This is a genomic window from Roseomonas sp. OT10 (assembly GCF_020991085.1).
GTDB classification, from domain to species: domain Bacteria; phylum Pseudomonadota; class Alphaproteobacteria; order Acetobacterales; family Acetobacteraceae; genus Roseomonas; species Roseomonas cutis.
In genome coordinates this window covers 3,051,901-3,162,188 of the sequence record NZ_CP087719.1, presented here as the reverse complement: position 1 = coordinate 3,162,188, position 110,288 = coordinate 3,051,901, and the positions used below count along the sequence as shown (strand labels likewise).

Below are 110,288 nucleotides of genomic sequence, written 5' to 3'. Positions count from 1 at the left end.
GCTCCGCCCGCGCGCGGCGCGTCAGCCTGCGCATCGACCCGCGCGCCGGGGAGGTGGTGGTGACCCTGCCGCCCCGTGGCAGCCGCCGCCAGGGCATGACCCTGCTGGCCACCCATGCCGCCTGGGTGATGGAGCGGCTGGAGTCCCTGTCCCCCGTCATCCCCTTCGCCGACGGGGCGGGCGTGCCGCTGGGCGGGACGCCGCATGTGATCCGCCACGACCCGGTGGCGCGGGCGGGGGTCTTCCTGTCGGGAAACGAGATCGTCGTCTCCGGCGAGGCGGCCTTCCTGCCGCGCCGGGTGGCCGACTTCCTGCGCGCCGAGGCGCGGCGGCGCATCCTGGCCCTGTCGGCCGGGCACGCCGCGGCGCTGGGGGTGAAGCCCGGCCCGATCCGGCTGAAGGACACCCGCAGCCGCTGGGGATCCTGCGCCCCGGACGGGACGCTCGCTTTCTCCTGGCGGCTGGTGATGGCCCCGGGCTGGGTGCTGGACTACGTGGTGGCGCATGAGGTCGCGCACCTGCGGGAGCTGAACCATTCCGCGCGGTTCTGGACGCTGGTGGCGAGCCGGACGCCCCATCGGGAGGCGGCGCAGGACTGGCTGCGGCGGCATGGGCCGGCGCTGCTGCGGGTGGGGTAGGGGACGGCCGGGCGGCGCGGGACGAGCCCGCTCCAAGTGGAAGGCGGGCATACGGCAAGGTGGGCCGGCGCCACGATTCCCGGCCACAAGGAGCGCCCTTGTCCGGGAGGGTCCGATGGCGACGTCATTCTACGAACTCAGCGTGCCGACCTTCCTGCAGACCGTGCGCGCCGTTGCGGGCTTCCTCGACCGCGCGAGCAGGCACTGCGCCGAGACGGGCGCCGACCCGGATGAATTCGTCGGGGCCCGGCTCTACGACGACATGGCACCCTTCCACTTCCAGATCGAAGCGGCCTGGCACCATGCCGTGTGGGGGCTGGAGGCCGCGAGGACAGGCGTATTCGAGCCGCCCGGCCTGGTCGGGCCGGTCCCCTTCGCGGAGCTGCAGGCCATGATGGGCAGGGCGGCAGCGGCGCTGGAGGCGTACACCCCCGACGAGGTCAACGGCTGGGCGGCCCGCGACCTGGACCTTCAGATCGGCCCGCGGCGCCTAGCCTTCACGTCGGAGACCCTGATCCTCTCGTTTTCGCTGCCCAACGTCCATTTCCATGCCGTCACCGCCTACGACATCCTGCGCTCGCGGGGCGTGCCGATCGGCAAGCGCGACTATGAGGGGCGGCTGCGCACCCGCCCGGCATAGCGCGGAGCGTCCGCCGAGGATCGGAGCAGGCCCCCGGCCGCCGGAACCAAGCCCGCACGAGGCGTCGACAGGCTCGGGGCCTGCCCGGCGGCGCCTATCGCCCCCAGGCTTTCCGGAGGGCCTCGGCCGGTGAGAGCTTGTTGGCCAGGCAGGCGCGTGCCAGGGCGAGCGCCGCTTCCCGGCTGGAGGCGATGGCGAGATGCCCGCCGCGATGGACGAACATCGCCCCGGCGATGCCGCAGGCCTTCTCCAGCTCGGCGTCCTGCAGGCCGCGCCAGGCTGCCGGCATGTCGAGGCGGTTGACGAAGCTGCCCTTCTCCGCCGGCATCGCCTGCACCTTCCATCGGCCATCCGCCTCCGGGCTCATCACGTAGAGGATGGGCATCGCCAGTTCGAAGGCCGGTCGCTGCCAGGGCATGCCCCGCGGCAGCTCCAGCAGGTCGGGATGGATTCCGCTCCGGCCCGCCTTGCAGTCCTCCCAGGCGCGCGCCACCGCCTCGTAGGAGAAGGCCGATCCGCGCTCCTTCTCGATCTGGCGTTCCACGGCGCCTGCGACCCAGTGGCTGGCCTCGAGGAAACGCTGGCGCTGCTCGGCCTCGAAGGCCGCGGGGTCCGACTGGCTCGGCGAATCCCAGGCGCCGTTGAACGCATCGACCAGGGAACACAGGTCGGTGGGGCCGGCGCGCTCGATCCCGTTGTCCACGAGGTCGACATGACGCACCACCTTGGCCTGGATGGCCTCCGCGATGCGCGCCACCGTCTCCTCGGTGACGGCCGGGAAGCCCGACTTCGCGAGAACGCCGCGCACGTAGCGATGGCCGAGGGACTGGCCGCTGGCGGGCTCGACGGCACGCCACACCAGCCCGGCGGAGCTCAGCGGTGCGCCGTTCGGGGCCGTGGGGGCGCCGGCCTGGTGGTGATCGAAGCGCCATGCGGCCGCATCGGCGCTGGCGCCCACGTCCCACACGATGTCCGCCGTCTTCAGGATCGCGTGGTCCCGGGTCCGGACCAGCGCATGGCCGCTGCCCTCCGCCCCCAGATCGAGCGCACCGGTCAGGATCACATAGGCCAGGCAGTCATCCGCATGGAAGGTGCCGCTGTGCGTGGCCAGCAGCGGGGGCCTGTCAGTGGGAAGCATCGTGATCCTGATCGATACGGAGGGAGGGGCGCCGTGGCCGTGCCGGGCCCCGGCCGTCAACGGGCGGCGGAGGCCTGTCATGGCCCCCGCCTCTACACCAGCCGGCCCGATCGGCCTACGGCCACAAGCCTTCCCCATGGCCGCGTTCGGCCATCAGGGCGGAACGGTGGTCCAGGCCCCGGCCCGTGCGGCCGGTTCAGCCCCGTCGGCTGATCCGGCGGACCGCGTCACCGGGTCGCGTCGCCCTGCTCCGCATCCTCCTGAAGCTCCGGCACGGCGGCCTGGAAGGCGGGCAGGGCGGCGCAGGCCGCCTCGGCCGCGCGGAGGCGCGGAACGGGCGACAGGTCGGCCCCGAAGCGCCGGGCATTGCCGAGCTGCGGCACCAGGCAGAGATCGGCGAGTGTCGGGGTGTCGCCGAAGCAGAAGGGGCCGGGCTGGCCGTCGAGCAGCGCCTCGCAGGCGGCCAGCCCCTCCTCGATGGTCTGGCGGGCCCAGCCCTGCACCTGTTCCTTCCCCAGCCCCAGCGCGCGCAGCCGGGTCAGGACCTTCAGGTTCTGCACCGGGTGGATGTCGCAGGCGATGGCCAGGGCGAAGGCGCGGATGCGTGCCCGCTGCTCCGGCGACCCCGGCAGCAGCGGCGGCGCGGGGTGGACCTCCTCCAGCCACTCACAGATGGCGAGGGACTGGGTCAGCACCGCCCCGGACCCCGTCTCCAGGGCCGGTACCAGCCCCTGCGGGTTCAGCCGCAGATAGGCCGGGTCGCGCTGGCCGCCATGGCGCAGGTGATGGGAGACCTGGTCCGCCGCCAGCCCCTTGAGGTTCAGCGCGATCCGCACGCGCCAGGCGGCGGAGGAGCGGAAGTAGCCGTGCAGGCGCATCCTGTCCGGCCTCCGCTCAGTCGAGCTTGATGCCCAGGTCGCGGATCAGCGGCAGCCAGGTGGCGCGCTCCGCCGCCAGCAGGGCCTGGAACTCGGCCGGGCCACCGGTCAGCGGCTCCAGCCCGATCTCGGCCAGCCGCCTGCGGATCGCCGGCTCCTGCATCGTGGCGCCCAGCTCGCGCGTCAGCACGGCCGCGACGTCGTCGGGCACGGCCTTCGGCGCCACCACGCCCTGCCAGGCATAGGCCTCGAAGCCCTGCAGGCCGAACGCCTCCTGCACGGTGGGCACGTCGGGCAGATCCTCCAGCCGGGTCTTCGACAGCACGGCCAGGGCGCGGATGCGGCCGGTGCGCAGGTACTCGGCGCCCGAGGGGTAGTCGATCACCATGGCGGGAACGGTGCCGGCCAGCATGTCGTTCAGCGCCGGTGCCGCGCCGCGATAGGGGACGTGGCTGAAGCGCAGCCCCGCCTCGCGCGACAGGCGCTCCATGGCGAGGTGGTGCGGCGAGCCGATGCCGGGCGAGGCCATGTCGATCGTCCCCGGCGCGGCCTTGGCCCGCTCGATCAGCTCGCGCGCGCTCTGCGCCGGGAAGTTCGGCGCGACGGCGAGGAAGAGCGGGAAGCGCGCCAGCAGGCCGATCGGGCGGAAGTCGCGCTCCGGCTCGTAGGGCAGGCGCTGGAACAGGCCGGTGTTGAAGACCAGCGTGCCGTTGTCCGCGCTGAAGATGGTGTAGCCGTCGGGCGCGGCCTTGGCGGCGGCCTCGGCGCCGATGTTGGTCGCGGCGCCGGGGCGGTTCTCGACGACGATCGGCTGCTTCAGCCGCCGCGACAGCTCCGCGCCCACCAGCCGGGCCAGGGTGTCGGTGCCGCCGCCGGCCGCATAGGCGACGATCCAGCGGATAGTGCGGTCCGGATAGGCGGCGGCCGAGGCGGCACGGTCCAGGAGCAGGCCGGACGGCAGGCCGAGGGCCGCGGCGGTGGCGAGCAGGGAGCGGCGACGGAGCGCGACGTCGGTCATCTCGGATTCTCCTCCCGGGCCGCTCGTTCCGGCGGCCCTGTCGGTGCATGGAAGATCAGGACGACCCGCGAGGGAAGCGCGGGCCAGGGATCAGGCGGCGGGCAGGATGGCGGCGCGGCACGCGCCGAAGCCGATGGGAACGGCGCCCGCGCGCGTGGCACGGGCGGTGAGGATCACCTCGTCCCCATCCTCCAGGAAGCGCCGCGTCTCGCCGGAGGGCAGCGCCACCGGCTCGCGTCCGCCCCGCGTCGTCTCCAGCAGGGAGCCGCAGCCCTCCCGCTCCGGCGCGGAGATCGTGCCGGAGCCGAGCAGGTCGCCCGGGTTCAGGTCGCAGCCGTTGGAGGCGTGGTGCGTCACCATCTGCGCCACCGTCCAGTACATGTGCCGCGCGTTGGACAGGGCGAGCCGGTGCGGCGCCATGCCCGCCGCGCGCATGGCCGGCGTCAGGATCGACACCTCCAGCGCCAGGTCGAAGCCGCCCTGCCGCTGGTCCGCCGCGTCGAGCAGATAGGGCAGGGGGGCGGGATCGCCCTCCGGCCGCGCCGGCTGGGGGATGCGGAAGGGAGCCAGCGCCTCCGGCGTGACGATCCAGGGGCTGACGGTGGAGCCGAAGTTCTTCGCCAGGAAGGGGCCGAGCGGCTGGTACTCCCAGGCCTGGATGTCGCGCGCCGACCAGTCGTTCAGCAGGCCGTAGCCGGCGACGTGCGCCGCCGCCTCGCCGACCGGGATGGGCTCGCCCAGCGGGTTGCCCGGTCCGATCCAGACCGCCAGCTCCAGCTCGTAGTCCAGCCGCTCGCAGGGCGCGTGGCGCGGCGCCGCGTCCTCCGGCCCCTTGAGCTGGCCTCTCGGCCGCCGGACCGGCGTGCCGGAGACACGCACCGAGGAGGCGCGGCCGTGATAGCCGATGGGGACGTGCTTGTAGTTCGGCAGGAGCGGGTTGTCCGGGCGGAACACCTTGCCGACATTGGTGGCGTGGTGGATGCCCACGTAAAAGTCGGTGTAGTCGCCGATCCGCGTGGGCAGGTGCATCGTGCAGTCCGCCGCCCGGTGCAGCAGCGGCTCCAGCGCCGCGCGGTGCGGGCTCCCCTCCGCCAGCAGGGCGGAGAGCTGCGCGCGCAACGCTTGGCGCGGCCCGGCGCCGAGGGCGAGCAGGTCGTTCAGCGCCGGGGCGGCCGCCAGCTCCGCCGCCTCCCGTGCCGCGCCGTCGAGCAGCGCGGCGGCGGCGGGCAGGTCGAGGATGGCATCGCCGATCGCGACGCCCCCGCGGGGCGTGCCGCCGGGCGGCGAGAAGACGCCCAGCGGCAGGTTCTGGATCGGGAAGTCCGGGTGGCCGTTCGCGGAGGCCACCCAGGAGCGGCGCGACGGGTCGTGCGTGGCGTCGGGCGTCGTCATCACGCGCGCTTCGGATCGAAATGCCTGTGCAGGCCGAGCCCGTAATCGCCATAGGCCTGCTGGAGCTGCGGCGCCTCGGCGGCGAAGCGGGTCACCTTCTGCGGGAAGCGCGTCTCGAACATGAAGGCGAGCGTGTTCTCCAGCTTGTGCGGCTTCAGCTCCACCGCGCTCGCCGCCTCGAAGGCGGCCATGTCCGGGCCGTGCGGCAGCATGGTGTTGTGCAGGGAGAAGCCGCCGGGCACGAAGCCGCCGCCGGTCTTGGCGTCGTAGACGCCCTCGATCAGCCCCATGAACTCGCTCATGACGTTCATGTGGTACCAGGGCGGGCGGAAGGTGTTCTCCGCCACCATCCAGCGCTCCGGGAAGATGACGAAATCGATGTTGGCCGTGCCTGGCGTCTCGGAGGGCGAGGTGAGCACGGTGAAGATCGAGGGGTCGGCATGGTCGAACAGCACCGGCCCGACCGGGGAGTAGCGGCGCAGGTCGTACTTGTAGGGCGCGTAGTTGCCGTGCCACGCCACCACGTCGAGCGGCGAATGCGGCAGCTCCGTCCGCCACAGCGCGCCGCCCCACTTCACCGTCAGTTGCGTCGGCGCGTCGCGGTCCTCATAGGCCGCGACGGGGGTGAGGAAGTCGCGCGGGTTGGCCAGGCAGTTGGCGCCGATCGGGCCGCGCTCCGGCAGGGTGAAGGCGCCGCCGTAGTTCTCGCACAGGTAGCCGCGCGCCGGACCGGCCGGCAGCTCCACCCGCAGCTTCACGCCGCGCGGGATCACGGCGATTTCGCCGGGCGCGATGTCGATGATGCCGAACTCCGTCCACAGCCGCAGCGCCCCCTGCTGCGGCACGAACAGCATCTCCGCATCCGCGTTGTAGAAGACCTCGTCGGTCATGGAGCGCGTGGCGAGATAGATGGAGGCCGCCAGGCCGGCCATGGACCCCGCATCGCCCGCGGTGGTCACGGTGCGGATGCCCTCCAGGAAGGAGGTCGGCGCCTCGGGCAACGGGATCGGATCCCAGCGCAGCGGGGCGGGCGGAAGCTCCACCTCGGCGCAGGGCGCGGTGCGCCACAGGCCGGGATCGACCCGCTCGAAGCGGCCCCAATGCGCCACGGTGGGACGGATGCGGTAGAGCCAGGAGCGCTCGTTGGAGGCGCGCGGCGCGGTGAAGGGCGAGCCCGAGAGCTGCTCGGCATAGAGCCCGTAGGCGCAGCGCTGCGGCGAGTTGCGCCCGACCGGCAGGGCGCCGGGCAGCGCCTCCGTCTCGAAGCCGTTGCCGAAGCCGGACAGGTAGGCGGTCTCGTTCGCCGCCGGGGTGGTGCCCGCGGCGAGGCCGGGGCGAAGCGTGACGTTCATGGCCTTGCTCCTCAGTGATCCAACTCGGCGGACTTCATCTCCGTGCCGTGCTCCAGGGCGCGCCACATCTCGACGTCGCGCTCGGCGGTCCAGATGCGCGGATGGTCGATGCCCTTCGCCTCGTCATAGGCGCGGGAGACGTCGAAGGGCATGCAGTGCTCGAAGATGACCCAGTGCCCGTATTTCGGGCGCATCGCCGACATGGCCTCGTCATAGACCTGCTTCAGCGAGCGGCCCTCGGCCACACCGCGCCTGGCGATGGCGAAGAGGTCGGCGGTGAAGTCGGCGGTGCCGGTCAGCCCCTCCTCGATCTGCGCGGGCGTGGTGAGCGAGGCGCCGCGCCCGGGGACCAGCGCCACCGGCTTCAGCGCGCGGATGGCGTCCAACGTGCCCGGCCAGTCGGCGAAATGCGCGTCGCCGCAATAGGGGGTGGCGCCGTATTCCACGCAGTCGCCGGAGAACAGCACGCGCTCCTTCGGCAGCCAGACGATGGTGTCGCCGGCGGTGTGGGAGCGGCCGATCTGGATGATCTGCACCTCCCGCTTCCCGAGCCAGAGCGTCATGCGCCTGTGGAAGGTGATGTCCGGCCAGGTGAGGCCGGGGATGCTCTCCTTGCCACGGAACAGGCGCGGAAAGCGGCCGATCTCGCTGTCCATGTCCTGCTGCCCGCGCTCCACGATCAGGTCGCGCGTGACGTCGGAGGCGATCACCTCCGCCCCCTCGTAGCCCGAGGCGCCGAGCACGCGCACGGCGTGGTAATGGCTGAGCACCACGTGCTTCACCGGCTTGTCCGTCACCGTGCGGATGCGCGCGATGACGTCCTGGGCCATGCGCGGCGTCGCCTGGGCATCCACCACCAGCACGCTGTCGTCGCCGACCACCACGCCGGAATTGGGGTCTCCCTCGGCGGTGTAGCCGTAGAGGCCGGGGGCGAGCTCGTCGAAGGAGATCGTCTTCTCGGCGAGGTCCTTGGTGCTGGCGAAGCCGGACATGCGGGTCTTCCTCCTCGTTCGGGTCAGGCGGTGACGGCGATGGTGCGGTCGGCGCCGGCGGGCATGATGCCCTCCCGCGCCTTGGCCAGCGCCGCGCGCAGCACGCCCATCTCGCCGATCTGGTTGCACAGGAGCAGGATCAGCCGGGCATTGACCAGCCGGCTCTGCTCCGGGGTCAGGTCCTGGTGGATGGCCAGCAGCGCCTCGTAGAACTCGTCGGGCGCCGCGATGTTCGGCCCGGTGTTCAGGGCTTGGGTGTTGGGCATGGCGGGTCTCCTCAGCCGCGGCCGGTGGCGCGGCGCAGCGCGGCGCGGATGGCGGCGGCGTCGAAGCCGCGCCAGCGGGCGCAGACATGCTGGTCCGGGCGCAGCAGGTAGACGGTGCCCGGCGCCGCGTCGTAGCGGGCGCGCAGCAGCCCCTCCGCATCCTCGAGCGCACCGCCGGAGGCGTCCGGGCCCGGCTCCACCAGGACGGGGCGCAGCGGCACGGGCAGGTCGCCCAGCGCCGCCATCCCCTCGCGCAGCGCCCGGCTGGCCGCGCCGCCATCGCCGAAGCCGACCAGGGTGAAGTCGCCGCCGACGGCATCGAGGAACCAGCCCGCGCGCCCCGCCTGCCGCACCGGCGCGTCGGCGGCCGGGGCGCCGGGGCACATCGGGCCGGCGAAGGGCTCCGCATCGGGGGTGCTCAGCGGCGAGGCGGCATAGGTGCTGGGCAGCGACAGCCGGCCGCTGTTCACCAGCCGCCGGGCGAAGGCGCAGTCGCGGGCCAGCGACAGGGTGGCGTCGCGGAAGCTGCGGCTGGCCTCGTTCTTCGGCGTGATGAAGTCGGTGGAGCGGGTGGAGTTCAGGATGTTCTCGTCCGCCGCCGCCACGCGTTCGGCGTCGTAGCTGTCGAGCAGGGACTCCGGCGCCTCGCCGCGCAGCACCAGGGCCAGCTTCCAGGCGAGGTTCTCCGCGTCCTGCACGCCGCTATTGGCCCCACGCGCGCCGAAGGGAGAGACGCCGTGCGCGGAATCCCCGGCGAAGAGCACCCGCCCGTGGCGGAAGCGCTCCATCCGCAGGCAGGAGAAGGTGTAGACGCTGACCCATTCCAGCTCGAAGGCCGCATCCCGGCCGAGCAGGGCGCGCACGCGCGGGATCACCCGGTCCGGCTGCTTCTCCGCCTCCGGATCGGCGTCCCAGCCGAGCTGGAAGTCGATGCGCCAGACCCCGTCCGGCTGCTGGTGCAGCAGCACGGACTGGTTGGGGTGGAAGGGCGGGTCGAACCAGAACCAGCGTTCCGCCGGGAAGTCAGCCTGCATGCGGACGTCGGCGATCAGGAAGCGGTCGCGGAAGCTGCGGCCCTTGCTCTCCAGCCCCAGCGCCCGGCGCACGGGCGAGCGCGCCCCGTCCGCGGCGACCAGGTAGTCGGCCAGCAGGCGATAGGCGCCGTCGGGGGTCTCCACGGTCAGCGCGACGCCCGCGGCGTCCTGGCTCACGCCCGTCACGCGGTTGTGCCAGCGGATCTCGATCTCCGGCATGGCCCGGGCGCGGTCCAGCAGGAAGCCCTCGACGTAGTACTGCTGCAGGTTGACGAAGGCGGGGCGGTGGTGGCCGCCCTCGGGGAGCAGGTCGAACTCGTAGACCGGGTCGTCGCGGTGGAAGACGCGGCCACGGTTCCAGGTGACGCCCTTCTCCACCATGGGGGCGCCGCAGCCCAGCCGGTCGAAGATCTCCAGTGTCCGCTTGGCGAAGCAGATGGCGCGGGAGCCGTGCGACAGCGCGTGGTCGTCGTCCAGCAGCAGCACCCGCTGCCCGTGCTGGGCCAAGTCGATGGCGGTGGCGAGGCCGACCGGACCGGCGCCGACGACGATCACGGGGTGGTGCACGGCCTCGGGCGCGGACTGGTCGGGGCAGCGCCGGTAGTCGAAGCGGAGGGACTGGTAGTCCACCTGCATGTCCGTTCCTTCCCTGGCTGAGCCGGCCCTGGCTGAACCGGTCCGCCGCGCGGCGGACCGGCCTCGGTGGCGCCGATGATTGTTTCAGCCGTGATGTTATGATCCATGCTATATCATCTCAGATGAGACGATACAAGGGGGTTTCGATGCCGCAAGAATCCGCCTGCGTCGCCCGGCCGCTGTGCCGCGATTGCACCACCCTGCGCCTGGCGGACTTCCTGCCCTATCGCATCTCCGTCGCGGCGGAGAGCGTCAGCCGCGCCTTCGCGGACCGCTACGAGGCCGAGTTCGGGCTGAGCATCCCCGAATGGCGGGTGATGGCGATCCTGGGGGAGGCACCGCCGCTGCCGACGCGGACGGTGATCGAGCGGACGGAGATGGACCGGGTGAAGGTCAGCCGCGCGGTGATCCGGCTGGTCGATCGCGGCCTTGTCTTGCGCCAGCCGCAGCCGGAGGACCTGCGGGCGCATGTGCTGCGGCTCTCCCCGCAGGGAAAGGAGCTGTACGAGCGCATCGTCCCCCGCGCCTGCGGCCTGCAGGCGGAGCTGGCGCAGGCGTTGACGGCGGAGGAGCTTGCCGCCCTGGACCGCATTCTGACCAAGCTCCATCGCCGCGCCCGGCAGCTCCTGGCGCCCGAGGCCGGGGCTTGACCCCACCCGCCGGCGCGCCGCGCCTCGGCCGTCAGCCGGGCCGCTGCGCGCGGCGACGCCTCCTGCGGGCCCATGGCGGGGGATCGCGGCTGTAGTGGGCCGGCAGGGCGGGGAAGGGGCACGGCCACCTGCATCCTGGCCCGGCCGGGCCAGGATGCGGGCGGCGCCGCATCAGGTCCCGGCCGCCACCAGGGCTTCGTGCGCCCAGCGCACCGGGACATGGCCCTGGGCGAGCAGCCGGTCATGGAAGTCGCGCGCGGCGAGGGGGGAGCGGCGTCGCATCGCGCGGATCTCCCGCGTGCCCAGCCAGTACATGGCGCGGCTGCCGGGGAATATCGTGTTGCGCACCACCTCGGCCGGCGCGCGCGCGGTGGGGAAGCCCGCCTCCTCGGTGTAGAAGCGCACCGCCTCCGCCTCGCTCCACTCGCCGCGGTGCAGGCGCAGATCGACCAGGACGAAGGCGATGTTGCGCCGCTCCGCCGCCAGTTGGAGCAGCTCCTCCCCGGGCGGGAGGAAGCCCGGCATCTCCCGCATCAGGTCCTGGGCATGGCAGGCCCAGCCCTCGACCATGGTGCCGGCGCCCAGCAGCGTCAGCCCCATCGCCGCATCCGTCCCCGCCACCCGCGCCAGCACGCCGGGGGCGGCACGGGCGCGGGCGTTCTGGGTGTGATGGCCGAGGCTGCCGTGATGCACCGCATGGGTGGAGCGGATGGCCGGCAGCGTCTGTCCCTCCGCCGTCCAATAGATGCTGCCGCGGCCGGGGCGGAAGGCGGGCGGCGAGCGGTACGACAGGAAGTACAGGCTCGGCGCCGCCAGGCGGAAGGCGGCGGGGATGGGGCGGAAGGTGAGGCCGTACTCCGACGCGGGCGTGACCAGCCCGGCGGCGGCGCGCATCGCCCGCTCGTGCCACACCTGATAGGCGGAGGGCGGGTCCGTGGCGACCGTGCCGCCCGCGATCTGCTCGCGCCAGCCGCATCCGGGGTTCCGCCGCGCCGCCTGCGCTTCCAGCTCGGCCGTCACCTCGGCGAAGGCGGCCTCGGCGTCGCGGATCGCCTCGGCGGTGCCGAAGGGCAGGCCGTGCACCGCGCGCAGGATCAGATCGAGATGGGCGTCGCCACAGGCGGGATCGGCATCCGGGCGGCCCTCCAGCGCATCCCCGAAGCGGGCGAAGGCCGCCGCCGCCCGGGCGGCCGGCGCCTCCCACGCCTCCTGCCATGCCGGGTGGCGCGGCAGCCTTTCCGTCATCAGGGCCGCCAGCGCCGCCGCCTCACGCCGGGCCCGCGTGACCCAGCCGCCAGGAAGGGGCAGGCCCTGCAGCCGCGCCAGGCCGTCGCCCAGGAAGTCCGGGATGGCCTCCAGCCGCGCCGTCACCGCCTCCGGCGGGCCGGCGCTCTCCGGCAGCAGCAGGGCGATGACGCCGAAGCCCGCCTCGCCCGTGTACCAGGCGGGATTGTGGAGCCGGGGGCGGCGCTCCAGCTCGGCCAGGGCCAGACGGATCGCGGCCGCCGCCATGCGCCGGTCCATCCGCTCGCCCGGATCGGCCGTCCCCGGCAGGGTGGCGAGGCGCCCGGCCAGCGCCTCCAGCCCGCGGCGCTCCTCCGCGACGGTGCCGGCGCCCGCGGGCGGCAGCCGGTCGTCATGCCCGGCCGCGCCCATGAAGGTCGCGTCCACCGGCCGGAAGCGCAGGTGGTGGTCGAGGAAGTCCTGGCCGATGCCCATGACGGACTGCCTCAGCCCGGCAGCGTCACCCAGCGCCGCTCCGCATGGGCGAGGATGATGGCGTCCACGATCTCCTGGCTCTTGGCGCCGTCGAAGAAGGTGCATTCGGGCGGCGTCCCGTCGAGGATCTCGTCCACGAAGTGCCGCACCAGGTTGCGGTAGTAGAGCGGCGCCCAGGGGGTGTTGACCGTGGTGCCGGGCGCGTAGTGCTCCGGCGCCAGCTCGACCTTGCGGAACTCCACCGCCTCGGCCGAGGCGACGTGCAGCGTCTCCGCCACGCCGTACTCCTGGATCAGCCGCGCCACCGCCGCGCCCTTGGTGCCATAGACGCGGATTTCCACGCCGGGGTAGTTGCCGACCGCGATGTAGGAGGATTGCAGCAGCCCGTGCGCGCCGGAGGCGAACTCCACGATCGCCACCGCAGCATCCTCCACCGCGATGCGGTGCCGGCCCTCGCCATGGCCGCGCACCACGCGCTCGGGGATGAAGTTGCGCATGGTGGAGGCGACGGCGGAGAAGTCGCCGCCCAGCCAGCGCATCAGATCCACGAGGTGCGAGCCGTAGCCGATGATGGCCGAGGGGATCAGCGTGTTCCAGTCCGCGCCCGGCGGCACTTGGCGCAGCGGGAAGTCGGGGTCGAGGAACTGCGAGTTCTGCTCGAAGCCGTGCACGTGCAGGATCTCGCCCAGCGTGCCGTCGAGGATCCAGCGCTTGATCTGCCGGATGGCGGGCGAGTAGCGGAAGGTGAAGCCCAGCTTGGTCCGCACCCCCGCGGCATCGGCGCGGCGGGCGAGGTCGAAGGCCGGCTCCGCCTCCGTCGCCAGCGGCTTCTCGCACAGCACGTGCTTGCCGGCGGCGATCACGTCGCGGCTCAGCGGCAGGTGGGTGTGGGTGGGGGAGCAGACGTCCACCATCCGCACCTCCGGGTCCTCCAGCATGGCGCGATGGTCGGTGTAGACCTTCCGCGCGCCGTACTTCTCCGCCATGGCGCGGGCGCGGTCCTCCTGCAGGTCGCAGATCGCGACCAGGTCGGCCCGGTCGCAGTTGGCATAGCCCGGCAGGTGCGCCTTGTCGGCCCAGGCGAAGGCCCCGATCACTCCGACGCCCAACTTTTCCGTCACGCGGCGATCTCCTCGGTGGTGGCGCGCGGCAGGCCCTGGGAGGCGACCTCCGCGGCGAAGTGGCAGGCGGCCCAGCGCCCCGGTGCGACGGCGGCGGGGGGCGGGGCGGTGGTGCGGCAGACGGCGCGCGCCACGGGGCAGCGCGGGTGGAAGCGGCAGCCCGCGGGCAGCGCGGCGGCGGAGGGCAGCTCGCCCGACAGCCGCACCCGGGCGCGGCGCTCGCCCGGGCGATGCTCCGGCACGGCCGCGACCAGCAGCCGGGTGTAGGGATGCGCGGCGGCGGCGATCAGCGCCTCGGCCGGCCCTTCCTCGACGATGGCGCCGAGGTACATCACCGCGATCCGCCCGGCCATGTAGCGGGCCACCGCCAGGTCGTGGGTGATGACCAGGATGGCGAGGCCGTGCCGCGCCGAGAGGTCCAGCATCATGTTCATCACGCCGGCCCGCACGGAGACGTCGAGCATCGAGACCGGCTCATCCGCCACGATCAGCTCCGGCCGCAGCGCCAGCGCCCGGGCGATGGCCACGCGCTGCAACTGCCCGCCCGAGAGGTCGGCGGGAAAGCGGCCGGCGAAGCGCGCGGCGGGGCGCAGCTCCACCTCCTCCAGCACCGCCTCCGCCCGGGCGCGGCGCTCGGCGCGGGTGCCGATGCCGTGGATGGCGAGCGGCTCGGCCACCGCCTCGGCGATGCGGTGCCGGGGGTCCAGCGCCTCGAAGGGGTTCTGGAAGATCATCTGCGCCCGGCGCCGATGCGCCCGCAGCGCGGCGCCGGACAGGGCCGCCAGATCCTCGCCACCGAAGCGCAGGGCACCGCCGTCGGGACGCTCCTGCAGCGTCACGATGCGGCCGGTGGTGGTCTTGCCGGACCCGCTTTCCCCCACCAGCGCCAGCACCTCGCCGCGCGCGAGGGTCAGGTCCACCCCGTCCACCGCCCGCAGCGGGGCGGCGGGCCGGCCCAGCAGCGCCGCCAGCATCCCGCCCCGCCCGGCGAAGGACTTCCGCAGCCCCCGGGCCTCCAGCAGCGGCGCGGTCATGCCGCCTCCCCCGGCACCAGGGCACGCGCCGGTTCCGGCCGCACCGCCCCGGCGAAGTGGCAGCGCGCGGCATGGCCCGGCGCCAGGGGCACCATCGGCGGCACCGTCTCCCGGCAGAGCGGCCGCGCCATCGGGCAGCGCTCCGCGAAGCGGCAGGCGGCGACCGGACCGGTCGCGACGAAGGGGGCGCCGGGCAGGGAGTCCACCCGCCGGCGCGGCCCGTGCAGCGACGGCTGGGCGCCGACCAGGGCGCGGGTATAGGGGTGGCCCGGCGCCTCGAAGACCGTGGCGGCGGGGGCGATCTCCACGATCTCGCCGGCATACATCACCGCCACCCGGTCGCAGGTCTCCGCCACCGCGCCCAGGTCGTGCGAGATCAGCACCAGCGTGAGGCCGAGCCGCCGGCGCAGCGCGTCCAGCTCGCCCAGGATCTGGTCCTGCACGATCACGTCGAGCGCCGTGGTCGGCTCGTCGGCGATCACCAGCTCCGGCTCCAGCAGCAGGGCGAGGGCGATCATCGCGCGCTGCCGCATCCCGCCGGACAGCTCGTGCGGATAGGCGGAGAGCCGCGCGCGGGGGATGCCGATGGCGTCGAACAGCGCCGCCGCGCGGGCCTCAGCCTCGGCGCGCGAGGCGCCGGGGCGGTGCAGGCGATAGGCGTCCACCAGCTGCCGCCGGATGGTCCGCACCGGGTTCAGCGCGTTCATCGCGCCCTGGAACACCACGGAGAGGCGGCTCCAGCGCACGTCCCGCATCGCCGGCACGCCACGGAAGCGCACGGGCCGCCCGTCCAGCAGCAGCGGCCGCCCGGCGAAGCGCACCTCGCCCGCCGTGAGCGCGGCATTCGCCGGCAGGACCTGGAGCAGCGCGGCGCCCAGGCTGGACTTGCCGCAGCCGCTCTCGCCCACCACCCCCAGCGCCTCCCCGCGCGCAAGGTCGAGCGAAACGCCGTCCACCGCGCGGATCGCCGTCCCGCCCAGCCGGTATTCCAGCCGCAGGTCGCGGACCGAGAGCAGCGGCGCCGCCGGGTCGGGCGGCGGGGCGGCGCCGGCCTCGACCGGCGGGCGGGGCGGGACGCGCTCGGCCATGCGGCGCAGGGCGGGGTTCAGCGACTGGTTCAGCGCATCGCCCAGCAGGTTCAGCGCCGCCACCAGCAACAGCAGGGCGAGGCCGGGGAAGACGGAGATCCAGGGCGCGAGGCGCAGGTGGCGCTGCCCCTCGAAGATCATCCGCCCCCAGGAGACGGCATCCTGGTCGCCCAGCCCGAGGAAGGAGAGTCCCGCCTCGATCAGCACGGCCGAGCCCATCAGCAGCGTGGCGTCCGTCACGATGGGCGGCAGCGCGTTGGGCAGGACGTGGCGCAGCAGGGTGCGCGCATCCGACGCCCCGGCGGCACGCGCCGCCTGGACGTAGGTGCGCTCGCGCAGCGCCAGCACCTGCGCCCGGGTGATCCGCGCCGGCCGCGGCCAGGTGGTCAGCGCGATGGCCGCCATGATCCACCCCGTTCCGGAGCCGAACAGCGCCACCACCAGCAGGGCGAGGAAGAAGGAGGGGATCAGCAGGAAGATGTCGAACAGCCGCCCCAGCAGCGTGTCCACCCAGCCGCCGTACCACCCCGCCAGGGCGCCCAGCGTGACGCCGAGCAGCACCGACAGCGCCGCCGAGCCGATCGCCACCAGCAGGGCCAGCCGCGCGCCCCAGACAAGGCGGGAGAGCACGTCGCGGCCGAAATTGTCGAAGCCGAGCCAGCTCTCCTCGCCCGGCGGCGAGTAGGGGATGCCGTCCATCGCGTGCGGGTCGGGCAGCGGCAGCACGGGCGCCAGCAGCGCGAGCGCCAGGGCCAGAAGAACCAGCGCGGCGCTGATGGCGGCGGCGGGGCGGCGGAGGGCGGCGATCATGGGCGCCCGCGCGGGCGGCGCGCTCCCGGGCGGCGCCTGGGCCGCTCCCGCCTCACAGCCGCACCCGCGGGTCGAGGGCGGCATAGGCGAGGTCGGTGGCGAGCGAGGAGAGCGCCACCGTGGCCGACATGGCGATGAAGGTGCCCAGGATGACGGGCGTGTCGCGCGCCAGGATGGCGTCGTAGAGCATCCGGCCCAGGCCGGGCCAGGAGAAGACGGTTTCCGTCAGGACGGCGCCGGTCAGCAGCAGCCCGACCTGGAGGCCGAGCACGGTGACGATGGGCAGCGCGGCGTTGGGCAGGGCGTGGCGCAGCAGCACGTCGCGTTCCGGGAAGCCGATGGCGCGGGCGGTGGCGACGTAGGGTTCCGTCATGGCCTCGGCGACCGCCGTGCGGGCGAGGCGGACATACTGGCCGACGGAGATGGTCATCAGCGACAGGACGGGCAGCACCAGGTGCCAGGCCACGTCCGCGGCACGCGACAGCCCGCCGGCGGTGGCGCCGGGCGTCGTCATGCCCATGGTGGGAAAGAGCGGCACCTGCACCGAGAGCAGCAGGATCAGCATCAGCCCCAGCCAGAAGACGGGCACGGAGAAGAGCGCCACGGAGAGGGCGCTGACCGCGCTGTCCAGCCAGGAGCCGGGGCGGCGCGCGATGGCTGCCCCGATCAGCGTGCCGAGGACCACCGAAAGGAACAGGCTGGTGCCGACCAGCAGCAGGGTGGCCGGCACGCGCTCCAGGATCTCGCCCAGCACCGGCTGGCGCGAGCGGAAGGAGAGGCCCAGGTCGCCCGTCGCCACCTGGCGGAGATAGACCCAGAGCTGCTCCAGGAAGGGGCGGTCGAGGCCGTAGCGCTCCCGCACCATGGCGAGGTAGGCGGGATCGGCGTTCTCCCCCGCCAGCAGGATGGAGACGTCGCCGGGGGCGAGGTGGATCAGCAGGAAGTTCAGCACCACCACCGCCAGCGCCACGGGGACGAGCTGCAGGCTCCGCGACAGCAGGACCCTGCGGAGCCGCACGGCTCAGCGCCCGGGCGGCTTCACGGCGTAGAAGCCGAACCAGGTGAGGGAGCGGTCGAAGCCCTCCGGCTCCACGTTGAAGCCCGACCAGCCGTTGCGGATCAGCGTGGTCTTCTGCTCGTCGAACAGCGCGATGTAGGGCAGGTCGCGCGTCACCATCGCCTGGATGCGGTGATAGAGCCCGCGCCGCTCCGGCCCGTTCGGCATGCCGGACGCCCGCGCCGCCAGCGTGTCCAGCTCCGGGTTGGAATAGGACATGAAGTTGCGCCCGCCCTCCGTGCCGAAATGCTCGCGATAGGCGTCCGGGTCGGGTCCGTAGCGGGTGAAGTAGCAGGAGATGTCGAAGTTCTTCTCCTGCTGCCGGCGGAACCAGGTGGCCTGGTCGAAGCTCTCGAGGCGCGCGTTGATGCCCACCTGGCGGAGCTGCTGCACCAGCACCTCCATCATCGCGCGGCAATCGGCCAGCACCGGGTGCGTGACCGCCAGCGCGAAGCGCCAGCCGCCGGCACCGCGCGGATGCCCCGCCTCGTCCAGCAGCCGCTCGGCCGCGGCGCGGTCGGGGGCGGGGAAGCTCGCCTCGCGGTTCATCATCTCGCCCTGGCTGGCGACGGAGGCGTGCATCTCCGGCTTCCACTGGCCGGCGAAGGCCAGCCGGTTCATCGCGTTGCGGTCGATGGCATGCCCGATCGCCTGACGCACGCGGATGTCGTCCAGCGGCTTGCGCGCTAGGTTGAGCTGGATGTCGCGGGTGAAGTGCGAGGGGGTGAAGACCACGCGCGGGTCCTGGCCACGGCGCAGCGCCGCGACCTCCGCCATCGGCGGCGCGTAGTCGAAGGGCAGGTAGGCGAAGCGCCCGGCGTCGAACTCGGCGCGCGCCACGGACGGGTCGGTGACGTGGCGGAACAGCAGCCGGTCCACCGCCGGCCGGCCGCGCGGGTAGTCGGCGAAGGCCTCCAGCTCCACCGCGCCGCCCTTCTCCCAGCGCACGAAGCGGAAGGGGCCGGAGCCGACGGGCGCGTTGACATAGGGGCCGGTGTCGAAGCCGTCCTGGTCCTGCCAGAGGTGCTTCGGATAGATCTTCGCCGTCCAGGTGGAGACCTGCCCGAGCATCGGCACGAAGCCCGTCTCCGGCGCATGCAGCCGGATCACCAGCGTCGTCGCGTCCGGCGCCTCGATCTCCTTCACCGAGCGCAGCACGACATAGGCCGGGTAGCGCTTGCGGATGATGGTGTCGTAGGTGAACTTCACGTCCTCGGCGGTCACGGGCCTGCCGTCGTGCCAGCGCATGTCGGGGCGCAGCCGGAAGGTGACGGTCAGCCCGTCCGCGCTGGTTTCCCAGGATTCCGCGACGTCGCCATAGACGGCGGTGCCGCGCGTGATGCCCCAGTCCAGCGCGACGAGGTGGCTGTAGACGTTGCTGGTGGGGCCGTAGCCGCCCGTGTCGGAGGCGAAGTTCGGGCTCAGCGTCCGCGGTTCCGACACCTGCGGCACCTGCAGCACCGATGGCGCCTGGGCCGAGGCGGCACCGGGCAGCGCGAGCGCGGCCAGCAGGCCGCCGACCATCAGGGCACGCCTCAGCATTCCCGTCCTCCTCCGATCCCCAGCCAGTCGGCGAACGCTATCAAGCGGCGTTCTCCGCCGCCAAGCCTTCCACGCCGCCGTGTTTGCCGGCATGTGGAAGTCTCCCGCCCGGGACGGCCGGCCGCTCAGGCGGCGGCCGCGGCGAGCGGGCCGCGGTCGAGCGCCGCCGCCCCGTCCTTCAGCACCAGGCGCAGCCGCGCTGCGTCTTCCAGCACCCGGATCTCCTCCAGCGGATCGCCTTCCACGGCGATCAGGTCGGCCCGGTAGCCGGGGCGCAACTGTCCCGCCTCATCCCCCAGGCCCAGGCAGGCGGCCGCGTCGCGCGTGCCCGCCAGGATCGCCTGCATGGGCGTCATCCCCGCCTCCACCATCAGGCCGAACTCCACCGCGTTGCCCCGGTGCCGGAAGGGTCCGAGATCGGTCCCCAGCGCGATCCGCACGCCGGCGGCCAGCGCCCTGGGAAAGCTCTCCGCCTGCCGGCGCCGCAGCCCCTCTGCCCGCGCCGGCACCTGCTCCGGCAGCAGTGCCGGATCGCGCGCGCGGATGGCCAGCACCTCGCGGAAGACGGCGAAGGTCGGCACCAGCCAGGTGCCCTGGCGGACCATGCGCTCGATCTGCGCCTCGGTCAGGGCGGCGCCGTGCTCCAGGCTGTCCACCCCCGCCTCCAGCGCCATCTCCACCCCCTCGCCGCCATAGGCGTGCACCATGGCCGGCAGGCCGGCGCGGTGGGCGGTGTCCACGATCGCCCGCACCTCCTCTGGCGCGAACTGCGGCACCAGCGGCCCGCCGATGCGCGAGGAGATGCCGCCGGTGGTGCAGAACTTGATCCAGTCGGCCCCGGCCATGACCATCTCGCGCACCTTGCGGCGGCAGTCCTCCGGCCCGTCGCAGCGGCCGTCCGGCAGGCCGGGCAGCTTCGGGAAGTCGCGCTCGATCCCGGCCGGCAGCCGGTGGTCGTTGTGCCCGCCCGTCTGGCACAGCAGGTTGACGCTGATGCGCAGGCGCGGCCCCGCGATCAGCCCGGCTTCCACCCCCGCCTTCATCCCCGCATCCAGTCCGCCGGCGTCGCGGATGGTGGTGAAGCCGCTGCGCAGCGTGTCGCCCAGGATGCGCGCCGTCTGCAGCACGGCCAGCGTCGGGGAGACCTGCGCCCGCTGCGCCCAGCTTCCCTCCGGGCTGGCGAGGTGGTCGTGGCAGTCGATCAGCCCCGGCATCACCGTCAGCCCGCGCGCGTCCCAACGGACGGCGCCGGCGGGGCAGGGCAGCTCCGCCTCCGGCGCCACCGCGGCGATGCGGCCCTCCGCCACCAGCAGGGCGTGCGGCCGGTGTCCCCGGTCCCGGCCGCTGCCGTCGATCAGCCGGGCACCCGCCAGGTAGAGCGGCGGGGCGCCCGGCCCGCCGGCCCCCGACGCGGCCAGCCCAGGCTCAGCCACGGCCGTCCAGCGCCGCGTGGTCGTGCTGCTCGCCCAGCGCGTAGTGGCCGGCCATGGTGCCGCCATCCACCCGCATCTGCTGCCCGGTGATCCAGCGCGCCTCCTCCGAGGCCAGGTAGGCGACGAGGCTCGCTACTTCCTCCATCTCGCCCAGCCGGCCGAGCGGGATCATGCGGATGTAGCTGTCGCGATAGGCAGCGGAGATGTTCTGCTCGTCGCGCTGCGAGGGCACCTCGATCAGCCCGGGCGCCACCGCGTTCACCGTGATGCCGTGCGGCGCCAGCTCCATCGCCAGCACCTTGGTCAGCATCACCAGCCCCGCCTTTGAGGCGCAGTGCGCCGCCCCGCGCACCCGCCCCATCTCGGCGGAGAGGGAGGAGATGTTGACGATCCGCCCGCCCCGCCCGCGTGCCACCATGCCCTTCGCGACGTGCTTGCAGGCCAGGAACGGGCCGGTGAGCTGCACGGCGAGCTGCCGCTCCCAGTCCGGCAGCGGCGTGTCCAGCACCAGCTTGTGCAGCACCACACCGGCATTGTTGACCAGGATGTCGATGCCGCCGAAGCGGGCCTCCACCGCCGCCGTCATGCGCGCGACCTGCGCCTCGTCGGAGACGTCCACCGGCACCGGCTCCGCCAGCCCGCCCGCGGCGCGGATGGCGGCGGCGGCGCGTTCCGCCGCGCCCAGGTTGATCTCCGCGATCGCCACCTGCGCCCCCTCCGCCGCCAGGCGCTCCGCGATGGCGAGGCCGATGCCGGTGCCGGCGCCCGTCACCACGGCGACCTTGCCGCGAAAGCGTGGGTTGGGCTGCTCCGCCATGGCGGCCTCCTTGCGTCTCGAGGGCTTCCCGGGCGGGCCGCCGCCGGCATGGTCGGGCCGCAGGACGCGCCGGGAAAGGGGCGGGCCGCCGTCATGTTTCCCAGCATGCGGAAGCCGGGCGGGACAGGCGGCCTGCGCGCGTCCCGGCGGCAGGGACGGGGTGCCCCCTGCCGGCCGGGTCAGGCGAAGAACACCTCGTCCAGCGTCGCGCCCGAGAGGGTGGAGAGCGCGCCGGGCAGGTGGGTGAAGCCCTGCACCCGGCGGTCCATGCCATAGCCCTGGCTGCGCCAGGCGAGGCCCACCAGCGGCACCTCCTCCAGCGCCGCGCGCTGCATCTCGCGGTAGATCTCGATGCGCTTCGCCGCGTCGAACTCCGCCCGGCCGCGCGCCAGCGCTGCCACGGTGCGCGGCGCGCTGAGGCCGAAGGAACGGCCATGGGTGGCGGAGAGCGAGGTATCCATCACCACGCTCAGCCCGTCCGGGTCGTTGCTGTCGGCGCTGACGCCGTGGATGGCGATCTCGTACTGGCCGCGCGTGCCCAGGGAGACGCGGGTGGGCCAGTCCGGCAGGCGCAGCTCCGCCTGGATGCCGATGGCGGCCAGGTGCTGCTGCACCACCTCGGCCGTGTCCTTGTGCATGCCGTACTGCGCGGTGGCGAGCAGCGTCGTCTGGAAGCCGTTCGGCACCCCCGCCTCGGCCAGCAGCGCCTTCGACCGCCCGGGATCATAGGCCCAGCCGCGCGCGAGCCGCTCATCGTACCAGGGCGTGCCGGGGGCGATCGGCACGCCCTCCAGCACCGCGCCGCGGCCGAAGAAGGCGGCCTTGACGATGTCCTCGCGCCGCACCGCATGGGCGACCGCGCGGCGCACCCGCGCATCGGCGAAGGGCCCCCGGCTGCCGTTGAACAGGATGTCCATGAAGGGCCCGTTCTGCGTGTCGAGCTTCAGGCGCGGATCGGCCTCGATCGCGCCCATGGACTGCCAGGGCACGTACTCGATCATGTCCACGTCGCCGGATTGCAGCGCCACGGTGCGCAGGCTCTCGTCGGCATAGACGACGAAGCGGATGCCCTTCACCTTCGGCACGCCGCGATAGGGGTAGCGGTCGAAGGGGACGAGGTCGATCGAGGTACCGCGCTCCTGCCCGGCGATGCGGAAGGGGCCGGCGCCGATCGGGTCGGCGGTCGTCGACTTCCGCGACAGGATCGGCATGTTGTAGTTGCCGAACCAGTTCGGGACGGTGGCGATGGGCTCCTGCATCACCAGCCGCACCGTGTGGTCGTCCGGCGTCTCGATGCGCGCGACCTGCTGGAACTGCGCGCGCATGTAGGCGGTGGATTTCTCGCCGGCGATCTGCTCGATCGACCACTTCACGTCGGCCGCCGTCACCGGGTCGCCATTGTGGAAGACCGGCTCGCGCCGCAGCCGGAAGATCCAGGCATCGCCGTCGCGCGACCAGGATTCCGCCAGCTCGCCGCGCAGCTCGCCCTGCGCGTCGTAGGAGACGAGGCGACGGTGGGTCAGCAGCTTGATGGTGCCCGCCGAGGCGCCGGCGCTGATCCAGGGCGACAGGTTCGGCGGAAAGGTGGAGAGGCCGAAGCGCAGGATGCCGTTCGCCGGCTGTGCCCGCGCCGGGGCGCGCAGCGCAGCCACGGCGGCTCCGGCCGCCAGCAGGCGGCGTCGCGTGGTGGTCAGGCGGTCGGTCATGCGGGTCGCTCCCGGCGGCGGGGGTTGCGTGTCGGAGGGCGGGCGGGTCAGCCCAGCGCCGCCAGGACCTTGGCCGTGGCGCTGCTGATGTCGCCCAGCTTCTCGCCGGCCGCCACGCGCGCCTGGGTCCGCAGCCCGCGCTCCTGCCGGGCGATGGCCTCGCGCGCCTCCGCCTCCGCCTCGGCGGGCGGCAGGATCAGCACGCCGGAATCGTCGCACAGCACCGCGTCGCCCGGCATCACCACCACGCCGCCGATGGCGATCGGCACGTTCAGCCGCCCGGCCACGTCGTAGCCGCGCGTGGTGATCGGCGCCATGCCGCGGCACCAGAGCGGGAAGTCCGACGCCTCCACCTCCTCCAGGTCGGTGCAGGGGCCGTCCACCACCCCCGCCTTTGCCCCGGCCGCCTTGGCCGCGACGGTCACGCCGCCGCCCCAGCAGGCGTGGCGGTCGTCGCCTAGCCGGTCCACCAGCAGGATGTCGCCCGGGCGCAGCAGCCCCAGCGCGTGGTGCAGCAGGGTGGAATCCTGCGCCGGGATCTGCAGCGTCACCGCCGTGCCGGCGACGCGCTTGTTGCGCAGCGCCGGCTGCACGCGGCGGTCCACGAAGCCCCAGTGGCGCCAGTGGCCGACGGTCGCCGTCTCCGTCTGCTCCAGCAGCGCGATGACCTCGGCGCTGATCTGCGGTGCGCTCTTCTCCACCACGTATGTCGGCATCGTCCAACCCCTCACTCGCGCGCCAGCGCGCGCTGGAAACCCACGAGGCGCTCGACCAGCAGCACGACGGCCAGCGCCACCACGATCAGGGCCATGGCCAGCGCCGCGACCAGCGGGTCGGACCGGCTCTCGGCATAGCGGAACATCTCCACCGGCAGGGTGGAGAGGCGCGGCCCCACGACGAAGAGGCTGATCACCGTCTCGTCGAAGGAGACCAGGAAGGCCAGCGCCGCCGCCGCGACCGCCCCGGGGGCGGCGAGCGGCAGCGTCACCCGCAGCGCCGCGCGCAGCGGCGTGGCCCCCAGGGTCCAGGCGGCCTCCTCCACCTCGCGCGGGACGGCGGCGAAGGCCTGGACCATGATCCGCACGGCGAAGGGGATGGCCACCAGCGAATGCGCCAGCACCAATCCCGGCCAGGTGGCCACCAGCCGCAGCGGCTGGAAGGCGAGCAGCAGGGCGAGGCCCAGCACCAGCGTCGGCAGCAGCAGCGGCGCCGCCAGCAGCCCGGCGATCACGCCCTTGCCGCGGAACTCCAGCCGGGCGAGCGCATAGGCGGCGGGTCCCCCCGCGAGCAGCGCCAGCGCCGCCACCAGCAGCGCCAGCATCAGGCTGGTCCCCAGCGCGCCCATGAGCTGCCCGTTGGAGAACAGCGCCGCGTACCAGCGGGTGGAGAAGCCCGGCGGCGGGAAGGTGAGGTAGTTGCCGGCGCTGAAGGAAACGACCAGCACCACCAGCCCCGGCGCCAGCAGCAGCGCATAGCCCGCCAGCGCGAAGAGCCGCAGCAGCGGCCCCGGCGCGGTGACCGGCCGCATCCGCCCGCTCACGCCGCGCCCCTGGAGCGCTTCGCGACGCCCGTGACCACCCCGCGCAGCAGCACCAGCGCCAGCAGGGCGAGCAGCAGCAGCATCGCCAGCACCGCCGCCACCGGCCAGTCTACGGTCAGCAGCGCCTGGTCGTAGATCTCGGTCGCCAGGGTGAAGACCCGCCCGCCGCCCATCAGCCGCGGCGTGACGAAGGCCGAGACCCCCAGCACCAGCCCGAGCAGGAAGGCCCCCAGCAGCGCGGGCGCGGCCAGCGGCAGCGTCACCCGCAGGAAGCTGCGCGCCCGGTTGGCGCCCAGCGTCGCCGCCGCCTCCTCCAGCACCGGGTCCAGCCGCCCCAGCCCCGCGATCAGCACCAGCACGGCATAGGGCATCAGGCTCTCCGTCAGCCCGATCCAGACCCCCGTCCAGTTGTTGATGAGCGGCACCGGGCCGGAGGTCAGCCCCAGCCAGGACAGGGTCACGTTGATCAGCCCCACATCCCCCAGGATCGCCCGCCACCCCACCACCCGCGCCGTGCCCGAGACCAGCAGCGGCGAGATCGCCAGCAGCGCCAGCAGCGTCCGCCAGCGCGGCGCCGCCCGCCGCACCACCAGCACCACCGGCAGCGCCAGCGCCGCCGCGATGGCGGAACACCCGGCCGAGAGCACCAGCGTGTCCCAGGCCAGCCCCCAGGTGAAGGCATCCCCCGTGACCTTGGCATAGGTGTCGAGGGTGAGGGCGGTCTCCATCGCCCCCGTCTCGGAGGTCCGGTTCAGGCTGATCCGGAACAGCCCCGCCATCGGCCAGAGGAAGGCGAGCGCCATGACGGCGAGGGCGGGGGCGCTGAGGAGCCAGCCGGTCATGCGGCGTGGCTCCGGACCCCCGGGGGGAAGGCGCTGCGTTGCCCCCCGTGCCCCGTGGCGTCAGCGCGCAGGCACGCCTCGGCCACGCGGCGCCAGACTGCCGGCGGGGTCCGGGGGGGCGACGTATGCGTCGACCGCCCCCGGCGGAGGGGGTAGCGGGGGCTCGACGCACTGCGTCGAGGCCGAAGGCTGCGGAGCCTCCCCCGAGGGGCCGGCGACACGACGCTCACGCCGGGAACACCCGCACATCCTCCGCCCGCAACGCGAGCCGCACGGCATCGCCCGGCCGCAGGGCGGCGGCGGGGTCGTAGGCCGGCAGCTCCGCCTGGACCGGCCCGGCGGGGGTTTCGGCCTCCAGCCAGACGATCTCGCCCGTGTAGGTTCGGCGCAGCACGCGGCCGTCCAACGTCACGCCTTCTGCCGGGGAGGTGCCCGGCGGCAGGAGGCGGACGCGGTGGGGGCGGAGGAAGGCCTCGGCGCCGCCGACCGGCAGGCCAGGGGCGATGGGCAGGGCGGCCCCGCCGGTGCGGAAGACGCCGCCGGGCTCAACCGTGCCGGAGAGGCGGGTGGCGCGGCCGACGAAGCCGGCGACGAAGCGGGTGGCCGGCTCCTCGAACACCGTCTCGGGGGAGGCGAGCTGCTCGATGCGGCCCTGGTTCATCACCGCGACCAGGTCGGCCATGGCCAGCGCCTCGCTCTGGTCGTGGGTGACGAAGACGGTGGTGATGCGCAGCCGCTGCTGCAGGGCGCGGATCTCGTCGCGCACCTCCTCGCGCCGCTTGGCGTCCAGCGCGGAAAGCGGCTCGTCGAGGAGGAGCAGGTCGGGCTCGATGGCCAGCGCCCGGGCGAGCGCCACGCGCTGCTGCTGGCCGCCCGACATGGCGCGGGGCTTGCGGTCGGCCAGCGCCTCCAGCCCGACCAGGGCCAGCGCCTCGCGGGCGCGGCGGAGGCGCTCGGCGCGCGCGACGCCGCGCATCTCCAGGCCGAAGGCGGCGTTGGTCGCGGCGCTCATGTGCGGGAACAGGGCGTAGGACTGGAACACGACGCCCATGTTGCGCCGGTGCGGCGGCAGGGCGGTGACGTCCTGGCCGGCCACGATCACGCGACCGGAATCCGGCGCCTCCAGCCCGGCGATGATGCGCAGCGTCGTCGTCTTGCCGCAGCCCGACGGGCCGAGGAGGGCGAGCAGCGCGCCCTTGGGCAGTTCCAGCGAGACGTTGTCCACCGCCGGCGCGCCGCCCGTGCCGAAGCGGCGGGACAGCCGCTCCAGCACCAGATGCGCCGCCGCCTGGCCCAGGGGCATCAGCGGGCGGCCGCGGTCATCACCTCGCGGCGCCAGCGCTGGTTCCAGCCGTCGCGCAGGCGCACCGCCTCCAGCCACTCGATCGGCGCGATCCGCTCGCGGTACTGGGGCGCGAGGGCGGTGCGGCCGATGGCCGAGGCCGTGCGCTGCGCCTCGACATTGGTGGGGCCGTAGAACATGCGGTCGGTGAAGGCGACCTGCGCCGGGGTGGAGAGGGCGTGGCGGAGGAAGGCCAGCCCGGCGGCGCGGTTCGGCCCGCGCGCCACGAGGTTGATGGTGTTGATCTGGAAGGCCGTGCCCTCCTGCGGGATCACCGTGCCCAGCCGGCCCTTGGACTGGTCGCTGTAGAGCTGCGCGCGCGCGTTCCAGCCGGTGGCGAAGCGCACCTGCTCGCTCAGCACCATGGAGTAGCCGTCCGGGCTGGGCTCGAAGGTCTGCACGTTGGGTGCGATCTGGCGCAGCAGGGGGATGGCGGCGCCGATGTTCTTCCAGTCGCCCGAGGCGTGGTGGGCCAGGATGCCGACCATCGCCAGGGCCTGGATGTTGGGCAGGGTGGTGAAGGAGACCTGCCCCTTCCAGGCCGGGTTGGCGAGGTCAGCCCAGCGCGTGGGCGCCGGCTGCACCCGCTGGGTGTCGTAGATCAGCACCAGGTGGTCGTAGGTCACCGCCGGGCCGCAGCCATTGCCCGAGGCGCGGGCCTGCTCGTCCAGCGCGGCCAGCTCCGGCACCTCGGCGGCCGTCAGCTTCTCCACCAGCCCCTCGGCGCAGGCGGCGGCCGCGGTGGTGGCGTCCATGATGACCACGTCCACCTGCGGATCCGCCTTCTGCGCCCGCAGCGTGCCCAGGAACTGCGCGCTGCCGCCGATGCCGGGGTCGCCGTACTGCACCGTGACGCCGCTGGCCTGGGTGAAGGGCTTCACCACCACGTCCAGGTAGTTGTCGCGGAAGATGCCGCCATAGGTCAGCAGGGTCGCCGTCCCGCCCGGCGCGGCGGCCTGAGCGCGGGCTTCCCCGGAGGTCGCGGCGAGCGCCGCGGTGAGCGCGGCGGCGAGGTAGCGAAGGCGCATGGGCGTGATCCTCAGGAAGCGCGTCGGGACAGTCGCTGGTCGCGGACGGAAAGGAAGGCCGCCCGCGTGGCGGGCGACGGGCGGCAGGCGAGGAGCCTCCATATGGAACCGGGCGGCGAGGGCGGATGCAAGTGGGGGGGGGCGCATGGCCGGGACCGCTCCCGGTCGTGGAAGGCACATGTGCAGCAAGCTTTGTGCCGGCGTTGCGGAGCGATAAGCGCTTCCCCACCGCGTGGTATGCGCGGACCGCCTTCTCGACACCATTCCGATCAGGGACGGGCGTGCGGCGGCGGCCGGAGTTCTGGTCACTGGCAAGTGGCGGGCGGGGCCTCTATCCTAGCCAGGATAGGCCACACATCGGGAAGATTGCCTTGAGTTTGCCCAACACACCGGAGGCCTTCCCCTCGCCGGCCGATGCAGGGAGTACCGCGAGCCGGCTTGCATCGCGCTTGCGCGAGGCAGTACTGCGGCGCGAGCTGGCGGTTTTGATGCAAGAACGCAACGTATTGCGCGCGGAGGTGGAGGCTCAGCGTTTGGCCGTCGCCAGGGCGGAGGAGAAGGGCGCCGAGCAGGCTGCGGAGGCTGAACGGCTTCGCCGGGAGCTGGCCGAGGCTCGGAGGCTGGTCTCTGCCATCTACGCCTCGCGGTCCTGGCGGCTCGCCAAGCCGGCGCGTGGCTTTTCCATCGTGCTGCGCCGGGTGCTGGGCCGTGGGCACCGGTCCGACGTCCCGCTGCTACCAGCGCCGGATTCGGCCTCCCCGGGCGTCGACGCTGCGCCCATCCAAGCAACGCCAGACGGCGGCGCCTGCCCGCCCCGGCCAAGTGGGCGGGGCACGATCCTGGTGGCCGCGGACTTCCTGCCGCTCCATGACCAGTCGGCCGGCGGGCTGCGGCTCCGGACCCTGATGGAGATCATGGCCCGGTGCGACTGGTCCATCATCTTCGGCTCCCTCTTGGATCTGGACCACCAGCCCGGCGTGCTGGGTCAGCTACAGGGGCGTGCGCGCTACGAGGAGTCACTGCGCGCGGCCGGCGTTTCTCGCTTTCTCTATGGTACGGACGAGATCGGCCGCTGGCTGGCCGAGGAGGGACGTGGGCTCGACTGGGCCTTCCTGTCCTTCCCGGCTGTCGCCGAGGCGTTGCTGCCGCTGGTGAGAAGTTATTGCCCGACGGCACGCGTGGCCTATGACATGGTTGATTTCCACGGCGTGCGAATGGCCCGGGAGGCGGCCCTGCGCGACGACGTGGAGCTGATGCTCCGGGCGGAGCGCCAGCGCAGCATCGAGATCTCCTGTGCCCGCGCTGCCGATGTGACCCTGGCTATAACGATCGAGGAGAAAGCGGCGCTGCTTGAGCTGGTGCCGGATGCGGTGGTGGAGGTGCTGCCCATCGTCGTGGAGGTGCCTGAACCGGCGCCGCCCGGGCCGGCGAAGCGGGACGGGATACTCTTCGTCGGCGGCTTCTGGCACCAGCCGAACGGCGACGCCGTGCATTGGTTCGTCGAGGAGATCTGGCCGCTGATCCGTCGGGAGGCGCCCGACGTTGTGTTCCGTATCGTTGGTGCGAACGCGAGCGACGAGGTGCTGGCTCTGGGAACGCGGCCAGGGGTGGAGGTACTAGGCTTTGTGCCGGACCTTGGCCCACTCTACGATCGTAGCCGCGTTTTTGTCGCGCCGCTGCGCTACGGCGCCGGCATGAAGGGGAAGGTCGCACAGAGCCTGGTCCACGGCTTGCCAGTGGTGGCCACCCCCATCGGAGCGGAGGGCATGAAACTCCACGACGGCGTGCATTTGCTGGTCGCCGAGGAGAAGCAAGGCTTTGCCGAGGCAGTGCTGCGCCTGCTGAGCGACGACGGGTTGTGGTCGCGTCTGTCAGACCATGGCCGCGACTACATCGCTAGGACGCTCTCGGTGGATGTGGTGGGCCAGCAGCTGAAGGCGCTGCTCGATGGCTAGGATCCTCAGTGTAGGCATCTACATGTCCGATCGCCCGAACACGGCGGCGCACCTGATCCACGAGCTTGCCACCAGCGCAGATCACTGCGTGGTCCAGCGCTGGATCGCGCTCGCCCCAGAGGGGCGGGGCCGCTACGACCTGCCCTCGACGGAAATGGTCGTGACTGTGCCCACGCCGAAGTTCGTCCTGCTAGACGAGCTGACTGAGGACGCCGCGGAGTATGACTGGGTGCTGCTGTGCGATGACGACATCGAGGTGGGGCCAGGCTTTCTGGACCGGCTCATCGGCTTGTCCGAGCGCTTCGGATTCGCCCTGTCTCAGCCTGCGCGCACGGCGGATTCCTTCACTGACCATCCGATCGTGCAGGTGATGCCGGGGCTCCTGGCCCGCCGCACCCGCTTCGTGGAGATCGGCCCACTCACATGCATCAGACGCGATGCGGTTCCGCTGTTACTGCCGTTTGGCGAGGGCGGAGGCATGGGTTGGGGGCTAGACTTCATCTGGCCCGTGCGGATGGAGAAGGCCGGGCTGCACATGGGAATCGTGGACGCGGCGCCGCTCACCCACCGCATCCGCCGCTCCGTCAGCAGCTACAGCCACTCCAGCGCGTACCGCGCCATGTGCACGATGCTCGCCCGCGAGCAGCACCTCTCCCTCGACGAGGCTTTCTCCGTGGTGGAGGCCTATGCGTAATGCCCGAGATTTCGGCGTTGCTGACCACGCACAACCGAGCCTCGCTGTTGCCCCGCGTGCTGGAAGGACTGGAACGTCAGAGTCTTGATGCCTCGCGCTTCGAGATCGTGGCGATCGACGACGGCTCTACGGATGCCACGCAGTGGGTGCTGGACGCTTGGCGGGACCGGCTACCGCTGCGGATCGTACGGCAGAATCAGGCCGGGTTAGCAGCCGCCAAGAACCTTGGGGTTTTCCTGGCGCGGGCGCCGTTGCTCGTCTTTCTCGATGACGACGACGTGGCCGAGCCGGATCTGCTTGTTGCCCATTTGGCCGCTCATATCGCCTCTCCCGACCAGACGGTAGCGGTGCTGGGCAGGACGACGCTGGCTCCTGACATCGCAGCCATGCCAGTAATGCGGCACGTGACCGAAGTCGGCTGCCAGCTCTTCTCCTATGGCTCGATGACGTCGGGACAGGTGATGGACCATACGGCGTTCTGGGGCGGGCGCAGCTCCTGCAAGCGAGGCCTGCTGGTGCGAAACGGAGTGTTTCACCCGGACTTTCGCTTCGGCTGCGAGGATATCGAGCTTGGTTACCGTCTAGCGCGGCATGGACTGCGCGTGATCTACGAACCAGCGGCCCATACAGTGATGATCCGAGCGATCGGCTTCGATCAGTTCTGCGCGCGCTCCTACCGCCAGGGGCGGTCGCAGTACCGCTTTGCGCAGATGCACGCGGATCCACAGGTCCGTGCGTATTGCGAGATTGAGCCCGCGGGGGAAGCGTGGGCGCATCGGCGCGGCCGCTATGCCGCGCATCTGCGCTGGACACGGCAGCTCGACCGGCTGGCGGCCGCGCGGGAGCAAGCTGGGCTGCCATCGCATCCGGTGCTGCAACCCGTGCTAGATGCCGCCTATCGGGAGGCCTTCTTCCTCTCGCGGGCCAAGGGAATCGCTGATGCGGCCGCGCTGACGCCGGTGCCACAGGCCATGCCCAGGCAGGGTGCGCGGTCCATGCTCGAATACGGCCTCGCCCCGGCCTGCTGAGGAGCGACGCAATGTCCGACACTGCCGCCGCCAATCCCTACGACCGTTCTTTCTTCGATGCGCAGGCTTCTGACAGCCTGCAGTCCGCGCGTGCCGTGTTACCGGAGCTGTTCCGGTACGCATGTCCTGACAGCGTGCTGGATGTCGGCTGTGGCGTAGCGACTTGGCTGCGAGTGGCGGGAGAGATGGGCGTCCAGGATCGGCTGGGCGTGGATGGGGATTATGTCGACCGAACCGCCCTGATGGTGCCGGAGGAGTTGTTCCTTCCCGTGGATCTGGCCCAGCCGGGACTGACCGATGCGGTGACGGCGCGCCACCCGCAGCGCTTCGACCTGGTGATGTGCCTAGAGGTGGCGGAGCACCTGCCCTTCGAACGCTCGGCAGGGGTGGTGCAGGAGCTTTGCGCGCTCGGGGACTTGATACTGTTCTCCGCGGCGATCCCCTTCCAGCAGGGAACCGGCCACATCAACGAGCAGTGGCCGGAATTCTGGGCCACCCTCTTCCGCGACCGCGGTTATGCCTGCTTCGACCCGCTGCGACCTCGGATTTGGGGACAGCCAGGTGTGGACTGGTGGTATGCGCAAAATCTTCTGGTCTTCGCGCGCGAGGAGAGCGAGGCTTTTGCGCGTATGCCTGCCGCGGCGGCCACAGGCAGGGCGCCCCTCGCCCGGGTGCACCCGGCTGCCTGGCTGTCCAACACGCTCAATACTTGGCACGTCCACCGTGCAGCGGCTCGGGAGGAGGAGCCGCAGGACTTCCGGGCCGTGCTACGTGCCTGGTCCGAAGGCGCAAGGACGCCACCGCCGTTGCGCGCCCTCGAACGTGCTCGCATGGCGTCGCGGGATGCGCGGGACGTCTTCCCCTATACCCGGACCGAAACCGACTCTCCCGAGCAGCGGATCAACGAGGCCGAGGCAGCGCGCCAGACCCTGGAAGCTAGCTTATCCGCCGCGCGCCATGAGTGCGATATGCTGCGACAGGATCGCGACGCCCACCAAGTAGCCGCGGAAGGGCTGCGAAGGGATCTGGCTGAACTAGATGAACTTCGTCAGGAAGGGGCGCGCCTGCGGACCCTGCTGGGTCAGGCGAAGGTTGAGAACGAAGCAGCGCGGTTCCAGGTCGAGGCGGCCGGCCGGCGCGTCACAGTTCTGCAGAACGCGAACGTAACTTTGCGCGGCATAGTCGCGCGCCACGAGGCTGTGCTTGCCGAGGCCGGGGAATTGCGGCAGGAACTGAGGCGGGTGAACGATGCCCTGGCGCGCGCAGGGACGGAGAATAACAACTTAAGAGTGCAACTGACCACTGCAGAGATGGCCAGAGCGCAAGTGGAGGCGCTCGTCGCATCCACTTCCTGGCGTATCACCCGGCCGCTGCGCGCTGTGCGGCGTCTGCTGGGCTGAGACGCTAGGCAAAATCCTGTCGCCCTCGCGCCGCTTGCGACCGTCTCATGCAGACGCATGGGTAGGCTCAGCCACTGACGCGCCGCGTCGAGGAGCATCCTTTTGATCCCGACCAGGGAGCGCCTCAGGTGCTATCGCCGAGCGCCCGACGCCGCAGGTCGCGCAGGCGCTGCTCCCCCCCTGCCATGCGGGGGTTCAGTTTCACGGCCGCCTCCAGGCTGCGCAACGCCCCGTTCAGGTCCCCGCCATCCTCCTGCAGGGCGGAGAGGGCCAGCAGCGCCCCGAAATGCCTCGGCTCCAGGCGCAGCGCCTCCTGCAGGTCGCGCGCCGCCGCGCGGGCATCGCCCGCCGCGGCCTGGGCGCGGGCGCGCAGGATCCAGGCTTCCGGATAGTCGGGCTGCAGGGTGATGGCCGCGTCCAGGTCCTCGGTGGCGTCGTTGAAGGCCTGGGCCTCCATGTTGCGCGTCGCCCGGCGCAGCAGCAGCACCACCGCCGGACTGGCCTCCTGTGCCCAGAGCAGCCGCAGCCGGGTCTCCAGGGTGGAGGCGGAAGCGGCGTCCGTGGCCGTTCCCAGCTCGTCCAGCAGCCGCTGCGCCTCCACCCGGCGCTGCTCGGCGGGGGAGGGGGGGCGGGGCGCGGCACCCCGCTGCATCGGCTGCTGCGCCGCGACGGTCAGCGGGGCCAGGAGCAGGAGAACGGACAGGGCGAGGCGGCGCATGGCGTGAGTCTGGGACACGCCTGTCCGGACGCAAGGGATTTCGGCCATCCCGGCCGGCATCCCGCCGGGCCGGCGGGCGGCTCGGCGTGCGGCGGGCGCCGCACGGTCCTGGGCGGGACAGCCATGCCGCCCGGGTGGTGGCGTCAGGCGGCCGCGCGCGCCCGGCGCGCCTGGTCCACGGCGGGCGGCTCCGGCCCGCCCGCCATCCAGTCGAGCAGCTCCACCGTGTGCACCGTCGGCAAGGCCCCGCTGCCGAGCTGGGTCAGGCAGCCGATGTTCCCGGCCGCGATCAGGTCGGCGCGGGTGCGGGCGATGTTGTCCAGCTTGCGCTCGCGCAGCCGTCCCGCGATCTCCGGCTGGACGATGTTGTAGACGCCGGCCGAGCCGCAGCAGAGATGCCCCTCCGCCGGCTCCTTCACCCTGAAGCCGGCCGTCCGCAGCAGGGCCTTGGGCGCCTCGGTCACCTTCTGCCCGTGCTGGAGCGAACAGGCGGAGTGGTAGGCGACGGTCAGGTCCGGGCTCTCCCGCGTGGGGGCGTAGCCGAGGCGGACCAGCACCTCGCTGATGTCGGCGGCGATGCCGGAGACGGCGGCGGCCCGGTCGCGCCAGGGCGCCGGCTCCTCGCGGAACATGAAGCCGTAATCCTTGACCGTGGTGCCGCAGCCGGAGGTGTTGATCACCACCGCATCCAGCCCCTCGCCCTCCATCTCGGCCGCCCAGGCGCCGATATTGGCCCGCGCCCGGGCCATGGCGGGGTCGTGCCGGCCCATGTGGTGCTCCAGCGCGCCGCAGCAGCCCTGCTCCTTCGTCACCACCACCTCCATCCCCATGCGGGTGAGGAGGCGGATGGTGGCCTCGTTGATGCTGGGCGAGAGCACCGTCTGGGCGCAGCCGGTCAGCAGCGCGACGCGGCCGCGGCGGGCGCCCTCGGCGCGGTGGACCTGCGGCGCCTGCATCGGGCTGGCGGGTGGCAGGGTGGCGGGGGCCAGGTCCAGCATCGCCCGCAGCCGCTGGGCGGGCATCGACCGGCCGGGGATCAGCCCGCGGAAGGGCCGTGCGATCCGCGCGCCGAGCAGGGAGAGGCGGAAGCGCCCCGGATCGGGCAGGGTGCGGCCGAGCACGGCGCGGAAGAGCCGCTCGTGCCAGGGGCGCTCGTAGGTCTCCTCGATGTAGTGCCGGGCGTGGTCGACCAGATGCATGTAGTGCACGCCGGAGGGGCAGGTCGTCATGCAGGAGAGGCAGGAGAGGCAGCGGTCCACGTGCCGCACCACCTCCTCGGTGGCGGGCCTGCCGCTCTCCAGCATGTCCTTGATGAGGTAGATGCGGCCGCGCGGGCTGTCCAGCTCATCGCCCAGCAGGACGAAGGTCGGGCAGGTCGCGGTGCAGAAGCCGCAATGGACGCAGGTGCGCAGGATGCCGTTGGAGACCCGCGTGTCCGGGTCCTTCAGCTGCTCGTCCGTGAAGTTCGTCTGCATGGTGCGCCTGCGTGTCCCGCCCAGAAGGTGAGGGGGAAGGCAGGCCGGCGCAAGCGTCCCTGACCCCTGCGCGGCGCGGGTTGCACTTCCTCCGCCAGACCGCACCATGGGCGGGCATGTCCTCCTCCCCCGCTCCCGCCAGCACGGGCCGCCTCGTCTTCGTCCTGGGCCTGGCCGGGTTCTCCACCGCCCTGACCACCCGGGCCCTGGATCCCCTGCTGATCGGGGTGGCGGCTGACTTCTCCACCAGCATCGAGCACGTGGCCCTGCTCGCCTCCGCCTATGCGCTGCCCTATGCGCTGATCCAGCCCCTGCTGGGGCCGGTGGGCGACGCCCTGGGCAAGCGCCGCATCATCCTGCTCTGCTGCGTGCTGCTGACCCTCTCGCTGCTGGCCTGCGCCGGGGCGCCGGGCCTGGGCTTCCTGTTCCTCGCGCGCATCGCCGCCGGAGCCACCTCGGGCGGGGTGACGCCGCTGGCCCTCGCCTCCTTCGGCGATGCCGTGCCCCTGGCGCAGCGGCAGGTGGCGATGAGCCGCTTCCTGGCCTGGGCCATCGGCGGCCAGGTGGCGGGCGGCGTCCTGGCCGGGCTGATCGGCGGGGCGGTGGGGTGGCGCGGCATGATGCTGCTCTGCGCCCTGGCCTCGCTGACGGCGGCGCTGGTGCTGTGGCGGGACGGCGCCGCCGCGCCGGAGCCGCAGGCGCGCCGGCTGGACCCGGGCCTGGCGCTGCAGCGCTACCGCGAGATCCTGCGCAACCCTGCCGCGCCGCCGCTCTACATCGGGGTGGCGATCGAGGGCGCGCTGACCTTCGGCGTCTTTCCCTTCCTCGCGGCCCTGCTGGAGCGGCGCGGCATCGGCGGCATCGTCGAGGCCGGGCTGGCGCTGGGCGTCTTCGGCCTGGGCGGCTTCGCCTACGCGGCCCTCGCCGGCCGGCTGGTGGCGGGGATCGGGCAGGCGCGGATGCTGATCCTGGGCGGCATCCTGGCCGGGGCGGGGCTGACCCTGCTGGCCGCCGCCGGGCATGTGGGCCTGGTGATCCTGGCCACCTTCGTGACCGGGCTGGGCTACTTCATGATGCACAACAGCATCCAGGTCCGGGTGACGGAGCTGTCGCCGACGGCACGCGGCTCGGCGGTCGCGCTGCACGCGTTCAGCTTCTTCCTCGGCCAGTCGCTCGGCCCCATCCTCTTCGGCATGGCGCAGCAGGCGATCGGCGCGGCGCCCAGCCTGCTGGCCAGCGCCGGCGGGATGGTGGTGCTCGGCTTCTGGCTGGGGTCGCGCCGGCCGGCGCGGGGGGTCTGATCCCCGCTCGCGGCCGGGCTTCCAGGGGGAGGCGGCCCCGGGCCGGCGGGCAGGCCCTGCCCCTGGAACACAGGGCGAACCCATTCGGCGAAGCAGGAAGCCGGTTCAACGCTTTGGCCCGAGTCGCGTGAACAAAGCGCTCACCCTGGCCGGGGCGGGATCAAGGACCTTGATGTTCCCGAATCGTTTGCCGGGCGCCGGCCGGGCCCCGCCGCCCGGCCGGTGTCAGAAGTCGCTGACGCGCCCCTTCCGCTCCCAGTCGCCATAGCGGGTCGGCTCCGGCCCGCTCGGGCCGCCGATCTCGCCCGGCGGCGGCTTGGGCAGGGGCGCGGAGGCGTGCGGCGCCGGCGGCGCGGCCTGGTCGGCTTCGGGCGGGGGGGGGGGCGCCTTGTTGGCTGGCTCGGTCATGGCCCTCATATGGCGCGTGGCGGAGGACGGAGGAACAGGGATGTCCGGATATCTGAAGACCACCCTGCTGCTGGCCGGGATGACGGCCCTGTTCGTCGGCATCGGCTTCGTGGTCGGCGGCCGGGAGGGCATGCTCATCGCGCTGGTGATGGCGTGCGGCATGAACCTCTACGCCTGGTGGAACAGCGACAAGATGGTGCTGCGCATGAACAATGCGGAGCCGCTGGACCCGGGCCGCGCGCCGGAGCTCTACGGCATGGTCCAGGCCCTGGCGCAGCGGGCGGGGCTGCCGATGCCCGCGCTCTACCTGATCCGGGAGGACCAGCCGAACGCCTTCGCCACCGGCCGCAACCCGCAGAACGCGGCGGTCGCCGTGACCTCCGGCCTGTTGCAGATGATGCCGCCCGAGGAGGTGGCCGGCGTGGTGGCCCATGAGCTGGCGCATATCCGCAACCGCGACACGCTGATCATGACCGTCACCGCCTGCCTGGCCGGCGCGATCGGCATGCTGGCGCAGTTCGGTATGTTCTTCGGCCGCTCGCGCGACAACCGCTCCAACCCGCTCGGCCCGATCGGGGCGATCCTGATGGTGGTGCTCGCGCCCATGGCCGCGATGCTGGTGCAGATGGCGATCAGCCGCTCCCGCGAATACGAGGCCGACCGGGTCGGCGCGGAGATCGCCGGGGGGCCGCAGGGCCTGGCCAACGCCCTGCTGCGGCTGGAGGGCGCGCGGCACGGGCTGATCAACCAGGCGGCCGAGGCCAACCCGGCCATGGCCCACCTGTTCATCGTCAACCCCCTCTCCGGCGCGCGGATGGACAACCTCTTCTCCACCCATCCGAGCACCGAGAACCGGGTGCAGGCGCTGATGCGGGCCCATGGCGGCATGGCGGCGCCCGCCATGGCCCCCACACCCGGGCCCGCCGCCCGCCCGGCAGGCCCCTGGGGCAGAGGCGCCCGCCAGGCAGCCCCAGCCCCCCGGCGCCGCGGCCCCTGGGGCTGAGCGGCGTCGCCCGGCGGCATCGCTTGTGGGAGAGGCACCATGGCCGCGGCGCCGGGCTGGGAAGGAGGCCGTCGGCGGATCATGCCCCCCGCATCATACCGACGGCGGGCCGACCTGAACCCGTGGTGCTGTGGTGTTCCGGCGGCGGCACCGGGAGGGGACGCCGTCCCCTCCCGGACCCTCCCCTGCCGGGGCCACAAGCGGGCCCCGGTCCCCGCTGGGAGTCTGGCGCTTCGTGGCTGCCGTCAGCCTGCGGGCTGGTCTCGGGGAGAGCGCGGACAGGCGGGACTCTGAAAAAGCTTCAGAGCGCGTCAGCGAGTGCTGCGGCCGGTCCCGCCGAGGAGCCAAGCTCCTCGGCGCCGTGACCCCGTCGCAGTCATCCGCGCGGCAGCGCTGATCGGGTCCAGGGCCCGCAGGGTCCTGGCGGAGTGGGGGTACGGGGGCGAGGCAGCGCCTTGCCCCCGGGGAACGGACGCACCCTGCGCCGGCACGGATCAGGGCATCCCGCCGCCCGTATCAGGCGGCGTGGGCGACGCCGCCGGCTTCCACGGCTGCACCGTCGTAGAGCCAAGCCATCGTCTCATACCAGTCGTCCTGGGTCTTGGCGCGCATCATGGCGTTGCGCAGCAGCGCGTGCGGCCCGGCCGGGTGGTAGAGGTGCTCGCCCACGGCGCGCGACTGCAGCTGCACGCGTGCCGTTCGCAGCAGCCGGCGCTGGCGATAGGCTTCCAGCGCCGTTTCAGGCTGGCCGGGATGCGCCGTCACCATCCCGGCCAAGCAGACGGCGTCCTCCATCGCCATGCAGGCACCCTGGGCGAGGTATTGCAGCGTCGGATGCGCCGCATCGCCCAGCAGCGCCACGCGCCCGTCCACCCAGCGTTCCACCGGCTCGCGGTCGCAGAGCACCCAGAGCTTCCAGTCGGCGCCGTGGCGGATGATCTCCTGCGCGCGGGGATGGATGTGGCGGAAGCCGGCGAGCACCTCCTCCGTCGCCACCGGCTGGCCCGCCACGGGCTCGGGCGCATCGTTGTGGCAGGTGACGACCAGGTTGAACCGCGTCCAGTCCGAGAGCGGATAGTGGACCAGGTGGCACTTCGGCCCGGCCCACAGTGTCATGGCGTTCCAGCGCAGCTCCTCGGGCATGCGTTCGGTGGGAATGACGGACCGGTAGGTGGTGTGGCCCGAAACGCGCGGCCTGCCGTCGCCGACCAGCTGCGCGCGGACCTTGCTCCACAGCCCGTCGGCGCCGATCAGCACCGCGCCGGGGACCGCCTCCCCGGAGGCGAGGCGCGCCCGCACGCCGTGCCGATCCTGCTCGTAGCCGGCCACGCCCGCCGAGGTGCGGATGGCCACGCGCGGATGCGCCTGGCAGGCCTGCTGCAGCACCGCGTGCAGGTCGCCGCGATGGATCACGGCATAGGGATTGCGGAACCGGGCGCGGAAAGGCTCGCCGAGATCGACGCGCGCGATCTCCTCGGCCGTGACGGCGTCCATCACCCGCGCCGTCTCCACATAGACCGCCAGGGCCCGGGCGGCATCCCCCACGCCCAGGGCATCGAAGGCGTGGAAGGCATTCGGGCCGAGCTGGATGCCGGCGCCGATCTCTCCGAGCTGCGCGGCGCGTTCCAGCACCAGCACGTCGTGCCCCTGCCGTGCCAGGCCGAGCGCCGCGGAGAGCCCGCCGATCCCGGCGCCTGCGATCAGGATGCGCCCACTGTCTTGGTCCGTCACCATTCCCTCCCCGGGCCGGTCCGGCCTCGGCATTGATGGAACGTATACGGACTATTCCGGTCGGGAGCAACGCCGGCGCGGGGCAGCCAGCCCGGCGGCACGCCGCCAGGGCCGGTCGCCGGGGATCTCCGGTGGGACCCCGGCCGGCCCGCGGCGGCTGCGCCGTTACGCCTCGACCGGGACCTTCACCTCGCTGGTCCAGCCATGGGCATCCGGCGCGGTGCCGTACTGGATCGCCACGATCGCGTCGTAGAGCTTCTGCGTCAGCGCCCCGGTCTGCCCGCCGTTGATGGTGATCTGCTCGCCCTTGTAGCCCAGCAGCCCGACCGGGGAGACGACGGCGGCGGTGCCGGTGCCCCACATCTCCTTCAGGCTGCCGTCGCGGCCGGCCTGCATCACCTCGTCGATGGTGATCGGGCGCTCGCTGGCCTTGATGCCCCAGTCGCGCAGCAGGGTGAGGACGGAGTTGCGGGTGACGCCGTCGAGGATGGTGCCGGCCAGTGGCGGGGTGATCACCTCGTCGCCGATCCGCACCATGATGTTCATCGTGCCGACCTCGTCGAGGTAGCGGCGCTCGATGCCGTCGAGCCAGAGGACCTGGGTGTAGCCCTGCTCCTCCGCGTCGCGGGCGGCGGCGAGGGAGGCGGCGTAGTTGGCGGCCGTCTTGGCCTCGCCCAGCCCGCCGCGCACCGCGCGGACGTACTTGTCCGTCGCCAGGATGCGCACCGGCTTCATGCCTTCCTTGTAGTAGGCGCCGACCGGCGAGCAGATCACGAAGTAGGTCAGCCGGTGCGCCGGATGCACGCCGAGCTGCACCTCGGTCGCGACCACCGTGGGGCGGATGTAGAGCGAGGTGCCGGCGCGGTGCGGCACCCATTCATGGTCCACCGCCACCAGCGCCTCGAAGGAGCGGCGCACCAAGTCGGTGTCCATCGGCGGGATGCACAGGGCGGCGCAGGACTTGTTCAGCCGCTCGGCATGACGCTGGGCGCGGAAGAGGCGGATCTTGCCGTCGGGACCCCGGAAGGCCTTCAGCCCGTCGAACACCGTCTGGCCGTAGTGCAGCACCGAGGTCGCCGGGTCCATGTCGAGCGGCCCGTAGGGGACGATGCGCGGGTCGTGCCAGCCCTTCCCGTCCTCGTAGTCCATCCGGAACATGTGGTCGGTCATGACCTTGCCGAAGGTCAGCTCGGCATCGTCGGGGCGGGGCTTGGGGGTCTTGGTGCGGGTGAGGCGGATGGTCGGGGAGGTCATGACACCAGTTTCCGGTACGTCGTTGCCTGTCGCCTAGCTGTAGCGCAAGAAAGCCACGTCCGGGCACCCCCGTTGCGCACGATCCGACCCGGGCAGGGTTGCGCGGAATGCGGGCCACGGGGCGGGGCGATGACGGTCGCGCACCGGGCCCGGGCCCCGGGGCCGGCGCCGCCGAACGGACCACCCGGCCCCGGCGGCCCGGGCTGCCCCGCGTGCCGGTGCTACCGGCCGAGCGTCCCCAGCAGGAAATCCACCGTGCGGGCGAGCATCCGCCGGCTGGTCTCCCGCGTCGTGGCCGGGTCGGCACCGAGGAAGCTGTGGTCGATGCCGGGCAGGGTCACCAGCTCCGCGATATTGCCCGCATCCTCCAGCGCGCGGGCGAAGTCGACCGACTGCGACACCGGCACGGCCTGGTCGGCCTCGCCATGGATGAGGAGAAAGGGGGCGGCGAGCGCGCGCACCTGGAACAGCGGGCTCGCGGCACGCAGGGTGTCGCCCGTCGCCGGTACCGTGCCGCCGCCGAGATAGGCCAGCTCGCGGGAGCCCGGCGCGGGGCGGCGGAAGCCCGTGAAGTCGAAGACGCCGTACCACAGCGCCACGGCCTGGATGTCGTCCTCCGGCGCCGCGGTCAGCGCGGCCATGGCGGCGATCTGCCCGCCGGCCGAAGCGCCCCACAGGCCGATGCGCGCGGCGTCGATCCCGAAGTGCTGCGCCTCCCGCCGCAGCCAGGCCAGGGCCGTCCGCAGGTCGTCCAGCGCGGCGGGGAAGGGCGCTTCCTCCCCGAAGCGGTAGGAGAGGGCGGCGACGGCGACCCCCTCCGCGGCCAGGGCGGCGAGCACGGCCGGCCAGCTCGCGAAGGCGGCCGACAGGCGGGGGCTGCCGCCGGCCCAGCCGCCGCCATGCACGTAGACGACCAGCGGATGGCCCGTCCCCTCCCTCGCCGCCGTCTCCGGCGGCAGGTAGAGGTCGAGCTTCAGCGGCCGGTAGCCCGGCAGGACGGCATAGGTGAGGTCCGGCAGGCCGACGACCCCACCGGGAAAGGCGGTGCGCCGCTCCGGCCAGGGGTCCGTGCCGGGGCCATGGATGCGGTCGTTGACCTCGGCGGCCGCGGCCAGCCGCGCCCCGGGGGATGTCGCGGTGCTCATTCCATGGTGATCCCGCGGGTGCGGATCAGCTCGCCCCAGCGCGCGCTCTCGGCCTGGATGAAGGGCGTGAACACCTCGGGCGGGGCGAGCCGGGGCAGGAAGACAGCCGCCTGCAGGCGCTCCAGCAGGGCGGGGTCGCGCATCGCCGTGGCCATCGCGTCGTAGAGCCGGCGGATCGCCGCCGGGGGCGTGCCGGCCGGGGCGACGACCGCGAAGAGCGAGGAGATCTCGTAGCCCGGCAGGGTCTCGGCAATGGTGGGCACCTCGGGGGTCAGCGCCACGCGCTCCGCGCTGCCGACCGCGAGGCCCTGGACCTGGCCGTTCCGCATCAGCGGCACCGCCGTGACGGCGTCCACGAAGGCCATCTCCACCTCGCCGGAGATCAGCGCCTGCACCGCCGGCCCGCCGCCGCGATAGGTGATGTTCTGCACCTCGATCCCGGCCATGCCCAGGAACAGCTCGCTCGCGATATGCGCCGAGGTGCCGGAGCCGGCGGAGGCGTAGTTCAGCTTGCCCGGCTTCGCCTTGGCCAGGGCGATGAGCCCCGCCACGTCGCGCACGCCGACCTTCGGGTTCACGCAGAGGTAGATCGGCGTCTCGCCCAGCATGCCGATGGCGGTGAAGTCCCGCGTCTCGTCATAGCTGCGGTTGGGCATCATGTGCGGCAGCATCGCGAGGTTGCCGCGGCCGGAAAGCAGGATGGTGTAGCCGTCCGGCTTCGCCCGGGCGACGGAGGCATGGCCCACCGCGCCGGAGGCGCCGGCGCGGTTCTCCACCACGACGGGCTGGCCGAGCTGCTTCGCCATGCCCTCGGCGACCACGCGGGCGATCAGGTCGGTGGAACCGCCCGGCGCATAGGCGACGACGAGGGTGACCGGCCGCGAGGGGAAGGCCTCCTGCGCCTGGCCCGGGCGGGCGGCGAGGCCGGAGGCGGCGAGCACGGCGAGGGGAAGCAGGCCACGGCGGGTCGGGCCGTGCTGCGGCGTCCGGGAGCCGCCGGGGCGGGCATCGGCGATCGCGGCGGAGGGCGGCGGGACAGGCTGGTGCGGCATTGTTTCCCCCAAACGGGGACGGTCCCTGTACCGCGCCCCTATGGCCCAGGGTAATGAGCGGACAGGTTAGTTACAACCCGGGCGATCGGCGCCACCGCTCCGACGGGCGGAGGACGCGCTCAGGCCGCCGCGCCCGCCTTCTTCCGCGGGGCCGCGGCGAACTCCGCCACCAGATCCGCCAGATGCCCCGCCTCCATCAGTCGCAGCCCCTCGGGCGCGGCCAGGGCCCGCCCGCCGCGCGCCACCCGCCGGGGGAGCGTCGCGGCGGAGAAGCCCAGCTTCTGCGCCTCCCGCAGCCGGTTCTCCATCTGCGCCACCTGGCGCACCTCGCCCGACAGCCCGACCTCGCCGAAGAACACCATCCCCGGATCGGTCGGCCGGTCGGTCGCGGCGCTGGCGAGGGCGGCCGCCACGGCCAGGTCGGCGGCGGGCTCCGTCACCCGCAGGCCGCCGGCCACGTTCAGGTAGACGTCGTTCTGCCCCAGGCTCATGCCGCAGCGGCTCTCCAGTACGGCGAGCAGCATGGCCAGCCGCCCGGAATCCCAGCCCACCACCTGCCGCCGGGGCGAGCCGCCCGAACTCGGCGAGAGCAGCGCCTGCACCTCCACCAGCACGGGCCGTGTCCCCTCCAGCCCGGCGAAGACGGCCGAGCCGGAGACGTTGCCGCGCCGTTCGGCCAGGAACAGGGCGGAGGGGTTGGGCACCTCCATCAGCCCGCCCTCGGTCATCTCGAAGACGCCGATCTCGTCGGTCGCGCCGAAGCGGTTCTTGGTGGCGCGCAGGATGCGGAACTGGTGGCCGCGGTCGCCTTCGAAGTAGAGCGTGGCGTCGACCATGTGCTCCAGCACGCGCGGCCCGGCCAGCGTGCCCTCCTTGGTCACGTGGCCCACCAGCACCAGGGCGAAGCCGCGCGACTTCGCCACCCGCGACAGCTCGGCGGCGCAGGCCCGCACCTGGGAGACGGTGCCGGGCGCGCTGTCCAGGCTGTCGAGGAAGACGGTCTGGATGGAATCCATCACCACCAGCCCCGCCTCGCGCTCCTCCTCCAGGCTGGCCAGGATGTCGCGCAGCGAGGTGGCGGCGGCGAGGCCCAGCGGCGAGTCCGACACCCCCAGCCGCAGCGCGCGCAGCCGCACCTGCTCCACCGCCTCCTCGCCCGAGACGTAGAGGGTGCGCCGGCCCGCGCCCGCGACCTTCGCCGCCGCCTGGAGCAGCAGGGTGGACTTGCCGATCCCCGGATCGCCGCCGACCAGCACGACGGAGCCTGGGACGAACCCCCCGCCCAGCACCCGGTCCAGTTCCGCGATCGCCGTCACCGTGCGCGCGGGCGGGGCGGAGCGGCCCTTCAGCCCGACGAACTCCACCCGCCGCCCGCCGGCAGTGCGCCCGGCCGGGCCGGGGGCGCGCACCTCCGGCGCCTCCTCGGCGAGGGTGTTCCATTCGCCGCAGCCCTCGCACTTGCCCTGCCACTTCGGGTGGACGGTGCCGCAGCTCTGACAGACGTAGCGGGTGGTGGCCTTGGCCAAGGCGGCGCTCCAGCAGGAGAACAGTCCACGAACATGTAGCGTGCCAGGCTGCCTTGCTGAAGGGGTCCGTTCCGCCGCCTGTCGACGGAAGGGCTTGCCTCCGGCGCCGGCTGGCGTCTTCTCCGGACTGGCGGAGGGGGCGGACCGTGGATCGCGTGCAGGAGATGGCGGTGTTCCGCCGGGTGGTCGAGGCCGGCAGCCTGACGCGCGCGGCGCATTCCCTGGGGATGGGCCAGCCCAACGTCTCCCGCCTGATCAACGCGCTGGAGGCACGGCTGGGCGTCGCGCTGCTGCACCGCTCCACCCGTGGCCTGCAGGCGACCGAGGCGGGGCAGACCTTCTACGAGGAGGCCGGCAGGGCCCTCGCCGCGCTGGAGGAGGCGGAGGAATCGGTCCGCGGCGCCCAGGCGGAGGTGCGCGGCACGCTGCGCGTCGCCGCCCCGCCGCTGTTCTTCCGGGGCCAGGTGATGCACTGGCTGCCGGGCTTCCTGCGCGACCATCCCGCCCTGTCGCTGGAGCTGCTGCCGGGCGAGCATGCGCTGGACATGGTGGCGGAGGGGGTGGACGTCGCCCTGCGCGTCGGGCCGGTCCAGGATGGCTCCCTGGTGGCGCGGCTGCTGGGCCGCTTCGCCGTCGGGCTCTACGCCTCCCCCGCCTATCTCGGACGGCACGGCACCCCGGAGGCACCGGAGGATCTGGCCGGCCACCTCTTCTGCCTGCGCCGCAGCGTCAACGAGGCCAGCCTCACCCTGGAGGACGGCGCGGGCCGGCGCGTCACCGTGCCGCGGCACGGCCGCATCCGGGCCGACGACACGGAGGTGCTGGAGGCGGCCGCGGTGGCGGGGTTCGGCCTGGTCCTGCTGGCGCCCTGGCGGGTGGAGACACAGGTGCAGGCGGGGCTGCTGCATCAGGTCCTGCCGGGCTGGCGGTCGGAGCTGCAGCCGATCCACGCGCTTTGGCCCGCCGCGGGCCGGCTGCCGCGCCGCGCCCGGCTCTTCGTGGACATGCTGGTGCGGCGCTTCGCCGCCGATCCGCGCCTGCACCCTTGACGCCAGCCGGCTGGGCCGGACGGGGCCCGCCTTCCGCCGGGGCGGAGCGGCGGTGGCGTGGCGGGCCCTGGCGCCGGGTGGCGTCCGGGGCCATCTGGGGCGCCGACACGTCATTCCGGGGGACCGAGACCCATGCCCGCACCGCAGCCCGAGGCCCGCATCGACACCGGCGCCGCCGCCGGCCTCACGCCCGAGCAGCGCGAGGCGGTGGAAGCCGCCGCCTTCCGCAAGCTGGTCGCGCATCTGCGCACGCGCACGGACGTGCAGAACATCGACCTGATGAACCTGGCCGGCTTCTGCCGGAACTGCCTCTCCCGCTGGTACCGCGAGGCCGCGGCCGACCGGGGCGTCGAGATGGCCGACCCCGCGGCACGGGAAGCGGTCTACGGCATGCCGTACAAGGCGTGGCAGGCGCTGCACCAGCGCGAGGCCACGCCGGAGCAGCAGGCGGCCTTCGCCGCCGCCAACCCGCAGCACTGACGCGGAGAGGCGATGTCCGCCGTCCTCGCCAGCCTGCTGCTGCCGCTGCGCCAGATCGCCGACCCGGCCTTCCGCGGGCCGCTGGTCAAGGGCGTGCTCGGCGCGCTCCTCGCCTTCGCCGGGCTGGTGGCCCTGTCCGGCTGGGGCGTCTCCGCCCTGGCCGGGGGCGAGGGCTGGATCGCCACCCTGGCCGGCACGCTGGGCGGGCTGCTGGCGCTGTTCTCGGCCGTCTGGCTCTTCGTCCCCGTGGCGCTCGCGATCGGCGGGCTGTTCACCGACCCGGTCGCCGCCGCCGTCGAGCACCGCTACTACCCGGCGCTGCCGCCGCCGCGCGGGGCGTCGCTGGCGGCGCAGGCGCGCTTCAACATCGCCCTGGCGGCGAAGATGCTGGCCGTGACGCTGGTGGTGCTGCCGCTGTCCTGGCTGCTGCCGGTGGTTGGCGTTGTCGCGCTCTGGGCGGTGGCGGCCGTGGCGCTGGGGCAGGGGATGTTCGAGGGGGTCGCGCAGCGCCGCATGGGCGTGGCGGAGGCACGGGCGCTGCGCCGCCGCCGCTGGCCCGCCGTCTATGCGGTGGGCGGGGCCCTGGCCGCCCTGGCCGCCGTTCCCCTGGCCAACCTGCTGGTGCCGGTGCTGGGCACCGCCGCCATGACCCATCTGCTGCACCGCGGCCCGGATGGCCCGGTCACCGGCGGGCTGGCGTTACGCCCGGCCCGGCCGCCCGCCTCCGGCGCCACCGCCTGATCGCGCCCGGCCCGGACGTTCCGGGCGGGGTCGCGGGCGGTCCGTGCGTTCCTTGACCGCGCGGCCATTTGGGGGCATCGCACCCGCATCGTTGCCCTGCCGTGCGGGGATGTCCGGGAGATTGCGTCCATGCTCGCCCTTCGCGTCATCCCCTGCCTGGATGTGAAGGACGGCCGCGTAGTGAAGGGGGTGAACTTCGTCTCCCTGCGCGACGCCGGCGACCCGGTGGAGCAGGCCCGGCTCTACGACGCGGAGGGCGCGGACGAGGTCACCTTCCTCGACATCGGCGCGACGCACGAGAACCGGGGCATCATGCTGGACGTCGTCTCGCGCACGGCCAGCCACGTCTTCATCCCGCTGACCGTCGGTGGCGGCGTGCGTTCGGTCGAGGATGTCCGCGCCCTGCTGATGGCCGGGGCCGACAAGGCCTCCATCAACTCCGCCGCCGTCGCCGACCCCGAACTGGTGCGCCGCGCGGCGGAGGCCTTCGGCTCCCAGGCGATCGTGGTGGCGGTGGATGCCCGTAAGGTGGCCTCCGGCCGGTGGGAGGTCTTCACCCATGGCGGCCGGCGCGGCACAGGTATCGACGCCGTGGAATGGTGCCGCCGCGTCGCCTCGCTGGGCGCGGGCGAGCTCCTGCTGACCTCGATGGACCGGGACGGCACCAAGTCCGGCTTCGACCTCGACCTGCTGCGCGCCGTGCGCGCGGCGGTGCGGCTGCCCCTCGTCGCCTCCGGCGGCGTGGGCGAGGTGCGGCATTTCGTGGAGGGCGCGCAGGCCGGGGCGACCGGGCTGCTCGCCGCCAGCGTGTTCCACTACGGCGAGATGCGCATCGCCGAGGCCAAGGCGGCGCTCGCCACTGCGGGCCTGCCGGTGCGCCCCGCCACCGAAGCGAAGGCGGCCTGACCCATGGCCAAGGACACCAAGCCCGCCAAGGGCAAGAAGAAGCAGCCGCTCGCCGCGGAGGACGAGGCCAAGGCCAAGCGCGCCAAGGCGGCGAAGCAGGCCAAGGCGCGCAAGGCCAAGGCGGCCGCCCTGCCGGTGCCGGCCGGGCTGGCGGTGACGGGGACCAAGCCCCCCAAGCAGGTGCTCGCGGCGGAACGCCGGCCGCTGGGGCCCCTCGATGCCGCGCTGCGCGGCCTGCGCGGCGACGCCACCATCCTCGACCGGCTGTGGCAGACGGTCGAGCAGCGGCGCCTGGCGGGGGACGTGAACGCCTCCCACTCCGCCCGGCTGATGGCGCGCGGCACGCCCAAGGTCGCCCAGAAGCTGGGCGAGGAAGCGGTGGAGTGCGTGATCGAGGCGGTGCAGGGCAACCGCGAGGCCACCGTGCTGGAGAGCGCGGACGTGCTGTACCACCTGATCGTCGTCTGGGTGGATGCCGGCATCCGCCCCGAGGAGGTCTGGACCGAGCTGGCCCGGCGCGAAGGCATCAGCGGCATCGTCGAGAAGGCCTCCCGCCCCAAGGGCATCGTCCGCGCCGCGCGCACGACCAAGCTGCCCTGACGCGGCCGCTGCCATGCACAGCCTGACGCCGGACCGGCGCCGGGGTGAATGCGGACAGGCGGGCCCGGGGACGGCGCGATGCCTTGATGCGTGCCGGCGGGGTGCCCGTGGCCCGGGGGCAAGGCGCTGCCTCGCCCCCGTACCCCCACTCCGCCAGGACCCTGCGGGCCCTGGACCCATTTGGCGCTGCCGCGGGACAGCCTGATACGGGGTCACAGCGCCGAGGAGCCATGCTCCTCGGCGGGTACGGCCGCCGCCCTCGCTGACGCCTTCTGAAGCTTTTTCAGAGTCCCGCCTGTCCGCGCTCCGTCAGGGTTCAGCCCGCAGGCTGACGGCAGCCGCGAAGAGCCAACTCCCAGCGGGGACCGGGGCCCGCTTGTGGCCCCGGCAGGGGAGGGTCTGGGACGGGGATCGACGCACGGCGTCGATGCCGCAGGCCGGCGTCCCCTCCCGGTGCCGACGCCGGAACACCACAGCACGACAGGTCAGGTCATCCCGCCGTCCGGATCAGCCTTCTTCGCCCTCGATCGCCCGACCGGCGCGATGGCGGCGCAGCAGCCACCAGCCCAGCATGGCGGAGACGGCGAAGAGTGCTGCGCCGAGGGCGATCTGGGCGCGGCGGTCCACTGCCACCCCTTCGCCCAGCAGGGCGAAGACGGCGGTCTGCGGCACGTAGCCGAGGACCGAGCCGAGCAGGAAGGGCAGGGCGGCGATGCCCGACAGCCCGGCCAGCAGGTTGATCGCCAGGTTGTTGCCCACCGGCAGCAGGCGCAGGGCGAGGGTGGCGCCGAAGGGGCTGCCGGTCAGCGCGTCGTGCAGCGGCTTCAGGCGGCGGCCGAAGCGGCCGGCGAGGCGGCGTGCCGCCCATTCCCGTCCGACCAGCCGTGCCCAGCCGAAGGCCAGGGCGCAGCCCAGCGCCTGCGCGATCAGCGACAGCACGCCGCCGGTCAGGGCGCCGAAGGCGGTGCCGCCCAGGAAGGCGACCGCCTGGCGCGGCACGCCCACCGCCGCGGTGGCGGCGCCGACGGCCACGAACAGCGCCTGCCCGGCGAGGCCATGGCCGCGCACCTCCGATTCCAGCCGGTGCACGCCCTCCGCGCTGCCGAACTCGCGCAGCAGCCAGCCGGCGGCGGCGAGGCCCAGTGCCATCAGCACCAGCCGGCCGAGGGCGCGGGCGACGTCGCGGCGGCGGCGGGACGCGGCCGAGTCGACGGAGGCGGGGGAGGGCGTCACTCCTCCGCCGGCTCCTCGATGCGGGGGCGCTTCCAGCGGCGCTGCAGCCACATCACCCCGAGCAGGTCCACCAGCCCCACCGCCAGGCGGTCCAGCGTGCCGTAGTTGGAGACGCCGCGGGTGCGGGGGCGGTGGTTCACCGGCTCGCTCACCACCCGCCCGCCCTGCCGCAGCACGAGGGCCGGCAGGAAGCGGTGCATGTGGTCGAAGGGCGGCAGCTCCAGGAACAGCGCGCGGGAGAAGACCTTCAGGCCGCAGCCGGTATCGGGGGTGGCGTCGCCCAGCAGGCGGGCGCGGACGCCGTTGGCGACGCGGCTGCTGACGCGCTTGACGGCGGTGTCCTTGCGCGTGGTGCGCCAGCCGGCGACCAGGGTGCGGTCCCCCTCGGCCTGGGCCCGCTGCCACAGCCGGGGGATGTCGGCGGGGTCGTTCTGGCCGTCGCCGTCCAGCGTGGCGATCCAGGGCGCGCGGGCGGCGCGCACGCCGGTCACCACCCCGGCGGACTGGCCACAGGACACGGCATGGCGCAGCCCGCGCACCGCGAAGCCCGCCGCGGCGGCGGCGCGGAGCCGGGCGGAGGTGTCGTCGGTGGAGCCGTCGTCGACGCAGACGATCTCGTGCGGCACGTCCGCCAGCGCGGCGGCGATCTCGGCGACCAGCGGCGCGACGTTCGGGCCCTCGTTGCGCATGGGCACCACGACCGAGATGGCCGGCCGGGCCGCCACGGCTTCCGTCGCGCCCGGGCCGGGCGCCCCGGCGGGGCGCCGTTCGGTGCCCCGGGCGGGGAGGGGTTGGTCTGGGGCGGCCGGCGACATGAGGGGCGCGGCGTAGCAGGGGGTCGGCGGACGGTCCAGGGACGGGCTATAGGAACAGCCATGCCCTTCGATGCCCAGGCGCAACCGCCGGATGCGGCCGCCGCCCCCGATCGCAATCGCCGTGCCGTGGCCCTCTGGCTGCTGGCCGTCGCTGGGATGGTCTGGATCATGGTCGCCCTCGGCGGCGCCACCCGGCTGACCGGCTCCGGCCTCTCCATCATGGAATGGGCCCCCTTCCGGGGCACCCTGCCGCCGCTGAGCGAGGCGGAGTGGCAGCGCCTCTACGACCTCTACCGGACCATCCCGCAATACGCGCTGGTCAATGCCGGCTTCGGGCTGGACGGGTTCAAGGGCATCTTCTGGCTGGAGTGGACCCACCGCCTCTGGGGCCGGCTGATCGGGCTGGTCTTCGCCGGCGGCCTCGCCTGGTTCTGGTGGCGCGGGCGGATTCCCGCCGGGCTGAAGCCGCGGCTGCTGCTGCTGCTGGCCCTGGGGGGGCTGCAGGGGGCGGTGGGCTGGTTCATGGTTGCCTCGGGCTTCGAGGCGGACCGCACCGCCGTCTCGCCCTGGCGGCTGGTGATCCACCTCGGCCTCGCCCTGGTGCTCTATGCCGTGCTGCTCTGGACCGCGCTGGGCCTGCTGCACCCGCGGCGGGAGGCGCCGGCGGGCGCGCGGCCGCTGCGCCGGGCGGCGCATGCCACCGCCGGGCTCGCCGCCCTCACCATGCTGGCCGGTGGCTTCGTGGCCGGAATCAAGGCAGGCTTCGACTTCAATACCTTCCCGCTGATGGAGGGGCAGATCGTGCCGCCCGGCTACGCGATGCTCTCGCCCTGGTGGCGCAACCTGTTCGAGAACATCGCGGCGGTGCAGTTCCACCACCGCGTCCTGGCGACGCTGACCCTCGCCGCAGCGGCCTGGACGCTCTGGTCGGTCCGGCGCCTGCCTTCGGGCGGGGCGGGACGGGCCCGCCGCTGGGCCGCCGCGCTGGGTGCCGCCGTGGCCGCGCAGTACGCGCTGGGGGTGGCGGCGCTGCTTCTGGTGGTGCCCGTCTGGCTGGGCACGCTGCACCAGGCGGTGGCGGTGGCGGTGCTGACCGCGGCGCTGGGCCTGCTGCACGCACTGCCACGGGCGGCGGGGCCCGGAGCCAGGCTTCCGCCGTGACCCCACCGGTTCCGCTCCGCAGCGCCCGGCCCCCCGCGCTCTCCGGGGACGCGGCCCTGGAGGCGCTGGCCGCCCTGCCGACCGGGATCGCCGTCTTCGACCACCTGGGGGTCCTGCGCTTCGTCAACCGCGGGCTGCTCGACATCCTGCGGATCGAGGCGGGGGCCCTGCCCCCCGGGCTGCGTTCCGCCGACGTCTCCCGCGTCCTCGCCTATCGCGGGCTCTACGGCCCCGGCGATCCGGAGGAGCAGGCGCGGATGGTCACCGACCTGGACCGGTCGCGCCCGACCGCCCGCCTGACCCGCACCACCGACGACCGCTGGCTGCACATCTCCTCCGCTCCGCTGGCCTCGGGGGAGGGGCGCATCAGCGTCGTGGCCGAGGTCACGGCGCTCCGCCAGGGCGAGTTGCAGGCGCGCGCGCGGCTGCAGGACCTGCACCGGCTGCTGGACCGGCTGAGCACCGGCATCGCCCTGTTCGGCCCGGACGATGCCCTGCAGCTCGGCAACACGGCCTTCGGGACACTGATCGGCGCCCCGCCCGGCTCGCTGCGGGAGGGGATGACGCTCCGCGCGATCATGCAGGAGCTGGTCGCGTGCGGGGAGATGCCCGGCCTGTCGGACCCCGCCGTCCAGGATCGGCTGGGGCGCGACCGCCAGCGGCCGCAATCGGTGAGCTACGAGCGCCCGACCGGCCAGATCTACCGCAGCCGCTCGCACCCCGTCGGCGACGGCTCCTGGCTGGCCGAGATCGACGACATCACCGCGCTGCGCCGCGCGGAGGACGAGGCGCGGCGCCGGGCCTCCCTGCTGGACGGCGTGCTGGCCGCCCTGCCGCACGGGGTCTGCGTCTACGGCCCCGACCACCGGGTGACGATGGTCAATGCCGCCTACCAGGCGATGTATGCCGACAGCCCCGCCATCCTGGGCGAGCATGCGCGCGACCTGATGATGCGGCGCGCGGCGGGGGGGGAGTTCGGCGACGAGGATGCGGAGGAGGTGATCGAATGCCTCCTCGGCGACCGCCCGCCGCGCGACGGGGCGGAGCACATGCGGCTGCGGCCGAACGGCCTGGCCCTCGGCCTGCAGGCCGGCCCCTTGCCGGATGGCGGGCGGGTCGTGGTGGCCACCGACATGACCGCGCGCCACGCGGCGGAGCAGGAGGTGCGCCGCCAGGCCGAGATCCGGCAGGTGATGCTGGAGACCACGCGCCACGGGGTCGCCCTGTTCGACGCTGGGGCGCGGCTGGTGGCGGCCAACACCCTGGCGGCGCGGATGACCGGCCTCTCGCCCGAGGAGATGCGCCCCGGCATGCACCTGCTGGACCTGCACGAGGTCCAGGTCCGCAAGGGCGAGTTCGGCCCGCCGGAGACGGGCCAGGGCGAACGCATCCGCCAGCTCGGCCACCCCATCGGCCAGGCGGGCCGCTACGTGCGCGAGCGGCCGGACGGGACCATCCTGGAGATCACCACCGCCATCACCCAGGATGGCGGCTTCGTGCGGACCTATACGGACATCACCGAGGAGCGGCGGGTCCAGGCGGAGCTGGAGCGGGCGCGCGAGGCGGCCGAGGCGGGCAGCCGCGCCAAGTCGCGCTTCCTGGCGGGGATGAGCCACGAGCTGCGCACGCCGCTGAACGCCGTCATCGGCTTCGCCGAGGTGCTGCTGCACGAGAAGCGCGGCAGGGTCGATCGGGAGCAGGAGCGTGACTTCGCCCGCACCATCCTCGATTCCGGACGGCACCTGCTCGGGCTGATCGACGACATCCTGGACGTGGCGCGGGCGGAGAGCGGCGGACTCGCCGTGCAGCGCCGGGCCGTCGCCCTGCTGCCGGTGCTGGAAGGCGCGGCGCGGATGCTGCAGGGCATGGCGGAGGAAGCGGAGGTGACGATCGCCTGGTCGCGGCCCGCCGCACCGGAGGATGCGCCGCCGGAGCGGCCCGTCACCGTCCAGGCGGACGAGCTGCGGCTGCGGCAGGTCGTGCTGAACCTGCTGGCCAATGCCGTGAAGTTCACCCCCGCCGGCGGGCGGGTCGAGCTGTCGGCCAGGCCGCTGCCGGACGGGGGGCTGGAGGTGCGCGTCGCCGATACCGGGATCGGCATGGCGCCCGAGGACATCCCCCGCGCCTTCGAGCCCTTCACGCAGTTGGACCAGGACCATAACCGCCGCTATGGCGGTTCGGGCCTCGGGCTCCATCTATCCCGTGTGCTGGCCGAGGCGATGGGGCTGTCGCTGGGACTGGACAGCGCGCCGGGGCGCGGCACCACCGCCCGCCTGGCCTTCCCTCCCGAGCTGCTGGACACCGCCTCCCCATGAGCCTTTCCGACACCCCGTTGGCCACGACAGAGCGGCTGTTCTTCCGCGACCTGGACCCCGACGCGGCCCGCCGTATCGCCGCCGACGCCCTGGCCGGGGCGGAGGATGGCGAGCTGTTCCTGGAATACCGGGAGAGCGAGGCGGTCAGCCTGGACGACGGCCGCATCCGCTCCGCCTCCTTCGACGCCACGCGCGGCTTCGGCCTGCGCGCCGTGCGCGGGGAGGCCGCGGCCTATGCCCATGCCGGGGAGATCGGGCCGGCCGCCCTGAAGCGCGCGGCCGAGGCGGTGCGCGGCCTGCCGGGCGATCCGGTCGCCGTGCTGGCCGAGCCGCCAACCGCCACCAACGCGCGGCTCTACGACCCCGGCAATCCGTTGCAGGCGATGGACTTCGCGGCCAAGGCCGCGCTGCTTTCGGCCATCGACGCCCATGCCCGCGCCCGCGACCCGCGGGTGAAGCAGGTGATGGCGACGCTGACCGGCGAATGGCAGGCGGTGCGCATCATCCGCCCCGACGGGCGCGAGGTGGCGGATCTGCGCCCGCTGGTGCGGCTGAACGTCGCGGTGGTGGTGGAGCAGGACGGGCGCCGCGAGACGGGCAGCCACGGCATGGGCGGGCGCTTCGCCTATGACCGGATCGTCGGCGAGGCGAGCTGGAAGGCGGCGGTGGAGGAGGCGCTGCGCCAGGCGCTGGTGAACCTCGACAGCCGCCCGGCGCCCGCCGGCGAGATGGAGGTGGTGCTGGGCCCGGGCTGGCCCGGCATCCTGCTGCACGAGGCGATCGGCCATGGGCTGGAGGGCGACTTCAACCGCAAGGGCACGTCCGCCTTCGCCGGGCTGCTGGGGCAGCGCATCGCCGCGCCCAGCGTGACGGTGGTGGATGACGGCACCATCCCGGACCGGCGGGGCAGCATCACCGTGGACGACGAGGGCACGCCCTCGGGCCGGACGGTGATGATCGAGGACGGCATCCTGACCGGCTTCATCCAGGACCGGCAGAACGCGCGCCTGATGGGCGTGCGCCCCACCGGCAACGGGCGGCGCGAGAGCCACGCGCACATCCCCATGCCGCGCATGACCAACACGGTGATGCTGGCCGGACAGCATGCACCGGAGGAGATCATCCGTTCCGTGAAGCGCGGCCTCTACGCCGTGAACTTCGGCGGCGGCCAGGTGGACATCACCTCGGGCAAGTTCGTCTTCTCCGCCTCCGAGGCCTACCTGATCGAGGATGGCAGGGTTACCGCCCCGGTGAAGGGCGCCACCCTGATCGGCAGCGGCGCCGATGCGCTGACGAAGGTGTCGATGGTCGGCAACGACCTGGGCATGGACCCGGGCATCGGCACCTGCGGCAAGGAAGGCCAAGGCGTGCCGGTCGGGGTGGGACAGCCGACCCTCAAGCTCTCCGGCCTGACGGTGGGCGGCACGGCCGTCTGATCCCGACGGCGGGATGACCCGTCATTCTGCGGGTTCCGGCGGCGGACCGGGAGGGGACGCCGTCCCCTCCCAAGCCCTCCCCTGCCGGGGCCACAAGCGGGCCCCGGACCCCGCTGGGAGTCTGGTGCTTCCGGTGGGCGTCAGCCTCCGGGCTCAACCCTGACGGCGCGCGGACAAGCGGGACTCCAGAATAGCTTTGAAGGCGTCCGCGAGTGCGGAGGCCGGTCCCGCCGAGGAGCGTGGCTTCTCGGCGCCTCGACCCCGTCACCACCACCGCGCGGCAGCGCTGATCGGGTCCAGGGCCCGCAGGGTCCTGGCGGAGTGGGGGTACGGGGGCGAGGCAGAGCCTTGCCCCCGGGCCACGGGCGCACCGCCGTCCGTATGATCCGGCCCAGGGTCACGCCGCTCTGCGCGGGGTGATTTCGCGCGGGGCAGAACTGCACTACCCTGGCGGCATGTCGGAGGAACTGCCGGCCGCGGGACGGCCACGGCCCACCATGGCCGATGTCGCGCGGGGCGCGGGCGTCTCCAAGATGACCGTCTCCCGCGCGTTGACCGGCAAGGGCGTCTCGGCCGAGACGCGGACCCGCATCCTCGCGGTGGTGGAGCGGCTGGGCTATGTGCCCGATGCCAGCGCCGGCACGCTGTCCAGCGGGCGCTCGGCCTTCGTGTCCGCCCTGGTGCCCACCATCAACAACTCGAACTTCGCCGAGACGGCGCGGGGCCTGACCGATGCGCTGGCCCCCGCCGGGCTGCAGCTGCTGCTGGGCTACACGGAGTACCGCCCAGACCGGGAGGAGGAGCTGGTGCGCGCCATGCTGCGCCACCGCCCGGAGGCGCTGGTGATGACCGGCGGCGACCACACCCCGGCGACCGGCGCCATGCTGGCCCGGGCCGGGCTGCCGGTGGTGGAGACCTGGGACGAGCCGGCGGAGCCGATCGACCAGGTGATCGGCGTCTCCAATGCCGGGGCCGCCGTGGCGATGGTGCGGCACCTGGTGGAGCGCGGCTACCGCCGGATCGGCTACCTGGGCGGCGAGCTGGGCCTGGACCGGCGCGGGGTGGAACGCGAGCGCGGCTACATGGAGGCGCTGGCGGCGCTGGGCCTGGGCGCGCCGCGGGTGATCCGGCACGGCATCCCGCCGCTGGCCATGGAGTACGGGGCCGAGGCGGTGCGCCGTTTGGTCGCGCAATGGCCCGATACCGACGCCGTCTTCTGCGTCAGCGACCTGCACGCCTTCGGCGTGCTGATGGAGTGCCACCGCCAGGGCTGGGCCGTGCCCGGCCGCCTCGCCGTCGCGGGCTTCGGGGATTTCGACGTCTCGCGCTGGTCCTGGCCGCGCATCACCACCGTCTCCGTCGATGCCTACGGGCTGGGCCGGCAGGCGGGCGAGGCCCTGCTGGCGGCACGGGAGGCACGCCGCCTGGGCCGCCGCCACGCGCCGGTGCGCGTCACCGCCGAGCTGGCCGTGCTGGCGCGGGAGAGCACCTGACCGGCGCCGCTCAGGCGCCGCCCCAGTTCATGGTCAGCCCGCCATCCATCACGATGGTCTGCCCCGTCAGGTAGTCCGCATCCGGGCTGACGAGGAACAGGGCGAGCTTCGCGATCTCCTCCGGCCGGCCGGCGCGGTGCCAGGGGATCTCCTGGAAGGAGGCCTCGCGCTTCGCGGGGTCGTCGATGCGCTCCTGGGTCATCGGCGTCTCGATCATGCCGGGGGCGATGCCGACGACGTTGATCCGCCTCGGCGCCAGCTCCACCGACAGGCTGCGGGTCAGCGAGCCCAGCCCCGCCTTGGACATGCCGTAGGGCGCGCTGCCATCGGTCGGCAGGTGCTGCGCGACGGAGGAGATGTTGACGATCTGGCCGCTCTTCCCCGCCGCCAGATGGTGGCGCAGGAAGGCGCGGCAGCACCAGAGCGGGCCGAACAGGTTGGTGCGGATCACCACCTCCGCCTGCTCGTCCGCCAACTCCGCCACCGGCGTCTTCGCGCCCATGCCCTTGCCGGCGTTGTTCACCAGGATGTCGGGCACGCCCAGCGCCGCCACGACGGCGGCGAAGGCGGCATCGACCGCAGCCGAATCCTGCACGTCGAGCCGCGCGACGAAGGCGCGCCGCCCGGCCGCCTCCACGCCCCGCGCCGTCTCCCGCGCGCCCGCCTCGTCGGAATGGCAGGTGATGCCGATATCCGCGCCCGCTCCGGCGAAGGCGAGCGCGATGGCGCGCCCGATGCCGGAATCGGCGCCGGTGACGACCGCCACCTTGTCCTGAAGAACCATGCCCTGCGGCCCCCTGCGATGACGCCGTTCCAGCGCTTCCTTCCGCCGGGCGTTGCCACGCGGGGACGCGCGCACCGCAACGTGCGCCCCCTTGCGCCCGTGCCGCGCCCGCCGCATCGAGGCAGCGGCAACACGGGAAGCAACGCATGATCGGCGTCGATTGGGGCACCAGCAGCTTCCGGGCCTGGCGGCTGGGGGCGGAGGGCGAGGTGCTGGACCGCGTCGCGGCCCCCCAGGGCATCCTGAACGTCGCGGCCGGCGCCTTCCCGGAGGTGCTGCGCGGGCTGATCGGCCCCTGGCTGGAGCAGGGCGAGACGCTGGTGCTGGTCTGCGGCATGGCCGGCAGCCGCCAGGGCTGGGTGGAGGCACCCTACCTGCCGTGCCCTGCCGATGCGCGGGCGCTGGCGGGGGCGCTGACGCCGCTGCCCTTCGAGGGCGCGCGGGCCTGGATGGTGCCGGGCCTCTCGGCCGAGGACGAATCGGGCGTGCCGGAGGTGATGCGCGGCGAGGAGACCAAGATCCTCGGCCTGCTGCGCCGCCTGCCGCCCGGGCGGTCGCTGGTGCTCAGCCCCGGCAGCCACAGCAAATGGGCGGTGCTGGAGGATGGCCGCGTGCTGGGCTTCGCCACCCAGTTCACCGGCGAGGGCTTCGCCGCCCTCTCCACCCACACCATCCTGGCGCGCGGGCTGGATCGGGCAGCGCCGCCGGACTGGGACGCCTTCGACACCGGCCTCGCCCGGGCGCGGCAGCCGGGCGGGCTGCTGCACCACCTGTTCGGGGTGCGGACGCTGGGGCTGTTCGACCGGCTGCCCCCGGCGGCGGCGGCCTCCTACCTCTCCGGCCTGCTGATGGGGCACGAGGTGGCGGCGACCCTGCCCGAGGGGACGAAGCAGGTCTTCGTGGTGGGGGATGGCGGGCTCATGGCGCGCTATGCCCGGGCGCTCGCCGCCGCCGGGGCGGACGCGGTGCAGGTGGGCGAGGAGGCCGCCGCGGAGGGCCTGTTCCAGATCGCCCGGCAGATGGAAGGACAGAGGGCATGACCCTTCAGGACTGGCTCGCGCGCGGAAAGCTGGTCGCCATCCTGCGCGGCCTGACGCCGGACGAGGCGATCCCGGTCGGCGAGGCGCTGGTGGCCAGCGGCATCCCCGTGCTGGAGGTGCCGCTGAACTCGCCCGAACCCTTTGAGAGCATCTCCCGCCTCGCCCGGCATTTCGGCGACCGGGCGCTGGTCGGCGCCGGCACGGTGCTGGACCCGGACGACGTGGCGAAGCTGGCTGCCGCCGGTGGACGCCTCGTGGTGACGCCGCATGCCGACCCCGCCGTGGTGCGCGCCGCCAAGGCCGCCGGGATGCTGGCCGTGCCGGGCTTCTTCACGCCCGCCGAGGCCTTCTCCCTGCTCGCCGCCGGGGCGGACGGGCTGAAGCTCTTCCCCGCCGAAGGGGCGAGCCCCGCCATGCTGAAGGCCCTGCGCGCCGTGCTGCCCAAAGGCACCGCCGTCCTGCCGGTGGGCGGGATCGGCGCCGGGAACATGGCGGACTGGCTCGCCGCCGGGGCCGCAGGCTTCGGCATCGGCGGCTCCCTCTACAAGCCGGGCGACGCGGCAGACACCGTCGCCTCCCGCGCCCGCGCCCTGGTCGAGGCCGTCGCGCGCGGGTAGGGCCTGCTCAAGGGGGCATGCCGCGCGGGCAGAGGCCCCCTCCCGGGGGGGAGGCGCTGCCCCGTGCCCAGTGACCAGGCGGTGGACCGGGAGGGGACGCCGTCCCCTCCCAGACCCTCCCCTGCCGGGGCCACAAGCGGGCCCCGGACCCCGCTGGGAGTCTGGTGCTGTGCGGCTGTCGTCAGCCTGCGGGCTGAACCCTGACGGAACACGGACAGGCGGGACGCCGACAAAGGTTCAGAGCGCGTCAGCGAGCGCGGAGGCCGTACCCGCCGAGGAGCATGGCTCCTCGGCGCTGTGACCCCGTCGCAGTCATCTGCGCGGCAGCGCTGATCGGGTCCAGGGCCCGCAGGGTCCTGGCGGAGTGGGGGTACGGGGGCGAGGCAGCGCCTTGCCCCCGGGCCACGGGCGCATTCCGCACCGGCACGGATCAAGGCATCACGGCAACCGTATTACGCCGCGACGCGGGAGACACCCAGGTATTGCTCCAGCACAGCCGGATCGGCGCGCAGGGCGGCGCTGGGCGCGGCGTGGACGATGCGGCCGCGTTCCAGGATCACCGCCTGGTCCGTCACGCCCAGGATCTTCTGCGCGTGCTGCTCCACCACCAGGGCGGAGAGCCCTTCCTCGCGCATGATGCGGCGCAGGGCGGCGAGCAGCTCGTCCACGATGATCGGGGCCAGCCCTTCCGTGGGCTCGTCCAGCAGCAGCAGGCGCGGGTTCAGCACCAGGGCGCGGGCGACGGCCAGCATCTGCTGCTCGCCGCCGGAGAGCTGGTCGCCCATGTTGCGCCGCCGCTCCTCCAGCCGGGGAAACAGGGCGTAGACCTTGGCGACGTCCCAGGGGCCGGGGCGGGCCACGGCGGTCAGGTTCTCCTCCACGGTGAGGGAGCGGAAGATGTTGCGCTCCTGCGGCACCCAGCCGATGCCGGAGAGGGCGCGGCGCTCGGGCGAGAGGCGGGTGATGTCCACGCCGCCCAGGCGGATGGTGCCGCCGAAGCGCCGGGTGACGCCGATCAGGCTGTTGAGCAGCGTCGTCTTGCCCATGCCGTTGCGACCGAGGATGGCCATGGACTGCCCCTCCTCCAGCCGCAGCGACAGCCCGTGCAGCACGGCGGCCTGGCCGTAGCCGGCGGCCAGCCCCTCGACGGCCAGAAGCTCAGCCATGGCCGCCCTCTCCCAGGTAGACCGCGCGCACGCGGGGATCGGCCGCGACCTCGGCCGCCGTGCCCTCCGTCAGCACGCCGCCCTGCACCAGCACGGAGATGCGGTGGGCGAAGCGGAAGACCAGGTCCATGTCGTGCTCGATCAGCAGCACGGTGACGTCCTCCGGCAGCTCCGCGACGCGGTGCAGGATCTCCTCCCGCTCCGCCTCGGGCACGCCGGCCGCGGGCTCGTCCAGCAGCAGCACGCGCGGGCGGCAGGCGATGGCGAGCGCGATCTCCAGCAGACGCTGCTGGCCATAGGGCAGGTTCGCCACCCGCTCGCCCAGCACGGCACCGAGGCGGAAGCGCTCCAGCACCGCCACCGTCTCCTCCACCACCGCGGGGCGGCTGCCCACCGGGCGCCACCAGGCGCGGCCGCCGACGAGGCGCTGCGAGACGGCGAGGCCCACCGTCTCCAGCACGGTCATGGCGGGGAAGAGCTGGTTGATCTGGAAGGTCCGCACCAGCCCGCGCCCCACCCGCTGGTCGGAGCGCAGGGCGGTGACGTCCTCCCCCTCCAGCAGGATGCGGCCGGAGGAGGGGCGCAGCACGCCGGTCAGCAGGTTGATCAGCGTCGTCTTGCCGGCGCCGTTGGGGCCGATCAGCGCGTGGCGCTCGCCGCGCGGCAGGGCGAGGTTGACCTCGCGCGTGGCGTGCAGCCCGCCGAAGTGCCGGTTCAGCCCGATGGTCCGCAGCACGGGGGCGGCGCTGTCCGCCGGCGCGGAGGGGCTGACGGCTTGCCGCGTGGCGCTCATTCCGCCGCCTCCGCCACCGGGGCCGGGCGCGCCCGGCGGCGCAGCAGCCGCGCCGGCCAGGCGTTCAGCCGCTCGCGCCCGACGAGGACCAGCACCACCAGCACCAGCCCGATCCAGAACTGCCAGTACTGCGGCGTGATGCCGGACAGCACGTCCTGCATCAGCTTGAAGATCACCGCGCCGATCAGCCCGCCGTAGAGCCAGCCCACCCCGCCGATCACCAGCACCAGCAGGATGTCGGCGGAGCGGTGGAAGGCCAGCACGTCCAGCGAGACGAACTGCGTCGACTGCGCCAGCACCGCCCCCGCGAGGCCGGCGATGCCCGCACCCAGCGTATAGGCGGCCATCAGCCGCGCGTTCACCGGGATGCCGATGGCGCCCGCGCGCAGCGGGTTGCCGCGCACCGCGCGCAGCGACCAGCCGAATGGGGAGTGCACGACGCGCCGCACCACCAGGAAGGAGAGGAACAGCACGACGAGGCTGTAGACCGAGGCCACCTGCCCGCCGAGGTCGAACTCGAACAGCCCCAGGATCGGCGCGACCTCCATGCCCTGCAGCCCGTCGGCGCCGCCGGTCAGCCAGTTCAGCCGGTTCGCCACCTCGTAGAGCAGGGAGGCGACGCCCAGCGTCACCATCAGCCGCGTCAGGTCGGAGCCGCGCAGCACCAGCGGGCTGGTGACGCCGCCCAGCAGCGTCGCCGCCCCGCCGGCCAGCAGCAGCCCCAGCAGCGGGTCGGTCAGCCCCCGCGCCGCGGCGATGCCGGCGACATAGGCGCCCAGCCCGAAGAAGGCGGCATGGCCGAGGGAGAGGATGCCGGCATAGCCCAGCACCAGATCCAGCGAGAGCGCGAAGAGCGCCGTCACCGCGATCTCCGCGATCAGCAGGTAGCGGTCGGGGAAGGCGAACCAGGCGGCCACGACCAGGGCCCAGAAGACGAACTCCAGCGGGCGCCAGCGCGACAGGCTCGCGAGCTGCGCCGCGCCGCGGGCGGGGGGAGGCGGGGAGGCGCCGCTCATCGCGTCGCCACCCGGCCGAAGAGGCCCTGCGGCCGCCAGATCAGCACCGCGATCATGACGCTGTAGATCACGAAGGCCCCGAGGTCCGGGACGTAGTACTTGCCCGCCACGTCGGCGATGCCGAGCAGCAGGGAGGCGAGGAAGGCGCCGGAGATGGAGGAGGTGCCGCCCACCGTCACGACGATCAGGAAGTAGATCATGAACTTCAGCGGGAAGCTGGGGTCGAGCCCCAGGATCTCCGCCCCCAGCGCGCCGCCCAGCCCGGCGAGGCCGGAGCCCACCGCGAAGGTCACGGCGAAGATGGCGTGGACGGGGATGCCCAGGCCCCGCGCCACGCGCGGGTCGTCCACCGCCGCGCGCAGCCGGCTGCCGAAGCGCGTCCGGGTCAGCGCCAGCTGCAGCGCCAGGGCGATGACGCCGCAGGTGACGATGATGAGCAGGCGGTAGGCGCCGATGCTGACGCCCAGCACCTCGAAGCGCGCGCGCAGGAAGGCGGGGATCTCTACGAACTGCTGCGAGGAGCCGGCCATGTAGTCCACCAGCGCCACGGACATGAAGACCAGCCCGATGGAGAACAGCACCTGGTCGAAGTGGCTGCGCGCGTAGACGTGGACGTAGAGCGTGCGCTCCAGCACCGCCCCCAGCGCGGCGGAGAAGAGGAAGGCGAGGGGCAGCGCCGCGAGGAACGGCACCCCCCAGCGATTGACCAGCACCACCGCGGCATAGCCCCCCGCCATGGCGAAGGCGCCATGGGCGAGGTTGACCAGGTTCATCAGCCCCAGCGTCACCGCCAGCCCGCAGGCCAGGATGAACAGCACCATGCCATAGGCGATGCCGTCGAACAGGACGGTCAGCATGCCCTTCCTCCGCCGCGCACCGGGCTCAGCCGGCCTTGGCCGGGTCGCGCACCGCGGGGAAGGTGGCGAACTCGATGTTCCACAACTCGCCGTCGCGGCGCTCGACGCGGCGCATGTAGATGTTCTGGATGATGTCGCGGGTCTTCGGGTCGATGGAGATGGGGCCGCGCGGGCTGGTCCAGGCCATGCCCTTCATCGCCTCCACCAGCGCGGCGCCGTCGGCGCTGGCGCCGGCCTTCTCCACCCCCTTGTAGACCAGCGCCATGCCGTCATAGCCGCCGACCGCCATGAAGTTCGGGCGCATGCCGTTGTTGGCCGCCTTGAACTCCGAGACGAAGCGCCGGTTCTCGTCGCTGTCATGCGCGGCCGAGTAGTGCTGCGAGGTGATCACCCCCAGCGCCGGGTCGCCCATGCCGTTGAGGATGTCGTCGTCCACGACGTCGCCCAGGCCGATCAGCTTGATCCCCGCCGCCCTCAGCCCGCGCTCGGCGAACTGCTTCATGAAGGCCGCGCCGGGGCCGGAGGGGACGAAGACGAAGACCGCATCCGGCGCGGCGTCGCGGGCGCGCTGCAGGAAGGGGGCGAAGTCCGGGTTGGCCAGCGGCACGCGCAGCGATTCCGGCACCTGGCCGCCCGCTTCCTCGAAGGAGGCCTTGAACCACTTCTCCGCATCCAGCCCGGGGCCGTAGTCGGTGACCACCGTCACCACCCGGCGCATCCCGTCCTGCGCCGCCCACTTGCCGAGCGGCGAGGAGACCTGCGGCACGGTCTGCGAGGTGCGCACGACGAAGGGGGATGCCTCCGTGATGCTGGAGGTCGCGGCGGCCATGACGACCTGCGGCACCTTGCCGCGCGTGGCGATCGGCGCCGCGGCCAGGGCGAGAGGCGTCAGCCCGAAGCCCGCCAGCACGGCGACCTTCTCGTTCACCACCAGTTCCTGGGCCAGGCGGCGCGTGGTGTCGGCGACGTTGGCGTCGTCCTTCAGCAGCACCTCCACGGCCCGGCCGGCGACGCTGCTGCCGTTCTGCTGCAGGTACAGCTTCACCGCCGCCTCGATCTGCCGCCCCGTCGAGGCGAAGGGGCCGGTCATCGGCAGGATCAGCCCCACCTTCAGCGGCGCCGTCGCCGCTAGGGCCGGCCGGAACGGTCCGGCCAGCGCCGCCGCACCCGCGCCCGCCGCCAGCAAAGTCCTTCTGCGCATCCTGTCCTCCCTCACTGCATCGCCCGGCTTCGCGCCGGGCCCTTGATCGCCATCATGCCGCGAAACCGGGCCGCAGCCAGCCGTGCAGCAGGTCCGTCACCGCCTCCGGCGCCTCGACCGTGCACATGTGCCCGCTCTCCTCGATGACGGAGAGGCGGGCGCCCGGGATGGCCGCGGCCATCGCCTCGTGCTGCTCCAGCGGGCTCCAGCCGTCCTGGCGGCCGCAGGCGACCAGGGTGGGGCAGGCGATGCGCGGCAGCACGGCGGCGGCGTCGGGGCGGTTCAGCAGGGCACGCACCTGCCCCGCGAAGATCGCCGGCGTGGCGCGGCAGACCATGGCGGTCAGCGGCCCCATCAGCGCCGGGTCCTGCGCCCGCGCCGGATGCACCATCGGCGGCAGCCAGCGCGCGGCGAGCGCCGCCATGCCCTCGCGATGGGCGAGGTCGACCAGCTCCTGGCGCTTCTCCGCCTCGCCCGGCCGGCGCGGATGCACGCCCGTGTCCAGCAGGGCCAGCCGCTCCACCCGTTCCGGGGCACGGTCCAGGAGGGCCAGCGCCACGCGCGCGCCCATGGAGTGCCCGGCCAGGGCGAAGCGGCCCGGCGCCGAGGCCAGCACGCGTTCCGCCATGGCCTCGATGGAATCCAGCCCCCAGAGATCGGGAATCAGCACCGCGCGCCCGGCCGACAGCGCGGCGCGCTGCGGCTCCCAGACGGAGGCGTCGCACAGCAGGCCCGGGATCAGGACGACGGCGGCGCCCTCAGGCGAAGCGGACATCCGGTGCCTCCCGGCCGGCCATCCGCGCCGAGCGGGCGGGCAAGACGTCGGGCTGCCGCTTCAGCATCTCGGGACATCCTCCTGGACCGGCGCACCGGCCACCTGTTCCCCGGCTCCGGTCGGGCCGGGGTTTGCGGGCAGCATAGACCCGCGACGGTCCGGCCCGCCTATCGCTTCTTCGTTCCGCGCTATCAGCATCGGGCATAGCCGGGTGCGGCGCGGCCGCGTCGCGGCCGGTCACCGCGCGGCATCAGTCATCCGGCTGGAAGCCGGACGCCTGCACCACCGGCCCCCACTCGTCGCGCTCCTGGCGGATGCGGCGGGCCAGGGTCGCGGGGTCCAGCACCGTGGCCTGGAACTCCAGCCGCTCCAGCCCGGCGCGCACGTCCGGCCGGTGCGCCGCGGCGTCGATCGCGCGGTGCAGCCCGGCCACCACCGCCTCGGGCGTGCCGGCGGGCAGGAAGGCGCCGACCCAGTCCTCCGAGGTGAGCGAGGGGTAGCCCGCCTCGGCGAAGGTCGGGACGTCCGGCAGGCGGGCGATGCGCCGCGGTGCCGACAGGGCCAGGATGCGCAGCCCCTGCCCGTGCTGCGGCACCAGGTCGCTCAGCACGGCCAGCATGAAGGGCAGGCGCCCGGCCAGCAGGTCCTGCAGCGCGGGCGCCGCGCCGCGGTAGGGGACGTGGGAGAGCGGGACGCCCACCGCCTGTCCCAGCCGCCCGCCGATGAACTGCGGCCCGGAGCCGGCGGCGGGGGAGCCGTAGTTCACCGGCGGCGGCTGTGCCCGCAGCCAGGCGACGAGGCCGGCGAGGTCGCGGGCCGGATGGTCCGCCGGGACCGCCAGGCCGGTGGCGAACAGCGCCATCGTGGCGACCGGGATCAGGTCCACCAGCCCGTCGTAGCGCACCTGCCTCGGGTAGACGTGGGGCTGGAGGGTGACGACGCTGCCCGGCGTCACCAGGAAGCTGGTGCCGTCCGCGGGCGCGGCCTTCACCGCCTCCACCGCCAGCCGGCCGCCGGCGCCGGGGCGGTTCTCCACCACCACGGCCGGGGCGAAGGCGCCGCGGATCGCCTCCGCGTAGAGCCGGGCCACGGTGTCGGTCGGCCCGCCCGGGGCATAGCCGACGATGGCGCGGGCATTGCGCGCCACCGCCGGCTGCGCCCGCAGGCCGCGCCAGGGGGCCCAGGGGACGGAAAGCAGCGCGCCGCCGCTCCCCGCCGCCAGCAGGCTGCGCCGCGTCGTGCCCATGGCGCCGCGCCTCATCGGGCGACCGGCGGCAGGCCGAGCATCTCGCGCGCCTCGCCCGGGGAGGCGATCTCCAGGTTCAGCTCCGTCGCGATGCGGACGGTGCGCTCCACCAGCATCTCGTTGGTCGCGAGCACGCCCTTGGCGTAGTAGTTGTTGTCCTCCAGCCCGACGCGGACGTGCCCGCCCAGCAGCAGCGCCTGGGTGGTGCCCGGCAGCTGGGCCGGGCCGATGGCGGAGAGGCACCAGACGGATTGCGGCGGCAGCAGCCGGATCATCGCCGTCAGCAGGTCGTGGCTGTAGGGCATGCCGCCCTGGAAGTTGCGGTCCGTGCCCAGCACCATGTTGATGTAGTAGGGCGGCTTGTCGTAGCCCTTCTGGATCAGCCGGGTGACGTCCTGGATGATGTGGGCGGGGTTGAACACCTCCCATTCCGGCTTGATGCCACGCTCCTGGAAGCGCTTCGCCATGGTCTCGCAACGGCCCGGGGTGGTGATGACCAGGATCTCGCGCTCGCCGAACACGTCCACGGCGGTGAAGCCGTCGAAGGTCGCCATCTCCGCCCCGGCGTCGAGGCCCTTCAGCCGCTCCTCGAAGTTGTTCTCGAACATGCCGTCCGGTCGCGGCAGCAGCATGTCGCCGGAGGAGCCGCCGCCGGTGGAGTTGTTGATGACGATGTCGCAGCGCTCGCGGATCAGCCCGTTGATGCGGCGGTAGATCGCGTCGTTGCAGGTCGCCTGGTCGTCGGGCCGGCGCGCGTGCAGCGCCGCGATGGCCGCCCCGGCCTTGTGGGCGCGGTGCACCGATTCCGCGATCTCCTCCGGCTGGGTCGGCAGGTTCGGGTTGGCGGCCTTGGAGGCCATGCCGCCCGTCGGCGCCACGGTGATGATGGTCTTGGTCATGGCGTGTCCTCTCCTTGTGTGGCGGGGCCTGGTGTGGCGGGGCCGCGTGCGGCGGGCTCCGTCACTCCTCGCCCTTGAAGCCGGATTCCCGGACGATCGGCCCCCAGCGATCGCGCTCCTGGCGCAGGCGCTCGGCGAAGGCGGCGGGAGTGGTGGTCAGGGCGCGGTATTCCAGCTTGTCCAGCGCCTCCTTGAAGTCCGGCCGCGCCGCCGCGGCGGCCACCGCCTGGTGCAGCCCCTCCACGAGCGGGGCGGGGGTGCGCGCCGGCACCAGCAGGCCGAACCACTCGTCGGCGGTCAGCGTGGGCTGCCCCAGCTCGGCGAAGGTGGGCAGGTCGGGCAGGCGCGGCAGGCGCTCGGGCGCGGTGATGCCCAGGATGCGGAGCTGGCCGGCGCGGTACAGCTCCGTCACCTCGCCCAGCACGCACATCACCGCCGGGATCTGCCCGGCCAGCAGGTCCTGCAGCGCCGGCGCGGTGCCGCGATAGGGCACGTGGTTCAGCGTGATCCCCAGCCCCTGGGCCAGCTGCACGCCGAGGAAGTGCGGCGCCGACCCGGCGGCCGGCGAGGCGAAGGGGGCGCTGCCGCCCTGGGCCTTCACCCAGTCGGCGAAGCCCTTCAGGTCGCGCGCCGGGTGGTCCGCCCGCACCGCGAAGCCGAAGCTGAAGGCGCAGACCGGGGTGACCGGCACGAAGTCCGCCAGCGCGTCGTAGCGCACGGTGCGCGGGTAGATGTGCGGGTAGAGGGTGAGGATGCTCTCCGGCGTCTGCAGGATGGTGGTGCCGTCCGGCGCCGCGGCCTTCACCGTCTCCACCGCCAGCCGGCCGCCGGCGCCCGAGCGGTTCTCCACGATCACCTGCGGCGCGTAGGCGTTGCGCAGCCGCTCGGCCAGCAGCCGCGCGACGGTGTCGGAGGAGCCGCCCGGCGGGAAGCCGATGATCAGGCGCGACACCTTGTCCAGCGCCGGCGCGGCCAGGGCCGTGGCCAGCGGCGTCATGGCCGCGGCCAGGGCGGCGGTCAGCCCCGCCCGGCGCGACAGCAGCGGATTCGTCATGGTCGTTCTCCCTTATGTCGTTCCGTGCGCGGTGCCGCGCGGGCCCCGGCCGGCGGCCGGTTTTCCCGGCCTGCCGCCGCATGGTAGCCTGACGCCATGGCCATATCGCCCCCGAGGCGCCGCGCGTCGCCGGTGCTGCTCCGGCCGGTCCCGGCAGCGCCGGAGGACGCGGCCGGCGCCGTCGTCTCCCCGCTGGCCGAGAGCCCTGCCTTCCTGGTCCGCCTGTCGCAGCTGCGGGCCTTCGACGAGTTCGCGCGCAACTTCGCCGGGCTGAGCGTCACCCCCGCCGGCTATGGCGTCTTCGCCCTGATCGTGGCCAATCCGGGCATCCGGCCGGGCGTCCTGGCGGAGGAGCTGCGGGTGAAGCCCTCCAACGTCGCGACGCTGGTGAACGCGCTGGTGGCGGCGGGGCTGGTGCGGCGCCAGGCCGATGCGGCGGAGCTGCGCGCCAACCAGCTCTACGCGACCGAGGCGGGCATCGCCGCCTATGGCGAGATGGAGCGCGCGCATGACGAGGTGGATGCGCGCTTCACCGAGCGGCTGACCGCCGCCGAGCGCCGGGCCTTCGTCGCCCTGCTGCGCAAGCTGCTGCATCGCTGACGGCCCTTTCCGGACTTGCCTCACTCCCGCCGCGTATTATTATGGACCTTAAATAAACAAGGCAAGCGCCGCGTGGCCTGGACCGGAACGAACAGCGTGGCGGCGGAACGGGGAGGGGAGCGATGCTGACCCACAGGCGGGAGCTGACCATCGAGTGGGGCGACTGCGACCCCGCCGGGATCGTCTTCTACCCGCGCTACTTCGCGATGTTCGACGCCTCCACCGCAGCCCTGTTCGAGCGGGCGCTGGGGCTGCGCAAGATCGAGATGCTGCGCCGCCACGACATCGTCGGCATCCCCATGGTGGATACGCGGGCGAAGTTCAGCATCCCCTGCGCCTTCGGCGACCGCGTCGTCATCGAGAGCCGCGTGACCGCGTTCCGGCGCTCCTCCTTCGACGTCCACCACCGGCTGCTGCGCGACGACGGCGCGCTGGGGGTCGAGGGCTTCGAGACCCGGGTGTGGGTGGGGCGGCACCCGGAGACCCCCGGCGCCATCAAGTCCCGGCCCATCCCGGCCGAGGTGATCGCGCGCTTCGGGATGGGGACGGGCGGCTAGCAGGCCGGCCCGGGCGCCCGGCGGCCGGGCGCAGGCTGCCGCCGCGGCGGACGGCGCGACCGGGACATCGGAACCAGGCGGGAGGAGGCAGCATGGACGAGACCGCAGACCGGGCCGCGCCGGCCATGCCGCGCCGCGTCGCGGTGATCGGCACCGGGGTGATCGGCGCGAGCTGGGCGGCGCTGTTCCTCGCGCGCGGGCTGGAGGTGGATGCCTGGGACCCCGCGCCCGGGGCGGCCGAGGCGCTGCGCGCGGCGGTGGCGGCGCACTGGCCCGTGCTGGAGGCGATCGGCCTCGCCCCCGGTGCCTCGCCCGACCGGCTGCGGCTGTGGCCCAGCCCGGAGGAGGCGGTGGCGGCGGCCGGCTTCGTGCAGGAGAACGGCCCGGAGCGGCTGGAGCTGAAGCGCGACCTGTTCCGCCGCCTGGACGCGGCGGCGCCGGCGGCGACGGTCCTCGCCTCCTCCTCCTCCACGCTGATGGCCAGCACCTTCCAGGACGCCTGTGCCCGCCATCCGGAGCGCGTGGTGCTCGGCCATCCCTTCAACCCGCCGCACCTGATCCCGCTGGTCGAGGTCGCGGGCGGCCGCCTGACCGCGGAGGCGGCGGTGACGGGTGCGATGGCCTTCTATGCCGGGCTGGGCAAGCGCCCCATCCGCCTGCGCAAGGAGGTGCTAGGCCATGTCGCCAACCGGCTGCAGGCGGCATTGTGGCAGGAGGCCTTCCACCTGGTCCGCGAGGGTGTCGCCTCCGTGGCGGACGTGGATGCCGCCATCGCGCACGGGCCGGGGCTGCGCTGGGCGCTGCTGGGCCCGTTCCTGAACCTGCACCTCTCCGGCGGGGCGGGCGGAATCGCGCATCTGCTCGACCATCTCGGCCCGCCGACCGAGGCGATGTGGCGCGACCTGGGCCAGGTGGAGATCACGCCGGGGCTGCGCGGGGCGGTGGTGCGGGGCGTGGACGACGAGCTGGCCACGGTCGGGCCGGAGGCCATGCTGCGGCAGCGCGACGACATCCTGGCCCGGCTGCTGGCGCTGAAGGCGCGGGCACCCGACCTGCCCTGAGCCACGGCGTCCGGCCGCGGCAGGCCGGTCCGGGAAGGACGCCCGGGGAATGCATGAGCGCCGGCGGAACGGCGCGAGCGGAGGAAGTGCCATGGAGCCGGATCAGCCGCTGCCCGACCTGTCCCTGCCCGATCTGCCGTTGCACGGCGCGGGGGAGGCCAAGCCGCCCGTCCCCACCCTGACGGCGATGCTGGACCTGGCGGCCCGCGATGCGGGAGAGCGGGTCGCCGTGCGGCACCGCGACGAGGCGCTGACCTATGCGGAGCTGGGGCGCGCCGCCACGGCGCTGGCCCGGCGCCTGGCCGCGGAGGGGCTGGCGGGCGAGGTCACGGCGCTGCTGCTGCCCAACTCCATCGCCTTCGTCATCGCCTATTTCGCGGCGCTGCGGGCGCGCACCGCGCCCGCCCTGGCGAACCCGCTCTATCCCGCCGCGCAGCTGGAGCCGCTGTTGCGCGAGGTCGGGGCGGTGGCGGCGATCTGCACGCCCGACACCCGCGAGATGGCGCGGTCCCTGGCGCCCCGCGCCGGGCTGCGGCGCGTGCTCTGCTTCGGAGAGGACATCACCCTGGAGGGGCTGCTGGCGGAGCCGGGGGAGGACGGGGCGCTGCCGGCGCCCCGCCCGGACGACGTGGCCGCGCTGCTCTTCACCGGCGGCACCACCGGACTGCCCAAGGCGGTGGAGTACGACCATGGCCAGCTCCTCACCGCCCTGCGCTGCACCGACTACAACTGGCCGACGCGGCTGGGCGGCGACATCTGGCTGCCCATCGCCCCCTTCACCCATGTCTACGGCTTCCTCCAGGGGCTGCTCGGCCCGGTGCGGGCCCAGGCGGAGATGGTGATCCCCGAGCGCTTCAAGCCGGAGCACGTGGTGGATCTGCTGGCGCGGCACCGCGTCACCGTCTTCGGCGGCGGGCCGCCCGCGATCTATGCCGGGCTGCTGGCGGCGCCCAACCTGGCCGGGGCGGACCTGTCCGCCCTGCGCGTCTGCCCCGGCGGCGGCGCGCCCTTCCCGATGGAGCTGATCGAACGCTGGCGCCGCGTCACCGGCCTGGAGATCCACGAGGGCTACGGCATGACGGAGATGCCCGCGATCAGCGGCATCACCGCGTTGAGCGGGCTGCGCCCCGGTTCGGTGGGGCGGCCGATCCCGTGCAACACCGTGCAGGTCGTGGATGCCGAGACCGGGCGCACCGTGCTGCCGCCCGGCGAGCGGGGGGAGGTGCGCTTCCGCGGCCCGCACATGATGCGCGGCTACCGCAACCGGCCGGAGGAGACGTCGACGGTGCTGCGCAACGGCTTCATCCACACCGGCGACATCGGCTACCTGGACGGGGACGGCTTCCTCCACATCACGGACCGCAAGAAGGACGTGATCCTGGTGAAGGGCTTCAACGTCTATCCGCGCGAGGTGGAGGAGGCGATCAGCCTGCACCCCAGGGTCGCCGCCGTCGGCGTGGTGGGCGTGCCGGACGAGCGCAGCGGCGAGCGCGTGGTGGCCTATGTCGTGCCGGTGGCGGGCGAGGCGCTGGACGAGGCGGAGGTCGCCGCGCATTGCGCCGCACGGCTGATCGCGTATCGCTGCCCCGCCGACATCCACATCGTCGACCGCCTGCCCCTGACCGGGGCGCAGAAGCTCGACCGCAAGGCGCTGCGCGCGCTGGCGCAGGGGGAGTAGGGCAGGGCCTGCGCCCCGTCCCCACGGCCGTCGGCGGGAGGGGCCGCCGGGGGATGCGGGCCTGCCTCGACCCGGCGCCGGCTAGCCGCACCCTCCGCCGCCCGGTCACCGGGGGCGAGCCTCTCGGGACGTTCCCGGGCGCCCGGCGCCACCATGTCAGCGGGCGCCGCCACCGCGCGCCGCCGTCCCGTTGCCCGGCCGGGCCAGGCCGCAGGCGACCAGCATCTCCTGCTCCAGGCGGCGCGCCTCCGGCCCGGTCATCATCCCGGCGGCCTGCCAGTTGGCCAGGGCCCGCCGATAGTCCTCGGCGGCCTCCGGCGCCTCCACCGGGCCGGACGAGCAGAGGCAGGCGGACTGGTCCGACAGGCCGCGCCGGGGCAGGCAGAAGGCGATCGGCAGCTCCTCCTCCTCGCTGGCCGGTTGCAGCGGCAGGGCGATGGCGGCGATCCAGGTCACGAGGGCGGCGGTGACGGCCGCCAGCAACAGGCCGAGGGCGATGGGCGGCTGCGTCGCGAATCGGGTCATGCGCCGCTCGACCAGTCCTGGCCGGTGCGCGAGAGCCTCGGAGCGGTCCGGATGGGCGGTGCACATGGGCTGTCCTGCGGAATCCTGGTCCGGAAGGTGGTCGCAACGGCGGCGCATTCCGCCCCGGGTCCGGGGCCCGCGCCTCGTCCGTTCGGACGACGGATGCGGGTCGCGCGGCTGGGCATGGCCTTGCGTCCTTCCGCGGGCGGTTTGACCTGGACAGGATATTCCCGAATATTCTTGAGTTGGAACGTTGCGGCTGTAAGCATGTCGCCGGTCCGGTGCCCCGGTCGCTGAGATGTGCCCGGGATACCGGGATACGGCGTCTTCGGCAGGCCAGCCGTTCCGGAGCCCGCGGGCCAGCCTGCGGACCTCGGGACGGGCGCGTTGGAACGCCTCCGGCGCGCGCCGTCGCCGCGGATGCTCCAGCAGTTGTTCGACGGGGCGGGGCCACGCAGGCGGACGGTGCCGTCCTGCGGCGGCCCGCCCCAGGCGCGGACGGAAGGGAACGGCATGTCCCAGGCACGGGTGCTCGCCCTGACCGAGCAGATCTACGACGCCGCCGCCGGCGGGACCGCCTGGTCCACGGTGGGCGACGGGCTCAAGGCGCTGGTCGGGGCGAACAGCGCGGCGCTGATCGCGGGCGACGTGCTGCGGGGCCAGGCGGAGGTCATCTGCCACCAGGAGATCCCGGACGACGCCGCGGCCGCCTATCGCGAGCACTACCGCTACGTCGACCTGTGGATGACGCGCGCCGCCCGCATGATCGCCACCGGCGGGCTGGACCGGCCGCGCGTGCTGGTCAGCGGCGAGATGCTGGTGCCCGACAGCGAGTTCCTGCGCTCCGAGTTCTACTGCGACTTCGGGCGCAGGCTCGGGCTGCGCTACATCGTCGGCACGGTGGTGCCGCTGGGCGAGGCGGGGATGATGCCGATCGGCCTGCACCGGCCGGACGGCAAGGCCCCCTTCGGCGCGGCGGAGCGCCGGCTGCTGGAAGCGGTTCTGCCGCATCTGCGCCGTGGCATGCAGCTGCGCCACCGCCTCAAGGCCGCCGCCCCGGAGGCCGCGGCCTCGCCCGGGGCTGCCGCGCTCGACGCGCTCGCCGTCGGCGTGCTGGTGGTGGATGCGGAGATGCGGCTCTGGCTGGCCAACGCCGCGGCGGAGGCCATGGCGACCGGCCCCGCACCCGCGCTGCGCCTGCGCCGGCTCGCGGGCATCATGCCCGGCGCGGCGCCCTGCACCATCGTCGCGCCGATCCATCGCGGCGATGCCGAGGCGCTGACCGCGCTGGTGCAGGGAACCGCCCTGGGCGGCCGCTCCGGCGGCGCCCTCCGCCTGCGCAACACCGAGGGGGAGGGGGCGCTGGCCGTGCTGGCCATGCCGCTGCCGCGCCGCCTCGCCGAGGACGCGGCGAGCGGCTTCGGCCGGGTGCAGGGCCGCGCCATGCTCCTGCTGCGCCCTGTCGCCGCCCCCTCCACCGCGCCGCGGGCCGAACTGCTGCACGACCTGTTCGGCCTCACCCGGGCGGAGGCGGAGGTCGCCGGCGCCCTGCTCGGCGGCCGGACCAAGCGCAGCGTCGCCGCGGCGCGCGGCGTCGGCGAGACGACGATCCGTGCCCAGGTCCGCGCGGTGCTGGAGAAGACCGGCGCCACCAACCTGCGCGACCTGGAACGGCTCCTGGCCGGGCTGCAGGGTCAGTAACGCGGGCCCCCCCGCGAGGGGAGGCCCGGCGCGGCGGCGAGCCGGTCAGGCCCGGGCGGGGGCGAGCGCCGGGGGCTCGGGCGCCTCGCGCCGCACCGGGGAACCGGGCGGGCCGGGGTCGCGGACGAAGGCGGAGACGGCGGCGCCGAAGAAGGCGAAGCCGATCGAGACCCACCACATCCCGTCGTAGGAGCCGGTGCGGTCGTAGATCAGCCCGCCCAGGAAGGCGCCGCTGAAGCCGCCGATCTGGTGGCCCAGGAAGACCAGGCCGAAGATCGTCGCCAGCCAGCGGGTGCCGAAGTTGCGCGCCACCAGCGCCACGGTGGGCGGCACGGTGGACAGCCACAGCACCCCCATGATGGCCGAGAAGGCCAGCACCGTGCCCGTGGTCTTGGGCAGCATCAGGAAGACCAGCATCAGCACGCCGCGCAGGCCGTAGATCGCCACCAGCAGCTCCCGCCGCCGCCAGCGCTGCGCCAGCTCGCCCGCGCCGAGGGAGCCCGCCACGTTGAACAGCCCGATCAGCGAGATCGCGCCCGCCCCGACATAGGCGGGCAGCATGCAGCTGGCGACGAAGCCCGGCATGTGCACGGTGAGGAAGGAGACGTGGACGCCGCAGACGAAGAAGCCCGCGAAGAGACACCAGAAGCTGGGTTCCCCCAGGGCCCGCTTCAGCGCGGCGGAGGCGGCTTCCTCGGTCGCGGCGCCGGAGCGGGGCGGCGGCCGGTCGTTCAGCGGCAGGGCGAGCGGCACGATGGCCAGCGACGCCATCGCCATCGCCAGCAGCGCCCATTGCCAGCCCAGCAGCCCGATCGCCGCGCCGACCAGCGGCACCACCAGGAACTGCCCGAAGGAGGAGCCGGCGGTGCCGAGCCCCACGGCGCGCCCGCGCTGCGTCTCGGGCAGCAGCCGGGTGAGGGAGGCGATGATCACGGGCATGCCGGAGGCGGAGACGGCCGCCCCCATCACCAGCCCGGCGAAGAAGGTGAACAGCGCCAGGCTCCCGGCCAGGGCCATGCCGACCAGACCCACCGCGTAGAGCAGTGCGCCGCCGATCACCACGATCCGCCCGCCGAGCCGGTCGGCGACCTGGCCGCAGATCGGCTGGGTGAAGCCGTTCAGCAGCACCTGCAGGGCGATGGCCAGGGCGAAGCCGGAGGCGGACCAGCCGCGGTCGGCGGTCATCGGGGCGAGAAAGAGGCCGAAGGACTGGCGCAACCCCATGGAGAGCGCGGCGGCGATCACCGCGCAGACGATCAGCGGTCCGTAGGAGTCGGCGCGGGCAGCGGCCGGCCGGGCAGAGGCGGACATGGTTGTCAGGACTCCAAGGGCCCGTCCGCCCCGGCCCGGAACTGTCCGGCCCCGTGCGGAGGAGCCCCATCTTGCAGGAAACGAGGCATCGCGGGGCGGCACCGGCCCATCCGGGCGGCAGCAGACGCCCGGTTCCGCCGGATGTCCAGCGCCGCGGCGACGGGCGGCCCGGACCCCGCCATGCACGGATCACGGGGCTGCGCGAAACTTCTTGTGCGGCGCAGCAGGGCGTGGGATGGCGGCGCCCCATGCTGCGCGCCCTGTACGACCGGACCCTGGCCCTTTCCGCCCACCCCCGTGCCGGGGCCGCCCTCGCCGGGGTGTCCTTCGCGGAGAGCAGCTTCTTCCCGATCCCGCCCGACGCCCTGCTGATCCCGATGTGCCTGGCGCGGCCGGAGCGGGCCTATGCCTATGCGCTGTGGTGCACCGTGGCCTCGGTGCTCGGCGGGCTGCTGGGCTATGCGATCGGCGCCTTCCTGTTCGAGGCCCTGGCCCAGCCGGTGCTGGCCGCCTACGGCCATGCCGACGCGCTGTTCCGCTTCCAGGGCTGGTTCGAGCGCTGGGGCGCGGCGGTGATCCTGATCAAGGGCCTGACGCCGATCCCCTACAAGATCGTGACCATCGCCTCCGGCGCGGCCCACTTCTCCCTGCCGGTGTTCTTCGTGTGCAGCGTGATCACCCGCGGCGCGCGGTTCTTCCTGCTGGCCTGGCTGCTGCGCCGCTTCGGCCCCCCCGCGCGCGCCTTCATCGAGAAGCGGCTGAACCTGGTTGCCGGCCTCGCCGCGCTGGGCATCGTGGCCGGCTTCCTGGTGCTGAAGGTCATCTGACCGGCGCGGGCGGGGCGCTGGCCCCGCTCCGGCCGGGGCGGCCCGCCGCCGGACGGCTCCGCCCGCCGGCCCGGGGCGGTCCCGCAGGCCCTGCCCTAGAGCAGCGCCTCCTTCATGGCGTTCACCGGCTTGTCCTCGCGCAGGGCGCGCTTCTGCCGGCGCATCTGCTTGTCCACCCGCTCCAGCGCCTGGGCGAAGGCGGCATAGGCATTGGCCGGATCGTCGCCCTGGCCGTCGAACAACAGCCCGCGCCCGGCATGCACCCGGATGTTGCAGGCGAAGCCGTGCTTCTTCTCGCTGCGGGAGAAGATCGCCGTCGCATCGTCCGCCTTGCCGAAGTACTTCGCCGTCAGCCGCCGAAGCTGTTCCGTGGCATGGCTGCGCAACGCCTCGCCGATCTCCGTCTGATGGCCGGAGACGGTGATGGTGCCGTCCTCCAGGGCGGGGGTGGTGTCGTTCTCTGCCATGGCCTCTCCCTTCGCCGGACCGTCCGGCTCCGGGAGACCAACGCGCCACGCCGGCGACCGTTGGCCCAGGGGCGACCCCGGGCCGGCCGCGGTCAGCGGGCGGCGACGGCATCCGCCCCCTCCCTGCCCATGGCGACGGGGAAGCCCTCATCCGCCCAGCCGGTCATGCCGCCCGGCATGGTCTTCACCGGCCGCCCCAGCTCCGCCAGGCGGAGCGCGGCCCGGTCGGCGCCGTTGCAGTGCGGGCCGGCGCAGTAGGTGACGAAGAGCGTGCCCATCGGCCAGGCGGCCAGCCGGCGGGCCGTGATGTCGGCATGCGGCAGGCTGAGCGCCCCCGGCACGTGGCCGGCCGCGTAGGCCGCGCGCCCGCGCACGTCGAGCAGCACGAAATCCGCGACCCCCGGGGCGGCCAGCGCCGCCTGGACGTCGGCGCAATCCGTCTCGAAGGCGAAGCGTCGCATCAGGTGGGCCCGCATCTCCGCTGGCGCGGCGGCGGGCGAGGCGGTGACGGCGCTGGGCATCGGGGCTCCTCCGGCAAGGAATGTCGGGGTCGGAGCATGGCGCGCCCGACCCCTGGATGATGAGCGCGGCCGCTGCCAGATTGCATCGAGATCATGCCACACCCCACCCGCCCGCCGGAGCAGGTCGTCGTCCTGGCCTATGACCGGCTCTGCACCTTCGAGTTCGGCTGCGCCGTGGAGGTCTTCGGCCTGCCACGGCCGGAGATGGGGCCAGGCTGGTACCGCTTCGCCGTGGCGGCGCTCGACCCCGGTCCGCTGCGCGCGGCGGGCGGGATCCGCGTGCTGGCCGATGGCGGGATGGAGCTGCTGGAGACGGCGGGCACCATCGTCATCCCCGGCTGGCGCGGCATCGACGAGCCGGTGCCGGAGGCCCTATTGGACGCGCTGCGCCGCGCTCATTCGGAGGGCGCGCGCCTCCTCTCCCTCTGCTCCGGCGCCGTGGTGCTGGCGGAGGCGGGGCTGCTGCAGGGGCGGCGCGCCACCACCCACTGGCGCTTCGCCGAGGCGCTGCAGGCCCGCTGCCCGCGACTGCGCTTCGTGCCGGACGTGCTCTACGTGGATGAGGGCTCGATCCTGACCGCGGCGGGCAGCGCGGCGGGACTGGATCTGTGCCTGCACCTCGTGCGCCGCGACCATGGACCGGCGGCCGCGAACGCCATCGCCCGGCGCCTGGTGATCCCGGCGCAGCGGGAGGGGGAGCAGCGGCAGTCGCTGGAGCGGCCGGTGCCACGTCGGGCCGGTGCCCGGCTGGCGCCGCTGCTCGACCGGGTGCGGACCAGCCTGGACGAAGCCTGGCCGGTGGCGCGACTCGCGGCCGAGGCGGCGGTCAGTCCGCGCGGGCTGGACCGGCGCTTCCGCGAGGCCACCGGCCTGTCGCCCGGCGCCTGGCTGCTGGGCGAGCGCCTCGCCTATGCGCGCGACCTGCTCGAGGGCGGCGAGGCAGGGGTGGAGGCGATCGCCGCCGCCTGCGGCTTCGGCAGCGCGGCCGCGCTGCGCCACCACTTCCGGCAGCGCCATGGCTGCTCGCCGACGCAATGGCGCGAGAGGCGGCACCGTGGTCCGGCACCGCTTCCCCCGCCCGCGGGGACCGCTACGGCCGCCGCTCCGCCTGCACCCGGCGGTTGAGGGCGCGTCCGGACTCGGAGGTATTCTCCGCCACCGGCTCGGCCTGGCCGCGCCCCTGGGCGGCGAGGCGGTCGGCCGCGATGCCCTGGGAGACCAGCCAGGCCCGCACCGCTTCCGCCCGGCGCTGCGACAGCCCGACATTGCCCTGCGGCGTGCCGGTGTTGTCGGTGTGCCCGATCAGCACCAGCCGCAGCGACGGATCGCCCTGCAGCGCATCGCGCAACTCGCCCAGCGTCGTGGCGGCGGAGATGTCCAGGTCGGCCGAGCCGGTGCGGAAGGTGACGTAGAGGGCGACCTTGCCCGTCGCGCGCAGGCTCTCCGCCACCGGCGCCTGGACCGGGGCGCCCATGGCCACGCGCTGCACCGGCGCGTCGAAGCGGTAGCTGGACCGGTAGGCGCCGTAGTTCGAGGAGGTGATGCCGTTGCGGGTGGTGCCGGGATAGGCGTTGCGCCCCGGCTGCGGCACCACCGTGACCGGCCCGCCGGTGCGCGGGATCACCCCCGCATGCACGGCGGCGCGGCAGATGCCGGAGTCGGTGGTGTAGGTGTCGGTGCCCCAGAGCGCGCCGCGGCTCGTCGCCTCGGCCGGGCAGAGGCAGGCCAGCGTCTCGTCCGTGTCGCGGAAGGCGTCGAAGTTGTCGGGGCAGAGGCTGGGCCCCGCCGCCGCGGCAGCCGGGCGCGCCGCGCCGCCGGGGCCCGCGGCCTGGATGCGGTAGCTGTGGTCGTAGGGCCCGTAGTTCATCGAGGCGAAGCCGTTGCGGGTGGTGCCGGGATAGGCGCTGCGCCCCGGCGCCGGCGTCACCACCACCAGCCCGCCGGAGGCGCGGATCGCCCCGGCATGGACGGCGGCGCGGCACAGCGCGGAATCGGCCGTGTAGATGTCCGTGCCCCAGACGGCGCCGCGGCTGGTCGCCTCGGCCGGGCAGGCGCAGGTCAGCGGCTCGTCCGTGTCCTGGTAGGCGACGAAGTCATCGGGGCACTGCGCGGGCGGGGCCGGCGTCGTCGGGGCCGCCGCCTGCTGGCCGGTCGCCGCCCCGGCGGGCTGGAAGCGGTAGCTGTGGTCGTAGCGGCCGTAGTTCATCGAGGCGAAGCCGTTGCGCGTGGTACCGGGATAGGCGTTGCGCCCCGCCTCCGGGATGGCGGTGACCTGGCCGCCGCGGCGGGGGATGACGCCGGCATGCACGGCGGCGCGGCAGAGGGCGGAGTCGCCCGTGTAGACGTCCGTGCCCCAGACGGCGCCGCGGCCCGTCGCCTCGGCGGGGCAGAGGCAGGTCAGCGGCTCGTCCGTGTCCTTGTAGGCGGTGAAGTCGTCGGGGCATTGCGTCGGCGCGGCCGGCGCCCCGGGGGCCGCGGCCTGCTGGCCCGGGGTGGCGGGGGCCGCGCCGTCGGCCGGCTGGAAGCGGTAGCTGTGTGCGTAGCGGCCGTAGTTCATCGAGGCGAAGCCGTTGCGCGTGGTGCCGGGATAGGCGGTGCGCCCGGCCTCGGGGATCACCGTCACCACGCCGCCGCGGCGGGGGATGATGCCGGCGTGCACGGCGGCGCGGCAGACGGCGGAGTCGCCCGTGTAGACGTCCGTGCCCCAGACGGCGCCGCGCCCGGTGGAATCGGCGGGGCAGGCGCAGGTCAGCGGTTCGGTGCTGCCCTGATAGGCCTCGAAATCATCCGGGCACTGGCTCGGCGGCTGCGCGCTGGCCTGGGGCGCCGGGGCTGCCGGGACGGGCGCTGCCGGCACGGGGGCCGTGGCCCCGGCGGGCGGCAGGGGGGCCGGCTTGGCCAGCACGGGCGGGGCCGCCGCCCCCGCGGCGGAGGGCTTGGCGGACTGGCCCAGCGCCGGGCCAGCGGAGGCGGCGACGGCGAGAACGGCGGCCAGGAGCCACCCGGTGCCGGGGCCTGTGATGGAGCGCATGGGCCTTCCTCCTCGCCCCGCGGACGGGGAACCGCGGGATCGTAACGCTCGCGGCTCCGGGGCGGGAGGCCCCCGCCGACGGCAGCGCCCCGCACCGGGGCCACGGCGTCCTGGCCGGCGAGCTTGGCGGCCCGGAGTCGCGGCCTCGCCCTTCGTTTGGAGGGACGGCTACAATGCCTTCACGGCCTCCGAGACCTCGGCCGCATGGGTGGCGGGCTTCACCCGGCGCCAGACCTGCCTCACCACCCCGTCGGGTCCGACCAGGAAGGTTGTGCGCTCCATGCCCATGTACGTCCGCCCGTACATGGACTTCTCGACCCAGACGCCATAGGCCTCGGCGACGCTGTGATCCGCGTCGGACGCGAGCGGGAAGGTGAGGTTGAACTTCTGGGCGAACTTCTCGATGCGCTTCACCGGGTCCGGCGAGACGCCGATCACCTCCACCCCGAGCCTGCCCAATGCCGGGAGCGCCTCCTGCACGCCACAGGCCTGGACGGTGCAGCCGGGCGTATCCGCCTTGGGGTAGAAATACAGGATGTAGGGCGTTCCGCGCAGGGCCTCGCTCGACACCTCGCGCCCGCCGCTGGCGGGCATGGCGAAGCCGGGGGCGGGCATGCCCGGCACGATGCGGGGGGCGGCGGTGGCTTCGCTCAAGCGGCGGTTCCTTCTGATGGAGCTGTCGCCGGGGAGGGGCCGGCCGGCGATGCGCCCGCCGGTGACAGGGGGCCGAGGTGGCGCTCGAAGGCGGCACGGACCTCCATGGCGGTGCGGCGCATGGTTCCACGCAGCGCGGCGAGGTCAACCGCCTCGCCCTCCGCCAGCAGCGGGGCGCAGGCGCGCAGCAGCATCGCCTCGGCGCTGCCCGGCAACGCCTCCGCCTTCCAGCGCCCCACCGTCAGCCGCAGCACGGACTGGATGGTGCGCCACAGCCGCTCGGCCCGGATCAGCGCCGCCGCCTCCTCCTTCGGCAGCAGCCGGTCCCGCGCCAGCCGGGACAGCGCATCGCGGGTGGTGGGGGCGATGATGCGGGGGTGCTTCCCGGCGAAGGCGCATTGCAGCGCCTGGGCCACGAACTCCACCTCCACCAGCCCGCCGGGCATGGCCTTCACGTCCCAGGCGCCGTCGGGCGGCAGGTCGCGCAGCATCCGGGCGCGCATGGCCACCGCGTCGGCCAGCACGGCGGGCCCCGCCCGGCCAGCGATGCCCGCCTGCGCGGCGGCGGCGATCCGCCGGCGCAGCGCGGCGGGGCCGGCCACGGGGCGGGCGCGGGTCAGGGCCATGCGCTCCCAGGTCCAGGATTCCGTGGCGTGGTAGCGCTCGAAGGAGGCGAGGCTGGTCGCGACCGGTCCCTTGTTGCCCGAGGGGCGGAGCCGCATGTCCACCTCGTAGAGCCGCCCGTCCGCCCCCGGCGAGGTCAGGGCGGAGACGAACTGCGCCGCCAGCCGCGCGAAGTAGGTCGGCGCCGGCAGGGACCGGCCGCCGCCCACGCTCTCCGGCGCGTCGGGCGCATGGTCGTAGATCAGCACGAGGTCGAGGTCCGAGGCCGGCTGCATCTCCCGCCCGCCCAGCTTGCCCATGGCCACCACGGCCATCGCCCCGCCCGGGACCTTGCCGTGCCGCGCGGCGAAGTCGCGGGTGACCACGGGCAGCAGGGCGGTGATGGCGGCATCGGCCAGGGCGCTGCGCGCCTGCCCCGCCGCATCCACGTCCAGCAGCCCCTCCAGCGCCGCGGCGTCGATCTCGAAGCGCCCCTCGGCGACCAGCCGGCGGGCGCCGTCCAGCGCCTCCTCGTAGTGCCGGGCGGCCCCGACCAGGTCGGGCAGGGCGGCGGCGGCCGAGCCGGTGCCGCCCGCCAGCAGCCCCTCCAGCGCCGAGGGGACCCGCGCCAGGTGGTCGGCCAGGGCCGGGGCGGCGCCCAGGATGCCGGCGACGCGGTCCAGCAGATGCGGGTTGCGCTGGAACAGGCTGAGCAACTGCACGCCCGTCGGTTGCTTCTCCAGCAGCGTGTCGAAGCGGGCCAGGGTGGCATCGGGCTCCCGCTGCTTGGCGAAGGCGGCCAGGAGGGCCGGCATGAGCAGGGTCAGCAGCTCGCGTGCCCGCTCGCTGCGCGTGGCGCGGCGGTGGCCGTGATGCCAGCCGCGCACCGCCGCGGAGACGCCGGAGGGGTTGGTGAAGCCCATGCCCTTCAGTGTCTCCAGCGTGGCCGGGTCGTCCTCCGTGCCGGTGAAGACCAGGTTGCCGCCGGCCTCGCCCGACAGGTCCGGCGCGCTCTCGAACAGCTTGCCGTAGTGGCGCGCCACCCGCTGGAAGTGGCCCATCAGCACGGCACCGAACGACTCCACCCCGTCGAAGCCGCAGAAGGAGGCGATCCGGGCCAGCCCGTCCGGGTCCTCGGGCAGCCTGTGCGTCTGCCGGTCGGCCACCATCTGCAGCCGGTGCTCGACGGTGCGGAGGAAGGCATAGGCATCCGCCAGATCCGCCGCCGCCCGCCGGTCGAGCCGGCCCGCCCCCGCCAGCGCCGCCAGCGCGCCCAGCGTGGTGGGGTCGCGCAGCTTGGGGTCGCGCCCGCCCCAGATCAGCTCCAGCACCTGCACGGTGAACTCGATCTCGCGGATGCCGCCGCGGCCGAGCTTCACGTCGTGCCCGGCCACGGCCAGCTCCTCGCCGGCGCCGCGGTTGCCGTGCACGGCGTGGATCTGGCGCTTGATCGAATGGATGTCCGCGATCATCGCGAAGTCGAGGTGGCGGCGCCAGACGAAGGGGCGGATCTCGTCCAGGAAGGCCTGGCCCAGCGCCTTGTCGCCGGCCACGGGGCGCGCCTTGACCATCGCCGCGCGCTCCCAGTTCTGCCCCATGCTGCCGTAGTAGGCGACCGAGGCGGGGATGCTGACGGCGAGCGGCGTCGCGGCGCCGTCGGGGCGCAGCCGCAGGTCGGTGCGGAAGACGTAGCCCTCCTCCGTCCGCTCCTCCAGCAGCTTCACCAGCTCCCGCGCCAGCCGCACGCTGGCCGACTGGGCGCGGTCCGGGTCCGGGGCGGCCTCCGGGTCGAACAGCACCATCAGGTCGACGTCGGAGGAGTAGTTCAGCTCGCGCGCCCCCAGCTTGCCCATGCCGAGGATGGTGACGCCGCAGCCGCGCCCGTTGGCCCGCGCCGGGGCCAGCTCGCCCCGCGCCGCCGCCTCGCGCAGCAGCAGGCCGGCCGCCGCCTTGATCGCCGTGTCCGCCAGGGTGGAGAGCGCCCCGGTCACCTTGCCCAGGTCCCACAGCCCGGCGATGTCGGCGGCCGCGATCACCAGCGCGCCCTGGCGCTTGGCCCGGCGCAGCACGGCGCCCAGCGGCCCGCGCCCGGCATCCGCGGCGACGCGGCCGATCGGGTCCAGCACGGTGGCGAAGGTCGCGTCCGGCCCGCGCTCGGCCATGCGCAGCAGCACCTCCGCCTCGCGCAGCGCCAGGTCGGCGAGGTAGGGGCTGTGCCCGCCGAGCGCGGCGAGCAGGGCGCGGCCGGCCTCCGTCCCCGCATAGGCCCGGGCCGCGGTGCCGCGTTCCGCGAAGCCTGCGACCAGACGTTCCGCCGCCGCCGGGTCGAAGGGGGCCGGGGGGCGGGTGGGCAGCTCGGGCATCATGGGACAGTGGTCCCGTGACCGCCGCGGCCGGTCAAGCGGGGGGGCGGCCGACGCCCGGCCCGGCCTGGCGCGTGGTGTGCGGGCTGTGGGCGGTGGTGCACACGCTGGGCCGGGTGGCGATCACCCTGGCCCTGCTCGTCGTCATGGCCCTGGCCGCGCTGGGCTGGCGGCTGCAACAGGGGCCGCTCTCCCTGCCGCCCCTCGCCCGCACGCTGGAGGGATTGGCGGAGCGGGCCGGCCTGCCGGTGGAGATCGGCGAGCTGACCCTGGCCTGGGCCGGCTGGACGGACGACCGGCCGCTGCCGATCCGTGTCCGGCTGGTGGAGGTCGCGCCGGCCGGCCTGGCGTCCGGCGCGCCGCTGCCGCCGGAGCCGGCCGCGCGGCAACCGGGGCGCGCGATGGCGCCGGACCCGGCGGCCCCGGCGCCGGCGCCGCCCCGCCTCTCCATCCCCGAGGCCGAGGTGCATTTCGACCTGGAGCGGCTCTGGCATGGGCAGGTGGTGCCGCAGATGGTGACGCTGCAGCGGCCCTCCCTGGTGCTGGAGCTGGATCGCAGCGGCACCCCGCACCTGGATCTGGATTCGGCCCAGGCCGGCTCGTCGCCGCCGCCGGACGACGCGGCGACGGCGGGCGACCCCATGCGCGACGCCTTCGCCGTGCTGCTGCGCCCCGCCTCGCCGGACAACCCGCTCTCCGCCTTGCGCGAGCTTCGCATCACCTCCGGGCGCCTGCGCATTCTCGACCATTTCAAGGGCGTGGACGTGACGCTGCGGCAGGCGCAGATCGGCCTGATCCGCGCCGAGGACGGGGTGATCCGGGTCGGCGGCAACGCCGTGCTGTCGAGCGGCGGCACGGACTACCGCGCCACCCTCTCCGGCACCGCCACCCCGGCGGCGGAGGGAGTCGCGGGCGCGGTGGAGCTGCGGCTGTCCCTGCCGGCCATGTCCCCGGCGGCGCTGGCCGAGGCGGTGCCGGTGCTGGCGCCGCTCTCGGCGCTGCAGGCCCCGGTGGCGCTGACCTCCTGGCTGCGCCACGTGCCCGACGAGGGCGTCACCGAATCCTCCACCGAGCTGCGCCTCGGGCCCGGCCGGCTGGAGCTGCCGGACGGGGGGCAGGTCGAGCTGGGGCAGGGCCCCGGCGGCCCCGCGGGCGAGGTCGGCCAGCTCTCCCTGCGCTGGCGCCAGCCAGGCGGGGGGGCGCCGCTGCGCGGACGGGGCGAGATGCGCCTGGGCGGCGGCGTGGTCACCCTGCCGGGCGGGCGGGAGGTGGCCTTCCGCGGCGCCGGGGCGGTGGTGGCCGCCCAGGAGGACGCGGTTTCGCTGGAGAGCCTGACCCTCGACATGGAGGCGCCGCAGGGGGCGGTGGGGCCGCCGCCCCGGCTCTCCGTCAGCGGCAGCGCCCGCAAGGACGGGCAGGGCTGGAAGGGGGCGCTGGAGCTGGGGCTGGACCGGCTCGCCGTGCCCGACATCCGCCTCTACTGGCCGGTGGGGGTGGCCGAGGGCGGGCGCTCCTGGATCACGGAGAACCTCACCGCCGGCACCGCGCGGAACGGGCGCTGGCACATCGAGGGCGCCCTGCCCGCCGACGGCTCGGGCTTCCGCCTCAGCGCGGTCAACGGAACGCTGCAGGCGGAGGACGTCACCGTCCACTGGCTGCGGCCGATCCCCCCGCTGGAGCGGGCGCAGGGGACGATCCGCTTCCTCTCGGCGGACGAGATCGTCATCGAGGCCGGCGGGGCGCGGCAGCGCGGCACGGCGCTGGCCGTTCCCACCGCCACGGTGCGGCTGACCGAGCTGGTCAAGGGTCCCGGGCTGGCCAGCATCACCGGCCGGGTCAGCGGGCCGCTGGCGGATGTCTTCCAGCTGATCCGCCACCCCCGGCTGCACCTGTTCGAGAAGCGGCCGCTGGAGGTGAAGGTGCAGGGCGGGCAGGTGGAGGCCGGCCTGGCGATCCGCCTGCCGCTGCTGAACGACCTGCCGATGGAGGAGCTGGACATCCGCGTCCAGGGCCATGTGGCCCGGGCGCGGCTGCCCGACCTGGTGGCCGGCCAGGGGCTGGAGCGGGGCGAGCTGGAGGTGGACGTGACCGCCGAGGGCATGCGCGTCGCCGGCACCGCCGATCTCGGCCCGATGCCCGGGGCGAGGCTGTCGCTGGACGGGGATTTCCGCGCCGGGCCACCCGGCCAGGTCGTGATGCGCGCGCAGGTGGATGGGCCGCTGGACATGGCGAAGGTGGCCGCCCTGGCCCCCGCCGCCGGGGTGGCGCTGAGCGGCCGCGCGAGGCTCTCCATCCAGGCGGAGCAGCGGCGCGGCGGCGAGGCGCGCGTGGCCCTGCGCGGCGACCTGCGCGGGGCGGGGGTGGGGCTCGGCCCCGTGGGCTGGTCCAAGCCGGCCGACGCCGCCGGCACGGCGGAGGCCGTGCTGCGGCTGCAGGGCGAGCGGCTGGCGGCGATCGACCGGCTGGAGGTGGAGGCGCCCGGGCTGGTGCTGCGCAGCCGGGCGGTGTTCGGCGCGGGGTCGCGCCCGGAGCGGCTGGAGATCACCGAGGCGCGGCTGGGCGCGACGCAATTGACGGGCGAGCTGGATTTCCCCGCCCGCCCGACCGATCCCTGGCGGGTCGCCGCGCGCGGCCCGGTGCTGGACCTGCGCGGCATCCTGGATTCGCTCGACGATCTCGGGGGCGGGGAGGGCGACCGGGGCGAGGCGACGCCCTTCGAGCTGGAGAGCCGCTTCGACCGGGTGCTGCTGAAGGGCGGCGAGGTGAGCGGGCTGCGGGCGGAGGTGTCCCGCGACGCGCGCGGCGTGATCCGCCGGCTGCGCCTGACCGGGCGGACGGAGCGCAACCCGGCCTTCGAGGCGCTGGTCACCCCGCGCCGCGGCGGCCGGGACCTCAGCGCCAGGGCCGACGACCTGGGGGAGCTGCTGCGGCTGGCCGGCCAGCCCGGGACCATCAGCGGCGGCCGGCTGGCGGTGACCGGCGCCTGGCGCGGCGAAGGGCCGGAGGCGCCGCTGCTGGGCACCGTCGAGATGACCGGCTTCTCGCTCCACCGGGTGGAGGTGCTGGGCAAGCTGCTGCAGGCGCTGTCGATCTACGGCATCCTCGACGCGCTGCGCGGGCCGGGGCTGCACTTCTCGCGGCTGCACGTGCCCTTCGCCCTGACCCCCGAGGCGCTGGGGATCGAGGAGGCGCAGGCCTACTCCGCCTCGCTGGGCATCACCGCGCAGGGCCGGCTGCTCCGCAGGCAGGAGCGGATCGAGATGGAGGGGACCATCGTGCCCTCCTATGCCGTCAACTCCGCGCTCGGGCGGCTGCCGCTGGTCGGCCGGCTGTTCACGGCGGAGGAGGGGGGCGGGCTGTTCTCCGCCAGCTTCCAGGTCCACGGGCCGCTGGCCGACCCGTCCGTGTCGGTGAACCCGCTGACCCTGCTGGCCCCCGGCGCGCTGCGCGGCCTGCTGGACGGGATGGCGCGGGCGGCACGCTGATCCGCGGCCTGGTCGGTGGCAGCGGGCCTGGAGGCGCCGGGCTTGAGGCCACGGGCTTGAGGCGACGGGCCCGCTGGGGCATGGGCGGTGCATGTCGCGCCCTGTCATCGCCTGCCTCGTCGGACTGCTCGGCTTCGCCCTCTATGTCGGGGCGGTCGTGGCGCTGGGCGACCATCTCATCGGACGGCACTGGGCGTTGCAGGCGCTGTACTTCGTCGTCGTCGGCACGGCCTGGGTCTGGCCGGCGGCGCGGCTGCTGCGCTGGGCCTATGCGCGGTGAGGCCGGCCGATCCGGGCCCGGCCGGGGCGTGGCGGACCCGCGCCCCGCCCCGGTCGTGCGGCCCCGCCGCATGGCGCGGCGAGGCGCGTGCCGTCAGAAGGTGCGGCTGAGATAGGCCATGGCGCGGGCGTCGCAGATCTTCTGCCCGCCGGCGCAGTCGGACTTGCTGATGTTGGTGTCGTAGTAGCCGACGGACAGCGTCACGCCCCAGAACAGCTCCCGCGACACCGCCACCGACCAGTTGGCGAAGTTCGGCAGGCCGTAGCGGTCGTTGCGGTCGATCCACTGGTAGCCGAGGCGGCCGGAGAGGGTGAAGTCGTAGGGCAGGGTCACGTCCGCCCCACCCTCGAGGTAGAAGGCGTTGCGCGATTCGAGCTGGAACTGCGGCGAGTAGTAGAAGGCGCCGAGCAGCTTCACCGGCTCGATCTGGTAGCTGCCCTTGGCCACGAACTCGAAGTAGTTCAGGTCATAGCCGCCGGGCGGCTTGTCGTAGCCCGGATAGGTGTACCAGACCCCCCCGAAGTCGAGCGACGCGGCGCCGAGCTGCATCCGGTAGCCGCCCGCGATGTCCAGCTCCTGCCGCGCCTTGGTGCCCAGGAAGGAGATGTTGGAGGCGAAGGCCCCGATATAGAAGCCGCTTTCGTGCGACAGCTCGACCGTTCCCTGCACGGCGGGACGGTTGCGCGTCTGGCTGACGCCGCGGAACAGGTAGTCGCTGGACACGGCCGGGATCAGGCTCAGGCTCAGGCCGGTCCCTTCGAACTCGATGGCCTTTGCCGGCTGCGTCACCGCCATGCCGCCGATCACGGCAAGTCCTGCAATAAAACGTTGCAAAACTCGTTTCATAAACAGCTCCCCCTCGCACGCGAAGGCGTGCGGCGGGGGCGGTGAAGCAAGTCCCGTGCAAATCTGCTCGGAAGCGAAACCGTGTCGGTGGCGGGATGAGATCGCCAGGCGGCAGTATCTCCGCCGGGGGCCGGGGCCCGTGTGCGACGGGGCGTGACGCTGGCGGGAGGACGGTCCCCGGTGTCCGCGGCGCTCCTCGTTCAGGAGCCGGGCGTGGGCGGTCTTGCCCGGCCCGTCAGCGCTGGCGCAGCCAGAGCGTGAGGAACGCCACGCCCACCATGATCACCACGCCCACGCGGTTCTGCGCGATCCACTCCAGCGCCTGGCCTATCAGCATTCCCGTCTGACCTCCCGGTGGTCCGAACCCTCCCGGCCGCCTGTAGGCTGCACGGGGACGGCGCTCAAGCGGCCGCCGGGCCCGGCCCCGAGGCGCGGAGGCAGGCCGAGGCGCCATTCCAGGGGCGGATCGCCGATCCGACGATGCCCTGCGACAGGACGCTGGCCATGCCGGCCGGGTGGGGCAGTGGCAATCTTGCCTGACGCACTGTGCATTTTGGCCCCGGCTGACCGCCGGGCAAAGAAAAAGCCCCTGGTTTCCCAGGGGCTTTTCTTCCGGCGATTGGTCGGAGCGAGAGGATTCGAACCTCCGGCCCCTGCGTCCCGAACACAGTGCTCTACCAGGCTGAGCTACGCTCCGACATGCGGGGTTCGCCGGTGGCGCCGCTCTTAGCCGCCCTCGGCCGACGGGGCAAGGGCGGGTCGGCACCGACAGGCCGGGCCCTTGCGGAAAGGACAGGCGCAGCGGAGGCTGGCCGGCGCGGTAGGGGAGTATGCGAATGCGAAGCCTGGGTGTTGCGGCGTGCTTCATCGCACTGTGTTGCAGCCTCGCCGCGGCGCAGGGTCTGCCGCCCGGTGCCACCCCGGCCGAAGCCATCAGCCAGCGCAAGGCAGGGCTGCGCGAGATGCAGCGCAACATGGAGGCGATCAAGGCCGCGCTGGATTCGCGCGGCGACCTGGCACCGGTGGCCCAGCGCGCCGCGGCGATACAGGCCTTCTACACGGGCTTCCCCAGCTTCTTCCCGGCCGGTTCGGAGACGGGCGACACAAAGGCCCGGCCGGAGGTCTGGTCGGACCGCGCCACCTTCGAGCGGGCGGCGGCCAATGCCGCCTCCGCCGCCGGCAACCTTCAGGCCGTGGCCGCTTCGGGCGAGGCATCGGCGACCGCGACCGCATTCCAGCAGATGGCGGCAAGCTGCAGCGCCTGCCACCGGAATTTCCGCGCGCGCTGACGGCGGGCCTGGGAGTGGGGGCCTGGGAGTGGCGGCCCGGGGGGAAGGCGGACGGCCCTAGCGGCCGCGCCCCGTCTTCTCCTGCAGGGCGTCGATGCGCTTCGATGCCTCGGCCTTGTTCAGGGAAGGGTCGAATTCCTCCCCTGCCTCCTCGCTGAGCGTCTTGAGGTAGCTGGCCTGGGCCCCCGTCATCTCCTCCTCGCCGGTGGTCCAGTCGTCCGGGTCCTTGACGGCGTTGGAATGGGGATCGGGATGGGCCTTGGGGTCGCTGGCCGCGGCCTGGGTCCTTCGTTGCGCCACAGCGGTTCTCCTGACTGTCTGTTCTCTAAACGTTCGCTGTGGTGCCTGGTTGCTCCCGGACGGATGGACGGGGACGCCGCGGGACGCGACCCTGCCGTCGGGGATCGTGCGCCGCTGGCCGGCGACAGGGCAGGAGGTCCGCATGGGTGGGATGGAGCAGGAAGGGCCGTTGGCGGGGCGGCGCATCGCCGTGCCGGAGACGCGCGAGCTGGAGGTGATGGCACGGATGCTGGAGCGCCAGGGCGCCTCGGTGATCCGCTGCCCCCTGGTGGCCATCCTGGACCTGGAGGACCCGGCGCCCGTCGAGGACTGGCTGCGACGCTTCGTCGCCACCCCGCCCGACGACCTGATCCTGCTGACGGGGGAGGGCCTGTCGCGCCTGCTGGGCGTCGCGCGGCGCGCGGGGATCGAGCCGGACTTCCGCGCCGCCCTGCCCGAGGTGCGCCGGATCGTGCGCGGCCCGAAGCCGACCGCGCGGCTGCGGACGCTGGGCCTGTCGCCCGACATCACCGCCGAGGTCCCGATGACGGAAGGGGTGATCGCGGCCTTGCAGGGGGAGGCGCTGGCCGGGCACCGGGTGGGCGTGCAGCTCTACCCGGACAACCCCAACGATCGGCTGCTGGACTTCCTGCGCAGCCGTGACGCCGAGCCCGATCCCGTCACCCCGTATCGCTATGCCTCCCGGGAGGCCGACGGGCAGGTGGCGGCGCTGATCGACGCCATGGCGGCGGGCGAGGTCGATCTGATCGCCTTCACCTCCTCGCCCCAGCTCCGCCGGCTGCGCGAGGTCGCGAAGGCCACGGGGCGCGAGCCCACCCTGGCGGAGGCGCTGCGCCGGACCCGCATCGCCGCGGTGGGACCCGTGGTGGCGAAGGCGGTGGAGGAGGCTGGCGGCACGGTGGCCATGCAGCCGGACGACAACTTCCACCTCAAGCCCATGGTCAACGAGATCGTCGCCGCGATCGGATAGGCCGGCCAGGGGCCGTGGCGCCCCTCAGGGCGCGGCGCCGTCCGCCCCGAGTCCCAGCCTGGCCCCGACGAAGGCCCCCGTGCGCTCGTAATGCTCGGCCAGCAGGGCGGTGGCGCGTTGCACGTCGCGCTCCAGCGCCGCGCGCGCGATGGCCGCGTGTTCCGCCGCCACGTCCCGCTCCGGATAGGCGACCGTGTTCGCCAGGGCCCGGTAGCGCTGCGCCTCCTCCCGCAGGCGGTCGCAGAAGGCGAGCAGCGGCGGCGCCTCGCAGCCGGCCAGCAGGGCGCGGTGGAAGTCGCGGTGGCAGGCTTCCCATTCGGGGTTGGCGACGAAGCGGTGCGGGTCCAGGGACCGTGCCACCCGCTTCAGCCGGTGCTCCGCCACCAGCAGCTCCTCCTCCCAGGCGCCGCCGCCGTGGGCGATGGCATCGCGCAGCGCCGCGCATTCGGTCAGCACGCGGCTGCGGATCAGCCCGGCGAGCTGGCACGGCGCGGCCTCGGCCACGCGGAAGCCGCGATGCTCCAGCCGCTCCGCCAGGCCCTCCGCCGCCAGCTTCGACAGCGCCTCCCGCATGGGGGAGGGGCCGGCGCCGTAGCTTTCCACCAGGTCGCGCAGCTTCAGCTTCCGCCCCGGCGGCAATCGCCCCGCCAGGATGTCCTCACGCAGCCGCCGGTGGACGGCGGTGGCAAGGGTGGGGTCGCGCCCCCCGGGCAGGGTACCGGCCTGGGACATGGGCATGGAATATTCGGCAAGGTGCCGGTCTCGCAAGCCTTGCCGATATCCTTGCTTGACGAGCCGGGAATTTCGACAAAACTGGACGCGTAAACACCGGAGGAAGCGCCACGTGCGTCTGATCGCGTTCGAGCAGGAGGGCCGCGCCGTCCTCGGCGCCCTGGTGGGCGAGGAGGTGGTCGCCCTGGCCGATGCCGTGCCGGGCCTGCCCGCCGACCCGCTGGCCGCCTTCGCCGCGCTGGACCTGCCCGAAGGCGCCGCCGCGCTGGCCGCGAAGCTGGAGGGCGCGCCGCGCCGCCCGCTCGCCGGCCTCACCCTGCTGCCGCCCATCCCGCGCCCCGGGAAGTTCCTGTGCATCGGGCTGAACTACGTCGAGCACGCGAAGGAGGGGGGCAATGCGATCCCCGACTACCCGGCGGTGTTCATGCGCGGCCCGACCTCGCTGGCGGGGCACGGCCAGCCGCTGATCCGCCCGAAGGTCTCGGACAAGTTCGACTACGAGGCGGAGCTGGTCATCGTGATCGGCCGGCGGGCGCGCCACCTGACGGAAGCCAACGCGCTGTCCTGCGTCGCCGGCTACACCTGCATGAACGAGGGTTCGGTCCGCGACTACCAGCGCAAGGGCGCGCAATGGACCATGGGCAAGAACTTCGAGCAGACGGGCGGCGTGGGTCCTGCCATCGTCACGCCCGACGAGATCCCGCAAGGCCCGAACGCACTGCGCATCACGTCCCGCGTCAACGGGCAGACGATGCAGGATTCCAACACGGCGGACATGATCTTCCCCGTGCCGCGCATCCTCGCGATCCTCTCGGAGGTGATGACGCTGGAGCCGGGCGACATGATCGCGACGGGCACGCCGAGCGGCGTCGGCTATCCGCGCAAGCCGCCCGTCTTCATGAAGCCCGGCGACACGGTGGAGATCGAGATCGAGGGGATCGGCCTCCTCTCCAACCCGATCGCGGCCGAGGAATGATGGCCGCCCCGCGCGTCACCCTCTCCTTCGACAACGGCCCGGAGCCGGGGGCAACCCCGGCCGTGCTGGAGGTGCTGCGCGCGCGGGGAATCCTCGCCACCTTCTTCGTGCTCGGCCACAAGCTGGCGGCGCACCGCGCCCTGGCCGAGCGCGCCCATGCCGAGGGGCACTGGATCGGCAACCACACCTGGCACCATGCGGCGCCCCTGGGCGGCGTGCCGGATGCGGTGGCGCGGGAGGAGATCGCCCGCACCCAGGCGCTGATCGGCGACCTCTCCCACCCCGACCGGCTGTTCCGGCCGCAGGGCGGCGGCGGCGCGCTCGGCCCGCACCTGCTGAGCCCCGCCGCGCTGGACGAGCTGGTGCGCGGCCGCTTCACCCTGGTCCTGTGGAACGCCGTGCCCGGCGACTTCCGCGATCCGGAGGATTGGGTGGACCGGGCCCTGGCGCTGTGCCGCGGCCCCGATCCCGTCGCGCTGGTGCTGCACGACCTGCCCAACGGCGCGATGCGGCACCTGGACCGTTTCCTCGGCCGCCTGGCCGACAGCGGCGCCACGATCGCACAGGACTTCCCGGACTCCTGCGTGCCGCTGCGGCGCGGGGAGGCGACCGGACCGCTCGACCGCTATGTCACTCCTCACGCCGAGGCGGCCGCATGACCCTGATCACCCGACGCGCCCTGCTGGGCGCGGCCCCCTTCCTGGCCGTCCCCGCCCTGGCTGCCCCCGCCCTGGCGCAGGCCCCCTGGCCCGACCGGCCGATCCGGCTGGTGGTCCCCTTCGCCGCCGGCACCACCACGGATATCCTCGGCCGCATCCTGGCCGAGGCGCTGGCGCGGGAGGCGGGGCAGCCCGTCGTCGTGGACAACCGCGCCGGGGCGGGCGGCAATGTCGGCGCCCAGGTCGTCGCCCGCGCGCCGGGGGATGGCTACACCCTGCTGCTGGGCACCAACGGCACGCACGGCATCAACGCCAGCCTCTTCGCCGACCAGGGCTTCGATCCGGTGAAGGACTTCACGCCGATCGCCCCCTTCGTCACCACGCCCACGGTCCTGGGCGTGCCGCCCTCGCTCGGCGTGTCGAGCGTGGCGGAGCTGGTGGCGCTGGCGAAGCGGCGGCCGCTGACCTTCGCCTCGGCCGGGAACGGCACCACCGGCCATCTCTCCCAGGCGCTGCTGAACCTGCGCGCGGGGATCGAGACGCTGCACGTGCCCTACCGCAACGCCGGGCAGGGGGTGACGGACCTGATCGCCGGCCGGGTGGACGGGATGTTCTACCACCCCCTCGGCCTCAAGCCGCATCTCGATGCCGGCACGCTGAAGGCGCTGGCGGTCACCTCGGCGAAGCGGGTGAGCATGCTGCCCGACACCCCCACCATCCAGGAGGCGGGGCTCGACGACTTCGTCGTGGAAGGGCTGTGGAACCTTTATGGCCCCGCCGGGCTGCCGGGCCCGGTGGTCGCGCGGCTCAACCGCGCCACCAACGCCCTGCTGGCCGATCCCGCCGCGCTGGCCAACCTGCGGGCGCAGGGGGTGGAGCCGACCGGCGGCAGCCCGGAGGCGCTGGCCGCGGTGACGCGGGAGCAGATCGCGAAGTGGCGGCCGGTCATCGCCGCCGCCAACATCAGGCCCGACTGACCAAGGGAGCCGGGGACCGGCCGGCAGGGCCGGCCCCGGGGCGGAGGACGACGAAAATGGCCGACCTGGACCAGAACACCGTCACGGATGCGGTGATCGCGCAGATGGCCACCACCCCCGATCCGCGCATGCGGGAGGTGATGGAGAGCCTGGTGCGCCACCTGCACGGCTTCGCCCGCGAGGTGCGGCTGACGCCCGCCGAGTGGCTGGAGGCGATCGCCTTCCTGACCAAGGTCGGCCAGGCCTGCACCCCGATCCGGCAGGAGTTCATCCTGCTGTCCGACACGCTGGGCCTGTCGCGGCTGGTCAACCTGATGGACGACAAGGCCAACCGCGTGGGTGACGCGACGGAAACCAGCCTGCTCGGCCCCTTCTACCGCGAGGCGGCGCCGCACTTCGGCTATGGCGAGAGCATCGCCGTCCACGCCAAGGGACCGGAGATGATGCTGTTCGGCCGGGTGGTGAACGAGGCCGGCGAGGGCGTGCCCGACGCGGTGGTGGAGATCTGGTCCACCGATGCGGAGGGCGCCTACGACCTCCAGGCCCTCGATCCCCAGACCATGGACATGCGCGGCCAGTTCCGCACCGACGCGGAGGGCCGCTACGCCATCCGCACGCTGATCCCGCTGGGCTACTCCATCCCGATGGACGGGCCGGTGGGCGCGATGGTGCGGGCGCAGAAGCGCCACGGCTTCCGTCCCGCGCATATCCACATGCTGATCGGGGCGGAGGGGTATCGCGAGCTGATCACGGCGCTCTACCTGGGGGACGATCCGAACATCGATTCCGACACCGTCTTCGGCGTGTCGGAATCCCTGGTCGTGCAGCCGCGCATGGGGGTGGAGGGCTCGCCCGACCCGTCCGTCCCCGCCATTCGCTACGACTTCCAGATCGCCCGCCGCGCGGCGCACGACACCACCGGGCGTGTCGGCGCCGACCCCTCGAAGGTGGCGGCCGAATAGGGCGCGAAGACGGGACGCATCACGCACCGGCCACGGGCGAAGAACCGGGCCGCAGGAGGAGAGGGTTCATGGAAGGTATCAGCAGGCGCGGCCTCGGCCGGGCCGCCCTGGCGGCAGCCGCCATTCCCGCCGCCATGCCGGGGACCGCGCGCGCGCAGGCCGCCCCGTCCGGGGAGCCGATCCGCATCGGCTGCTCCATGTCGCTCTCGGGCGGCCTGGCCGGCAACGGGCGCCCCGCCGCGATCACGCACCGCATCTGGGCGGAGACGGTGAACGCCAATGGCGGGCTGCTGGGCCGGCCGGTGCAGCTCGTCGTCTATGACGACCAGAGCAGCGGCGCCAACGTGCCGGGCATCTACACCAAGCTGATCGACGTCGATAAGGTCGACCTCGTCGTCTCCGGCTATGCCACCGCCATCATCGCCCCCGCCATGCCGGTGGTGATGCAGCGGGCCATGGCCTTCGTCTCGCTCTTCGGCACGGGCGTGAACACGGACTTCAAGTACGACCGCTACTTCTCCATCAACCCCACCGGCTCCAACGTGAAGGAGACCTTCGCCAAGGGCTTCTTCGACGTCGTCATGGCGATGGACCCGAAGCCGCGCACGGTCGCGCTGGTCAACCTCGACAGCGACTTCCACCAGCGTACGGCGGAAAGCGCCCGCTTCCTGGCGCGGCAGCACGGGCTGCGCGTCGTCTACGACCGCGCCTACCCGCCCAGCACGGTGGACTTCACCCCCATCGTCCGCTCCGTGCAGGCGGCGCGGCCGGATATCGTCTTCGTCGGCTCCTACCCGCCCGACACCGCGGGGCTGCTGCGCGCGGCCAGCGAGCTGCGGGTGAGCTTCGCCATGATGGGCGGCCCGATGATCGGCCCGCACATCACCGCGCAGAAGCTCCAGCTCGGCCCGATCCTGAACAACCTCGTGGTCTGGGACGTCTACGCCCCGGAGCAGACCCTGCAGTTCCCCGGCATGCAGGCGCTGCTGGAACGCTACCAGCCCATCGCCGCGAAGGAGAATGCGGACGCGCTGGGCCACTACGTGCCGCCGCTGGCCTATGCCCAGATGCAGGTGCTGGAGCAGGCGGTGCGGCGGGTCGGGAAGATCGACCAGGCGGCGCTGGCGGCGGACATGCACGCCCACAGCTTCGACACGGTGATCGGGCCGCTCAAGTTCGACGCGATGGGCGAGTGGGTGGAGGAGCGCAACCTCTACACCCAGTACCAGGGCATCCAGGGCAACGGCATCGACCAGTTCCGGCGCCCCGGCACCCAGGTCATCCTCTACCCCCCGCGCTACCGCTCGGGCGAGCTGCGCAAGCCCTACACGGCGGGGGCCTGATGGACCCGGACCTCGCCCTCCTCCTGAACGGGATCGTCTCGGGCCTGCTGCTCGGCGGCCTCTACGCCGCGGCGGCGGCCGGCCTCTCCGTCTCCTTCGGGATGCTGGACGTGGTCAACATCGCCCACCCCGCCTTCATGGTGCTGGGCGCCATCGCCGTCGCGCTGCTCTGGGGCGCGACGGGGCTCGACCCGCTGCTGCTCTCCGTGCTGCTGATGCCCGCTTTCTGGGCGGCCGGCGCGCTGCTCTACGTCGCCTACCACCACTTCTTCGAACGGCGGGGCGACGAGGCGATCCAGGGCCTCGCCTTCTTCTTCGGCGTGATGTTCATCATCGAGGTCGGGCTCGTCCTCGCCGTCGGGCCGGAGCAGCACTTCGCCGACGCATCCTATGCCAACACGACCTGGCGGCTGGGCGAGATCGACCTGCCGCTGCGCATGCTGGTCCCGGCGATGGTCGCGCTGGCCGCCATCGGCGCGCTGGCGCTGTTCCTGCGCCACAGCTTCACCGGCCGCGCCATCGCCGCCGTGTCGCAGGACCGCGAGGCGCTGCGGCTGCTGGCCATCGACCCGGTGCGGATCAAGCGCCTCGCCTTCGGCATCTCCATCGCCCTGGCCGCCCTGGCCGGCGGGGCGCTGGTGGTGGTGCAGCCGGTCGATGCCTGGTCCGGCCATGTCTTCATCGGCCGCGTCTTCGCCGTGGTGATCCTGGGCGGGCTCTCCTCGCTCGGCGGCTGCGTGCTGGCGGCGCTGGCCTTCGGCGTGGTGGAGAACGTGACCGCCACCTTCTACGGCCCCTCCTGGTCGCCCGCCGTCGCCTTCGGCATCCTGCTGCTGGTGCTGGCGGTGCGGCCGCAGGGCCTGTTCGGACGCACGGCATGAGCGGCGCGGCCCTTCCCGCCGCCCCGGGGCTCGCGGTGCCGCGCCGCATGGGGCACGGCGCCTTCTGGCTGGCCAGCGCCGCCGTCGCGCTGCTGCTGATCGCGGCGCTGCGCGCGCTGGGCAGCGAGTACGCCTATTTCGCCGCGACCTTCGTGCTGCAGTACGTCGTGCTGGCGACGGCCTGGAACATCCTGGGCGGCTATGCGGGCTATGTGAACTTCGGCGCCGCCGCCTTCTTCGCCACCGGGGCCTATGCCACCGTCGCGGCGGGCAAGGCGCTGGGCCTGCCGCTGCTGCCCTGCATCGCCGTCGCCGCCGTGGTGGGCGGGGCGCTGGGGCTGGGGACGGGGGTGCTGACGCTGCGGCTGCGCGGCGCCTACTTCGCCATCGCCACCCTCTGCCTGTCCGTCGTGCTGCAGACCCTCGTGGTGAACTGGAGCTATGTCGGCGGCTCGCGCGGCGCCTATGTCATCCGCCCGCGCGACGTGCCCTGGCCCTTCGACACCTATGGCGGCTTCCTCTGCGCCGTGATGGTGGTGCTGGCCGTCGGCGCCGTCGCCATCGCGCGCACGGTGGAGACCTCGCGCCTCGGGCTCGGCCTCGCTGCCCTGCGCGACGACGAGGCGGCGGCGGAGGCGGCGGGCGTGCCCACGCTGCGCCTGAAGCTGGTCGCCACCACGCTCAGCGGCGCGCTGATGGCGGTGGCGGGCGCGCCCCTGCCGTATCTCGGCTCCTACATCGAGCCCAACTCCGCCTTCGGACTCGCCTATGGCGTCAACGCCATCGCCATGCCGCTGATCGGCGGCACGGCGAGCTGGGCGGGGCCGGTGATCGGCGCGGTGCTGCTCGCCTCGCTGCAACAGGCGGCGACGGTGACCATCTCCTCCGCCGCCAACCTGATGATCGTGGGCGTGGTGCTGGTGGTCTTCGTCTGCGCCGCGCCGCACGGCATCATCGGCCTGTTCCGGGGGCGGCGCTGATGGGCGACGTGATCCTGCGCGCCGAAGGGGTAGGCAAGCGCTTCGGCGGCTTCACCGCGCTCTCCGGCGTGGCGCTGGAGGTGCGGGCGGGCGAGCGGCTGGGGCTGATCGGGCCGAACGGCTCGGGCAAGAGCACCTTCACCAACTGCCTCGCCGGCGCCTTCCCCAGCCATGACGGGCGCTTCACCTTCCGGGGCGAGGCCCTGGCCGGGCTGAAGCCGCACGAGCGCGCGCGCCGCGGCCTGGCGCGCACCTTCCAGCTTCCCCGCCCCTTCCGCGGCCTGACGGTGATCGAGAACGTCCGCGTTCCGCTCTCCTATGCCGGCCGCCACGCGGCGACGGACGAGCAGGCGATGGCCTGCCTGGAGGGGGTGGAGCTGGCGGGCAAGGCGCACCGCCTGCCGCGGGAGCTGACCCAGGTGGAGCTGCGCCGGCTGGAGCTGGCCCGCGCGACTGCGCTGAAGCCGGAGCTGCTGATCGCGGACGAGGCGATGGCCGGGCTCTCCCATGCCGAGGTCGACCAGATCCTGGCGCTGCTGTTCCGGCTGAACGCCGGCGGCACGACGATCATCATGATCGAGCATGTGATGCGCGCCGTCACCGAGTTCTCCCAGCGCCTCGCCGTGCTGGTGGCGGGGCGGAAGGTGGCGGATGGCGAGCCGAAGGCCGTCCTGTCGATGCCGGAGGTCGAGGAGGCCTATCTTGGCCGCTAGCCTGCTGATCGAGGGGGTGGACGCCGCCTATGGCGCGGTGCGGGCGCTGGACGGCGTCTCGCTCGCCGTGGCGCCGGGCGAGACGGTCGCGCTGCTGGGCACCAACGGCAACGGCAAGACGACGCTGATGCGCTGCATCCTCGGCCTGCTGCGGCCCGCGCGCGGGCGGATCGCGGCGACGATCGACGGGGTGGAGACCGAGCTGGTCGGCCGCTCGCCGGAGGAGATCGTCGATCTCGGCATCGCCATCGTGCCGGAGGGGCGGCGGCTCTTCCCGCGCCTGTCGGTGGAGGAGAACCTGCTGCTCGGCGCCTATCGCCGCAGCGCCCGCGCCGCGATCCCGCGCAACCTCGACTTCTGCTACGACGCCTTCCCCCGGCTGAAGGAACGCCGCTCCCAGGCGGTGGGCAGCATGAGCGGCGGCGAGCAGCAGATGGTGGCGCTGGGCCGCGCCGTGATGTGCGCCCCGCGCATCCTGCTGGTGGACGAACCCTCGGTCGGCCTGGCGCCGATCCTCGTCGCCCGCACCATGGAGAAGATCGCGGAGCTGAAGGAACGCCTCGGCCTCACCGTCCTGATGGCGGAGCAGAACTTCCACCAGGCGATCCGCATCGCCGACCGCGGTTACGTTCTCGTCCATGGCCGCGTCGAGTTCCAGGGCGATTCCCCCGCGGCGCTGGGCGACAGCGATCTGGTCCGCAAGTTCTACCTGGGATTGTGACGGCGATGACCCTGCAAGGCTGGAAGCTCGGCTGGATCGGCGTCGGCCGCATGGGCACGCCGCTCTGCCGCCGGCTGCTGGAGGCGGGGGCGGACCTCGCCGCGACGGACCCCGACCAGGGCCGCCTCGCCGCCCTGGCGCCGGAGGGGCTGCGCGCCATGCCGGGCGTGGGCGCGCTGGCGGCGGAGGGCGACGTGCTGCTCTCCATGGTGCCGGACGATGCCGCCCTCCTCGCCGTGGCGGGCGAGCTGGCGTCGGCGCTGCGGCCGGGGCAGGCGTGGATCGACCTCAGCACCGTCTCCCCGGCCGCCTCGGCACGGGTGGCGGCGATGGTGGCCGGAAGCGGCGCCGGCTATCTGCGCTGCCCCGTCTCCGGCAGCACGGCGACCGCCGCCGCCGGGGCGCTGACGATCTTCGCCAGCGGCCCGGAGGCAACGCTGGACCGCTGCGCCCCCGTCCTGGCCGTGCTGGGCAAGGAGGTGCTGCGCTGCGGCCCGGCCGAGGAGGCGCGGGCGGTGAAGCTGATGGTCAACCTCGTCGTCGCCCTCACCCCCGTCCTGATCGGCGAGGCGATGGGGTTCGGGGAACGGCTGGGGCTGGGCCGCGAGGCCATGGTGGAGGCGCTGTCGCGCAGCGTCGTCGCCTCGCCGCTGCTGGCCTACAAGGCGGCGATGCTGACGGCGCGGGACTGGACGCCGGCGGCCGACCTGGACCTGATCGCCAAGGACCTCGACCTCGCCCTCGCGGTCGGCCAGCGGGAGGGCGCGCCGCTGCCGCTCGCCGCCCTGGCGCGGCAATTCGCCGCCGCCTTCCAGGGGAGCGGCGAGGGCGGGCTGGACTTCTTCCGCCTCGCCACCTGGCCCGAGCGGATGCTCGCGCCCAATCCACGCTGAGGGACCGCCGATGAGCACGCACGAAGAGACCATCCGCGCGCTGGAGGCGCGGCGCTACGCCGCCATGCGCCAGGGCGACGCCGCGGCCCTGGGCGCGCTGCTGTCCGACCGGCTCGTCTACGCCCATTCCAACGCCACCACCGACAGCAAGGCGAGCTACCTCGGCACGCTGGAGGGTGGCAGCCTGCGCTACCTCGACATCCGCTTCGAGACGGAGCAGGTGCTGGAGGCCGGGCCGGATTGCGCCGTCGCCCTGGGCCGGATGAGCGCCGACATCATCCGCTATGGCGGCCCGCGCTCCATCGCCGCCATGACCTGCGCCGTCTGGGCGCGGGAGGGCGAGGCGTGGCGCCTGCTCGCCTACCAGCCCACCGCCCTTCCCCAGCCCGAGGCCAAGCCATGACGAACACGCTTCTCCCCACCACCGTCGTCGGCAGCTACCCGCAGCCGGACTGGCTGGTGGACCGCGGCGTGCTGGCGCAGAACCTCGTGCCGCGCGTGCGGATGAAGCAGATGTGGCGCGTGGCCGAGGATGCGCTGGAGCAGGCGCAGGATGACGCGACGCTGGTCGCCATCCGCGACATGGAGCGCGCGGGCATCGACATCGTGACGGATGGCGAGATCCGGCGGGAGAGCTACTCCAACCGCTTCGCCCTGGCGCTGGACGGGGTGGACGTGGACAACCCCGCCCGCACCATGGGCCGCGCCGGGAAGGAGACGCTGGTGCCGCGCGTGGTCGGCCGCATCCGCCGCAACCGGCCGGTGGAGGTGCGCGACGTGGAGTTCCTGGTCGCCAACACGGACCGGGCGACCAAGATCACCCTGCCCGGCCCCTTCACCCTGTCGCAGCAGGCGGCGGACGAGTTCTACCGGGACGAGGAGGCGATGGCGATGGACTACGCCGCCGCCGTGAACGAGGAGGCGAAGGACCTCAAGAAGGCGGGTGTGGACATCATCCAGTTCGACGAGCCCTGGATGCAGGCCCGCCCGGAGGCCGCCGCCCGCTTCGGCGTGAAGGCGCTGAACCGCGCGCTGGAGGGGATCGGGGGCACCACCATCGTCCATCTCTGCTTCGGCTATGCGGCGGTGGTGAAGGACAAGCCCTCCGGCTACTCCTTCCTGCCGCAGCTCGCCGATTGCGACGCGGCGCAGATCTCCATCGAGGCGGCGCAGCCCAGGCTGGACCTCGGCGTGCTCGATGCCCTGGCCGGCAAGACCATCATGCTCGGCGTGATCGACCTGGGCACGCCCGACGTCGAGACGCCGGAGGTGGTCGCCGACCGCATCCGCGCCGGGCTGCGTCACCTGCCGGCGGAGCGGCTGGTCGTGGCGCCGGATTGCGGCATGAAGTACCTCCCGCGCCCCCGCGCCTTCGGCAAGCTGCGCGCCATGGCGGAGGGCGCGGCCATCGTGCGGCGCGAACTGGCGGGCTGAACCTCGGTCACGCCGGGGGCGCCCCGCGCGGGGGCGGCCCCCGGCCGCGCCGGACGGGCCCGCGCCGTGTGGCGCCCTCCTGTCAGAAGCTGGCGCGGCCGCCCGACAGGTCGAAGGTGAAGCCGGTCGTGAAGCTGCATTCGGGCCCGGCCACCCACGCCACCATGGCCGCCACCTCCTCCACCTGCGCCAGCCGGCCGAGGGGGATGCGTCCACGCGCCTCGGCGATGAAGTCCGGCGTCATGCCCTGCAGCAGCTCGGTCTCGGCCATGGCGGGTGCGACGCAGTTGACCAGGACGCCGCGCCCCGCCGTCTCCCGCGCCAGGGACTTGGTCAGCGCGATCACCCCTGCCTTCGCCGCGGCATAGGCGCAGATCCGGGGCGTCCCCTCCTTCCCGGCGAGGGAGGCCATGTTGACGATCCGGCCACTGGCGCGGGCCAGCATTCCGGGCAGGACGGCGCGGCACCCGTGGAACACCCCGCCGAGGTTCACCGCCAGGACCCGTTCCCACGCATCCGGCGGGTAGTCCCAGCCATGGGCGATCGGCCCGCTGATCCCCGCATTGTTCACCAGGATGCCGATGGGACCCAGGCCGGCCTCCGTCCTCGCCAGGGCGGCGGCCACCGCTTCCGGGGAGGTGACATCCACGGTGCAGGCCAGGCCCGGACGCCAGCCGGCTTCGGCCAGCGGCGCCAGGTCGAGGTCCCAGACGGCCACCCTGGCCCCGTCCCGGGCCAGGCGGCGGGCGATGCCGAGGCCCAGGCCGCGCGCGCCGCCCGTCACCACCGCCACCTGTCCCGAGAGCGGTCCGGGGGGAGGGGTCATCGTGCCGCCCGCCATCAGACGCGGTGCAGGTGCATGCCGCCATCGATGGCGAAGGCGGCGCCGGTGGTGAAGGGAATGTCGCCGGCGGCCAGGGCGGCCACGGCGCGGCCGACATCCTCGGGCTGGCCCCAGCGCCGGATCGGCGTCGCGCCCTCCGTGACCAGCCGGTCGTAGCGTTCGCGGGCCCTTGCCGTCATCGCCGTGTCGATCAGGCCGGGACGGATCTCGTGCACCGCGATCCCGGCCTCGCCCAGCCGCGCCGCGAAGAGCTGCGCGGCCATCGCGGCGGCCGCCTTGGACATGCAGTAGTCGCCCCGGTTCGGCGCCACCAGCCGGGCGTTGGAGGAGGTGACGAAGGTGATCGAGCGCGGCGTCCCGGGCGGCGTGTCCCGCAGCATGCGTCGCGCCGCGGCCTGGGTCAGGAAGAAGGTGCCGCGCGTGTTGACCGCGAAGAGCCGGTCGTAGCTCTGCGGCGCCAGCTCCAGCAGGTCGCCCAGGGCCAGGGTGGCGAGCCCGGCATTGTTCACCAGGCAGTCGAGCCGGCCGAAGGCATCGTAGACGGCCTCGACCAGGCCGTCGTGTCGGGCGATCTCCGCGATATCCGCGGCGACGAAGCGGGCGTCCGCGCCCCGTTCGGCCAGGCCGTGCAGCGTCACCCGCGCCTCCGCATCCTGTTCCAGGTCGGCGATGACGAGGTCGAAGCCGCGCTCGGCCAGGGCCCAGGCGATGGCCCGGCCGATCCCGCGCCGGCCGCCCGTGACCAGGGCGGCGGGACGGCCGCCGTGCCCCACGGCGCCGCTCACCCGCCCATCGCCCGGCGCCACAGCCCGGCCATGGAATCGAAGGCACGCTGCGCCACGGCCACAGGGTCGAGCAGGCGGTAGTGGTCGCTCAGCACCTCCACCGAATAGTCACCCGCATAGCCGATCGCCTCCAGAGCCCGGACGTACTCCTCCAGCGGCAGCATGCCCTCGCCGGGGAAGAGCCGGTAGGAGCGGCTGACCTCGGGGATGTCGAGGCGGGTGTGCGGCAGGTCCGCCAGCTCGGCCAGGAAGACCTTCGCCGGGTCGATGTCGCGGATCGCGTCGAAGGGCAGGCCAAGCGCGCCGATATGCGACGCATCCAGCATCAGCCCCACGCCGGGATGGTCCAGCCGCCGGACGATCTCCCAGCCCTCGCGGTAGTCGGCGAGGTGCGTCGCCCAGGAGAGGGATTCGAAGGCGATGCGCATGCCGCGCGCCACGGCGAGGTCGCCCAGCCGGCCGAGATCCTCAAGGATCATGCCCGTGTCGCCGGAGCTGGCAGGGTCCGTGTTGGCGGCGAGGGCGACGGTGTCGGCCCCGGTCAGCACGCCGAGGTCGAGGATCTGCGCAGCGATCCCGAGGCGCTGCTCGATCTGCCCGCGGGGCGCGCCCTCCAGGTCGCGCAGCAGCTGGAAGATCGAGACGCGCAGCCCGGAATCGCGGAGCAGGCCCAGCGTGTACTCCACCCCGCGCAGGCTCTCGAACAGGTCGCGGCCGAGGAACTCCGTCGCCCCGAAGCCCGCGCGCCGGATCGCCTCCAGCCGGCCCGGCAGCTCGCCGCCGAGGAACAGGGTCGTGGCGCCGAAGCGCCGCGCGGGAACGTCACCTGTCATGCCCGTCCCCCCTGGCCATGTTGCCGCGGCATGTCGTGCCCCCTCATGCTGTGGTGACCGCCGCGGCCGCCATGGCGGCATGGCGCGCGGCGCGATAGCCGAAGACCAGGGCCGGCCCGATGGTGGTGCCCGGCCCCGGGTAGGTGCCGCGCATGAGCGAGGCCATGTCGTTGCCCGCGGCATAGAGCCCCGGCACCGGCTTCCCGTCCGGGCGCAGCACCCGGGCCTCCGCATCCGTCGGCAGCCCGGCCGCCGTGGCGAGATCGGCCGGCCAGACCGCGACAGCGTGGAAGGGAGGGTGGTCGATCGGGCCCAGGCAGGGGTTCGGCCGCTGCCGCGGATCGCCGTTCTGCCGGTTCAGCCGGGTCGAGCCCTTGCCGAAATCCTCGTCCACGCCGCGCGCGGCAAGGTCGCCGTGCCGGGCGATGCTGGCCGCAAGCCCTTCCGGATCGACGCCGATCCGCCGTGCCAGCGCCTGCGGCGTCGCGGCCGAGTGCAGGTAGCCGGCGCGCCGGAAGCGCCGGCGGGACAGGCTGCGCGGATGGATCAGCCCCAGCCCGTAGCGGCGCAGGGCGCGGTCGTCGCAGACCAGCCACGCCGGACGGTCCGGCCCGTCGCCGAGGGGACCGAGCATGGCGGTGACCACGTCGTGGTAGGACAGGCCCTCGTTCACGAAGCGCGCGCCGCGGCCGTTCACCAGGATCACCCCGGGCTTGGCGCGGTCGAGGATGATGTGCGGGAAGGCCACCTCGCCACCGCCCGTGCGAAGCACGGAGGTCGGCATCCAGAAGGCGCCGCTGCCCTGTCCCGCGGCATCGGGCCGTGCCCCCGCCGCCGCCGCGAGATCGAAGCCGTCCCCGGTGTTGTCCGGGCAGGCCACGCTGCGCGGCACCTGGGCCGCGGGGCGGAGCAGGCGCCGGCGCCAGTCCGGGCTGCCGGAGAAGCCGCCGGTCGCCAGCACCACCCCGCGCGCCGCCTGGACGGCCTGGCGCCGCCCATCCGGGCCGAGCAGCACCGCCCCCGTCACGGCGCCATCCGCCAGCAGCAGCCGCTCCGCCTGCGTCTCCAGCCGGATCGTCACGCCGTGATGGCGCAGGCTGGCCAGCAGGCGGCCGACCAGGGCCTGGCCCATCACCAGCCGCGTGCCGCGCGGGTGCGCCAGCCGGTCGCGCGCATGCCGCGCCAGGATGGACAGGGCGCGCCGCAGGGCCGCGCGCGAGGCGAGGGGATGCAGCAGCGCGTCGATATCCGGCTTGCCGACCATCATGCCGCCCAGGATGGTGAAGCCGGGCCGGGGCGGGCGGATCAGCGCGAGGTCGGGACCCAGGCGCCGTCCGTCGAACTCGGCCGCCACCAGCGCCCGCCCGGCGGCCGCCGCGCCCGGGCCGTCCCGGTAGTCCGGCGCCAGGGGCGGCAGGAGGAAGCGCAGCTCCGAATGGGCCTCCAGGAAGCGGATCGCCTCCGCCCCGCCGGCGAGGAAGGCGGCGCGCAGGCCATGCGGATCTTCCGTGCCCATCAGCCCGTCCAGGTAGGTGCGCGCGGCGGGAAGGTCGTCCTCCACCCCGGCGCGGCGTGCGTGATCGGTGCCGGGCACCCAGGCGGTGCCGGCGGAGTAGGCCGTGGTGCCGCCGAGCCAGCGCGCCTTCTCCACCAGCAGGACGCGCAGGCCCAGCGCCGCGCCGGCCAGCGCCGCCGCCATCCCCGCGCAGCCGGCGCCGAGGACCAGCAGGTCCACCGCCTCCGCCGCCGGCTCTGCCTCCGCCATGCCCGGACCGGCTCGGCCTGCCTGGCCTACTCCTCCACCCGGAAGCCGGACTCCGCGACGATCGGGCCCCAGCCGTCGCGTTCGCGCCGGATGCGGGCGGCGAACTCCTCCGGCGTGCTGGTCGGGATGCGGTATTCCAGCTTCTCCATCGCCGCGCGCAGCTCCGGCTTCGCCGCCGCGGCCTGCACCGCCTGGTGCGCCGCGGCCACGATCGGCGCCGGCGTGCGCGCCGGCAGGAAGAGGCCGAACCACTCCTCGCTGGTCAGGGTCGGGAAGCCCTGCTCGGCATAGGTCGGCACGTCGGGCGCACGGGCGGAGCGCTCCGCGGTGGAGACGCCGATGATCTTCAGCTTGCCGGCGCGGTACAGCTCCGTCGCCTCGCCGAGCACGCAGCTGATGGCGGGGATCTGCCCGCCGAGGAGATCCTGCAGGCCCGGCGTCGTGCCGCGATAGGGCACGTGCGCCATCGGCACGCCGAGCGCCTTGCCGATGCTCAGACCCATGAAATGCGCCCAGGTGCCGGCGCCGGCGGAGCCGAAGGGAACCTCGCCGCCGCGCTTCCTGGCCCAGTCGGCGAACTCCTTCAGGTCGCGCGACGGGTTGTCGGCGCCGACCGCCAGCACCTGGGCATAGGTCACCAGGGGGCTGACCGGGATGAAGTCGTCCAGCGTGTAGTTCAGCTGGCGGTAGATGTGCGGGTAGAGGGTGAGCTGCCCGGCGGGGGACTGGATCAGCGTCGCGCCATCCGGGGCGGCGGCCTTGCCGGCTTCCAGCGCCAGCCGCCCACCCGCGCCCGAGCGCGCTTCCACGATCACCTGCGGCGCGTAGACGTCGCGCATGTGCTCGGCATAGAGCCGGGCGACCGTGTCGCTGGAGCCGCCGGGCGGAAAGCCGTTGAGGATGCGGGCGACGCGGTTGATCGTCTGCGCGCCTGCGCCGCCGGCCGTGACGGCCGCCGCCGCCAGGCCGAATGTGGCGCGTCGAGTGATCCTGGCATGCATCGCCGTCCTGTCCTCCCTTCGGGCACGCCGGTGCTACGGCGCATGGTCGTGCCGGTTTCGGCCCGCCGGTCGGGGTGCCGCGGGTTCGCGGCGGCCTCCGGCATCGTTCGCTCGTACGTATCGCGGTGCCTGAGCGGCTCCGCGCCTTCCTGGACGTGGAAGATGTTATATCTCATAAGATAGCACGTCAACGATCCCGTGTGTCGCGGGGGGACGGCTTCCTCGGCGCAACCGCCTCCGGTAACACAGGCGGATGGCAGCCCGACCGAAAGCCCTTCCCCGCGCGGCCCGTGCCGCGGCGCCCGCCCCGGATGCCGGCGGGCCGACCGAAGCGGCGGAGGTCGATCTCTCGCCGCTGGACACGCATCTCGGCTTCCTGATGCGCATCGCGCAGCAGCGGATCTTCGACGAGTTCCACCAGCGCTTCAGCCCGCACGGGCTGACGCCCGCGCGCTATGCCGTGCTGGCCCTGCTCTCGGCCAATCCCGGCGCGCGCCAGGTGGCGCTGGCCAATGCGCTGCAGATCAAGCAGTCCAACTTCGCGGTCCTCATCGCCGCGATGGAGGCCGACGGGCTGGTGCAGCGCCACGCGGACGCGCGGAACCGCCGGGCCAACATGCTGCGCCTCAGCCCTGCCGGCGCCGCCGCCTTCGCGACCCTGTCGCGCGCGGTGCTGGCGATGGAGGCGGAGTTCGCGCAGCGCCTGACCGTGCGGCAGCACGAAGCGATCCTGGCGGGGCTGCGCCGATTCCTGGCGTCGTGACGCTTTGTCCTTGCGGCCGGCCGGGCACCCGTTTATTGTTATAAAGCATAAGATATGACAGGGCCGCGGCGGCGGCCCGGGCGGCGGGGGAGGCGAGAGGATGTCGGCGCAGGCCACGGACACGCAGGCAGGCGAGCCCGCCGAAGCCGTCACCTACGCGCTGCGGGGTGACGTGGCCTGGATCGGGCTGAACCGTCCGGCCAAGCGCAACGCCATCCACGACGCGTTGCTCGCGGCGCTGGAGCAGGCGGTGCGCCGCGCACAGGCGGAGGCGCGGGTCGCGGTGGTGTTCGGGGAGGGGCCGGCCTTCTGCGCCGGGCTCGACCTGTCCGAGCATCGCGCCCGCACGCCGGAGGAGGTGTTCCACCATTCCCGCGGCTGGCACGCCGTCTTCTCCGTGATCCGGCGCGGGCGCATCCCGGTGATCGCCGCGCTGCACGGCGCCACCGTCGGCGGCGGGCTGGAGCTGGCCACGGCATGCCACCTGCGCGTCGCCGATGCCACCACCTTCTTCGCCCTGCCCGAGGGGCAGCGCGGCATCTATGTCGGCGGCGGCGCCTCGGTGAACGTGGCGCGGCTGCTCGGCGCCTCGCGGATGGCGGACATGATGCTGACCGGCCGGGTTCTGGACGCCGCCGCGGCGGAGCGCGCGGGGCTGGTGAACTACCTCGTGCCGGAGGGCCAGGCGAAGGAGAAGGCGGCGGAGCTGGCGGCGAAGGTCGCCACCATGGCGCCGCTGACGGTGATGGGCGTGCTGCACGCCCTGCCGCGCATCCAGGACATGAGCGAGGAGGATGGCCTCTTCGTCGAGAGCATGATGGCGGCGCTGGCCCAGACCGGCCCCGAGGCCGCCGCGCGCTTGGAGGCCTTCGTCGCCAAGCGGGCGGCGCGGCTGGCGGAGCCCGGGGCCTAGCGGGTGGCGTGAGGAACGGCCCGCGTCGTCGGGCCTTGGGCATCGGCGGCACCCCGGAGGGAACCGGGGGCCGCGGGAGGAGGAGAAGAGGAATGTCGGAGACCGTGGAGCCGGCCTGGATTCCTGCTGCCGGCGAACCCGTGCGGACCTTCTCGGAGCCGCAGGTGGTGGTGGAGCCGCGTCCCGGCGGCGACTGGGTCGTGCGCTCGCCGCGCCCGCTCCCGCCCCACGAGCCGCTGATCACGCGCCACCTCTTCCGCTGGGCGGAGCAGGCGCCCGACCGCCCCTTCCTGCGCCGGCGCGACCCGGCGGGCGGCTGGCGCGGCGTCTCCTATGCCGAGGCCGCGGCGACGGTGCGGCGGATCGCGGGCGCCCTGCTCCGGCTGGGGCTGGGGCTGGGGCCGGACCGGCCGGTCGCGGTGCTGTCCGGGAACGCGATCGAGCATGCCCTGCTCGGCCTCGCGGCGCAGTCCGTGGGCATCCCCTATGCCGCGGTCTCGCCACCCTACAGCCTGGCCGATCCGGAGATGGGCAAGCTGCGCCACGTGCTGGCGAAGCTGACGCCCGGCCTGATCCATGTGGACAGCGCGGCGCCCTTCGCCCGGGCCCTGGCGCTGGAGGAGGCGCGCGACGCGCTCGTCTACGCCACCGACCCGGCCGGGGTGGAGCGGGCCCGGCCCTTCGCGGCGCTGCTCGACGGGCCGGAGGATGACGGCGCCGTCGGGCGCGCCATGGCGGCGGTGGACCCGGACGCGCCGGCCAAGCTGCTCTTCACCTCCGGCTCCACCGGCATGCCCAAGGGGGTGATCGCCACGCACCGGATGATGGCGGCGAACCAGGAGCAGATCGCCGAGGCCTGGACCTTCCTGCGCCAGGAGCCGCCGGTGCTGCTGGACTGGCTGCCGTGGAACCACGTCTTCGGCAACAGCAAGAACCTGAACATGGTGATCCGCCACGGCGGCAC

103 protein-coding genes and 1 tRNA gene (2 of these 104 only partly in view) are annotated in these 110,288 nt (G+C 73.8%); 46 read left to right on the top strand and 58 right to left on the bottom strand.

Annotation, left to right across the window (positions count from 1 at the left end; genetic code table 11):
* Together LPC08_RS14540 and LPC08_RS14535 are read left to right on the top strand one after the other, a co-directional pair.
* Positions 1-638 carry the 3' portion of a M48 family metallopeptidase gene (locus tag LPC08_RS14540; protein ID WP_230448964.1) on the top strand. Its footprint begins 94 nt before the window's first position, so the window shows 638 of its 732 coding nt (coding positions 95-732); the start codon falls outside the window, past its left edge; its stop codon occupies positions 636-638.
* A 115-nt stretch (positions 639-753) separates the two neighbouring features.
* Positions 754-1,278 carry a DUF1993 domain-containing protein gene (locus LPC08_RS14535; protein WP_230448963.1) on the top strand — a complete coding sequence of 175 codons (525 nt, stop codon included), beginning with the start codon at positions 754-756 and terminating at the stop codon, positions 1,276-1,278.
* Between the two features lie 94 nt (positions 1,279-1,372).
* On the opposite strand, the gene LPC08_RS14530 is transcribed toward LPC08_RS14535, so the two are convergent.
* The 8 genes from LPC08_RS14530 to LPC08_RS14495 form a co-directional block, all read right to left on the bottom strand.
* The gene (locus LPC08_RS14530) at positions 1,373-2,416 is read right to left on the bottom strand and encodes an MYG1 family protein (protein WP_230448962.1); all 1,044 of its coding nucleotides are present in this window, start codon (positions 2,414-2,416) and stop codon (positions 1,373-1,375) included.
* Between the two features lie 227 nt (positions 2,417-2,643).
* A complete protein-coding gene (gene maiA, locus LPC08_RS14525; protein ID WP_230448961.1) occupies positions 2,644-3,294 on the bottom strand; it encodes a maleylacetoacetate isomerase in 651 nt (216 codons plus the stop codon).
* 16 nt (positions 3,295-3,310) lie between these two features.
* Positions 3,311-4,312: a Bug family tripartite tricarboxylate transporter substrate binding protein gene (locus tag LPC08_RS14520; RefSeq protein WP_230448960.1), complete on the bottom strand. Its 1,002-nt coding sequence runs from the start codon at positions 4,310-4,312 to the stop codon at positions 3,311-3,313.
* A 90-nt stretch (positions 4,313-4,402) separates the two neighbouring features.
* On the bottom strand, positions 4,403-5,704 hold the full coding sequence (fahA, locus tag LPC08_RS14515) for a fumarylacetoacetase (protein WP_230448959.1): 1,302 nt from the start codon (positions 5,702-5,704) through the stop codon (positions 4,403-4,405).
* On the bottom strand, positions 5,704-7,056 hold the full coding sequence (gene hmgA / locus LPC08_RS14510; protein ID WP_230448958.1) for a homogentisate 1,2-dioxygenase: 1,353 nt from the start codon (positions 7,054-7,056) through the stop codon (positions 5,704-5,706). Before hmgA ends, fahA begins: the two co-directional genes overlap by 1 nt.
* Before the next feature lie 11 nt (positions 7,057-7,067).
* Entirely contained in the window at positions 7,068-8,048 is a 981-nt protein-coding gene (locus LPC08_RS14505; RefSeq protein WP_230448957.1) for an MBL fold metallo-hydrolase, read from the bottom strand.
* Between the two features lie 23 nt (positions 8,049-8,071).
* Entirely contained in the window at positions 8,072-8,314 is a 243-nt protein-coding gene (locus tag LPC08_RS14500; protein WP_230448956.1) for a DUF2783 domain-containing protein, read from the bottom strand.
* A gap of 11 nt (positions 8,315-8,325) precedes the next feature.
* A complete protein-coding gene (locus tag LPC08_RS14495; RefSeq protein WP_230448955.1) occupies positions 8,326-9,984 on the bottom strand; it encodes an FAD-dependent oxidoreductase in 1,659 nt (552 codons plus the stop codon).
* 146 nt (positions 9,985-10,130) lie between these two features.
* On the opposite strand from LPC08_RS14495, the gene LPC08_RS14490 reads away from it, so the two are divergent.
* On the top strand, positions 10,131-10,634 hold the full coding sequence (locus LPC08_RS14490; RefSeq protein WP_230448954.1) for a MarR family winged helix-turn-helix transcriptional regulator: 504 nt from the start codon (positions 10,131-10,133) through the stop codon (positions 10,632-10,634).
* A gap of 171 nt (positions 10,635-10,805) precedes the next feature.
* Here the strand turns inward: LPC08_RS14490 and LPC08_RS14485 are convergent, their stop codons facing one another.
* The 14 genes from LPC08_RS14485 to LPC08_RS14420 all read right to left on the bottom strand — a co-directional run bounded on the left by LPC08_RS14485 (position 10,806) and on the right by LPC08_RS14420 (position 27,713).
* The gene (locus LPC08_RS14485) at positions 10,806-12,353 is read right to left on the bottom strand and encodes a DUF885 family protein (RefSeq protein ID WP_230448953.1); all 1,548 of its coding nucleotides are present in this window, start codon (positions 12,351-12,353) and stop codon (positions 10,806-10,808) included.
* Positions 12,354-12,364: 11 nt separating this feature from the next.
* Entirely contained in the window at positions 12,365-13,474 is a 1,110-nt protein-coding gene (locus tag LPC08_RS14480) for a Gfo/Idh/MocA family protein (RefSeq protein WP_230448952.1), read from the bottom strand.
* Positions 13,471-14,508: an oligopeptide/dipeptide ABC transporter ATP-binding protein gene (locus LPC08_RS14475; protein ID WP_230448951.1), complete on the bottom strand. Its 1,038-nt coding sequence runs from the start codon at positions 14,506-14,508 to the stop codon at positions 13,471-13,473. Before LPC08_RS14475 ends, LPC08_RS14480 begins: the two co-directional genes overlap by 4 nt.
* Entirely contained in the window at positions 14,505-16,406 is a 1,902-nt protein-coding gene (locus LPC08_RS14470) for a dipeptide/oligopeptide/nickel ABC transporter permease/ATP-binding protein (RefSeq protein WP_230448950.1), read from the bottom strand. The genes LPC08_RS14475 and LPC08_RS14470 overlap by 4 nt, the downstream gene beginning before the upstream one ends.
* 52 nt (positions 16,407-16,458) lie before the next feature.
* A complete protein-coding gene (locus LPC08_RS14465; protein ID WP_230448949.1) occupies positions 16,459-17,424 on the bottom strand; it encodes an ABC transporter permease in 966 nt (321 codons plus the stop codon).
* Between the two features lie 3 nt (positions 17,425-17,427).
* Entirely contained in the window at positions 17,428-19,005 is a 1,578-nt protein-coding gene (locus LPC08_RS14460) for an ABC transporter substrate-binding protein (RefSeq protein WP_230448948.1), read from the bottom strand.
* Positions 19,006-19,130: 125 nt separating this feature from the next.
* Positions 19,131-20,438 carry a metal-dependent hydrolase family protein gene (locus LPC08_RS14455; RefSeq protein ID WP_230448947.1) on the bottom strand — a complete coding sequence of 436 codons (1,308 nt, stop codon included), beginning with the start codon at positions 20,436-20,438 and terminating at the stop codon, positions 19,131-19,133.
* The gene (locus LPC08_RS14450; RefSeq protein WP_230448946.1) at positions 20,431-21,255 is read right to left on the bottom strand and encodes an SDR family NAD(P)-dependent oxidoreductase; all 825 of its coding nucleotides are present in this window, start codon (positions 21,253-21,255) and stop codon (positions 20,431-20,433) included. Before LPC08_RS14450 ends, LPC08_RS14455 begins: the two co-directional genes overlap by 8 nt.
* A gap of 179 nt (positions 21,256-21,434) precedes the next feature.
* Positions 21,435-22,961: an ABC transporter substrate-binding protein gene (locus LPC08_RS14445; RefSeq protein ID WP_230448945.1), complete on the bottom strand. Its 1,527-nt coding sequence runs from the start codon at positions 22,959-22,961 to the stop codon at positions 21,435-21,437.
* Positions 22,962-23,008: 47 nt separating this feature from the next.
* Positions 23,009-23,677: an RraA family protein gene (locus LPC08_RS14440; protein WP_230448944.1), complete on the bottom strand. Its 669-nt coding sequence runs from the start codon at positions 23,675-23,677 to the stop codon at positions 23,009-23,011.
* A gap of 11 nt (positions 23,678-23,688) precedes the next feature.
* Positions 23,689-24,501, bottom strand: a complete 813-nt coding sequence (locus LPC08_RS14435) for an ABC transporter permease (protein ID WP_230448943.1) — start codon at positions 24,499-24,501, stop codon at positions 23,689-23,691.
* Positions 24,498-25,343, bottom strand: a complete 846-nt coding sequence (locus tag LPC08_RS14430; RefSeq protein ID WP_230448942.1) for an ABC transporter permease — start codon at positions 25,341-25,343, stop codon at positions 24,498-24,500. Before LPC08_RS14430 ends, LPC08_RS14435 begins: the two co-directional genes overlap by 4 nt.
* Before the next feature lie 226 nt (positions 25,344-25,569).
* Entirely contained in the window at positions 25,570-26,646 is a 1,077-nt protein-coding gene (locus LPC08_RS14425; RefSeq protein ID WP_230448941.1) for an ABC transporter ATP-binding protein, read from the bottom strand.
* Complete coding sequence (locus tag LPC08_RS14420; protein WP_230448940.1) at positions 26,646-27,713, bottom strand: extracellular solute-binding protein; 1,068 nt, start codon at positions 27,711-27,713, stop codon at positions 26,646-26,648. Before LPC08_RS14420 ends, LPC08_RS14425 begins: the two co-directional genes overlap by 1 nt.
* Before the next feature lie 371 nt (positions 27,714-28,084).
* On the opposite strand from LPC08_RS14420, the gene LPC08_RS14415 reads away from it, so the two are divergent.
* From LPC08_RS14415 to LPC08_RS14400, 4 genes are read left to right on the top strand one after another with little or no spacing between them, the layout of a single operon-like run.
* Positions 28,085-29,668 (top strand): glycosyltransferase family 4 protein, encoded by a 1,584-nt coding sequence (locus tag LPC08_RS14415; protein WP_230448939.1) that lies wholly within the window; start codon positions 28,085-28,087, stop codon positions 29,666-29,668.
* A gap of 22 nt (positions 29,669-29,690) precedes the next feature.
* Positions 29,691-30,362: a glycosyltransferase family 2 protein gene (locus tag LPC08_RS14410; RefSeq protein WP_230448938.1), complete on the top strand. Its 672-nt coding sequence runs from the start codon at positions 29,691-29,693 to the stop codon at positions 30,360-30,362.
* Positions 30,362-31,390, top strand: a complete 1,029-nt coding sequence (locus LPC08_RS14405; protein ID WP_230448937.1) for a glycosyltransferase family 2 protein — start codon at positions 30,362-30,364, stop codon at positions 31,388-31,390. Before LPC08_RS14410 ends, LPC08_RS14405 begins: the two co-directional genes overlap by 1 nt.
* 11 nt (positions 31,391-31,401) lie before the next feature.
* On the top strand, positions 31,402-32,790 hold the full coding sequence (locus LPC08_RS14400) for a class I SAM-dependent methyltransferase (protein WP_230448936.1): 1,389 nt from the start codon (positions 31,402-31,404) through the stop codon (positions 32,788-32,790).
* A 124-nt stretch (positions 32,791-32,914) separates the two neighbouring features.
* On the opposite strand, the gene LPC08_RS14395 is transcribed toward LPC08_RS14400, so the two are convergent.
* Both LPC08_RS14395 and glcF read right to left on the bottom strand, forming a co-directional pair.
* Positions 32,915-33,526 carry a tetratricopeptide repeat protein gene (locus tag LPC08_RS14395; protein WP_230448935.1) on the bottom strand — a complete coding sequence of 204 codons (612 nt, stop codon included), beginning with the start codon at positions 33,524-33,526 and terminating at the stop codon, positions 32,915-32,917.
* A gap of 125 nt (positions 33,527-33,651) precedes the next feature.
* The gene (gene glcF / locus LPC08_RS14390) at positions 33,652-34,983 is read right to left on the bottom strand and encodes a glycolate oxidase subunit GlcF (RefSeq protein WP_230448934.1); all 1,332 of its coding nucleotides are present in this window, start codon (positions 34,981-34,983) and stop codon (positions 33,652-33,654) included.
* A gap of 116 nt (positions 34,984-35,099) precedes the next feature.
* Between glcF and LPC08_RS14385 the strand changes: the two genes are divergently transcribed.
* Positions 35,100-36,284, top strand: coding sequence for an MFS transporter (locus LPC08_RS14385; protein ID WP_230448933.1), 1,185 nt, complete (start codon positions 35,100-35,102; stop codon positions 36,282-36,284).
* Positions 36,285-36,509: 225 nt separating this feature from the next.
* Here LPC08_RS14385 and LPC08_RS14380 read toward each other — a convergent pair whose 3' ends face one another.
* Positions 36,510-36,692: a DUF1674 domain-containing protein gene (locus LPC08_RS14380; protein WP_230448932.1), complete on the bottom strand. Its 183-nt coding sequence runs from the start codon at positions 36,690-36,692 to the stop codon at positions 36,510-36,512.
* A gap of 40 nt (positions 36,693-36,732) precedes the next feature.
* On the opposite strand from LPC08_RS14380, the gene htpX reads away from it, so the two are divergent.
* The gene (htpX, locus tag LPC08_RS14375) at positions 36,733-37,695 is read left to right on the top strand and encodes a zinc metalloprotease HtpX (RefSeq protein WP_230448931.1); all 963 of its coding nucleotides are present in this window, start codon (positions 36,733-36,735) and stop codon (positions 37,693-37,695) included.
* 516 nt (positions 37,696-38,211) lie between these two features.
* Here the strand turns inward: htpX and LPC08_RS14370 are convergent.
* The 5 genes from LPC08_RS14370 to radA all read right to left on the bottom strand — a co-directional run bounded on the left by LPC08_RS14370 (position 38,212) and on the right by radA (position 44,403).
* The gene (locus LPC08_RS14370) at positions 38,212-39,429 is read right to left on the bottom strand and encodes a 3-hydroxybenzoate 6-monooxygenase (RefSeq protein ID WP_230448930.1); all 1,218 of its coding nucleotides are present in this window, start codon (positions 39,427-39,429) and stop codon (positions 38,212-38,214) included.
* Between the two features lie 162 nt (positions 39,430-39,591).
* Positions 39,592-40,680 (bottom strand): branched-chain amino acid aminotransferase, encoded by a 1,089-nt coding sequence (locus LPC08_RS14365; protein ID WP_230448929.1) that lies wholly within the window; start codon positions 40,678-40,680, stop codon positions 39,592-39,594.
* A 221-nt stretch (positions 40,681-40,901) separates the two neighbouring features.
* Entirely contained in the window at positions 40,902-41,825 is a 924-nt protein-coding gene (locus tag LPC08_RS14360; protein ID WP_230448928.1) for an alpha/beta hydrolase, read from the bottom strand.
* Positions 41,822-42,877, bottom strand: coding sequence for a Bug family tripartite tricarboxylate transporter substrate binding protein (locus LPC08_RS14355; protein ID WP_230448927.1), 1,056 nt, complete (start codon positions 42,875-42,877; stop codon positions 41,822-41,824). Before LPC08_RS14355 ends, LPC08_RS14360 begins: the two co-directional genes overlap by 4 nt.
* A gap of 119 nt (positions 42,878-42,996) precedes the next feature.
* Positions 42,997-44,403: a DNA repair protein RadA gene (gene radA / locus LPC08_RS14350; RefSeq protein WP_230448926.1), complete on the bottom strand. Its 1,407-nt coding sequence runs from the start codon at positions 44,401-44,403 to the stop codon at positions 42,997-42,999.
* A gap of 146 nt (positions 44,404-44,549) precedes the next feature.
* On the opposite strand from radA, the gene LPC08_RS14345 reads away from it, so the two are divergent.
* The 5 genes from LPC08_RS14345 to LPC08_RS14325 all read left to right on the top strand — a co-directional run bounded on the left by LPC08_RS14345 (position 44,550) and on the right by LPC08_RS14325 (position 48,179).
* Positions 44,550-45,452, top strand: a complete 903-nt coding sequence (locus LPC08_RS14345; RefSeq protein WP_230448925.1) for a LysR family transcriptional regulator — start codon at positions 44,550-44,552, stop codon at positions 45,450-45,452.
* 132 nt (positions 45,453-45,584) lie between these two features.
* Positions 45,585-45,932, top strand: coding sequence for a DUF1244 domain-containing protein (locus tag LPC08_RS14340; protein WP_230448924.1), 348 nt, complete (start codon positions 45,585-45,587; stop codon positions 45,930-45,932).
* 12 nt (positions 45,933-45,944) lie between these two features.
* Positions 45,945-46,673: an EI24 domain-containing protein gene (locus tag LPC08_RS14335; protein ID WP_304622027.1), complete on the top strand. Its 729-nt coding sequence runs from the start codon at positions 45,945-45,947 to the stop codon at positions 46,671-46,673.
* A gap of 129 nt (positions 46,674-46,802) precedes the next feature.
* Positions 46,803-47,579 carry an imidazole glycerol phosphate synthase subunit HisF gene (gene hisF / locus LPC08_RS14330; protein WP_230448923.1) on the top strand — a complete coding sequence of 259 codons (777 nt, stop codon included), beginning with the start codon at positions 46,803-46,805 and terminating at the stop codon, positions 47,577-47,579.
* Between the two features lie 3 nt (positions 47,580-47,582).
* A complete protein-coding gene (locus LPC08_RS14325) occupies positions 47,583-48,179 on the top strand; it encodes a phosphoribosyl-ATP diphosphatase (RefSeq protein ID WP_230448922.1) in 597 nt (198 codons plus the stop codon).
* Positions 48,180-48,686: 507 nt separating this feature from the next.
* On the opposite strand, the gene LPC08_RS14320 is transcribed toward LPC08_RS14325, so the two are convergent.
* Entirely contained in the window at positions 48,687-49,412 is a 726-nt protein-coding gene (locus LPC08_RS14320; RefSeq protein WP_230448921.1) for a TVP38/TMEM64 family protein, read from the bottom strand.
* Positions 49,409-50,137 carry a glycosyltransferase family 2 protein gene (locus LPC08_RS14315; RefSeq protein ID WP_370643238.1) on the bottom strand — a complete coding sequence of 243 codons (729 nt, stop codon included), beginning with the start codon at positions 50,135-50,137 and terminating at the stop codon, positions 49,409-49,411. Before LPC08_RS14315 ends, LPC08_RS14320 begins: the two co-directional genes overlap by 4 nt.
* A gap of 150 nt (positions 50,138-50,287) precedes the next feature.
* Between LPC08_RS14315 and LPC08_RS14310 the strand changes: the two genes are divergently transcribed.
* From LPC08_RS14310 to LPC08_RS14295, 4 genes are all read left to right on the top strand, one after another.
* Positions 50,288-51,388 carry a COX15/CtaA family protein gene (locus LPC08_RS14310; protein WP_230448920.1) on the top strand — a complete coding sequence of 367 codons (1,101 nt, stop codon included), beginning with the start codon at positions 50,288-50,290 and terminating at the stop codon, positions 51,386-51,388.
* Positions 51,385-53,703 carry a sensor histidine kinase gene (locus LPC08_RS14305; RefSeq protein WP_230448919.1) on the top strand — a complete coding sequence of 773 codons (2,319 nt, stop codon included), beginning with the start codon at positions 51,385-51,387 and terminating at the stop codon, positions 53,701-53,703. Before LPC08_RS14310 ends, LPC08_RS14305 begins: the two co-directional genes overlap by 4 nt.
* A complete protein-coding gene (gene tldD, locus LPC08_RS14300; protein ID WP_230448918.1) occupies positions 53,700-55,139 on the top strand; it encodes a metalloprotease TldD in 1,440 nt (479 codons plus the stop codon). The genes LPC08_RS14305 and tldD overlap by 4 nt, the downstream gene beginning before the upstream one ends.
* Positions 55,140-55,636: 497 nt before the next feature.
* Positions 55,637-56,632 carry a LacI family DNA-binding transcriptional regulator gene (locus LPC08_RS14295; RefSeq protein ID WP_230448917.1) on the top strand — a complete coding sequence of 332 codons (996 nt, stop codon included), beginning with the start codon at positions 55,637-55,639 and terminating at the stop codon, positions 56,630-56,632.
* Between the two features lie 10 nt (positions 56,633-56,642).
* On the opposite strand, the gene LPC08_RS14290 is transcribed toward LPC08_RS14295, so the two are convergent.
* Positions 56,643-57,416, bottom strand: coding sequence for an SDR family NAD(P)-dependent oxidoreductase (locus tag LPC08_RS14290; RefSeq protein WP_230448916.1), 774 nt, complete (start codon positions 57,414-57,416; stop codon positions 56,643-56,645).
* A gap of 146 nt (positions 57,417-57,562) precedes the next feature.
* Here LPC08_RS14290 and LPC08_RS14285 point away from each other — a divergent pair, with 146 nt between their 5' ends.
* Together LPC08_RS14285 and LPC08_RS14280 are read left to right on the top strand one after the other, a co-directional pair.
* The gene (locus LPC08_RS14285) at positions 57,563-58,456 is read left to right on the top strand and encodes a 2-dehydro-3-deoxygalactonokinase (protein WP_230448915.1); all 894 of its coding nucleotides are present in this window, start codon (positions 57,563-57,565) and stop codon (positions 58,454-58,456) included.
* Positions 58,453-59,073, top strand: a complete 621-nt coding sequence (locus LPC08_RS14280) for a 2-dehydro-3-deoxy-6-phosphogalactonate aldolase (RefSeq protein WP_230448914.1) — start codon at positions 58,453-58,455, stop codon at positions 59,071-59,073. Before LPC08_RS14285 ends, LPC08_RS14280 begins: the two co-directional genes overlap by 4 nt.
* A 452-nt stretch (positions 59,074-59,525) precedes the next feature.
* Here LPC08_RS14280 and LPC08_RS14275 read toward each other — a convergent pair whose 3' ends face one another.
* The 9 genes from LPC08_RS14275 to LPC08_RS14235 all read right to left on the bottom strand — a co-directional run bounded on the left by LPC08_RS14275 (position 59,526) and on the right by LPC08_RS14235 (position 68,080).
* Positions 59,526-60,239, bottom strand: a complete 714-nt coding sequence (locus tag LPC08_RS14275; protein ID WP_230448913.1) for an ABC transporter ATP-binding protein — start codon at positions 60,237-60,239, stop codon at positions 59,526-59,528.
* The gene (locus tag LPC08_RS14270; RefSeq protein ID WP_230448912.1) at positions 60,232-61,032 is read right to left on the bottom strand and encodes an ABC transporter ATP-binding protein; all 801 of its coding nucleotides are present in this window, start codon (positions 61,030-61,032) and stop codon (positions 60,232-60,234) included. Before LPC08_RS14270 ends, LPC08_RS14275 begins: the two co-directional genes overlap by 8 nt.
* Positions 61,029-62,048, bottom strand: a complete 1,020-nt coding sequence (locus LPC08_RS14265; protein WP_230448911.1) for a branched-chain amino acid ABC transporter permease — start codon at positions 62,046-62,048, stop codon at positions 61,029-61,031. Before LPC08_RS14265 ends, LPC08_RS14270 begins: the two co-directional genes overlap by 4 nt.
* Positions 62,045-62,905, bottom strand: a complete 861-nt coding sequence (locus LPC08_RS14260; RefSeq protein ID WP_230448910.1) for a branched-chain amino acid ABC transporter permease — start codon at positions 62,903-62,905, stop codon at positions 62,045-62,047. Before LPC08_RS14260 ends, LPC08_RS14265 begins: the two co-directional genes overlap by 4 nt.
* 25 nt (positions 62,906-62,930) lie before the next feature.
* Positions 62,931-64,106 (bottom strand): ABC transporter substrate-binding protein, encoded by a 1,176-nt coding sequence (locus LPC08_RS14255; RefSeq protein WP_230448909.1) that lies wholly within the window; start codon positions 64,104-64,106, stop codon positions 62,931-62,933.
* A 52-nt stretch (positions 64,107-64,158) separates the two neighbouring features.
* The gene (locus LPC08_RS14250) at positions 64,159-64,881 is read right to left on the bottom strand and encodes an alpha/beta fold hydrolase (RefSeq protein ID WP_230448908.1); all 723 of its coding nucleotides are present in this window, start codon (positions 64,879-64,881) and stop codon (positions 64,159-64,161) included.
* 250 nt (positions 64,882-65,131) lie between these two features.
* Positions 65,132-66,127, bottom strand: a complete 996-nt coding sequence (locus LPC08_RS14245) for a Bug family tripartite tricarboxylate transporter substrate binding protein (RefSeq protein ID WP_230448907.1) — start codon at positions 66,125-66,127, stop codon at positions 65,132-65,134.
* Positions 66,128-66,138: 11 nt separating this feature from the next.
* Entirely contained in the window at positions 66,139-67,026 is an 888-nt protein-coding gene (locus LPC08_RS14240) for a beta-keto acid cleavage family enzyme (protein ID WP_230448906.1), read from the bottom strand.
* A gap of 61 nt (positions 67,027-67,087) precedes the next feature.
* Positions 67,088-68,080, bottom strand: coding sequence for a tripartite tricarboxylate transporter substrate-binding protein (locus LPC08_RS14235; protein WP_230448905.1), 993 nt, complete (start codon positions 68,078-68,080; stop codon positions 67,088-67,090).
* A gap of 96 nt (positions 68,081-68,176) precedes the next feature.
* On the opposite strand from LPC08_RS14235, the gene LPC08_RS14230 reads away from it, so the two are divergent.
* The 4 genes from LPC08_RS14230 (at position 68,177) to LPC08_RS14215 (ending at position 71,976) form a co-directional block, all read left to right on the top strand.
* A complete protein-coding gene (locus LPC08_RS14230; RefSeq protein WP_230448904.1) occupies positions 68,177-68,680 on the top strand; it encodes a MarR family winged helix-turn-helix transcriptional regulator in 504 nt (167 codons plus the stop codon).
* Between the two features lie 122 nt (positions 68,681-68,802).
* A complete protein-coding gene (locus LPC08_RS14225) occupies positions 68,803-69,237 on the top strand; it encodes an acyl-CoA thioesterase (RefSeq protein WP_230448903.1) in 435 nt (144 codons plus the stop codon).
* Positions 69,238-69,329: 92 nt separating this feature from the next.
* Positions 69,330-70,298, top strand: a complete 969-nt coding sequence (locus tag LPC08_RS14220; protein WP_230448902.1) for a 3-hydroxyacyl-CoA dehydrogenase NAD-binding domain-containing protein — start codon at positions 69,330-69,332, stop codon at positions 70,296-70,298.
* A gap of 91 nt (positions 70,299-70,389) precedes the next feature.
* On the top strand, positions 70,390-71,976 hold the full coding sequence (locus tag LPC08_RS14215) for a class I adenylate-forming enzyme family protein (protein WP_230448901.1): 1,587 nt from the start codon (positions 70,390-70,392) through the stop codon (positions 71,974-71,976).
* A 156-nt stretch (positions 71,977-72,132) separates the two neighbouring features.
* Here the strand turns inward: LPC08_RS14215 and LPC08_RS14210 are convergent, their stop codons facing one another.
* Entirely contained in the window at positions 72,133-72,501 is a 369-nt protein-coding gene (locus LPC08_RS14210; RefSeq protein WP_230448900.1) for a hypothetical protein, read from the bottom strand.
* A gap of 513 nt (positions 72,502-73,014) precedes the next feature.
* Here LPC08_RS14210 and LPC08_RS14205 point away from each other — a divergent pair.
* The gene (locus LPC08_RS14205) at positions 73,015-74,202 is read left to right on the top strand and encodes a helix-turn-helix transcriptional regulator (protein WP_230448899.1); all 1,188 of its coding nucleotides are present in this window, start codon (positions 73,015-73,017) and stop codon (positions 74,200-74,202) included.
* Positions 74,203-74,247: 45 nt separating this feature from the next.
* Here LPC08_RS14205 and LPC08_RS14200 read toward each other — a convergent pair whose 3' ends face one another.
* Positions 74,248-75,513, bottom strand: a complete 1,266-nt coding sequence (locus tag LPC08_RS14200; protein ID WP_230448898.1) for an MFS transporter — start codon at positions 75,511-75,513, stop codon at positions 74,248-74,250.
* A 248-nt stretch (positions 75,514-75,761) separates the two neighbouring features.
* On the opposite strand from LPC08_RS14200, the gene LPC08_RS14195 reads away from it, so the two are divergent.
* Positions 75,762-76,340, top strand: coding sequence for a YqaA family protein (locus tag LPC08_RS14195; protein WP_230448897.1), 579 nt, complete (start codon positions 75,762-75,764; stop codon positions 76,338-76,340).
* 95 nt (positions 76,341-76,435) lie between these two features.
* Here LPC08_RS14195 and hpf read toward each other — a convergent pair whose 3' ends face one another.
* A complete protein-coding gene (gene hpf, locus LPC08_RS14190; RefSeq protein WP_230448896.1) occupies positions 76,436-76,807 on the bottom strand; it encodes a ribosome hibernation-promoting factor, HPF/YfiA family in 372 nt (123 codons plus the stop codon).
* 92 nt (positions 76,808-76,899) lie between these two features.
* The gene (locus tag LPC08_RS14185) at positions 76,900-77,328 is read right to left on the bottom strand and encodes a rhodanese-like domain-containing protein (protein ID WP_230448895.1); all 429 of its coding nucleotides are present in this window, start codon (positions 77,326-77,328) and stop codon (positions 76,900-76,902) included.
* 93 nt (positions 77,329-77,421) lie between these two features.
* Here LPC08_RS14185 and ftrA point away from each other — a divergent pair, with 93 nt between their 5' ends.
* Positions 77,422-78,453 (top strand): transcriptional regulator FtrA, encoded by a 1,032-nt coding sequence (ftrA, locus tag LPC08_RS14180; protein ID WP_230448894.1) that lies wholly within the window; start codon positions 77,422-77,424, stop codon positions 78,451-78,453.
* On the opposite strand, the gene LPC08_RS14175 is transcribed toward ftrA, so the two are convergent.
* From LPC08_RS14175 to LPC08_RS14165, 3 genes are all read right to left on the bottom strand, one after another.
* Positions 78,419-80,359, bottom strand: coding sequence for an LCCL domain-containing protein (locus LPC08_RS14175; RefSeq protein WP_230448893.1), 1,941 nt, complete (start codon positions 80,357-80,359; stop codon positions 78,419-78,421). The two genes, ftrA and LPC08_RS14175, sit on opposite strands and share 35 nt — an antisense overlap.
* A gap of 168 nt (positions 80,360-80,527) precedes the next feature.
* On the bottom strand, positions 80,528-80,974 hold the full coding sequence (gene bcp, locus LPC08_RS14170) for a thioredoxin-dependent thiol peroxidase (protein ID WP_230453080.1): 447 nt from the start codon (positions 80,972-80,974) through the stop codon (positions 80,528-80,530).
* Between the two features lie 35 nt (positions 80,975-81,009).
* Positions 81,010-83,982: a bifunctional [glutamine synthetase] adenylyltransferase/[glutamine synthetase]-adenylyl-L-tyrosine phosphorylase gene (locus LPC08_RS14165; protein ID WP_230448892.1), complete on the bottom strand. Its 2,973-nt coding sequence runs from the start codon at positions 83,980-83,982 to the stop codon at positions 81,010-81,012.
* Between the two features lie 14 nt (positions 83,983-83,996).
* Between LPC08_RS14165 and LPC08_RS14160 the strand changes: the two genes are divergently transcribed.
* Together LPC08_RS14160 and LPC08_RS14155 are read left to right on the top strand one after the other, a co-directional pair.
* On the top strand, positions 83,997-87,464 hold the full coding sequence (locus tag LPC08_RS14160; RefSeq protein ID WP_230448891.1) for a YhdP family protein: 3,468 nt from the start codon (positions 83,997-83,999) through the stop codon (positions 87,462-87,464).
* 91 nt (positions 87,465-87,555) lie between these two features.
* A complete protein-coding gene (locus LPC08_RS14155; protein WP_230448890.1) occupies positions 87,556-87,744 on the top strand; it encodes a DUF2842 domain-containing protein in 189 nt (62 codons plus the stop codon).
* A gap of 93 nt (positions 87,745-87,837) precedes the next feature.
* Here LPC08_RS14155 and LPC08_RS14150 read toward each other — a convergent pair whose 3' ends face one another.
* Both LPC08_RS14150 and LPC08_RS14145 read right to left on the bottom strand, forming a co-directional pair.
* A complete protein-coding gene (locus LPC08_RS14150) occupies positions 87,838-88,551 on the bottom strand; it encodes a TorF family putative porin (protein WP_230448889.1) in 714 nt (237 codons plus the stop codon).
* A gap of 659 nt (positions 88,552-89,210) precedes the next feature.
* Positions 89,211-89,287 (bottom strand) — tRNA-Pro (locus tag LPC08_RS14145).
* A gap of 139 nt (positions 89,288-89,426) precedes the next feature.
* Here LPC08_RS14145 and LPC08_RS14140 point away from each other — a divergent pair.
* On the top strand, positions 89,427-89,879 hold the full coding sequence (locus LPC08_RS14140; protein ID WP_230448888.1) for a c-type cytochrome: 453 nt from the start codon (positions 89,427-89,429) through the stop codon (positions 89,877-89,879).
* A 57-nt stretch (positions 89,880-89,936) separates the two neighbouring features.
* On the opposite strand, the gene LPC08_RS14135 is transcribed toward LPC08_RS14140, so the two are convergent.
* On the bottom strand, positions 89,937-90,179 hold the full coding sequence (locus LPC08_RS14135; protein WP_230448887.1) for a DUF3072 domain-containing protein: 243 nt from the start codon (positions 90,177-90,179) through the stop codon (positions 89,937-89,939).
* A 142-nt stretch (positions 90,180-90,321) separates the two neighbouring features.
* On the opposite strand from LPC08_RS14135, the gene LPC08_RS14130 reads away from it, so the two are divergent.
* Positions 90,322-91,149: a uroporphyrinogen-III synthase gene (locus LPC08_RS14130; RefSeq protein WP_230448886.1), complete on the top strand. Its 828-nt coding sequence runs from the start codon at positions 90,322-90,324 to the stop codon at positions 91,147-91,149.
* A gap of 24 nt (positions 91,150-91,173) precedes the next feature.
* Here the strand turns inward: LPC08_RS14130 and LPC08_RS14125 are convergent, their stop codons facing one another.
* Positions 91,174-91,881: a GntR family transcriptional regulator gene (locus tag LPC08_RS14125; RefSeq protein WP_230448885.1), complete on the bottom strand. Its 708-nt coding sequence runs from the start codon at positions 91,879-91,881 to the stop codon at positions 91,174-91,176.
* Between the two features lie 112 nt (positions 91,882-91,993).
* Here LPC08_RS14125 and LPC08_RS14120 point away from each other — a divergent pair, with 112 nt between their 5' ends.
* The 12 genes from LPC08_RS14120 (at position 91,994) to LPC08_RS14065 (ending at position 102,420) form a co-directional block, all read left to right on the top strand.
* Positions 91,994-92,857, top strand: a complete 864-nt coding sequence (locus LPC08_RS14120; protein ID WP_230448884.1) for a fumarylacetoacetate hydrolase family protein — start codon at positions 91,994-91,996, stop codon at positions 92,855-92,857.
* Entirely contained in the window at positions 92,854-93,516 is a 663-nt protein-coding gene (locus LPC08_RS14115; RefSeq protein WP_230448883.1) for a polysaccharide deacetylase family protein, read from the top strand. Before LPC08_RS14120 ends, LPC08_RS14115 begins: the two co-directional genes overlap by 4 nt.
* Positions 93,513-94,493, top strand: a complete 981-nt coding sequence (locus tag LPC08_RS14110) for a Bug family tripartite tricarboxylate transporter substrate binding protein (protein WP_230448882.1) — start codon at positions 93,513-93,515, stop codon at positions 94,491-94,493. Before LPC08_RS14115 ends, LPC08_RS14110 begins: the two co-directional genes overlap by 4 nt.
* Positions 94,494-94,549: 56 nt before the next feature.
* Positions 94,550-95,455: a dioxygenase family protein gene (locus LPC08_RS14105; protein ID WP_230448881.1), complete on the top strand. Its 906-nt coding sequence runs from the start codon at positions 94,550-94,552 to the stop codon at positions 95,453-95,455.
* 68 nt (positions 95,456-95,523) lie between these two features.
* On the top strand, positions 95,524-96,798 hold the full coding sequence (locus LPC08_RS14100) for an amino acid ABC transporter substrate-binding protein (RefSeq protein WP_230448880.1): 1,275 nt from the start codon (positions 95,524-95,526) through the stop codon (positions 96,796-96,798).
* Positions 96,798-97,679: a branched-chain amino acid ABC transporter permease gene (locus tag LPC08_RS14095; RefSeq protein WP_230448879.1), complete on the top strand. Its 882-nt coding sequence runs from the start codon at positions 96,798-96,800 to the stop codon at positions 97,677-97,679. The genes LPC08_RS14100 and LPC08_RS14095 overlap by 1 nt, the downstream gene beginning before the upstream one ends.
* Positions 97,676-98,659 (top strand): branched-chain amino acid ABC transporter permease, encoded by a 984-nt coding sequence (locus LPC08_RS14090; protein ID WP_230448878.1) that lies wholly within the window; start codon positions 97,676-97,678, stop codon positions 98,657-98,659. The genes LPC08_RS14095 and LPC08_RS14090 overlap by 4 nt, the downstream gene beginning before the upstream one ends.
* Positions 98,659-99,372: an ABC transporter ATP-binding protein gene (locus LPC08_RS14085; protein WP_230448877.1), complete on the top strand. Its 714-nt coding sequence runs from the start codon at positions 98,659-98,661 to the stop codon at positions 99,370-99,372. The genes LPC08_RS14090 and LPC08_RS14085 overlap by 1 nt, the downstream gene beginning before the upstream one ends.
* Entirely contained in the window at positions 99,362-100,093 is a 732-nt protein-coding gene (locus tag LPC08_RS14080; protein ID WP_230448876.1) for an ABC transporter ATP-binding protein, read from the top strand. The genes LPC08_RS14085 and LPC08_RS14080 overlap by 11 nt, the downstream gene beginning before the upstream one ends.
* Positions 100,094-100,098: 5 nt before the next feature.
* Positions 100,099-100,986, top strand: a complete 888-nt coding sequence (locus tag LPC08_RS14075; protein ID WP_230448875.1) for an NAD(P)-dependent oxidoreductase — start codon at positions 100,099-100,101, stop codon at positions 100,984-100,986.
* A 10-nt stretch (positions 100,987-100,996) separates the two neighbouring features.
* Positions 100,997-101,389 (top strand): nuclear transport factor 2 family protein, encoded by a 393-nt coding sequence (locus tag LPC08_RS14070; RefSeq protein WP_230448874.1) that lies wholly within the window; start codon positions 100,997-100,999, stop codon positions 101,387-101,389.
* A complete protein-coding gene (locus tag LPC08_RS14065; protein ID WP_230448873.1) occupies positions 101,386-102,420 on the top strand; it encodes a 5-methyltetrahydropteroyltriglutamate--homocysteine methyltransferase in 1,035 nt (344 codons plus the stop codon). Before LPC08_RS14070 ends, LPC08_RS14065 begins: the two co-directional genes overlap by 4 nt.
* A gap of 82 nt (positions 102,421-102,502) precedes the next feature.
* Here the strand turns inward: LPC08_RS14065 and LPC08_RS14060 are convergent, their stop codons facing one another.
* Genes LPC08_RS14060 through LPC08_RS14040 form a run of 5 tightly spaced genes read right to left on the bottom strand, consistent with a single transcriptional unit; the run spans position 102,503 to position 107,648 of the window.
* Complete coding sequence (locus LPC08_RS14060; protein ID WP_230448872.1) at positions 102,503-103,246, bottom strand: SDR family NAD(P)-dependent oxidoreductase; 744 nt, start codon at positions 103,244-103,246, stop codon at positions 102,503-102,505.
* A gap of 14 nt (positions 103,247-103,260) precedes the next feature.
* The gene (locus LPC08_RS14055) at positions 103,261-104,049 is read right to left on the bottom strand and encodes a 3-ketoacyl-ACP reductase (protein WP_230448871.1); all 789 of its coding nucleotides are present in this window, start codon (positions 104,047-104,049) and stop codon (positions 103,261-103,263) included.
* Positions 104,046-104,882 carry a sugar phosphate isomerase/epimerase family protein gene (locus LPC08_RS14050; protein WP_230448870.1) on the bottom strand — a complete coding sequence of 279 codons (837 nt, stop codon included), beginning with the start codon at positions 104,880-104,882 and terminating at the stop codon, positions 104,046-104,048. The genes LPC08_RS14055 and LPC08_RS14050 overlap by 4 nt, the downstream gene beginning before the upstream one ends.
* 43 nt (positions 104,883-104,925) lie before the next feature.
* Positions 104,926-106,647 (bottom strand): FAD-dependent oxidoreductase, encoded by a 1,722-nt coding sequence (locus LPC08_RS14045; RefSeq protein WP_230448869.1) that lies wholly within the window; start codon positions 106,645-106,647, stop codon positions 104,926-104,928.
* A gap of 26 nt (positions 106,648-106,673) precedes the next feature.
* Positions 106,674-107,648, bottom strand: coding sequence for a tripartite tricarboxylate transporter substrate-binding protein (locus LPC08_RS14040; protein ID WP_230448868.1), 975 nt, complete (start codon positions 107,646-107,648; stop codon positions 106,674-106,676).
* A gap of 253 nt (positions 107,649-107,901) precedes the next feature.
* Between LPC08_RS14040 and LPC08_RS14035 the strand changes: the two genes are divergently transcribed.
* The 3 genes from LPC08_RS14035 to LPC08_RS14025 all read left to right on the top strand — a co-directional run.
* Entirely contained in the window at positions 107,902-108,411 is a 510-nt protein-coding gene (locus LPC08_RS14035; protein WP_230448867.1) for a MarR family winged helix-turn-helix transcriptional regulator, read from the top strand.
* A gap of 100 nt (positions 108,412-108,511) precedes the next feature.
* A complete protein-coding gene (locus LPC08_RS14030; protein WP_230448866.1) occupies positions 108,512-109,324 on the top strand; it encodes a crotonase/enoyl-CoA hydratase family protein in 813 nt (270 codons plus the stop codon).
* A 92-nt stretch (positions 109,325-109,416) separates the two neighbouring features.
* A protein-coding gene (locus LPC08_RS14025) for a feruloyl-CoA synthase (RefSeq protein ID WP_230448865.1) crosses the window boundary here: on the top strand, positions 109,417-110,288 show its beginning. 973 nt of this gene lie beyond the right edge of the window; the window shows 872 of its 1,845 coding nt (coding positions 1-872); its start codon is at positions 109,417-109,419; its stop codon lies beyond the right edge, outside the window.

Excerpts from the sequence above, each read along its gene's own strand:
- LPC08_RS14535 (WP_230448963.1), top strand. The coding sequence starts at position 754 with ATGGCGACGTCATTCTACGAACTCAGCGTGCCGACCTTCCTGCAGACC.
- LPC08_RS14530 (WP_230448962.1), bottom strand. The coding sequence starts at position 2,416 with ATGCTTCCCACTGACAGGCCCCCGCTGCTGGCCACGCACAGCGGCACC.
- maiA (WP_230448961.1), bottom strand. The coding sequence starts at position 3,294 with ATGCGCCTGCACGGCTACTTCCGCTCCTCCGCCGCCTGGCGCGTGCGG.
- LPC08_RS14520 (WP_230448960.1), bottom strand. The coding sequence starts at position 4,312 with ATGACCGACGTCGCGCTCCGTCGCCGCTCCCTGCTCGCCACCGCCGCG.
- fahA (WP_230448959.1), bottom strand. The coding sequence starts at position 5,704 with ATGACGACGCCCGACGCCACGCACGACCCGTCGCGCCGCTCCTGGGTG.
- hmgA (WP_230448958.1), bottom strand. The coding sequence starts at position 7,056 with ATGAACGTCACGCTTCGCCCCGGCCTCGCCGCGGGCACCACCCCGGCG.
- LPC08_RS14505 (WP_230448957.1), bottom strand. The coding sequence starts at position 8,048 with ATGTCCGGCTTCGCCAGCACCAAGGACCTCGCCGAGAAGACGATCTCC.
- LPC08_RS14500 (WP_230448956.1), bottom strand. The coding sequence starts at position 8,314 with ATGCCCAACACCCAAGCCCTGAACACCGGGCCGAACATCGCGGCGCCC.
- LPC08_RS14495 (WP_230448955.1), bottom strand. The coding sequence starts at position 9,984 with ATGCAGGTGGACTACCAGTCCCTCCGCTTCGACTACCGGCGCTGCCCC.
- LPC08_RS14490 (WP_230448954.1), top strand. The coding sequence starts at position 10,131 with ATGCCGCAAGAATCCGCCTGCGTCGCCCGGCCGCTGTGCCGCGATTGC.
- LPC08_RS14485 (WP_230448953.1), bottom strand. The coding sequence starts at position 12,353 with ATGGGCATCGGCCAGGACTTCCTCGACCACCACCTGCGCTTCCGGCCG.
- LPC08_RS14475 (WP_230448951.1), bottom strand. The coding sequence starts at position 14,508 with ATGACCGCGCCGCTGCTGGAGGCCCGGGGGCTGCGGAAGTCCTTCGCC.
- LPC08_RS14470 (WP_230448950.1), bottom strand. The coding sequence starts at position 16,406 with ATGATCGCCGCCCTCCGCCGCCCCGCCGCCGCCATCAGCGCCGCGCTG.
- LPC08_RS14460 (WP_230448948.1), bottom strand. The coding sequence starts at position 19,005 with ATGCTGAGGCGTGCCCTGATGGTCGGCGGCCTGCTGGCCGCGCTCGCG.
- LPC08_RS14450 (WP_230448946.1), bottom strand. The coding sequence starts at position 21,255 with ATGGCGGAGCAGCCCAACCCACGCTTTCGCGGCAAGGTCGCCGTGGTG.
- LPC08_RS14445 (WP_230448945.1), bottom strand. The coding sequence starts at position 22,961 with ATGACCGACCGCCTGACCACCACGCGACGCCGCCTGCTGGCGGCCGGA.
- LPC08_RS14440 (WP_230448944.1), bottom strand. The coding sequence starts at position 23,677 with ATGCCGACATACGTGGTGGAGAAGAGCGCACCGCAGATCAGCGCCGAG.
- LPC08_RS14430 (WP_230448942.1), bottom strand. The coding sequence starts at position 25,343 with ATGACCGGCTGGCTCCTCAGCGCCCCCGCCCTCGCCGTCATGGCGCTC.
- LPC08_RS14425 (WP_230448941.1), bottom strand. The coding sequence starts at position 26,646 with ATGCCCCTGGGCCAGGCGGCGGCGCATCTGGTGCTGGAGCGGCTGTCC.
- LPC08_RS14420 (WP_230448940.1), bottom strand. The coding sequence starts at position 27,713 with ATGCGCCTTCGCTACCTCGCCGCCGCGCTCACCGCGGCGCTCGCCGCG.
- LPC08_RS14410 (WP_230448938.1), top strand. The coding sequence starts at position 29,691 with ATGTCCGATCGCCCGAACACGGCGGCGCACCTGATCCACGAGCTTGCC.
- LPC08_RS14405 (WP_230448937.1), top strand. The coding sequence starts at position 30,362 with ATGCCCGAGATTTCGGCGTTGCTGACCACGCACAACCGAGCCTCGCTG.
- LPC08_RS14400 (WP_230448936.1), top strand. The coding sequence starts at position 31,402 with ATGTCCGACACTGCCGCCGCCAATCCCTACGACCGTTCTTTCTTCGAT.
- glcF (WP_230448934.1), bottom strand. The coding sequence starts at position 34,983 with ATGCAGACGAACTTCACGGACGAGCAGCTGAAGGACCCGGACACGCGG.
- LPC08_RS14385 (WP_230448933.1), top strand. The coding sequence starts at position 35,100 with ATGTCCTCCTCCCCCGCTCCCGCCAGCACGGGCCGCCTCGTCTTCGTC.
- LPC08_RS14380 (WP_230448932.1), bottom strand. The coding sequence starts at position 36,692 with ATGACCGAGCCAGCCAACAAGGCGCCCCCCCCCCCGCCCGAAGCCGAC.
- htpX (WP_230448931.1), top strand. The coding sequence starts at position 36,733 with ATGTCCGGATATCTGAAGACCACCCTGCTGCTGGCCGGGATGACGGCC.
- LPC08_RS14370 (WP_230448930.1), bottom strand. The coding sequence starts at position 39,429 with ATGGTGACGGACCAAGACAGTGGGCGCATCCTGATCGCAGGCGCCGGG.
- LPC08_RS14365 (WP_230448929.1), bottom strand. The coding sequence starts at position 40,680 with ATGACCTCCCCGACCATCCGCCTCACCCGCACCAAGACCCCCAAGCCC.
- LPC08_RS14360 (WP_230448928.1), bottom strand. The coding sequence starts at position 41,825 with ATGAGCACCGCGACATCCCCCGGGGCGCGGCTGGCCGCGGCCGCCGAG.
- LPC08_RS14355 (WP_230448927.1), bottom strand. The coding sequence starts at position 42,877 with ATGCCGCACCAGCCTGTCCCGCCGCCCTCCGCCGCGATCGCCGATGCC.
- LPC08_RS14340 (WP_230448924.1), top strand. The coding sequence starts at position 45,585 with ATGCCCGCACCGCAGCCCGAGGCCCGCATCGACACCGGCGCCGCCGCC.
- LPC08_RS14335 (WP_304622027.1), top strand. The coding sequence starts at position 45,945 with ATGTCCGCCGTCCTCGCCAGCCTGCTGCTGCCGCTGCGCCAGATCGCC.
- hisF (WP_230448923.1), top strand. The coding sequence starts at position 46,803 with ATGCTCGCCCTTCGCGTCATCCCCTGCCTGGATGTGAAGGACGGCCGC.
- LPC08_RS14325 (WP_230448922.1), top strand. The coding sequence starts at position 47,583 with ATGGCCAAGGACACCAAGCCCGCCAAGGGCAAGAAGAAGCAGCCGCTC.
- LPC08_RS14310 (WP_230448920.1), top strand. The coding sequence starts at position 50,288 with ATGCCCTTCGATGCCCAGGCGCAACCGCCGGATGCGGCCGCCGCCCCC.
- tldD (WP_230448918.1), top strand. The coding sequence starts at position 53,700 with ATGAGCCTTTCCGACACCCCGTTGGCCACGACAGAGCGGCTGTTCTTC.
- LPC08_RS14295 (WP_230448917.1), top strand. The coding sequence starts at position 55,637 with ATGGCCGATGTCGCGCGGGGCGCGGGCGTCTCCAAGATGACCGTCTCC.
- LPC08_RS14290 (WP_230448916.1), bottom strand. The coding sequence starts at position 57,416 with ATGGTTCTTCAGGACAAGGTGGCGGTCGTCACCGGCGCCGATTCCGGC.
- LPC08_RS14285 (WP_230448915.1), top strand. The coding sequence starts at position 57,563 with ATGATCGGCGTCGATTGGGGCACCAGCAGCTTCCGGGCCTGGCGGCTG.
- LPC08_RS14280 (WP_230448914.1), top strand. The coding sequence starts at position 58,453 with ATGACCCTTCAGGACTGGCTCGCGCGCGGAAAGCTGGTCGCCATCCTG.
- LPC08_RS14275 (WP_230448913.1), bottom strand. The coding sequence starts at position 60,239 with ATGGCTGAGCTTCTGGCCGTCGAGGGGCTGGCCGCCGGCTACGGCCAG.
- LPC08_RS14270 (WP_230448912.1), bottom strand. The coding sequence starts at position 61,032 with ATGAGCGCCACGCGGCAAGCCGTCAGCCCCTCCGCGCCGGCGGACAGC.
- LPC08_RS14265 (WP_230448911.1), bottom strand. The coding sequence starts at position 62,048 with ATGAGCGGCGCCTCCCCGCCTCCCCCCGCCCGCGGCGCGGCGCAGCTC.
- LPC08_RS14260 (WP_230448910.1), bottom strand. The coding sequence starts at position 62,905 with ATGCTGACCGTCCTGTTCGACGGCATCGCCTATGGCATGGTGCTGTTC.
- LPC08_RS14255 (WP_230448909.1), bottom strand. The coding sequence starts at position 64,106 with ATGCGCAGAAGGACTTTGCTGGCGGCGGGCGCGGGTGCGGCGGCGCTG.
- LPC08_RS14250 (WP_230448908.1), bottom strand. The coding sequence starts at position 64,881 with ATGTCCGCTTCGCCTGAGGGCGCCGCCGTCGTCCTGATCCCGGGCCTG.
- LPC08_RS14245 (WP_230448907.1), bottom strand. The coding sequence starts at position 66,127 with ATGGGCACGACGCGGCGCAGCCTGCTGGCGGCGGGGAGCGGCGGCGCG.
- LPC08_RS14240 (WP_230448906.1), bottom strand. The coding sequence starts at position 67,026 with ATGACCAAGACCATCATCACCGTGGCGCCGACGGGCGGCATGGCCTCC.
- LPC08_RS14235 (WP_230448905.1), bottom strand. The coding sequence starts at position 68,080 with ATGACGAATCCGCTGCTGTCGCGCCGGGCGGGGCTGACCGCCGCCCTG.
- LPC08_RS14230 (WP_230448904.1), top strand. The coding sequence starts at position 68,177 with ATGGCCATATCGCCCCCGAGGCGCCGCGCGTCGCCGGTGCTGCTCCGG.
- LPC08_RS14225 (WP_230448903.1), top strand. The coding sequence starts at position 68,803 with ATGCTGACCCACAGGCGGGAGCTGACCATCGAGTGGGGCGACTGCGAC.
- LPC08_RS14220 (WP_230448902.1), top strand. The coding sequence starts at position 69,330 with ATGGACGAGACCGCAGACCGGGCCGCGCCGGCCATGCCGCGCCGCGTC.
- LPC08_RS14215 (WP_230448901.1), top strand. The coding sequence starts at position 70,390 with ATGGAGCCGGATCAGCCGCTGCCCGACCTGTCCCTGCCCGATCTGCCG.
- LPC08_RS14210 (WP_230448900.1), bottom strand. The coding sequence starts at position 72,501 with ATGACCCGATTCGCGACGCAGCCGCCCATCGCCCTCGGCCTGTTGCTG.
- LPC08_RS14205 (WP_230448899.1), top strand. The coding sequence starts at position 73,015 with ATGTCCCAGGCACGGGTGCTCGCCCTGACCGAGCAGATCTACGACGCC.
- LPC08_RS14200 (WP_230448898.1), bottom strand. The coding sequence starts at position 75,513 with ATGTCCGCCTCTGCCCGGCCGGCCGCTGCCCGCGCCGACTCCTACGGA.
- LPC08_RS14195 (WP_230448897.1), top strand. The coding sequence starts at position 75,762 with ATGCTGCGCGCCCTGTACGACCGGACCCTGGCCCTTTCCGCCCACCCC.
- hpf (WP_230448896.1), bottom strand. The coding sequence starts at position 76,807 with ATGGCAGAGAACGACACCACCCCCGCCCTGGAGGACGGCACCATCACC.
- LPC08_RS14185 (WP_230448895.1), bottom strand. The coding sequence starts at position 77,328 with ATGCCCAGCGCCGTCACCGCCTCGCCCGCCGCCGCGCCAGCGGAGATG.
- ftrA (WP_230448894.1), top strand. The coding sequence starts at position 77,422 with ATGCCACACCCCACCCGCCCGCCGGAGCAGGTCGTCGTCCTGGCCTAT.
- LPC08_RS14175 (WP_230448893.1), bottom strand. The coding sequence starts at position 80,359 with ATGCGCTCCATCACAGGCCCCGGCACCGGGTGGCTCCTGGCCGCCGTT.
- bcp (WP_230453080.1), bottom strand. The coding sequence starts at position 80,974 with ATGCCCGCCCCCGGCTTCGCCATGCCCGCCAGCGGCGGGCGCGAGGTG.
- LPC08_RS14165 (WP_230448892.1), bottom strand. The coding sequence starts at position 83,982 with ATGATGCCCGAGCTGCCCACCCGCCCCCCGGCCCCCTTCGACCCGGCG.
- LPC08_RS14155 (WP_230448890.1), top strand. The coding sequence starts at position 87,556 with ATGTCGCGCCCTGTCATCGCCTGCCTCGTCGGACTGCTCGGCTTCGCC.
- LPC08_RS14140 (WP_230448888.1), top strand. The coding sequence starts at position 89,427 with ATGCGAAGCCTGGGTGTTGCGGCGTGCTTCATCGCACTGTGTTGCAGC.
- LPC08_RS14130 (WP_230448886.1), top strand. The coding sequence starts at position 90,322 with ATGGGTGGGATGGAGCAGGAAGGGCCGTTGGCGGGGCGGCGCATCGCC.
- LPC08_RS14125 (WP_230448885.1), bottom strand. The coding sequence starts at position 91,881 with ATGTCCCAGGCCGGTACCCTGCCCGGGGGGCGCGACCCCACCCTTGCC.
- LPC08_RS14115 (WP_230448883.1), top strand. The coding sequence starts at position 92,854 with ATGATGGCCGCCCCGCGCGTCACCCTCTCCTTCGACAACGGCCCGGAG.
- LPC08_RS14110 (WP_230448882.1), top strand. The coding sequence starts at position 93,513 with ATGACCCTGATCACCCGACGCGCCCTGCTGGGCGCGGCCCCCTTCCTG.
- LPC08_RS14105 (WP_230448881.1), top strand. The coding sequence starts at position 94,550 with ATGGCCGACCTGGACCAGAACACCGTCACGGATGCGGTGATCGCGCAG.
- LPC08_RS14100 (WP_230448880.1), top strand. The coding sequence starts at position 95,524 with ATGGAAGGTATCAGCAGGCGCGGCCTCGGCCGGGCCGCCCTGGCGGCA.
- LPC08_RS14095 (WP_230448879.1), top strand. The coding sequence starts at position 96,798 with ATGGACCCGGACCTCGCCCTCCTCCTGAACGGGATCGTCTCGGGCCTG.
- LPC08_RS14090 (WP_230448878.1), top strand. The coding sequence starts at position 97,676 with ATGAGCGGCGCGGCCCTTCCCGCCGCCCCGGGGCTCGCGGTGCCGCGC.
- LPC08_RS14085 (WP_230448877.1), top strand. The coding sequence starts at position 98,659 with ATGGGCGACGTGATCCTGCGCGCCGAAGGGGTAGGCAAGCGCTTCGGC.
- LPC08_RS14075 (WP_230448875.1), top strand. The coding sequence starts at position 100,099 with ATGACCCTGCAAGGCTGGAAGCTCGGCTGGATCGGCGTCGGCCGCATG.
- LPC08_RS14070 (WP_230448874.1), top strand. The coding sequence starts at position 100,997 with ATGAGCACGCACGAAGAGACCATCCGCGCGCTGGAGGCGCGGCGCTAC.
- LPC08_RS14065 (WP_230448873.1), top strand. The coding sequence starts at position 101,386 with ATGACGAACACGCTTCTCCCCACCACCGTCGTCGGCAGCTACCCGCAG.
- LPC08_RS14060 (WP_230448872.1), bottom strand. The coding sequence starts at position 103,246 with ATGACCCCTCCCCCCGGACCGCTCTCGGGACAGGTGGCGGTGGTGACG.
- LPC08_RS14050 (WP_230448870.1), bottom strand. The coding sequence starts at position 104,882 with ATGACAGGTGACGTTCCCGCGCGGCGCTTCGGCGCCACGACCCTGTTC.
- LPC08_RS14045 (WP_230448869.1), bottom strand. The coding sequence starts at position 106,647 with ATGGCGGAGGCAGAGCCGGCGGCGGAGGCGGTGGACCTGCTGGTCCTC.
- LPC08_RS14040 (WP_230448868.1), bottom strand. The coding sequence starts at position 107,648 with ATGCATGCCAGGATCACTCGACGCGCCACATTCGGCCTGGCGGCGGCG.
- LPC08_RS14035 (WP_230448867.1), top strand. The coding sequence starts at position 107,902 with ATGGCAGCCCGACCGAAAGCCCTTCCCCGCGCGGCCCGTGCCGCGGCG.
- LPC08_RS14030 (WP_230448866.1), top strand. The coding sequence starts at position 108,512 with ATGTCGGCGCAGGCCACGGACACGCAGGCAGGCGAGCCCGCCGAAGCC.